This window comes from Collinsella sp. AM17-1 (genome assembly GCF_003470665.1).
In the GTDB taxonomy this organism is placed as follows: Bacteria; Actinomycetota; Coriobacteriia; order Coriobacteriales; family Coriobacteriaceae; genus Collinsella.
In genome coordinates this window covers 1-115,343 of the sequence record NZ_QRJZ01000002.1, presented here as the reverse complement: position 1 = coordinate 115,343, position 115,343 = coordinate 1, and the positions used below count along the sequence as shown (strand labels likewise).

Below are 115,343 nucleotides of genomic sequence, written 5' to 3'. Positions count from 1 at the left end.
GCGCGCGAGAGCCTGTCGGCGCGCTTTCTGCTGCGCGGGTTGTACAAACAGATGCAGAAGTCGGCGCTCGCCACGGCGGCGAGCCTGTGTTCGATGACCTCCCACGGCGTGAGCAGGTCGGAAAGCGACACGACCGCGAAATCGTGGGCAAGCGGGGCGCCGAGCACCGCCGACCCGCTCTGAGCCGCGGTGGCCCCGGCGATAACTTCCACGTCTACATCGGGGTAGTCCTCCGCAAGCTCCAGCACGGGGCTCGCCATGCCATACACGCCCGCGTCACCGCTGCACACGAGCGCCACCGCTTCTCCACTCTGCGCGCGCGAAAGCGCCACGCGGCACCGTTCGACCTCGTGCATCATCGGCGTCGCGAGACGCGCCGCGTCGGGCACGGCGGCGAGCGCGAGCTCCACGTATCTCGTGTACCCCACAACGATGTCGACCGCCTCGAGCGCGCGCCGAGCCGCAATCGTCATGCCGTCGGGGCCGCCCGGGCCGATCCCCACCACGAAGAGCTTTCCCATCACCGCTCCTTAAACGAAAGTTCGATAGTTACCTTGGAAAACGCGACGGTCACGCCGCCGTGAGCGAGCTTCGGGAAGATAAGTATGCCCCCGTCCGCGAGCGCCGCACGCTCGCACACGTTGTCGACTCCCACCGTCGCGCGCACGAAATCAGATGGCGAAACGCTGCCTTCGACCTGCGACAACTCCTCTGCGGAATACGTCGCGAGCGGGATATTGCGCGCGCGGCAGAAGGCGAGCAGACCCTCCTCGCGCGCCTTCACGTCGATCGTCGCCGCCTCGCACACGGCCGAAGGCGAGATACCCGCCTGCCCGCACGCGAGAAGAAACGCCTCCCCGATCGCTTCGGCGCACGCACCGCGGCGGCACCCTATGCCCACAACGATGCAGGGCACGACAAGGCGAAGCGGCTCGGGCGCAGGCGCCTGAGCCCGCACGCCCGCCGGCTTCCCCGTCTCACCGGCGGGTACGACCTCGCCCGTTGTCTCCGCCGCGCGAACGGACGCACCTGCATTCGCGCCAGCGAACGGCGACACGACGATATCGGCCCGAGCGCGGTCGGACGCAATGTCAACCCCCTCAGGCGGCTGTCCCGAAATCGGCATGTCGGAATAGAGCGCCACGCGCCCGCCCGAAAGCAGCCGTGCCGACACTCGCTTGATAGCCTCGGGATTCGAAACAGCGAGCCCCGCACAGCGCGCCCACGTATCCACCGCCCACACGCCGCGGACGTCGGTCGCCGTGGTGATGACGGGGATGGCCCCTGCCGCGCGTGCCACAGTTTGCGCAAGCTCGTTCGCACCGCCCAAATGCCCCGACAAAAGTGGGACGGCAAAGCGCCCCGCCTCGTCGATCACCACAACCGCGGAATCGGTTGCCTTCGAGGCGACATGCGGCGCGATCGCCCGCACGGCGATGCCCGCCGCGCCCACGAACAGAAGCGCGTCCGACGCTTCCCACGCGAGCGCCGTCCATGCGCGTAGGTCGGCCTTCCCCTCGCCGAACCCGCGCGAAACGGAAACGTCCCAGCCAGGGTCATCTTCACCTGTCTGCGCGCAATCGGAAAGCGCGCGTGCGGTGCGCTCCGCCAACGCATATCCCCTCTCAGTGAACGCTATGCAGGAAACCCTCATCTAGCGCACCACCATCGTCGAGAAGTAGCTGCCCCGATCGGGCACATCGTCGAGCGAGCGGTACACGCGCTCGCCCGGAAGCCCACAGTCCTCTACGAGCTCGGCACCGTCGAAGGCGCCCTCCTCGCGAAGGATGCGCTTCGTGTCCGCAAGCGAGCGGCGCGCCTTCATGACCACCTTCGTCCCCGGCCAACCGATTGCGCGGTGCACGTCGTCGTAGCCGCCGGGCACGATGTGCAGAGGCGACGACATCTCGGGCGTGAGGTCGCGCTCGAGCGCCGCGGCGACCGCGCAGAAGCTCGGCACGCCGGGAATGACGCGCGCCTCAAACCCGCGGGCGCGCACGTCGGGCGCTATGCGCTGGAAGGTGGCGTAGATGCTCGGGTCCCCCAGGTTCAGCAGCGCGACGTCGCGGACCGCATCCAGGTGCGCGACAAGCTCGCGAACAAGCAAGGCACGCTCGGCCGCGCGGCGCTCGGCGTCGCGCGTCATCGAGAATCGCACGGGGATCACCGTCTTGCCTGTAAAGTCGACGGCACCGCGCACGATGTCGAGCGCGACCATGGCCCCGTCCGCCGTCTGCGGTGCGGCGATGACCGGATACGATTCGATTGTGCGGACGGCCTTGATCGTGAGCAGCTCGGGGTCGCCAGGCCCCGTGCCCACCCCGTACAGCACGCCTTTAATCATACGTCGCCCCCAATTCCCCGATAACTGCATCGGCGCCCGACGTGCGGAAAAGCTCGCGGCGCTCGGCGTCAAACACGACCGCGGCGATGTCGCATGCGCCCGCCGCGCGGCGGCGCAACCTGTCCTCGATTGCCGCAGCGAGCGAGGCGCGCGCAGCGTCCCCCACGCCGGCGGCCTCGATTACCTCGAGCGCCGCCGTGGTCGTGACCGAGGACATAATCTCGCGCACGGTCTTCGCGCCCGCACCGGCCAAGGCCGCGTGGGCGGCCAGAATCTCCGCGCGGCAGTCGGCGGTACGCGAATGGGTGTCCATGATGCCGCCCGCAACCTTCACCAGCTTGCCGATGTGTCCCACAAGAAGGACATTGGTAAATCCCTCGCGAACGCAGCAATCAATCGCATCGCCCACAAAGTTGGAGATGAAGACCACCGGCGCACCGTTTAGGTGGAAATGCCCCGAGATGAACTGCCCGCCGTAGTTGCCGGGCGTGAGCACGACGCCGCGCCGCCCCATAGCCGCATGCTGCCGGATCTCGAGCTCGATGCTGTCGCGCAAGGCAGCGAGGCTGCGCGGCTCGACGATGCCCGTCGTGCCCAGGATGGAGATGCCGCCTTCTATCCCCAGGTGTGGGTTGAAGGTCTTTTCGGCAAGGGCAACACCCTCAGGTACCGAAATCGTCACAGTAATATTTCCAGAAAAGCCGTGCGCGGCGCACACCTCGCGCACCGCCGAAGTGATCATCGCGCGCGGCGTCGCGTTGATGGCGGCCGCCCCCACCGGCTGCTCGAGCCCGGGCAACGTCACGCGCCCCACGCCCACGCCGCCATCGACGGAAACTTCCGATTCGCGCGCGGGCACGCCCTTGCTGCCCGCAGTGCCCGTGCCCGACCCCGCATGTTCCACGCGCGCGTACACGAGTACGCCGTCGGTCACATCGGCATCGTCGCCTGCGTCCTTTCGCACGGCGCACTGGGCGCACCCCTCGCCGATACATGCGTCTACCACGTTCGCCTCGACGGGCAGCCCGCCGGGGGTGACGATCGACACGCGGCCGACAGGCTTTCGTGACAAGAGCATCTCGCAGGCCGCCTTCGCCGCGAGCGCGGCGCAGCTCCCCGTGGTGTAGCCGCAGCGCAGGCGGGTCGTCCCAGTATATATGTAGTGCTCGAAGGCCACGCTAGCTGCTCGCCTTTCGATACCCCGTAGCAAACGAAGGGTCGTAAAGCTTGCTGCGCTCGTACGACTCCGCTTGCGCGCCGTTGTGCGCAAGCCCGCCACGAGCTCCGAGCACGCGGCCCACCACCACGAGCGCCGTGCGGTCGATGCCCTCTCGCGCGCCCGCATCGGCGAGCGTGCCCACCGTACATCGCACCACGCGCTCCTCAGGCCAGGTCGCCTTGTACACGAGCGCCGCCGGCTCGTCGGAGCTGCGGCCCGCGGCCAAAAGCTCGGCGGAAAGCTCGGCGAGCATACCCGAGCTCAGGAAGATGACCATAGTCGAGCCGCTTTCCGCCATGGTGCGCATGCCCTCGCCCGCGGGCATGGGGGTGCGCCCGGAAAGCCGCGTGATCACGACCGACTGGCTGATTCCCGGCAGCGTATATTCCTGGCGAAGCGCCGCCGCGGCACCGCAAAAGCTCGACACGCCGGGCACCACCTCGTAGTCCACGCCGCGCGCGTCGAGTGCGTCCATCTGCTCCTGGATGGCGCCGTACAGGCACGGGTCGCCCGTGTGCAGGCGCACCACTTCCTCGCCCCGCGCATCTGCCGCGCACATCACGTCGAGCACTTCCTCCAAGGTCATGTGCGCGCTGTCGTAGACGACGCAGGATTCCTTGCACTCGGCGAGCAGCTCGGGGTTCACAAGGCTTCCCGCCCAAACGACCACGTCGGCCGCGCGCAGAAGGCGCGCCCCGCGCAGCGTGATAAGGTCGGCGGCGCCCGAGCCTGCGCCAACGATATGAATCATCCGAGCCTTCCCTTCCCGTTTCTCATCGCAACCGTTTACGCCGCCATTCGCGCAGCGGGCAAAACACGGCGCCTGCGGCGGCAATCGGCGCAAATACGCAGGCAGGAGGCGCAATGCGGCCCGCCCTGGCTTTGACACGTTCACAAGTGCCCACTATCATAGTAAAAGTTTCGGCAACGAGCATATGACAATCGGATAAAAGGAAATGACCGGCGCGGCGCCCGCACAGCCCGCGCTGGCTTGCGGAGGGAACCAGGTGGGAATCCTGGGCAAGGGACATTACTGTATAGGACGCGCGGGCGAACCGCCTCGCGCCCCAAGCCAGACTGCTTCGCCTTTTCCTCACGGCATCGCCGTGGCGTTAGCTCCTTGTGAACCCCGAGGGGTGCGCTTTTCTTTCGCTTGTGCCGACAAGCAACTGTCGCCGGGGGACCGGCAAACCGAGGAAAGGAAAAACCATGTCCGACCAGATGTCACGCCGCGGCTTCATGGGCGCCGCAGCAACCGGAGCCGTCGCGCTCGCCGGAGTCGCGCTCGCGGGCTGCTCCAACACCTCCGCGAGTTCCGAGAAATCGAGTGAAAAGGAGAAGGCCGCGAAGCCGGTCATCCTCGTCACGAGCTTCGGCACGAGCTACAACGACTCGCGCCACATCACCATCGGCGCCATCGAAGACGCTATCCGCGAGAAGTACTGGCAGGACTATGACATCCGCCGCGCCTTCACCGCGCAGATCATTATCGACAAGCTGAAGAAGCGCGACGGCATTACGATCGACAACATGACCGAGGCGCTCGACCGCTGCGTGGAAGACGGCGTGAAGGAAATCGTCGTGCAGCCGACGCATCTCATGGCTGGCCTGGAATACTCCGACGTGAAAGACGAGCTCGACAAGTACGCCGACAAGTTCGACAAGATCTCGCTCGGCGACCCGCTGCTCACCTCCGACGACGACTACAAGAAGGTGGCCGCAGCCATTAAGGAGAACATGGCGTCCTTCGACGACGGCGAGACGGCGCTGTGCCTCATGGGCCACGGCACCGAAGCCGATTCCAACGCCGACTATGCCAAGATGCAGGAAGTGTTCAAGAACGAGGGCTTGACGCAGTTCTTCGTCGGCACCGTCGAGGCTGAACCGACCTGCGAGGATGTTATCGCCGCCGCGAGCGCCGCAGGCTACAAGAAGGCCGTGCTCGCGCCGTTCATGGTGGTCGCGGGCGACCACGCGAACAACGACATGGCAGACGAGACCGACCCCGACAGCTGGGCTGCGAAGTTCGTTGCCGCCGGCTTCGAAGTGACGTGCCTGCTCCAGGGTCTGGGACAGAACGCCGCGGTCGACGACATCTACGTCTCGCACGTGGACGACGCCATCGCCAAGCTGTAAACTCGCCGCGCACGGGGGCGCCGGTCGTGTCCCCGTGCAACGGGCATGCGCCTTTCCCCGACTGACGGCGCATGCCCGTTTCATTCGCATCCCGCCTGCCCACCGCACGACGCGGGCGGTCGAACCGATTGAAAGGAACCCCTCCTTGTTGAAGAAAACCCTCGTCTTCGCCCTGTCGGCGGCGCTTTGCGCGTTCTCGCTCGCCGGCTGCGGCGGAAATTCAATCGACAGCGCAAAGGCAAGCGATGCCGATTCCCAGGAAAAGACCGAACAGGCGGCCGATGCGCCCGAGGGCGCAAGCGCTGCCCCCATTACCGCCGACAAGGTGGCTGACGGCACCTATCCAATCACCGTAGATTCCAGCTCGAACATGTTCAGGATTGTGGACGCCCAGCTCATCGTGGAAAACGGCTCCATGCACTGCGTGATGACACTTTCCGGCACGGGCTACGGCAAGCTCTTCATGGGCACGGGCGACGAGGCTGCCGCCGCGAGCGAGGCCGACTTCATCCCCTATGTGGAAAACGCGGAAGGCAAGTACACCTACGACGTGCCCGTTGATGCGCTCGACGAGGACACCGCCTGCGCCGCGTGGAGCATTAAAAGGGAGCGGTGGTACGACCGCACGCTCGTATTCGAATCCGCCGGCGTCGATCTGCGCGCCGACGCACTGAAGTAACGCCATGCGGTCGATTCTTCCCAAGGGGGAAAACAGGAAGCGCCACAGCATCGCGGCGCGCGTAATCGCCTGCGTTCTCGTCGCCCTGCTCGCGCTTCCCTTCGCGGGGTGCAGTGCGAGCCCAAACGCGACCGGTGCCACGGCGGGCTCTCAGGAATACACTGTGAGCGTCTCGCTTTCCGGCGGGTCAGGGCGCGCAAGCATCGCCTCACCAACCACAATTGTGAAGGATGGCGACACCTACACCGCGACCATCACCTGGTCGAGTTCGAACTACGACAAGATGACCGTCGACGGCGTGGACTACGCGCCCGTAAACGACGGCGGCAACTCCACGTTCGAGATACCCGTCACACTCGACGAGGACATCGCCGTGTCGGCCGAGACCGTCGCCATGTCGACGCCGCACACCATCGACTACACGCTCCACTTCGACTCATCCACCATGAAGGAGAAATCGGGCAACGATGCAAGCGGCGGCTCCCCTGCGGGAACGGCTTCAAGCGCCGCGGCCGACTTCCACAACGCCGATTTGGGCTGCGGCTGGGAGCCGACGGGGGCGCTTCAGCTTGAATACGCCAAGCACTTCACTGTCGACGAGTACGAAGGCGGCCTGCGGCTTATCTGCATTTCGAACGGGGAGCGCTTCCTCGTGGTGCCGCAAGATGCGAAGGTACCTGATGGGTTGAGCTCCGACATCGCGGTCATAAGGCGCCCCGCCGACAAGGTGTACCTCGTGTCGTCGGCAACGATGTGCCTGGTCGACGCGCTCGATGCGAACGACAATATCTTAATGTCGGGCACGAAGGCCGACGATTGCTCGGTCGCGGGCTTCAAAAGCGCACTCGAAAGTGGGGCGATCGCCTACGGCGGCAAGTACAGCGCGCCCGACTACGAGCGAATATCGACCTCGGGCTGCACGCTCGCCATAGAGAACACCATGATCAACCACACGCCCGATGTGAAGGAAAAGCTGCAGAAGCTCGGGCTCGTCGTGCTCACCGAACAGTCGTCGAGCGAGCCCGAAGCACTCGGACGCGTCGAGTGGATTAAGCTTTTCGGCGTCCTGTTCGACAAGGAAGACGAGGCCACGCACCTGTTCAACGAGCAGAAGGCCCGCGTCGAGCAAACGTCGGGGCTCGCGTCGTCAGGTAAAACCGTGGCGTATTTCTACATTAACTCGAACGGGGCCGCCGTCACGCGGCGGGCGGGCGACTACGTGGCGCAGATGATCGAGCTTGCAGGCGGCAGCTACGCGCTCGATGACGCGCAGACGGCGTCGACGTCAGGTTCGTCAGTAACGCTCGAAATGGAGCGCTTCTACGCGACGGCGAAGGATGCCGACATCATCGTCTACAACGGCACCATCGACGAATCGGTTGCCACCTTGAACGACTTCGTAGGCAAAAACGCGTTATTGTCGCAGTTCAAAGCCGTGAAGAACGGCAACGTCTGGGTCACAAGCGCCGACATGTACCAGCAGATGACTTCTACCGCCGACATTATCGACGAGCTGCACGGGGCGTTCACCGGCGATGACGCGAGCGACTTCCATTATCTGAGGAAGCTCGGCTAGCACCATGAGAAGCCGGATTTCCATGGCATACGACGAATCGGGGCGCGCCGCGCGGTATCGCGTCGTGACGGCGCTGCTCGCTGTTGCCCTCATCGTGCTCGTCGGGGCCAACCTGTGCATCGGGAGCGTGCTCGTGCCCGCAGACCACATCCCCGGCATCCTTTCGGGCGGCGCGGCAAATTCCATGGAAAGCCAGGTAATCTGGGAGATTCGCCTGCCGCGCGTGCTTTCAGCCGTGCTTCTCGGCGGGGCACTTTCGCTCTCCGGGTTCCTGCTGCAGACGTTTTTCAACAACCCCATCGCCGACCCGTTCATCTTGGGCGTCTCCTCGGGCGCAAAGTTCGTCGTCGCGCTTACGATGATCGTACTTCTGGGCGCAAACCAGGCCATGTCCTCGCCAGCCATGGTGGCCGCAGCGTTTCTGGGCTCGCTTATCACCATCGGCTTCGTGCTCCTCATTGCACGGCGCATAAGTTCCATGGCCATGCTCATCGTGGCGGGCGTCATGGTGGGATACATCTGCTCGGCGGCGACGAACTTCCTCATCGCCTTCGCCGACGACCAGTCCATCGTGAACCTGCACAACTGGTCTTTGGGTAGCTTCTCGGGTTCGAGCTGGGACGACGTAGCGGTCATCGCGGTCGTGGTGATCATCATGAGCGCATGCGTATTCGCGATATCGAAGCCCCTTTCCGCCTTCCAGCTGGGTGAAGCCTACGCGAAAAGCGTCGGCGTGAACGTCGAACGCTTCCGCGTGGTGCTCGTCCTTCTAGCGAGCATGCTCTCCGCCTGCGTGACCGCGTTCGCTGGTCCGGTGTCGTTCGTAGGCATCGCGGTTCCGCATCTCGTGAAGTCGGCGCTGAAGTCGTCGAAGCCCATCCGCGTGATTCCTGCGTGCTTCTTGGGAGGCGCCATCTTTTGCGCGGGCTGCGATTTGATCGCGCGCACGCTGTTCTCTCCCGTCGAGCTTTCCATCAGCGCCGTCACCGCCATCTTCGGCGCGCCGGTGGTCATCGCGCTCATGTTGAAGAAGCGGGTGAGGTAGATGGGGGAATTCGTGCCGCGGCCCAAAACGCAGACTGACGGAGCGCCGCTTTTCCGCATAAGCGACCTGTCGGCGGGCTACGACAAGAAGGTCGTAGTCGAAGGCGTCGATCTGGGGGTTCGCGCGGGCGACGTCGTGGCGCTCATCGGGCCGAACGGCTCGGGCAAGTCGACCATCTTGAAAACCATCACACGCCATCTTGCACCGCTTGCCGGCGCGGTCGAGCTCGACGGGCGGGAGATTTCCCGATGGAAGACGGCGGAGTTCGCAAGGAACCTTGCCGTTATGCTGACGGATCGCCCCCGGACCGAGCTCCTCACATGCCGCGATATCGTAGAGACGGGAAGGCATCCCTACACCGGGCGAATGGGCACACTCTCGCCCGACGACCATAGTCGGGTCGACGAGGCCATGAAAACCGCACATGTGGAAGAACTCGCCGAGCGCGACTTCATGCAGATAAGCGACGGGCAACGCCAGCGCGTCATGCTCGCACGCGCCATCGCGCAGGATCCGCGTGTGCTCGTGCTCGACGAGCCCACGTCGTATCTCGATATCCGCTACCAGATCGACCTGCTGCGAATACTTCGCCACCTTGCGAAATCGCGGAATGTGGCCGTCATCATGTCCATCCACGAACTCGAGCTCGCGCAGAAAAGCGCCGACAAGGTGATTTGCGTGAAGGACGGCCGGGTCTTCCGCGCCGGCACGCCCGAGGACATATTCACGCGCGAGACGATTGGCGAGCTCTACGGCCTTCAACATGGCACCTTCAACGAGCGCTTCAGCAGCGTAGAAATTGGGCGTCCGCACGGCGATGCGCACACGTTCGTCATCGCCGGCGCAGGTACGGGGTCGGCTGTGTTTCGCAAGCTCATCCGGCAGGGCAAGGCGTTCTACGCGGGCGTTCTGCACGAAGGGGACATCGACTGCGAGCTCGCGCGCGACCTGGCGACGGAATGCGTGGCCGAGCGCGCCTTCGAGCCGATCGGGGATAAAACCATAGCCCGCGCCAAAGAGCTCCTCGTCCACTGCGCGCGCCTTATCGTGTGCCCCGCCGCCTTCGGCACCATAAACGCCCGCAACGCAGAGCTCGTCGAGTTCGCGCGCTCGCATGGTATCGAGGTCATGCGAGCGTGCGAAGGCGCATCGGAGGATTCCCAATTGGAGTGGGAAGGATAAACTGGACTTTCATTTAAGGATCCTCAGGCTATAGCTCCTACGCCGGCGAGGTCTCCAAGGCGCCGGAGAACCTCGTGAACAGGAATTTCCACGCCGACGAGCCCAACTAGACCTAATCCAAGCGAGATTCCAAACTCGAAAGACCACTCAACGTCAGATTATTAGCAACCTCCGAGACACGCTCGATAGGAACCGAGCCGTCAGACAGCGCCCACGTGCGATAGATACCGATAATACCCGACAGCAAAAACGCCAGATAGTAATCGAACATCTCGTCCTTGAGACCTTGGGGCAGCAGATCGCGCTCGGCAATCTCGTGCTCGAGCGGCGCACGAAGACGAGCCATAAAATCATCGAGCGGAATGTTCTCGATCAGCTGACGATTGAGCACCAAGTTGTTGCACAGTGCCTCGTTAACGGTTTTAAAGAATGTCGCCGCCGCGCCCAGGGCACGCTCGTTGGTGTCGCCGTCCATGGAAGCAAGCGTTTTCTCGACCGAGTCGACAATCATCTCCACCACATCGACGGCAATGGCATCGAGCAGGCCGTCAACCGTGCCAAAGTGCACGTAGAAGGTTTTGCGGTCGACATTGGCCTCGCGTGCGATGGCACTCACCGTAATGTCTGCCAGCGGCTTTTCCATGAGCAGGCGCTCGAAAGCGGAAAGGATGGCATTGCGGCTGCGAACAATGCGGCGATCAATACGCGGTTTGCTGGTGGCCATGGGCGTGTCCCTTCGATATACGGGCATTCATCAACAGATGAGAGATAATCTACGTAAGAGGATTATCCCCCATACAGCACAAATATGCCCAGCATCATGAAGAACGCACGACTGCCCTACTGCGACTTAGGGTGCTTCTTCTTATTGAGTGCCGACGGAGATACGCAAATACCGTCACCTGTCTGGCGCACATAGGCTTTATGAGCCGGCTTAGCGGTCCCAGAAGCCTTCTGAGCGTGCTTCTTGGGATCAACGGTAACCGCATTCGTGGGGTGCGGCTTAGTGGGCGCAGAGGGCGTCTGAGACGTGCGGCCGAGTTTGCGCATCACGCGATCCCAGCGCGCATGGATGCTCTCGTTGTGGGCGCTCTTAAGTCCCAGCAGGGGCGCAGCCAAAATGGTCGGCGCAATAAACGTAATGAGGCGCCACAGCAGATAGCCGGCGGTCGAAGCCGACCCAAAGAAATGACCCAAGAACAATGCAAAGCCGCCCTCAGCGCCACCAGTTCCACCGGGCAAGGGAACCGCAGAGCTCAGCAGCTGGACAAAGGCGCTCGCGGCCATGACCGAGAAAAAGTCGACCTCGTGGTGGCCAAAGGCAAGCATCAGGAAATACGGCACCAGATAGAAAAACGCGAGCTGCAGCATGGTGATAAACACGGTGAGCAGCATGGAAGAAAAATGTCCGGCCGAAAGCTTGAACTTCTCGGAGAAGGAGTAGATCTCGCCATCGACAAACGTGCGCCATCCCTCGATCTTAGTGGCCGAGACACCAATGCGCTCAAGCCAATTGATGATGCAATGGGCAACGCGCGTGACGGTCTTAGGCATGAGCGCGACGGCGAAGATGCCCAGCAAGATGCAGCAGTGCCCACCAAAGCTAAAGACGCACAGCAGCGTCATGTCGCCATAGCGCTCGGCAAAAAACGGCATGCGAGCAAGCAGTAGGATAGCGCCCCAGGCAACGAGGCCAAACTGGTACACGATAAAGCGTGTGAACTGCGTGGCGCCAGCCTCGCCGACATTTTGGCCCGCCTTGGTCAGGCGGTAGATCTGGGCGGGAGTCGAGCCCATCATCATAGGTGTGAGGTTGCCAAAGAAGATGCCACTCGCCTCGACCGAAATCAGGTCGCGAATGCCGACGGGTGAATTGGGGTCGAGCCATACGGCGATCGCATAGGCCACAATGCCAAAGAACAGATACATGAACATGCAAAGACACGCGACAAAGAGCCATGACGCCTGCACGCTCGACATAGCGGCCCAGAACTGCCCCATCTGCCCGGTTACCACCAGATAGACGATATAACCCACCAGCACGACGCCGATAAAGATGGCGCCGCGGCGTGCGCTCTTATTGTCATCTCCGCCCGAGGCCTCAACCTCAACCTGGGGCTTAGACGTATGCTGAGAGGACTCCGTCATGAGACTCCTTCTAACAGTCAAAATATCTTGGATATTGTACCCGCAAGGACCATAAGCAGAACGCAAAGCTCTGGTTCAAACGGGAATTGCAGACGGTTGTTTGAAAATAAAAAACCCGGCCTTCCATGGGAAGTCCGGGTATCAGATGCGTGGTAGCCCGTACCAGATTCGAACTGGTGATCTCCGCCTTGAGAGGGCGGCGTCCTAAACCGCTAGACGAACGGGCCACATGACATCTGCACTGCCGTGCTGCGAGGAAATATATTACGGGACAAAAATCATCAGCGCAAGAAGAAATTCCAAATTGCCGAAAAATTGTCGGCAGGTTATGGAACACACAGGTTAACTGGGTAGCTAATTCAAGTTGAGATGGACCAAAAGAGCTTCGCGCTCGTTGGGGATGTTGTCTTCGATCACGGCGTCGAGGGCGGAGTTGAGTAGCTGCCCCAGTTCCGGCCCGGGCTTGACTCCGGCACGGATCAGGTCGCTGCCGTTGATGGCGAGCATCTTGAGCGTATAGGGCTCCCCCGCCTTCAGCAGCTCGTGCGCCATCGCGCGCATCTCCTCAATCGTCTCAACGTAATAGAAGCACGACGGGGCCTTGCCAAGTGTGTCAGCACGCTTAAGATCCATGAGCTCGTCCATCAAACGCGGCGTGTCGACGCCCTCGCCCGAAAGCGCGCGCATCATATTGAGCAGGCAGGAGCGCTCGGGGCGCAGCGGCTTGTCGTGATATTTGATGAGCAGGCACACGTCGCGCACCAGGTCGTGCGAGAGCGCCAGGCGATCCATAATGACGCGCGCTTTCTTGGCGCCGAGCTCGGGATGACCGTAGAAGTGTCCGCTGCCGGCGTGATCGACCGTGAAACACTCGGGCTTGGACACATCGTGCAAAAACGCCGCCCACATAAGGCTCATTGAGGGTGTAACGCCGTCGCACAGCGCCAACTCCCCCGCCACCGTCAGCACACGGGCGATATGCTCGTAGACGTTAAACGCATGATAGACACTGCGCTGGTCAAACCCACGAGCCGGCGCAAGCTCTGGTACGGCGGCGCAGATGAGCTCGGGGTAGCGCAGCATGGCGTCTCCCCCGTGGCCGGTCGAAAGGATACCCTCGAGCTCAATACCCACGCGCTCGCGCGCCACGGCATCGAGCTGCGGCGCGCACTCGGCAAGGGCGCGCTTAGTCTCGGGCTCAATCACAAAGTCCAGGCGGCAGGCAAAACGCACCGCACGCAGCATGCGCAGGGCATCCTCGTTAAAGCGGCGCTTGGGATTGCCGACGGCACGAATCAGCTTTCGCTCCAGATCACCCTGGCCGTCGTAGCGGTCGACAAGCCCGCACTCGGGATGCCAGGCCATGGCATTAACGGTAAAGTCACGACGCGCCAGATCGTCCTCGAGCGAAGCGGCACGCTCCACACTCTGAGGATGGCGCCCATCGGTATAGAAGCCGTCCAGGCGATAGGTGGTGACCTCAATGCGCTCGCCATCGCAAATGGCGGTGATGCCGCCAAATTTAATGCCCGACTCAACCACGGCAATATCAGCCGCTTCGAGCGCCTCTTTGGACTCCTGCCACAGGCCGCTGCAGCACATATCTACATCGTGGCTGGGGCATCCCATCAGCGCGTCACGCACCCAACCGCCAACATACCAGGCCTCAAGACCGGCATCCTCGAGGGCTCGCAACACGCGCAGAGAGGCGGCTGACGGCTGCGTAGCGTTAAGCGAAACATTGCACATTCCTGTGGCCTCCTGCACTTGCGGGCGTATCGATTGACGGTTCCCAAGAAGTCTAGCAAGAAACGAGAGCGGGCGCACACGCGAACCCACATCTCGCGTGATTGAGTGCCAAGTCCTCGGCTACCAAAATGAAAAAGCACCCGCCTCGGTAATCCGAGACGGGTGCTCAACAAAGCAAGAAACCAAGGCCCGTACGTTGCGCTAGCAGACCTGACGGATGGCAATGCCCTTCTGATACTCATCGACCTTGGCAAAGTCGCCCAGGCCCGGGCACTCGACCACGTTGGCGCCGGTGGCCATCGAGAGGCGCAGGGCGTCCTCGACGCGCTCGGGAGCGTCGTGCCACACGGACAGGAAAGCGGCCAGCGAGGAATCGCCGGCGCAGACCGTCGACAGCAGCTTGACGTCGAAGGTGCGCTTGGCAAACCAGATGTGCTCCCCGTTGGAGAAGTATGCACCGGCACCGCCGAGGGTCAGCAACACGTTCTTGGCGCCCTTGGCATGCAGCTCGGCCATCGCGCCCTTGACAGACTCGTCGTCGCCACCGCTCACCTTAATGCCAAAGATGTCGAGCAGCTCGTCGTCGTTGGGCTTAATGAGCAACGGCTCCATGGCAATAAGGTCGGCCAGCTGATGGCTCGAGATATCGAGCACGAACTCGGCGCCCTTTGCCTTAACACGGCGAAGCACCTCGGCCAGGAAACCCTCGGAGGTGTTGGGAGGCAGCGAGCCGCTGATGACCAGGCAGGTCATATCGTCGAGTGAATCGATGAGCTCAAACATCTCCTGCTCGTTGGCCTCGTTGATGGCGGCACCGGCGTTGACCATGTTGTACTCGGTATCGGGACCGGCGTTGAGGAAGACGTTGACGCGCGTAATGCCGTCGGTCCACACGGGCTTGACGGGCACGCCCAGGGCCTCGGCGCCCTTGACGATGAACTCGCCCGAGAAGCCGGCAAAAAAGCCCAGGATTGTGGTGTCGACGCCGTAGTGATCGAGGGTGAACGAGACGTTGAGGCCCTTGCCGTTGGGCGTGTAGACCGCGTTACGCGTGCGGGTGACGGTGTTGGCCGAAAGGCCGTCGCAGGCGATGTTGTAGTCAATGGCAGGATTTGCAGTGAGCGTATAAATCATGAATGTTCCTTTCACAAGGCAACGAGTTAATGAAAGTATATTCCACGCATCGATAAAAGGCTACAACAACTCGGTGAACGGTGTGGAAGCGATGAAGTACGGCAGAACATGTCTCCCCCATGACAGAACAAAAAAGGCGCCCCGGCCGAAACCGGGGCGCCGCATGCGCGCGAATATGTCGCGTTTCGATTACTGACGATCGAGCTTGCGAACAGCAACACGCTTGCTGTACTCGTCAACGTGACCGAAGTCGCCAATGCCGACGGACTCGGCAACGTTGGCGCCGGTGGCCATAGCGAGCTTCATGGCCTCCTCGACGTTGTCGCGATCCCTGTACCACTTGTGCAGGAACGCAGCGAGGGTGCAGTCGCCGGCGCAGACGGAAGAGACCAGCTTGATGTTGAACTCACGCTTGGCATACCAGATGTCCTCGCCGTTGGAGAAGTAAGCGTCACCGCGGCTACCACGGGTGAGCAGCACGTTCTGGACGCCGGCCTCGTGAGCCAGCTTCATGGCAACGCGGACCTCGTCGTCGGTGTCGACCGGCACACCGAAGATAGCCTTCATCTCGTGATGGTTCGGCTTGATGAGCAGCGGCTTCTTGTGAGCGAGCTCCTTGAGCTTGTCGGAGGACAGGTCCAGGACGACGTCGGCGCCACGGGCCTGAGCGTGCTCCATGACCTGAGCCAGGAAGTCGGGCGTAGCTTTGGGAGGCACGGAGCCGGAGACGATCAGGCACTCAAGGTCGCCCGCGGTGTCCAGGATGTTGTAGAGCTCCTCCTGATGCTGCGGCGTGATCGGAGCACCGGGGTTCAGGATGCCGTACTCGTGCTGGCCATCGTTGACGTAGGTGTTGATGCGCGTGATACCGTCGGTCCAGACCGGGCGGCAGAGGCAACCCAGGTTCATGACCTCCTCGACGATAAACTTGCCCGTGAAGCCGGCGAAGAAGCCGAGCGCGACGGTATCGACGCCCATCTTCTTAAAGGCGAAGGACACGTCGAGGCCCTTGCCGTTGGCCGTGTAGCTGGCCGAGCCGGTGCGGACGTTCTCGTCGGGCTCGAGCGGAGAGCTCGAAACCGTCATGTCGACAGCCGGGTTAGCGGTTAGCGTGTAGAACATTTACAGTACCCCCTGTATATGTGAGGGCCGCGTGGCCGGCCCATTCCAACCACGCGGTTACCTCTGATACCAAATTAGCGAGCTGCGGACTCGAGCAGTGCCTTGACCTCGGCGGCGGTGTTGCAGGCGAGCGCCTTCTCGGCGAGCTCGTCACACTCGGCCTTGGTCCACTGGCTGATGGTCTTGCGGGCGCGCAGGATCGACGGAGCGCTCATCGAGAACTCCTCCAGGCCCCAGCTGATCAGCAGCGGCTCGAGCAACGGATCGGCAGCGGCCTCGCCGCACATGCCGACCATGATGCCGGCCTTCACGCCGCTCTCGATGATGTTCTTGAGCGAGCGGAGCACGGCGGGATAGTAAACCTGGTACAAGTTGGAGATGGTGTCGTTGCCACGGTCGGCGCACATGGTGTAGCCGATCAGGTCGTTGGTGCCGATGGAGAAGAAGTCGGCGACCTCGGCCAGGCGGTCAGCGAGCAGCGAGGCTGCAGGCGTCTCGACCATGATGCCGACCTCGATGTTCTCGTTGAACTTGCGACCCTCTTCGGTCAGCTCGGTCTTGCACTGCTCGACGAGCTCCTTGACAGCCAAGACTTCCTCGACGCAGGTGACGAGCGGGATCATAATCTTGACGTCACCGAAGGCGCTGGCGCGCAGCAGGGCGCGGAGCTGGACCTTGTACTGGTCGGGGTTGGCCAGGCAGTAACGCACGGCGCGGAAGCCCATGAAGGGGTTCTCTTCCTTGACCATGTGCAGGTACGGAATCTCCTTGTCGCCACCCACATCGAGCGTGCGGATGATGACCGGAGCGCCCTTGAGCGCGCTGGCGACCTTACGGTAGGCGTTGAACTGCTCCTCCTCGGAAGGAAGCTCAGCAGAATCCATGAACAGGAACTCGGAACGGAACAGGCCGATAGCCTCGGCATCGTGATCGAGCGCGTTGGGCACGTCATCGGGGTTGCCGATGTTGCAGGCAATAATCTTCTTGATGCCGTCGGCAGTCACGGACGGCTTGCCGCGGAAGGCCTCGAGAGCCGCCTTCTCGGCAGCGAAAGCCTCGGCCTTGGCAGTGTAAGCGGCGAGCGTCTCCTCATCGGGATCGGCCTCGACGACACCCTTGCCACCGTCGACGACAACGGTCATGCCGTTGCGCAGTGCGGTGCAGCTGTTGGAAACCGAAAGGACAGCCGGGATCTCGAGGGCGCGCGCAATGATTGCGGAGTGCGACGTGCGGCCACCAGTCTCGGTGACGATACCGGCAACGTGGGCCTTATCGATCGTGGCGGTCATGGACGGCGTGAGGTCGTGCACGACAACGACGGTGTTCTCGGGCAGGACGGAAAGGTCGACGACCTCCTTGCCCAGCAGCTCGGCCAGAATACCGGTGCGGATGTCGGCGATGTCGGCCGCGCGCAGACGGAACATCTCATCGTCCATGGACAGGAACATGTTCTCGAACATGGTCGAGGTGTCCATGAGCGCCTGCTCGGCGCAGGTGCCGCCATCAATGGCGGCGTTGATGGCGTCGGTCATGCCCGGATCCTGAGCCAGGACAATGTGTCCGCTCATGATCTCGGCCTCGGCCTCGCCCACCGTCTCCTTCATGTGGTCGGCCTGAGCCTGGGTCTTCTCGCAGAAGACCGAAAGAGCGGTCTGATAGCGCTCCTTCTCTGCTGCCGAATCAGCAACCTCGTGCGGCTCAAACGTCAAGTCGGGATCGACGGCGACCATGACGGTGCCGATACCGATGCCCTCGGAAGCGTTGACTCCCTGATACATTCCCATTCCTCTCTCCGTGTCATGTGATAAAGCGTTTTGCCATATCCATGACAAAAGAGCGCAGCTACCTTAAGACAGGTCACTGCGCCCCCAAATATGAACTTAGTTGTTCAACATGCGACCCGTTTGAGTTCTACTCGCCAAGACCGCTCTTGATGAGCTCGATGGCAGCAGCCAGAGCCTCGGCCTCGTCGGCGCCGTCGCACTTGACCTCGACCTCGGTGCCGCAGGGGATACCAGCAGCCATGAGGGCCATCGGGGACTTGCCGTTGACCTCCTTCTCGGGGGTGACGACCGTCACGTCACAGGCGTACTTGCCCATGGTGGAGGCGAACAGACCAGCCGGACGCATGTGCAGACCCTGAGGATTAACGAGGGTAGCCTTCTCAGAAACCATAGTTGACTCCTTTTTTGTGTTTAACCCCTGTCATGCATGTGGCAGGAGTCAGATTCACGACGTTGTTTATATTAACTCACATCAAACGGTTTTTCATTGTGTTTCGCACGAATTGTTGGACAGATGTGTTTGTCGTCCGCTTGCTCGCCCACAGGGGGCCGGGCGCGGGCTGTGAGATTTCCTGCTCTACAGTCCTGCTCGCACGAAGAGCACATTAAGTGCTCTTCGGCTCGTGCGGAACTCGCGATAAATCTCACAGCCCGCGCCCGGCCCCCTGTGGGCGAGCAAGCTGCGGAAACTCGGTCGGTCCAGAGCAATATCGTGCGAACGGAATTCTGGCTATTTTTTTGTTCGCCTGGTTGATCTAGTTGATGGAGCCTATCTATACCCTCTTGTGGACTGAGGACTGTCCCAAACTGCCGGCAGAAAAGGAACGTCCCTAAGTGCCGAGTAGGGATGAAAAAGGCGGAGGCCCTGGTGAGGGTCTCCGCCCTTTTACAGGGGGCGATATTAATCGCTGACTGCTGGATTAGACCAGGCGGGCGTTGATCGTCTTAGCGATCTCGGCGGCGTCGGTGGAACCCTTGACGGTGGCACGGAAGTCCTCGTCCATGAGCGCCTCGGCGACCTTGGACAGGATCTTGAGGTGCGTGGTGCCAGCCTGAGCGCCCGGGATGAGCAGGGCGATGGCCACGTTGACGGGAGCGCCGTCCATGGTGTCCCAACCGGTCACGCCGGACTCGTCCTTGACGACGATGACGGCAGCCTCGGTAATGGCGTCGGACTTGGCATGCGGGATGGCGAAGCCCTCCATCATGCCCGTGGTGCCCTCGGCCTCGCGGGCCAGGAAGGCGTTCATCACGGCGTCGGCGTCGCCGGCGATACCGGCCTTGACAGCCTGGTTGGAGACAAAGCTCAGGGCCTCGTCACGAGAAGCGAAGTCCTCGGCGACAAAGACGTTCTCGACCTTCACGAAGTCGGCAGCCTCGGCCTTGGGAGCCTCGACAGCAGCGGCCTTGGAAGCCTCAACCGGCTTGGCTACAGGAGCGGCCTTCTGATTCTTCTCGAAGTCGTACTTCTTGAAGGCCACGAACAGGATGCCACCGACCACGGCGCCGATGAGGATCGCGAGGACCCACTGCGGGCCGTTCTCGACAACGGGCAGGACCAGGAAGCCGCCGTGAGGCGCCGGATCGTGAACGTTGAAGAAGATGGTCAAGATGGAAGCGATGGAAGAACCGACCATCATGATGGGCATGACGGGCCAGATGTTCTTGGTCATGAACGGAATGGCGCCCTCGGTGATGTGGGTGCAACCAAGGATAAGGTTGACGATACCGGCGTCATGATCCTCCTGGCTGAAGTACTTCTTGCCGACAACGACGGCGAAGGTGGTGATCAGCGGCGGAACGATGCAAGCGGCGGAGACGGCAGCCATGAAGTTGGTGCCGAAGTTGTAGGTCTCGGTGCCGACGCCAGCTTCGAGAGCGGTACCGAGCAGGAAGGTGCCAGTAGCGTAAGCAGCCTTGTTGACCGGGCCGCCCATGTCAAATGCGCACATGCAGCCGATGGCCAGGCCAAGGATCACCGGACCGGAGTTACCGAGGCTCTGCAGGAAATCCATCATGCCCTGGTTAATGGCAGCCATGGGGCCGGAAATACCGAGCATGACTAGGCCGACGATGGCGGTAGAGCACAGCGGATAAAGGAAGATTGCCTTCAGGCCATTAAGGCTCGCGGGAATTTTAGAGAAAACCTTCTCGAGCAGCAGGATGACATAGCCAGCGAGGAAGCCGCCGACGATGCCGCCCAGGAAGCCAAAGCCCACACCCGAGCCTCCAGCGTCGATCATGCCAGTATCGGCGTTAACGGGCAGACCCTGGATGGCAATCATACCGGCGACGAAACCGGGGACGAGCGCCGGGCGCTTGCCGATAGACTCGGCGATGTAGGCGGAGAGCACCGGAACCATGAGGTTCATGGCGATACCGCCGATAATCTTGAGCATCGCGGCAAAGCTGTTGTAGTCGGCAGCCGTCGAATCAAAGGACGTGATGCCCCACAGGAACGAAATGGCGGTCAGAACACCACCGGCAACGACGAAGACCAGCATGTGGCTGACGCCGTTCATGAGGTGCTTGTAGATGACGTGACCGATGGACTCCTTCTCCTCGACCTCGTCCTCGACATCGGCGCCAGCGGCAACCGTGTCGTCGCCCTTGGCGGCGAGCGCGCGGTCGATCAGCTTTCCGGCGGCCTCGACGGACAGGGCCTTGGAAACACCGACGGAAACCATGGGCTTACCGGCGAAACGCTCAGCCTGGACATCCTTATCGGCTGCGACGACGACGGCCTTGGCACCGGCGATCTCGCTCTTGGTGAGCTCGTTCTCGACACCGACCTGGCCATGAGTCTCGACCTTAATGGTCAGACCTCGCTCGGCAGCTGCCTTCTCCAGCGCCTCCTTCGCCATGAAGGTGTGCGCAATGCCGGTCGGGCAACCGGTCGCGGCGATGATGTCAAACTTAGCCATGTGTCCCTCCTTCTTGAGTACTGCGCCCGCAGGCGCTCCCCTAAACGCGCTTCAATGCGCGTTTTTCCACACTTGAAAGATACCAACCTACCGTCCGCGTGAGAAGAGATAAGGCGCAATTCTCCGGTGAAAGGTTCTTTCATAACCGTAAACGGTAAGTGAAAGTTTACCATCAACACTTGAAACGGCAAGGTGTATCTTGTAATTGAAAATGCACGTATACTATGGCATTGAAAAACGAGTCCGATTTTCAATGCCAACCAGGAGCCATCCATGACCGATAGCAGCAAGAGCGCGCTCTCCCTTATTAGCACACACAAAGGGTACAGCGATTCCGAGCAGCGCATTGTCGACTATATATTGGAGCACCAGTCCGAGGCGCCGCGCCTGACGGCCGCCCAGCTCTCACGAGCCGCTGCCACGTCCGAGGCGACGGTTTCGCGCTTCTGCCGCAAGCTGGGCTTTGGCAGCTTCCGCAGCTTTCAGTTTTCGTTGGCTCGCGACTTGGAGAGTCAGCGCAACGAGGGCCTGACCGACGAGGTCTCGCTCGACAACATGGAGCAGAGCCTTAAAAATATCCTCGCCGCCAAGGTGAGTGAGCTTAATGCGACCATCGACGGCATTGATCACGACACGTTGGCCGCAGTTGTGCACGCGCTTAAGAATGCCGGCGTTATTGAGTTCGCCGCCGTGGGCAATACGAACGCGGTCGCGCTCGATGCGACATTTAAGTTTTCGCAGCTGGGCCTTCGCTGCATGGCAAGCACCATCAGCGAGACCTCGATTGGTTTCGCGCTCACGTTGCGCCCTGGTGATGTTATCGTGTTGATCTCGAACTCTGGCAAGTCGCGTCGACTGAACCGCATGGCAAAAGCAGCTCGCGATTGCGGCGCCACTGTAGTCGTCATCAGCAGCGACAGCAAGTCTCCACTTGCGCGCCTAGCCGACTACACCTTTAATACCGTCAATCACGAGGCACTGCTGACAACGGGCGACTTCGCGTTCTCCAAGATGAGCGCCACGATGATCATAGAGGTCATCTACAACTTCCTGCTGCCCGAAATCGAGGACGCGCGCGAGCACATCAGCTACTACGAAGAGCTCATCCAGCCGGATAAGGTCGTAGAGTAGACATTTTAGGGAGCCGATAAACGCCACTCGCCACGAAACCGGCCTATCTACTACGTTTTATCCGTATGGCCCAACCACATACCGAAAATAGAGAAAACCGCAGGCGCTCTACCTGCGGTTTTCTTTTTGCAATTCTTGACATGGTTCCCGATGGCCTATTAAACGTAGTAGATGGGCCGGTTTCGTGGCGGACAGGTCGGACATGCATGTGGCGGCACGGCCTAAGCACGCGCTTCTTCCAGCATCTGCCTGGCGTGCGCTAGGCTTGCCTCCGATTGATCGCCGCTCAGCATACGGGCGATCTCTGCGGTACGGGCATCGCCGGTCACCTCGTCCAGATGCGTTTGGGGAAAGTCGCCGGGCTCTTTACTGACCACGTAATGCTTGTCGGCCATGACGGCGACCTGCGCCAAGTGGGTTACGACAATCACCTGATGCGTAGCGGCGAGATCTGTCAGCACGCCCGCAAGTGCACGCGCCGTGGAGCCACCGACACCAGCATCGACCTCGTCAAACACCAACGTATCAACACCGTCCGCGTTACCGAGGACAACCTTGCTTGCCAGCATGACGCGGCTGAGCTCGCCGCCCGACGCAATGCGGCGCAAGGGACGAGGTGTCAAGCCAGCGCCGCTGCGATATAGCAGCTCGTAGCTTGAAGGGCCCGCCGGCGTCCATTCGGCACGCGGAAGATCGCGCGACTCCCAGACCAGCTCGGCACCGCCCATCTCCAGGCGCGCCATCTGACGGCCAACCTCGTGACAAAAGCGCGGGGCAGCGGTGTTCCGCGCGCGCTTAAGCGCCTTAGCAGCAGCAAAAAGATCGCGTTCAGCGCACCCGAGTGCCTCGCGAGCCTTCTTGATCTGCTCATCACCATCATCGACTAGAGACAGCAGCTCTCGTGAGCGGTCGCGCATGGCAAAGACATCGTCCATGGTGGGACCCCACTGACGCAGCAGGCCCTTGAGGTCGGAATACCGCTCGCGCATGCGAGCGAGCTCACGAGGGTCAAACGCAACGCCATCGCGATAGGCACGCAGCTCGTTGGCGCAATCCTCAAGCGAGATGCAGGCATCCGAAAGCGCATCGGCAATGTCACCGAGCTTGCGGTCAACGGTCGTCATGCGTGAAAGCTCGGCCACGGCGCCATTCACGGCATCGAGCGCTCCCCCCTCGGCAGCAAGCGATGCATGGGCCTCGTTGGCCGTCGCCACCAAGACCTCAGCGTGCTCCGAGCGCGGCAGCAGCTCCTCGAGTTCCTCGTACTCGCCTGGCTTGGGGTCGACCTCGGCGATACGCTCGAGGGCAAAACGCGCTTCCTCGACGCGACTCCCCTGCGCACGTGAGGCTTCCTCCACACGGCGAAGCTCCTTGGCGGCAGCACGCGAAGCCTTAAAGCAGGCACGATACTTCTCGAGCGCCTCAAGCGCCGCGCGCCCAGCCCAAGCATCGACCATGGCAACATGGTGCGCCGGGTCGAGCAGGCGCTGATGTTCATGCTGGCCGCAAAGATCCATCATCACGCCAACGCGCTCCGAAAGCTCGCGCACGCTGGCGATACGGCCGTCAATTTTTACGCGGCTGCGGCCCTCGGCAGAAAGGCTGCGCTGCACGGTGAAGCCCTCCGTGTCGTGCGGACCGTCAAACAGACGCGCCTCGACGCTGGCAAGCGCCTCGCCCTCGCGAACCGTCGACGAATCGGCGCGCTCGCCCAAAATGAGCTTGAGTGCCGAGAGCAGTGCGGTCTTACCAGCACCGGTCTCGCCGGTCAGAACCGTTAGACCCGCACTCGGAACCAACGTCGCCTCGCGAATGAGTGCAATGTTGGAAACCTGCAGCTCATCGATCATGACGCACTCCATAGAACACGCGACTCACCGAGTTATAGAAGCTCTCGGGACCGTAATCCAGCAGCAGCACATCGCCGGGACCGCGACGCACAGCCACGCTCTCGACCGTGCCGTCGCAGGTAATAAACTGTCCGTCGATAGCGATGGCAGGCACACTCGGGCGGTCGTCGGACATAAAGATCTCAACGACATCGCTTGGCGATGTCAAGAAAGCGCGAGCCTGAATGGTGTGCGGCGCGATGGGCACGCAAACCATGCCCGTATAATCGGGGCTCACGATAGGGCCGCCGGCGCTCAGCGCATAGCCGGTAGAGCCAGTCGCCGTCGACACGACGACACCGTCACCGCGCAGGCGATCGATATGATGGCCGGACACCGTAATGTCAAACTCAACCATATCGGAAAGGGGGCCGCGCGTAAGTGCCATGTCGTTGAGGGCAAACGTGCGCACGACATCCTTCGTGCCGTCTTCGCGCACCGAAACGATATCGGCGGCGATGGTGGCGCGGCGGCTCACGTGGAGCTCGCCGGACAGAGCATCGCTCACAACCTTTAAAATGTCGCGCTCCTCGGGGCTCGCTGCCGTCAAAAAGCCCAGATGACCATAGGAAAGACCCAAAATGGGAATCTCGCGGTAGTTGAGGATACGAGCCGCGCGCAGCAGCGTTCCGTCGCCGCCGAGCGTAATGACCAGGTCGGCATCGTCAACATCGGGCGCGCTTTGGATCTTGGAGCGCTGATCGGCAGCCCATGCGACCTCGTAGCCCTGGCGCGAAAGCCAAAGCTCGAGCATCAGGCCGCTCTCGACCGCCTCTTGCTTGTAGTAATTGGGAACCAGAAAGACTTTCATAGCGTTGCAGCTTTCTCGCTCAAAACCGATACCTGGGATTGCAGCTCATCGTCGGTGCGTTCGCCAGGGGCAAACCTTGTGCCGTACAGGAAAAACTCAACGTTGCCCTTAGCGCCATGGATGGGCGACACGCACACGTCAAGCGGGAACAGGCCCTTGGCGGCAAAAAGCTCAATCGCCGCCACGAGCGTATCGCGGCGGACGGCGAGGTCGGTCACGATACCGCCCTCGCCCACCAGCGCAGCCGGCGCCTCAAACTGGGGCTTTACGAGCGTGCAGAACGAACCCGAAGGATTCAGACACGCCAGCACGGCGTCGATGATATTCGCGATGCCGGTAAACGAGACATCACAAACAGCCAGGTCGATGGCGCCGGCATAGCCAAGCTCAGGCAACTGCGTCACGTTGGTGCGCTCATGCAGCGTCACGCGATCGTCCTGACGCAACGACCAATCGAACTGTGCGCGACCCACGTCCACCGAGACAACGGTCGCAGCTCCGCGCTTGAGCAGGCAATCGGTAAAGCCGCCGGTAGAGCAGCCTACGTCCAGGCAGGCAAGGCCCGTGGGGTCGATACAAAACGCATCGAGCGCACCCTCAAGCTTAAGGCCGCCGCGCCCAACGTACGGAATGCGCCCCTTAACGTGTAGCGGCAGGCCCGGCGTCACCTTGAGCCCCGGAGAGGCCAAACGCTCACCGCCGCTCGAAACCAAGCCGGCCATAAGAGTGCGAAGGGCATCCGCGCGATCGGCGCAGATGCCCTGTGAAATCAGTTCGTCATCAAGACGCACGCGTTTCATGAATGCCATCAACCATTCGTATCCGGAGATGCGGCTAGCTATCCTGGGATTCGTTTGCCGCATCCTCATCGTATTCCTGCTCGAGCTTATCGGCCTCACGCGGCGTCAGCTCAAACTTGTCGACCATATCGACCGCGCGGGAGCCCAGCTCAATCGCTTCGTCAAACAGATCGAGTGAACGCTCCAAGGACGTATCCTTGGAGCGAACGGTAGCAATGATCTGGTCCAGACGGTCCGAGATCTCGTCAAAGTTGCGGACAGAACCCTCTGGCATGGCTACTCCTCGACGGAGTCGGCCTCGACGGCCTCAGCAGCGTCCACATCCTCGGCAAGTACACCGGCGGTAGCCTGAGCGGCAGCGACCTTGGCGGCAGCCTCAGCAGCCTGGGCCTCCTCGCGAGCGCGATCCTCGGCCAGCAGTTCCTGGTACAGGTCCTCGCCCGGCAGCTCCTCGCTGCGAGCGATCTTGCCCAGCACGCCGTTGACAAACGAGGCGGACTGGTCGGTGCCATAGGCCTTGGCAAGTTCGACGGCCTCGTTGATCACGATAGCGTCCGAGACCTCTTCGTCGGTGAGGAAGCGCATCTCGTAGACGGCGATACGCAGCAGATTGCGGTCGGCGCCGGGCATGCGCATAAGATCCCAGTTCTTGGCGACGGCGCGCAGGGCACAGTCGATGCGATCGATATGCTCGTAGGCACCGCGGCACAGCTCCAGAGCATAGGGGTCGAGGGGGCCCTTCGAGATCAGGAAATCGCCCTCGAGGACGCGCTCGAGCGGGCTGTCCGTGGCCTCGGCCTGGAACAGCAGCTGCAGCGCCTGACTGCGGGCAAGCGTGCGCCCGCGATAAACCTTAAGGCTCAAAGGTTACTCCTTGGGGAAAACGAGGCCGTCGATGCAAACGTCAACGCGCTCGACCTCGACACCCACCTGGGCATCGATGGCGGCGACTACAGCGGCGCGAACGGCCTCGGCGAGTTTCTTGAACGGATAGCCAAAGAACACCACGACACGCACGGTGAGTGCGAGCTTGTCGCCGACGACCTCGGCTTCGACCGCCGGCTCGGAAGCCGGGGCCTTAGACGAGAGCATCATGGAGACAAGGTTGGTGGCAAGGTCCTTGACGCCAACGGAGGCGATGCCCTCGACATCGGACACGGCGCGCGAGACGATGGCGGTCAGAACATCGGGCGAAATGCCGATGCCGTCAATCTTGATTTCCTGGGGCATGAGTCCTCCTAGAAGAGTTGGTTGCTAGACGCGGGAGACGAACTTGCCGTCGCGGGTGTCAACCTTGATGACCTCGCCCTCGTTGAGGTACATGGGGACCTGGATGACAGCGCCGGTGTCGATCGTGGCCGGCTTGGTGGAGCCCTGGACGGTGTCGCCCTTAAAGCCCGGGTCGGTCTGGACGATGGTGGTCTCGATGAACATCGGCGGGGTCACGCCCATGAGCTCATCGTCGGCGAAGAGCAGCTGGCAAATGTCGTTCTCGCGCAGCCACTTGGAGTTCTCGCCCACCATGTCCTCGGGAACAGGAACCTGCTCATAGGTCTCATTGTCCATGAAGATGTAGTCGGCGCCATCGTTGTAGAGGTACTGGAACTCACGGGTGGTGAGCATGACGCTCTCGAACTTGGTGCCGGCGTTGCAGGTGTTCTCGACGACGCGGCCGCTCTTGATGTCGCGGGTCTTGTAGCGCACAAACGCGCCGCCCTTGCCCGGCTTGACATGCTGGAACTCGACAATGGTGTAGACCTTGTCCTTAATGCGGAGACCGAGGCCGTTCTTGAAGTCGGCGGTAGAAATGGTAGGCATAGCGACCTTTCTTGTTATGGGCAGAACGCACAAGCGTCCAATTTACATACGACCGAAATTATACACTTGCAGACGGCGCCTGCAGCGAGCGCATAAAAAGAGAACGCGGGGCGCCCGAATTGCTCCGGACACCCCGCCCCAAAAATCTATCGAAATGAGCTAGCAATCGATAATGTGCAGGTCGTGCGGGGTCTTGGTGAAGGGCTCATAGCCGTTCTCGGTGACCACGCCGTAGTCCTCCAGGCGCACGCCGCCCACGCCGGGCAGATACACGCCAGGCTCCATGGTGATAACCGAGCCGACCTCGATGGTGTTCTTGCTGCGGTTGAAGTTGGGCAGCTCATGGATGTCGATGCCCACGCCGTGACCCAGACCATGGTTGTAGTAATCGCCATAGCCGGCATCGCCGATGATCTTCTTGGAAAGCTTGAAAATGTCGTTGCCCTCCACGCCCGGATGGATGGCGGCGACGCACTCCTCGTGTGTACGGCGCACGAGCGCGTACAGGTCGAGCTGCTCCTGGGTAGGCTCGCCCATCACGACGGTGCGTGTCATGTCGGAGCGGTAATCACAGTAGCCCGCGCCGTAATCCATAAGAACGAAATCGCCCTTCTCGATCACGCGGTCGCTCGGCACGGCATGCGGGTTGGCGGTGTTGGGACCACTCGCCACGATGGAGCCGAAGGCAAGGCTATCGGCGCCGTTGGCGAACATAAAGTTCTCGAGCTCGTTGCGAACCTGCTTCTCGGTCATGCCGGGCTTAATAAAGCCGAGCATATGCTGGAAGGCGGCATCGGTGATCGACTGCGCATGGCGCATGAGCTCGATCTCCTCGGCGTCCTTGATGGCGCGCATCTTGCGAATGTCGTCATGCATCAGCGGCAGCATGCAGGCGACGGAACGATCCTCCAGACCACGCTGAATGCCCTGGTAGAAGTTGATCTGCATGTCGTCCTCGACAGCGCAGACGCGGCACTTGTTGGCCGCGATCTTGCCGGCGACCCAACCGGGGATGGTACCCTCGTCCATGTCGTAGACCCAAGGGCTGCCGGCGGGCGTGTTCTCCTCAAAGCTGTTGAGGTAGCGCGAGTCGGTATGGAACAGGCACTGGTCAGCCGTAATAAACGCCGCGTGCGGGAACTCGAAGGTGTAATCGAAGACGCCCTTCACGCCCGTGAGCCAACGAAGGTTGGCCTCGTCGCGCACCACGATGGCATCGTAGCCGCGCTCGACCATCAGGGCACGGACACGCTCGATACGACCGGCAGGACCGGCAGCAAACTCAGACATGCAGATTCCTTTCTTGTTGCCTCTATAAAGACGGGACGGGTCTCAACCGAACGACAGAATCGCATGCGATCCGCAACCGACTGAAAACCCGCCCCTCAACATGATACGAAAGACAATGGATGTCAATAAATCTTAGAGAAGTTCTTTGCGAGAAGCCAAGTAGGCGTGAGCATGGCGCTCAAGAACCTCGTCCTCAACGCTCGTGAGACGAATGGCGCCGAGTGCCGCGGGCAGCGGCAACATACTGCGGTTCGAACGGACAAACTGCTGCCTGCGGAACTCCTCGATATATGCGGCAGGCTCCAGATCGAAGGCAAGCTCCTCGATACCAAAGTCCTCCAGGCAGTCATCGACCTCAAAGACGTAATCGATATCGAAGTCGCAGGCATCATGTGCTAGGCGCGCCTCAAAGCGCATGCCCTCGGACAACAGCTGGTAGGCAGGGACCTGCGAAGCGGCATCGCCCAAGCAAGCGCGCAGGGTACGCTCCCCCGTCTTGCCAAAATCGAGCGCATGGCGGGCGCTCGGGTTCGTGGCCGTCAGCACGTCCTTGCGGGCAGTCTGAGACCATTGGACGGCATTGACGAGCGCGACCTCCTCACCAGCAAGAATCTCGGGGACAGTCTCAATAAACTGATTCCAGCGCGACTTGCTGCTCGAAAGCATGGTGCCGACAAGTACCGCATAGCCGAGCTTGAGGTCCTCGGGGTCCGCTTCGCGAACAAGGTCGAGGTCACACACGACCAAGCCCGGTTCGGGACGGAACGCGATAGCGGGAAGCGCATTGGCCGACGAGGCGACGAGCGACTTCATGGTCGTCGCGACCGTGAGCATGGCGTCGAAGGTCGTCGGCAACAGCGCGCACTCAGTTCGGCCGCACCACTGGTTGGCGCACCAGCTAACAACCGAGCAGGTTGCGGCATCGCCAACGGCGACAACCAGATCGTCGCAGGTAACGCCGTTGGCAGACAGGGCGCCAAAGATAGCATCGGCATCGGTCAGCGTAGCACCGGCAGGCGAAACCTCGAGGACGAGCGGCGACACGGCAAAGCCGGCATCGACCAGAGCGTGCTCAACGATCTCGCCAAAGCGGTCGGAAACAGCACTGTTCCAGACAACCATCGCACGCTTGGGCTTGCCCACGGCCGAGGCAAACATACGCGACAACTCACTAAAAGCGTTAAAGCCGACGCGAACATCGACACTGCGGTTTTGGAAATTGATCAGTTGACGGCGAATCATAGCAGTCCACGCTCCAAAAGCATCTCGGCACAAAGGTAGGAAACGTCCTCGAAGGACTTGTTGTGAATATCAAGGGTAAGGTCGGCAGCCTGGCGATACAGCGGACGGCGATGCTCAAACAGGCGCGCGGCATGCTCGGGCGAGCGGAAATCGGGGCGCGTGTCGGACCGACGAATCTGGCGAATCGAATCCTCAAAGTCGCCCTCGAGGTACACGCACGTACCCATTTCGTGCATCAGCTCAATATTCACCGGCGTCTCGACGATACCGCCCCCGCACGAAACCAACAGGCTGCGCTCGCTTTGGAGCGAACGGAGCGCCGAGGTCTCGAGCTCGCGAAAACGATCCTCGCCCTCGGTCTCAAAAATCTCGGTTACCGACTTGCCGCAACGGCGCACGACCAGGCGGTCGGTATCGATAAAACGCCGCTTAAACATAGTGCCGACGTTGCGCGCGAGCGTCGATTTGCCCGCGCCCAAAAAGCCGATAAAGAAGATATGGTCGCAGCCGTGTTTGGTGTGCTGGGACATAGCGAGACCTAATCCTCGCAGGGAAGGTCGCGCAGGGCCCGGCGCTCAAAGATACGGAAGATCTGCGTATACCACAGGTCCTGCGTCGCCTGCGGCTTTACCAAGATGGTATCGACGCCGGCGAAGTTGCCGCTCCACACGTCCGTGTAGAGCTGATCACCGATCAGCACCGCCTCGTCGGCCGTGGCGCCGAGGCGCTTAAGACCCGCCTTGAGGGCAAACGGCGCCGGCTTCATGGCGTGGCTGATGGCCTCGAGTCCCAGCTCGCGTGCAGAGCTCATGACCTGGTCGCGATGCCAGTTGTTGGACACCATGCACAGCTTAAAGCCTTTGGCGCGGGCGGCGTCGAGCCAAGCGGAAACCGCGGCGGGAACCTGCTCGGTGTCGCGCGGCACCAAGGTGTTATCGCGATCGAGCAGAATGGCGCGTTTGCCGTCGGCCCACAGGGTATCAAGGTCGATGCGATCGACCGAGGCAACGTATCGTTTGGGGCTAAAAATCCTCATGCTAATTCCAAGACTGTTGATGCTCTTCGTAGGTTTGCGAGAAGTACTCCTCGTCCTGCGTAATGTAGAAATACAGGTCATCGGAGTCGGTCGGCTCAAGCGTGGCCTTGAGTGCCTCGAGCGACGGAGAGCAGATGGGCGTGGGTGGCAGACCCTCGTGCTTATAGGTGTTATACGGACTATCGCTCTGCAGGTCGTCGGCGGTAACCTCGCCACCGGTGACATACATCATGGTAGCGTCGCTGTTGAGATAGCGCAGGCCGTCGAGCTTGCCGGCAAGGCGGTTGTAGAAGACCGAGGCCACGTGCGCACGTTGATCGGCGTTGAGGCCCTCGCGCTCAACGATAGAGGCCAAGTTGACGATGTCGTAGTCGGACATCTCCACACCGTAGCGCTCCTTGATCTTGGCTTCGCAGCTCGCAAAGTCAAGCGACTTGTACTCGGTCTTAAACTGATCGAGCATAGCGTGAATCACGTCATCGGCCGTCGGCGAATCACCCAACGAATAGGTCTTGGGGAACAAGAAACCCTCAAGCGAGTCGTTGGCGGCGCCCTTAAGGAAGCTATAGTCGTCCACGTAGTTGGAGGCCTTGGCCTGGTTGAGGAAGTCTTCCTTAGAGATGCTGTCGTAGGCCTGGGCCACACGGTCGGCGACCTGATCGACCGTTAGACCCTCGGGAATAGTAAGCGCATTGGAGCCCGCGTTGGGGCCTTCCATGAGCTGCTGAACAACCTTGGTCGCATCCATGAGTGTGGTGAACGAATAAGTACCAGGCTTGAGCGACATATCGGCGTTGAGCTTTTTAACCGCCGCATAGTAATCCTTGGGATTCTCGACGATATGGTTCTCGGAGAGAATCGAAGCGATGGTGTCACCCGAGGCACCATCGGGAATGGTCACCGTAACCTGCTGTCCAGCCGTGACCTTCGTATCCTCACCGGCAAAGAAGCCCTTGACGGCCGGCACGACAAAGAAAACGATCGCGACAAGCGCAAGCACCGCCACCACAACGCCGATGATCATGGGAACCGGAGAGCTCTTCTTTTGAGAACCGCGACGAGTATGCGTGTTGTAGCTCGAGCGGGTCGCCGGAGCAACGCCATGCGAACCGCGAGCGTGATGCGAATGCGATTGGGGGGCCTGCGTTCGCTGGGTAGGTGCCTGCTGCTTAAAGCGGGTACCGCCTGCAGGCTGGGCCGTACGAGCAGTGGGCTGCTGAGCCGCGTGAGAAGCCGGATGCTGAACCGAACGAGCAGAAGGCTGCTGACCCGTCCGTTGAACAGGTTGGGCCGAACGAGAGAAGGACTGCACCGAGCGCGCGGCAGGCTGAGCTGCGCGCTGCGTCGGCTGTGCCGGACGCTGGCCAGGCTGGGCAGTGCGCGACGCCGGCTGCCGTGTACGATTCTGCTGGCGCGGATCGGAAGCGCTAGGCATGCGAAACCTCCTCGTTTTTACGATCGAGCCACGTCTGCAAAAACAGGCTGGCGGCAATCATGTCGATCTTGCCCCTCATCTGCTTTTCGTTGAGGCCCTGCTCACGCAGGATACGCTTGGCCTCTTGTGAAGACAGACGTTCGTCCTCAAACTCCAGCGGAAGATCGAGCTCGTCGGCAATCTTTTGCGCCACGGCGGCAACGCGCTCGGCCTGGGGGCCGGGCTCACCGGCCATGGTCAAGGGACGTCCGCTTACCAGGATGTCGGGCTCATAGTCCTCGACCAGGTAGCGGAACGTCTTGGCCATACCGGTGACCTCGGCGGCCGGAAGCACCTTGACGGGCATCGCCATCTTGCCATCACGGCTCGAGACGGCGATGCCGATCCTGGTCTCCCCTATGTCCAGCGCAAGCGCGACCACAGCGACTTCTTAGATTCTTAGGCGCCGAGCGCGGTCTTGGCGGCCGCGAGGGCATCGGCGATGCCAGCAGCATTCTTGCCACCGGCCTGGGCCATGTTGGGACGGCCACCACCGCGACCGTCGACCAGACCCGCGATCTGCTTGATCACGTTACCGGCGTGGAACCCGGCCTTCACGGCGTCATCGGAGCCGGCAGCGAGCAGCGCAGGCGTGCCCTTCTCAGTCACGCTGGCGACGACACAAGCGACAGGGCCGGCGACCTTCTGGTGCACGGTATCCCATACGTTGCGCAGGTCAGCAGCCTCAAGGCCCTGGAGCTCAGCAACGACCAGCTTGTAGCCGCCGAGCTCGACAGCACCCTCGATGGCACTGGAAATGGCGTCGGAGGAGCCACCGGTCAGAGCCTTTTTGAGCTTGTTGGACGTCTCGCGCAGCTCGGCCTGCAGGTTCTCCACACGGGCGGGAACCTCGTCGACGCGGCACTTGAGCGCAGCGGCGGCGGCGTCAACGAGCGCCAAGCGGTCGGCCATGTAGTCGAGGGCACCCTTAGAGGTCACAGCCTCGATACGGCGGACATTGGAGCCTGTGGAGGACTCGGAAATAATCTTGAACAGGCCGATCTCGGCGGTGTTGGCGGCATGGGTGCCACCGCAGAGCTCGCGAGAGAACGGCTGGTCCTCGGCGCCCACGGAGACGACGCGAACGACATCGCCGTACTTCTCGCCAAATAGAGCGACAGCGCCGGCAGCCTTAGCCTCGTCGATGCCCATGACACGGGTCACGACCGGCTTGGAAGCGAAGATTTGCTGGTTGACCAGGTCCTCGACAGCCTTGAGCTGCTCAGAGGACAGAGCCTCGAAGTGCGTGAAGTCAAAGCGCAGGTGCTCGGTCGTCACCAGCGAGCCGGCCTGGGAGACATGCTCGCCCAGAACCTGCTTAAGCGCGGCATCGAGCAGATGCGTGGCGGTGTGGTTGCGGCGCAGGAAGCCACGACGCTCGGCGTCGAGAGCGGCGGTCACAGCGGCACCGACAGTCAGCGTGCCATCGGCAACGTGCGCTACGTGGGCATACAGGCCGTTGTGGTTCTTGGTGTCGGCAACGGTCAGAACAACGCCCTCGGCGGAAAGCTTGCCGGCATCGCCCTGCTGACCACCCATCTCGGCATAGAACGGGGTGCGGTCGAGCACGACCTCGACATCCTCGCCCGCGGCTGCGGACTCGACGGACTCGCCGTTGCGCACGATGGCGACAACCTTGGCGCCCTCGATCACATCGTTGTCATAGCCGTCGAACTCGGTCGCTGCGACCTTGTCGGAAAGCTCGACCCACACGTCGTTGAAGCTACCCCAGGCGTCGCCCTTGGCGTTAGCGCGGGCGCGGGCCTTCTGGTCCTCCATGCAGGCAGTGAAGCCGTCCATGTCGACGTCGTGGCCAGCGGTGCCGGCGATCTCGACGGTCAGATCGATGGGGAAACCAAAGGTGTCGTGCAGCTTAAAGGCGACATCGCCCGGAAGCACAGCGCCCTCGGCAAGCGCTGCCAGGGCCTCGTCCAGGTAGACACGGCCATTGTCGAGCGTCGTGGAGAAGCGCTCCTCCTCGGAGGCGACGATACCCTTGACGAGCGCGACGTTCTTGAGCAGCTCGGGATAGGCCTCGCCCATTTGAGCGTTGACCTCGTCGATGAACTTGGTCAGGAAGGCGCCCTCGATGCCCAGCAGGCGACCGTGGAACACGGCACGGCGGAGCAGACGGCGAAGGACGTACTCGCGACCCTCGTTGCCGGGAAGGATGCCGTCCGAGATCATAAAGTCGACAGCACGGGAGTGGTCGGCGATGATGCGCAGGGAGCGGCTGGCGCCGGAGTAATCGTCGGCGTCATAGGTCTTGCCGCTGATCTCCTCACCGAGCTTGATGAGGTGCTGCATCAGATCGCCGTCGTAGTTAGCAGTCTTGTGCTGCATGATAGCGGCCATACGCTCCAGGCCCATGCCCGTATCGAGGTTGCGGTGCGGCAGCTCCGGCATGGAGCCGTCCTCCTGGCGGTCGTACTGGGTAAACACGAGGTTCCAGAACTCAAGGAAGCGGTCGCAGTCGCAGCCAGGCTTGCAGTCGGGGCTGCCGCAGCCGACCTCCTCGCCCATGTCAAAGTAGATCTCGGAGCACGGACCGCAGGGACCGGTGGGGCCAGCGGCCCAGAAGTTGTCGTCCTCGCCCAGGCGGGAGATGTGATCCTCGGCAACGCCCAGAGAACGCCACACGTCGTGGGTCTCGTCGTCCTCGGTAAAGACGGTAAAGTACAGGCGGTCGAGCGGCAGCTTGAACTCCTTAGTGATGAGCTCAAAGGCCCAAGCGCAGGCCCGCTGCTTGGAGACGCCGCCAAAGGAGAAGTCGCCGAGCATCTCGAAGAAGGACAGGTGACGGCCGTCCTCGCCGATGCAGTCGATGTCGTTGGTGCGGACGCACTTCTGGCAGGAGATCGCGCCGATCTCCTTCATGGTCTTCTTGCCCTGGTAGTACTCCTTAAACTGGTTCATGCCGGCGTTGGCAAGCAGCAGCGAAGGATCGTCGGGGACGAGGGACGAAGAAGGATAGAGCTTAAGACCGCGCTCCTCAAAGAAGTTGAGGAACTTAGAGCGGATCTCGGCCGTAGTCATTGACGGGTAGTCAGCACTCATAGAGGGAATCTCCTCGGTTTCACATCGAAACAGTTCAAACGTAACGATATTACCATCCCGCCGCGCAAGTGCAAAAAAGAGGGCCGGCACAATGCCGGCCCTTCAGCGAAATTGCATGTTAGCGCGTATGAATGTTAACCCGAATTACCCCGCTAGTTGTCGTCATCGTCCATGGAGCCGTCGATGCCGGTTTTGGTGTCGTCATCCGAGTTGGAATCATCATCCTTGGCGAAGGGGTTCTTGAAGAAACCGGTCGCATCGGGCTGCAGGCCCGAGAGCTTAATCCAGGGATTATCGAGCTCGGGTTTGGGCATGGCCTTGGCCTCGGGCGCAGTCTCGTTGCCGATGAGCTCGGACTCGTAAATGAAGGTGTCGTCGCCGAGCGCGTCATAGGCGGCGACCGGGTTGCCATCGGCATCACGGTACGGCGTGCCTTTAAACACGGCGCCGTCGTATGCCACGAGCTGGCGGCCGGTCTCATTCTCGAAGTAGTACACGAAGATACCCTTGAGAGCCGCACAAAGCGGGATGGCAATAATCATGCCGATGGGACCCATAAGTGCCGAGCCAATAACGAGCGCCGTGAGGCTCATGATGGGATGCACCTGCACCGAGCTCTGCATGACCTTAGGCGAAATCACGTTGTCGGTGACGTTTTGCGCGACCATCGTCACGATGAGCGTCCATAACGCCAACATAGGGCTGAACATGAAACCGAGCACTGTGGCGATTGCTGCGCTCACCCAGGGACCGACGACCGGAACCAAATGCATGATGCCGGTAAAGATAGCCATGAGCGCCGCATACGGATGGCCGATGATAATAAAACCGATAAAAGCGAGGAAACCACCGCAGATGGACGTCACGACCATACCGCGCATGTAACCGCCGACAGAGCGAGAAAGGATGGCGACCATAAAGCGGTACGAGGTCTCCTTCTCCTGACCGATGATGGTGCAAATCTCGTGGTGCATGCGAGGGTAGTCGCAGGCCATCCAGTAGGCAAGCACCAGACCAAGGAAGATCACGAACAGCTGCGAGGCCGTATTGGTGATGAGCGGGAACACACCACGGCCAAGCTCGGCAGCGATCTGAGACACATACTTCGATGCCACGGCGACCAGCGACGAAAGATTATCGTCCAAATACTCCTTGAGCGGCGTATTGTTGAGCGTCTTGGCATGCGAGATCATCTCGTTGAGGTCGCCACCCGCAACACGAAGCTGCTCGGGCAGGCGGCTCAGGACTTCCATGATCTGACCAAAGAGAATCGGCGACAAGATGCAAACGACACCGACGAGCACGGCAACAACAACAATAAGCGCGATAAGCGAACCGATGCCACGATTCACGCCATGGTGCTCGAGCCAGTTGGTGATCGGGGACATCACAAAAGCAATGATGGAGCCGACGGCAAGAAACTCAATAACCGGTGCCAGGATGCCCATAAGGTTAAAGATGACAGCGGCGATGACAATGCAGCCGACAACAGCCCAAATGCGAAGCGTCAGAATGCGGGTGTCGCGCAGCACGCGATCGGTTTGTTGGGGGTGCTCACTCATGAACGAATCATCACTCCGTCGGGGTCGATCTTGTCCTGAATCTTCTTAAGCGTGCGGCGCAGCAGACGCGAAACCTGCACCTGCGAGATACCCAGCTTCTTGGCGATCTCGATCTGGGTCATGCCCTTCACAAAACGCAGCTCGATCACCTCGCGCTCGCGCGGCGAGAAATCACGGATGGCCTCCTCGATCACCAGGCGGTCATCGGTAAAGTCGAGCTCGTTGTCGTCGTCGGCGTAACGGTCGAGAATCGAGGGGGCATCGTCGGAATCGGACGCACCAGGAGCCTCGATGGGCACCGAAGTATAGGCCGAAGACGATTCCATAGCCTCCAGGACCTCATCGACAGTCACGTCTAGATACTCGGCGATTTCCTCAACCTTGGGCGAGCGCTGCAACTCGTTGGTGAGCTTGTCGGTAGCCTGGTTAACCTTGGCAGAAAGCTCCTGCAGGCGACGAGGCACGCGCACGCTCCAGCCCTTGTCGCGGAAATGACGCTTGATCTCGCCCAAGATGGTGGGCGTGGCAAACGTGGTGAACTCGAGTCCGCGCTCAGGGTCAAAGCGGTCGATAGCCTTGAGCAAACCCAGATAGCCGACCTGCATGAGGTCGTCGAGCGGCTCGCCGCGATTCTTAAATTTGTTGGCAAGAAACCTTACCAGGTTCATATGGGACATGACGAGCTGCTCGCGGGCGTCCGGATCACCGGTCTCCTTGTAGCGACGAAACAGCTCGCGGGTTTTCTCCTTGTCCCAAGCGGTCTTGCCGCTCCGGGAACGTTCGGTCATATTAGATATCCGCCTTGAGGTCGAGGGAAAGCGTCAGGGGCGCCGCGGTCTTTTCGTAGGAGTCGCACACGCTTGCAAGGATGAGCTCGGCATACACCGCAGCCTGGTCGTCTTCATCGACAGTCGCCTGATCGCCAAAGGTAATAGTCATGCCAACGTGGGTCTCATCGACATCGAATTTGATGGTGATGTCGTCGCAGTCGACCGCGGTGCACCCAAAGATGAAGGCCTCCTCGGCAGCCATACGGATGTCCTCGATACGATCGACGGACATAGAGCACAGAGCGCCGACGTTGGCGGCCGTCATGCGCACCAAGCGCGCGAGACGCGGATCACCGGCAACGCTCAGCGTAATGGGGCAGGTTGCTTCGCTACTCATCGCAGGACTCCTCGGAGGTCTCGGCAGGCGTATAAGTGTAATACTGAGCAGGCTTGGCTGCGGGCTTCTGAGCCGCATCCGCGCCATCGACGGCCTCGTCCTCAGCCTCACCAATCAGAACGCGCTCGGTAGGCTGCTCGGCCTCGGCGGCGGCAGCGGCGAGCTTGCGATCGGCGTCGGCTGCAGGAGCCTTCACCTTATTGAAAAGCTTCTGCACGGCACCGGCCGCAGAATCAGTCACGCTCGATACGGCATTACTGGCCTCGGCCATGCTGCCCGTGACCTCAGAAATGTCGCGAACGACCGCCTCAACCTCAACGAGGTTGGACGTCAGGGCGTCAACGGCAGTCTTGCTCGACTTGAGGAGTGGCTCAACCTGTGCCAGCGCAGGGGTGAGCTCATCAACGGCGCCATCGAGCTTTGCCACCACGGGCTGTGCCTCGGCGAGCGTATTGTTAAGGTCACTCACCGTCTTGTCGAGCGAATCAACAACGGTGCGGGTCTTACGCAGCGTGAGCGCGAGCTCGACAACAGCCCACACGCCGGCAACGGCGAGCAGCAGCAGGGCGATTTGAATGGGACTCATACAAGCCTCCCGAAGGAATCGAAATACAGACGCTTTTCATGGTACCCCAAAGAAGGGCAAAGATACCCAAAGGGAATGTGCGAGGCGCCAATGACCTACTTGGGGGCGTTGCCGCTACGGTCGCGCTCGCTTTGCTCCACACGCCACTCTTCCCAACCGCGGCCGGCAGGCTGCCAGAACGCGCCGCGCTCCAGGCCTTCAGGCAAATAGCGCTGATCGACCCAGCCTTCGGGATAGTCATGCGGATACTTGTACACACCGTATTCTTCGCTGCCCGGACGATGACGATCGCGCAGATAGCTCGGTACCTCACGCAAGCCACTGCTGTGGATATCGGCCAGCGCCGCATCGATCGAGGCCTCGCACGCGTTGGACTTAGGCGCCAGGCACACATAGAGCGCAGCCTGTGCCAGGTTGATGCGACACTCGGGATAGCCAATGACCTCGGCAGATTTAAATGCGGCATGTGCCACCAGCAGCGCCTGTGGATCGGCATTGCCAACATCCTCGGAAGCCTGAATCATAATACGGCGAGCGATAAACTTGGGATCCTCCCCCGCATCGATCATGCGCGCAAGCCAATAAATGGTGGCATCGGGGTCGCTGCCGCGCATTGACTTAATAAACGCGCTGATGATGTCGTAGTGCATGTCACCGTTTTTGTCATACGAAAACCCGCGACGCGGATTGGCGATCTTCACGTCATCCACGGTAATGGGATAGCGTTCCCCCGCCGCCGGCGCTGGCGTTCCCTCAGTATCGGGACGCGTAACGGCAATCTCGCTCGCAAGCTCGAGCGTCGTGAGCGCCGAGCGCGCATCACCCGCGGCCAGCGTGCAAATGGTCTTGACTGTATCCTCATCGGCCGAGAACTTACCGTTTAAACCCTGCGGTGCCTCGAGCGCACGCTCAACGAGCGTGGCTATATCCTCATCCTTCAGGTGCTCAAGCTCTACCACGCGCCCACGCGACAACAGTGCGGAGTTGACCTCGAAGTACGGGTTCTCGGTCGTGGCGCCAATCATAATGACGGTACGGTTTTCAACCGCATGCAAAAGCGCATCCTGCTGCGACTTCGAAAAACGGTGAATCTCGTCGATGAACAAGATGGTACGGCGGTCATACGTATTCAGGCGCGTCTTTGCCTCGTCGATCACGCGACGCAGGTCCTTCACGGTACCCGTGACGGCGCTGACCTCGACAAACTCGCTCTTGGTATGGTTAGCGATAATGTGGGCCAGCGTCGTTTTGCCCGTACCGGCCGGCCCATACAGAATCACGCTCGATAGCACATCATGCTCGATCGCCGCACGCAACCACGAACCCTTGCCCACGGCCTTTTGCTGCCCCACGTACTCGTCGAGCGAATTGGGGCGCATGCGCACCGCAAGCGGCGCGTTCTGAAAGGAACGCTCGCGCGTCGAAGCAGAAAAAAGGTCGTCCATAGCCATCCCGTGCATCAATCAAAAGCTTTATTCGTCAACAGTATACCGAATAAATACGAACTACCGTTCGTTAATATAGGTACGATGCGGAAACTCCAGACCAGGGAACAGCTTGCTCGTCAACTCGCAGAAATAGCCGTCCGTCATGCTCGCGATGTAATCCACCACCGCTTGATCCTTGTCATCCTGCCAGGCATAAGCGCGATCGTAGTAGGAAAGCTGCTGCTCAATGCGCGAAATATGATGCTTAAAGATGTAAGAGGACTCGTCGCCTTTATTTAGATCCTGCAGGCAGCGGTCGTAGAGCTTTTCGAACGCCTCGCGCAGCTCCGCCTCGGAATCTCCCTCGATACCACCCTTGCTGTAGATCTTCTCGTAGTTCTCGCGCTTCGCCCGGCGAATCTCCCCAAACAGGTCCTCGCTCATCTCGATACGCGGTTTGCCGTAGCTATGCTCAACGATATCAATGGAGGCGTGCGTGAGGATCCAGCTGTTGTAAGCCCCGCCCAGGCCATCGTCAAAGGCGTCGGGTGACAGCAGGCCCGCCGCAATGGCGTCTTGGCGATCGCGCCCAACGTAGGCGAGGATATCCGAGATACGCACCACGCAGCCCTCGAGCGTCATGGGACGCAGGTGCTCAATCGCGCTATAACCCGTGGCGATACAGTCCTCAACCGTCTGATCGAACTGGTCAAAGGTCGCCATGTGTGACAGCTCAAATACACGTTGCTCGTACTCGCCGTTATGGCACAGCACGCCGTCGAGCGTCTGGAGCGACACGTTGCGGCCGTACAGCGCGTCGAGCACGCGGACGGACTGCACGTTATGGAAAAAATAACGACCCGTACGCTCGTGATAGATATCGTTGAGGAAACGCTCGCCGGCATGGCCAAAGGGCGTGTGGCCCAAATCGTGGCCCAGGCCAATCGCCTCGATCAAATCGCAGTTGAGGCCCAGGGCACGGCCGATATCGCGGGCAATGCGCGAGACAAGCTGCACGTGCAGGCCGCGACGCGACAGGTCATCATTGCTACGGAAGCTAAAGACCTGCGTTTTGCCTGCATAACGCGTGTACGCCGGAAGATGAAGAATCTTTTCGGTATCGCGCATAAACGCCGGACGCATAAGCGTGCCTTTGTCGGCAGCGCGATCAATACGACGAATGACCTGGTCATCACCGCATCGATAAGGATTAACGACACCCGAGGCGCGGTCGGCGGCGATACGCTCGACCAGCTCGGACGACAACGCCGCGGGAATGCGGTCCATGCGCGCCTTAATGACGGCCGTTTCTTGATTAGTTGCCATGGCATGCTCCTTAAAAAGGATGCGCAATCGGTTACAATGTGCAGCCCACGACCTCGATTATGGCAAATATCGGCACCAAAAACGGGAGCAATGGCAGGGAGCGCGATTTTGTGAAGAGGCAGGAGAGGGCCAGGACCAGGAGCGCGACGGCAAATGCCACGATGCCCCCCAGAGGGTCGAGCGTGCAAAGCGCGAAGAGCGCCTTGGCATCCCCCATGCCGATGCCGGGGGCTTGGCGAACACGACGCCAGAGCGACTCAGTGAGCACAAGGGCAAGGTAGACGATGACCGCAAGACCGGCGTGGTCAAGCGCCGTGTTAACACCTCTGTCAAGCCAAACGCCTGCAAGCGCCGCCACCGCACACACGCCGGCAAGCTCATTGGGAAACCGCCGCTCACGGGCATCAATCACCGCGCCGGCAAAAGCGCAGATCCAAAATGGGATGTAGAACATCGTGTACCTCCATGAACAGCTGCTCAAAAGCAAAAACCACCACAAAGGTGCCTGTCCCCTTTGTGGTGGTTTTGGTGGTGGTTATTTGGCGCCTTGCATGACCTCGTCAAGGGTAACGCTCACGGCGTGCTGCGTCGGCACCCAGTCGACCTTCAGGAACAGTGCGGCCACCGTGATGGGGATATAGCTGAACATAAAGATCGGGAAGGTAAACAGGTTGGTCACCAGGCGCCACTTTTGCGCGCAGTGAATATGCTTGTACTCAAAGATAGTCGTGAGCAGCGCCAGGATGAAGAAAGTCTGATACATCATGGCGAAGGTCATAATGAGCGAAGCGGCGCACGCCTGCATCTCGACTTCGGTTGCCAAGAAACCATGCGAAAGGCCACCCACAATCAAGAACGTCGCATTAGCGAGCATCGAGATCAAGGACAGCAGCATACCCGGGGCGATGGTCATAAACATGTCGTAGGCGGCAAAGCGATGATAGCGGAAGGTCGATTTGACCAGGTGCTTACCGTAGGTAAAAAACACCTGGTAGAAGCCCTTGGTCCAGCGCATGCGCTGTTTCCAGGACGCCTTAAACGTCACGGGCTGTTCGTCAAAGAACTCCGCCGGCGCATAACCGATGCGAATGCCGTGAATGGCACAGAACGTGGTGAACTGGATGTCCTCGGTCAGCGTATGGAACTGCCAGCCGTGCATGCCCTCGATAACACTGGCGGAGATGAGGTAGCCCGAACCCGAGACGGCGCAAGACGTCTTGCAAATGTTGCGCGCGTTGTTGAGAAAGCGCGCCTCGCGCAGATACCACGTAGCATTAGCCGCCGAGATCCACGAGCTGCCGAAGTTTTTGGAATTGCGATAGCTCGTGACCACATGGAAGCCCTGGTCAAAGGCATCGTTCATCTTGGAGACGTAATCGCGGGAGATGACGTTATCGGCATCGAAGATAAAGTAACCTTCAAACGTATCCGGATACTCGTTAAGGATACGGTCGAAACCAAAGTCCATGACCCAGCTCTTACCCTTGCGGGCAAGGTCGTTGCGCTCATAGACAATGGCGCCCGCCTCGCGCGCAAGCTGTGCCGTGTTGTCGGTGCAGGCATCGGCGACCACAAAGACCTCGATAAGCTCGGACGGATAATCCTGGTCCTTGATGGAGCGAACGAGGTTGGCGATCACGGCCTCCTCGTTATGCGCCGCGATAAAGAAGGCATAGCGGTGGAGTTTTTTGGCCTTGGGAGGCGCGACCTCGCCACGAAGAGCACCGATGACAAAGAAGACCACCTGGTACAGAAAGCAGACCGTGAGCAGCGTAACCACAATCTGGTTAAAGATCACGATGGGCGTGTTGGTTTGTAAAAAGGCGAGCATGCAGGCTCCCAGGAACGCATTACGTAAACAACCGTATATCTTACCGCAGGCTAGGGGCGTTCAAGAAACCACCTAATACTGACTAGGCTTCGAGAAGACCGAGCTGAGGAACGATCTCGTCACCGGCAGCGGTGCGACCAAGCGAGCGCGGGGCCAGGTCGTCAAGAACCGCAGCGAGATCCCACGGCAGCTCGTCGCGGCACTCAATGCGCTCCCCCGTCACGGGATGGTCGAACGCCACGCGCCAGGAATGAAGGAACTGCCTGGTCAGACCCTGATCGGCGTGTGCGTCGCACTTACCGTAGAGCGGATCGCCCACGCAGGCGTGATTGATATGACGCATATGCACGCGAATCTGATGCGTGCGACCGGTAAACAGGTGGCACTCGACGAGCGTATAGCCGTCGTCGAAGCGCGTGGAATCAAAGCGCTCGAGGACCTTAAAGGTCGTAATGGCCTGGCGTGCGAAAGGATCGTCCGAAACCGCCATCTTGACACGGTCACGCGTAGAACGGGCAATGCCAGTGTTAATGGTGCCCTCATCCATAGCGATATGACCGTGAACGAGCGTAATGTAGCGGCGGTCGAGCGTGCGCGTACGGATAAGATTTTGAAGCGCGCGCTGGGTGTCGTCGTCCTTGGCCGCAAGCATGAGACCCGAGGTATCGCGATCCAAACGATGCACGATACCGGGGCGGTCCTCGCCCTGCACTGTGCCCAGATGGTCGATACCGCAGTGATAGACCAGGGCATTCGCGAGCGTACTGCTCTCATGACCATGTGCAGGATGGCACACCAGGCCGCGCTGCTTTGAGAGCACAATGAGATAGTCGTCCTCATAGCGAATGTCGAGCGGGATGGCCTCGGGAATCACATCGGTGGGATCGTGCGGCTCGGGCAGATCGACCGAAATACGGTCGCCGGCTCGCACGGCGTACTTTTTAGACAGGCAGGTCTCGCCATTGACACATACTGCACCGCCCTCAATCAGATGCGCGCAGGCAGAACGCGTGGGGCAGCCGTCATTGGCACCCAGATAGGCGTCAAGACGTTGACCAGCGGCATCGTCGGCAACAAGGATATGGATGTCGGCCATTAGCGCTCAATCCTTTCGCGAATCTTGCGGGCACGCTCCCCACGTTGTTTGGCCTTGCGCTTGGCGCGGGCCTCGTCACGGGCGTCAAGCTCGGCGGTCGCATCGACCTCGCGGGCCGCAGGGCTCAAGAACATGTAGCCGATGAGGGCAAGCACAACGCCTACGGTGATGCCGATATCGGCCACGTTAAAGACGGGAAAGTCGATGAAGGTGGTGGCAATAAAATCGGTCACAAAGCCAAAAGTCAGACGGTCGATCGCGTTGCCAATGGCACCGCCCGCGACCATAGCCATGCCCACCACCTCCAAGCGAGCAAGCTGGGGCGCGCGAAGCAAGTACAAGGCAATAGCGATGATGACCGCCAACGCCAGCACGGCAAACGCGATGCCATGCCCCTCGCCCATGCTAAAGGCAGCACCGATATTGCGAACAAATAGAAAGTCGATCACACCGGGGATAACAGTCATATGCAGAGCATCGCCCACGGCACGAACCGCAAGCTTGGTCAGCTGGTCAACAAGCAGCACAACGAGCGCCACACCACCAGCAACACCCAACCGCCAACGCAAAGGCGGCGTCATATCCCCAGTACGACCCAAAGAAATCCCCTACCCTCAAGAACATCGAATTCCGTTTAACGCAAATCAATATCTTATATTGACCAGCAACGAAATAGCCGATGATTCGTTACCGACAGCGAAAACCCGCCAGAGCGAGCAAGGTGCCTTGAAACAAGGCGGCATTGACCTTCTAGTCATGCCGCCGAAGTTGAAAGGCAGATTGCCGCTCTGGCGGGTTTGCAGCGTCAACCGGTTACGCGGTTTGGTAAAACCGCGTAACTACAAAGCCTCAGCGCAGCGCTTGCAGATATGCGCGTGGCCGTTGTACTCGCCGACGGTGGTGCGGTAGTTCCAGCAACGGTCGCAGCACTCGCCTTCGGCTGCCTCGATGGCAACAGAGAGTTCCTCGCCCTGGGTCAGCTCAACATCGGAAACGATGTAGAACTCGGCCAGATCAACGGCCTTGTCGCCAGTCAGCAGCGCGTACATCTCGGCGGGAACGACCGCCTTGACGCGTACCTGCTGGCTCTTGGTGAAGGTGCCGGCGGAGCGGGCATCCTCAAGGGCCTTGGTCACGGCGCTACGGAGCTCAAGTGAAGCCTCGAGCACGCCCTCAAACTCATTGGCCTCGTCGACCGTGATGGGCGACTTGTACCAATCGAGCAGCGCGGCGTACTTCTGATGATCGACGCAGCCGGCGGGCGCATAGGCCATGGCCTCATCGACGGTGTAGGACAGGATCGGCTGCAGATCGCGCATGAGCATCGAGAAGAGCTCGGCGAGCACGGTCTGGGCGCTGCGGCGCTCGAGCGAGCCGGGCTTTTCGCAGTACAGACGGTCCTTCAGGGCGTCAAGGTACACGTTGGAAAGCTCGGTAACCACGAAGTCGTAAAGCGCACGGTAGGCGCGCGGGAACTCGTAGCTGGCGTAGGCATCGTCGACCTCGGCCTGGACCTGGGTCAGACGGGCGACCATGAGCTTGTCGAGCGGCAGCAAGTCGGCAAAGGCGACGCCGTCGGTCTCGGGCTCAAACTGACCCTCGAGCTCGGAGAGCAGGAAGCGCAGCGTGTTGCGGAAACGACGGTAGGCATCAGACGTACGAGCAAGGATCTCGTGGTCGATGGAGACGTCGGAGCTGGTGTCGACGGAGGCAACCCACAGACGGATGATGTCAGCGCCCATCTCGTCGCAGACCTTATTGGGGTCGATAACATTGCCGAGCGACTTGGACATCTTGCGACCCTGGCCGTCGAGCGTGAAGCCCTGCGAGACGACCGCCTTGTACGGAGCATGGCCGTTGGCACCCACCGAGGTGAGCAGCGAGCTCTGGAACCAACCGCGGTGCTGGTCGGAGCCCTCGAGGTACACATCCGCCGGATACTCCAGCTCGGGACGGTACTCGCAGACGGCCTTCCAGGAGACGCCGGAATCCCACCACACGTCGAGGATGTCCTTATCGGCCTTGAGGTGATGACCGCCGCACTTGGGGCAGACACAGGCCTCGCCCAGGTAGCTCTCGGGAGCGTCGGTGAACCAGGCGTCGGAGCCCTTCTCGTGGAAGAGCTTGATGACTGCGTCGAGCGTAGCGTCGTTCATGACCTTCTCGCCGCAGTCGGCGCAGGTGTAGCTGGGGATAGGCACGCCCCAGTTGCGCTGACGGCTGATGCACCAGTCGGGACGCTGCTCGACCATGGCACCGATGCGGTTGGCCGCGTGGGCCGGATACCACTTGACGTTCTCGCGGACCTCTTTGCCGGCCTGCTCGCGCAAACCGGTCTTGTCCATAGAGACAAACCACTGGTCGGTGGCACGGAAGAGCACCGGGTGCTTGCAGCGCCAGCAGTGCGGATAGCTGTGCGTGATCTTCTTCTCGAGGACCAGGGTGCCGCGCTCGCGCAGGAACTCAATGATGTGCGGGTTGGCCTCATCGGTATCCATACCGCTGAAGGGACCACCGGTGCCAAACTCCTCACCGGTGTAGAACTTGCCGTCGTCATCGACCGGCATGCAAATGTCGGTGATACCCTCCTTGAGGCAGGCGAAGTAGTCGTCGACGCCGTGGCCGGGAGAGTTGTGGACGATACCGGTACCGTCATCGACACCAACGTAATCGGCCAGCAGCGCAACGCCCTCGACACCGTCGAAGATCGGCTGCTTATAGTGAATGTGATGGAAGGTCTCGGCGGGAACCACATAGGGCTTGCCGTCGACCACAACCGGGGTGTACTCCCAGCCAAACTCCTCGCAGCACTTGGGAGCCAGGTCCTCGAGCATGACCTCGGCGCGGCCGTCGTGCTCAACGGCGACGTAGGCGGCGCCGGGCTTGAGAGAAACTGCCTGGTCTGAGGGGATGGTCCACGGCGTGGTCGTCCAGATGATAAAGTCAACCGGGCCATCGAAGTTCTCGAGGCCGGCGGGCTTGGAGGTCATCTCAAAGCGCACGAAGATGGACGGGCTCGTCTCGTCGGAGTACTCAATCTCGGCCTCGGCCAGCGCGGTGTGGCAGTGCTTGCACCAGTGAACCGGCTTGTGGCCGCGATAGATCATGCCCTTATCGAACATGGCCTTAAAGACCTCGATGTCGGCGGCATCGTGCTGGTGATAGAGCGTCAGGTAGGGATTGTCCCAGTCGCCGAGCACACCCAGACGACGGAAGCCGGCCTTCTGCAGCTCGATGTTCTCGACAGCGAACTTGTTGCAGAGCTCACGGATCTTAGCCGTGGAGGTCTGGTTGAACTTCTCGGTGCCGAGCTTCTCCTCGACCTTGTGCTCAATCGGCTGACCGTGGCAGTCCCAACCGGGGACATAGGGAACCTCATAGCCCTGCATCATCCAGTAACGGTTGATCATGTCCTTGGAGATCTTGTTCATGGCGTGGCCGATGTGGATCGGACCGTTGGCGTACGGAGGGCCGTCGTGCAGCACGAACTTCTTGTGACCCTCGTTCTTCTTCAGAACCTGCTCGTAGACCTTGTTGTCCTGCCAGTCCTTGAGTCGCTTGGGCTCGGACTTGGAAAGACCGGCACGCATGGGAAAACCGGTTTTGGGCAGATTCATCGTCTGCTTGTATTCGTTTGCCACGGTACCCCTTTCATGTCGTGGGCGCGCACGCCCGTTGGGCACCAAAAAAGCGCCCGTCCCTTACAAGCTGGGACGAAGCGCCACAAAACGGGCAGCGTGCCCGCAAAAGCTCTTCGCTTAACCACCCAGCTTAGATGCCCTCGCCCGCGTTATCGCGCGCTCGCATCCGTTACTCGGCTGGCCTGTATCGACGACCATCTCGGCGATATCTACTAAGACGTGCCTGCGAGGCACGTCCGTTGGGATCGCAGCTCCGGGGTGATTTTCATCGGTCGCATGCACGGGATCTCAGCACTCCCCGCTCTCTGTGGCATGCGAATGGCCGACTACTCGTCCCCATCAACGCTTATGCGGAGTATGCTAGCACGTTCCGCGTCGGCGAAAAACCCTCAACACTGGTTTTATACGTTCGAAATTTCTCGCGGCCGTAGGCCTTCTCTTGGAGCAAAATACCTGAAAGCACTTTATCTAACGAAAGAAGGCTGCTATGCGCACGATTGGAATGAGCGACTATACCGTCGGCGAGGATTGCTTTGACGAGCTGCCCGGCGCGCTGGCCGAGTACGGAGCGGCCAAGGTCGCGATTATCGGTGGTAAACGAGCACTGGCCGCGGCGCTTCCCAGTATCGAAGCAGCACTGGAAGGCACCGACGTCGAGATTCTAGAGACGCGCGTCTACGGTACCAACAGCACACGCGCCAATATCGCCAAGGTCGTAAACTCCCCCGCCTGCCAGGAAGCCGACGTGCTCATTGCCTGTGGCGGCGGCAAGGCGCTCGATACCGTCAAGACGGCGGCCATCGAGCTCAAGAAGATCGTCTTTACGGTACCGACGATCTGCTCCAACTGCTCGGCCGCGACCGCCATTGCCGTCGTCTACAACGACGACGGCTCGCTCGAGGGCTATTCGTACCCCAACCGTCCCGCGCACATCTTCATCAATCCCAAGATCATCGCCGAGGCTCCGGAGGAGTACTTCTGGGCCGGCGTGGGCGATGCCCTGTCCAAGCAGCCCGAAGTCGAGTACGCCACGAGCGCCGGCAATTTGGAGCATACCGCCGGTCTTGGCCTGGCACTCGCCCACACCTGCTCCGAGCCGCTGTTTACTTATGGCGTCCAGGGTCTTGAGGACGTGCGTCGGAATCTGTCGAGCGAGGCCGTCAAGCAGATCGCGCTCGACATCGTGGTCAACACGGGCTATGTCTCGAACCTGACCAACCAAAACGATTACTACTACAACTCGAGCGTGGCGCACGCGTTCTACAATGCGACGTGCAGCATTCCGCGCGAGGGAACCTATCTGCACGGCGAGGTCGTGAGCCTGGGCGTGCTCGTGCTGTTTGCCTATGCGGGCGATACCGAGAACCTTGAGCGCTACGCCGCCTTTAACAAGCAGATGGACCTGCCTGTGACGCTTGAGCAGGTCGGACTTTCAGAGGCCGACATCCCGGCCCTGTGCGAGTATGCGCACGCCACCAACGAGTGGAAGCAGGGTAACCCGGAGCCCTTCACCGACGAGAAGTTCGCCGCCGCCATCAAGGCCGCCAACGCCTACGGCCACACGCTCTAGGCCTAGCGCAAAACCACCACAAAGGGGACAGGCACCTTTGTGGTGGTTTTTTATTGCTCCAGCATTCAGTTCGTACTCGAACACGATTCTTTACGAGAAAGGGTTCGGGTACGTTTTTTTGTTTATCGGAAATTCTGCGGAAGGACTACTCGGAACGGTAAACAGGAACGAACAGAGGCAGGGTATCATCGTGGTGATGGTATCCTGCCTTTTGTTTTGCGGAACCAAGGTCGCTTTATACGAACTTGATCGCCAATTATATGGCGCATTGATGGCAATTGCTGCGTACGTGCGTACCGGGAGCCTGTACACCTCTGGCAAGGCGTAACACACTAGACTTTGTTCCAAAGTCCGTGTGCTAAGGGGGCAGGGCCCTTAGAATTCCTGTGGGGTGTGTACGCACGTACGCAGGAAAACAGCAAATTACGCTATATCAGGGCGTTCTTTCATTGGAGAGTATGGTATACACGGTTTAGTTCAACAAATAAGAATTTATATATGAAGGAGAATATTGATGAAAATGTTTTTATGTTCGCACTTTTCAAGTGTAGGAAGTCTGATAAAGGAAGAAATTGAAAATAAAAAAGTCGCATTTATTCCAACAGCTTCGCTGCGTGAAGGATACACCGGTTATGTCGGCTCGGCTCGAAAATTATTCAAAAAGTTGGGAGCAATCGTAACTGAAATTGACATTTCAACGGAGGCTTATTCAACGATACAGTCTCTTTTTGAAGATGCGGATGTGATCTATTTTACCGGCGGAAATTCTTTTTTCCTTATAGACCAGCTCCGTAAAACGGGAACGGATGAGCTGTTGAAGAAAGAATTGGCAAAGGGAAAACTGATGATTGGTGAATCGGCAGGTGCGATTGTATGCGCTCCAAGCATCCAATATATCGAGCAAATGGATGAAAAGCCGGTGGACTACTCACAAGAAGATGATGCAGGGCTTAATTTGATTGATTTCTATGTTCTTCCGCATTTTCTTACAGCACCATTTAAGAAAGTTACCGAGAAAATAATAACTGAGTTTTCGGATTTGAATCTATGCCCAATTAACAATCGTCAGGGAATTGTAATTGATGGTGAAGGTTCAAAGGTTATTTGCAAAGACTAATTTAAAATTCCAGTTTGCTGCACTCGTTCCTAGCAGGGTCCGGGGCAGGCACGCCCCAACAAGAAGCCGTCCCAAAGGGGCAAGAATGGAGACTGCGGACGATTTCTTGGACCGTTACGCGGCCCTTCCCAGCGCGGAGCGGAACTCGGCCGGCGTGCGGCCACCGAGCGCATCGCTGCGCCTCTCCGTATTGTATCGGCCGATCTAGCCCCCCCCCCGAGCTCCTCGATGAAGCGGGCGGGGGTCCATTCCGACCAGTCCCCGCCGTGCCAGAACTCCTTCTTGAGCAGGCCGAAGAAGCCCTCCATCGCCGCGTTGTCCGGGCTGCAGCCCTTGGCGGACTGGATTGGCTACACTGATGTGAACAGCTCCGGGAGGGGCGCAAGAGACGGGAGGGCCGTGTACGCGTTCCTGCGCGAGGGCCGCGGGGAGGGACTGCCTGGGTACGGCGCCTGTCAACTCGGCCTACGTCTTTGATGACCGGGTCGTACTCAATATCAACTTCACGGATGATGCCAAAACGGTCACCCGTGAGGAAGTGTTCGGTTCGAGTGCTGTGGACAATGTTCCAACATGCTGGGATCGAACTCGCTAGCAGGAATCACGCGGTACCCGTGACGCAGCAGCAGGTCGACGAAAACACCGTTGCCCGCGGTGAGCGTACCGCTAAAGGTGCCGTCGTAGATGTGACCCGCGCCACACGAGGGGCTGCGGTCCTGAAGGACGCACGCAGCGATCTCGGACGGGCCGCCAAAATGCTCGCACATATCGAGCGCACGCTGGGCACCTAGGCGAAACTCGCGATCGACAGAGACGCCCTCGCAGGTACGGACCTCACCGTCCACAATCTCGGATGGCTTGCGCGGCGTGGGCAGGCCCCCAAAGACCTCGGGGCACACCAACAAGACCTCAGTCCCCGTGCGTTCGCAGGCCTCGACCAACGCGCGATGATAGTTGTCGAGCCCGTTATACTTGCAGCTCTCGCCCATCAAGCAGGCGCTCACCACGATCTTCATTTCCATCCCTCTCAAGCAAAACGCCCCATTTGAGATAGCTGCTCAAATGGGGCGTCGGCGTTTACTGGCTCGACCGCGGCTTTACTGTTGCTTGGGCATCAGCGGATTCTCGCGCGTGAGGAGGTTCATGAACTCATCACCCGTGATGGTCTCCTTCTTGTACAGATAACGAGCCAGCTCATGGAGCTTGAACTTGTTCTCCTTGAGGATCTGCAGGGCGCGATCGTGCGCGTCCTCGATCAGCTTAGCGACAATCGCGTCCACACGCTCGGCCGTACCAGGGGCGCAGGTGAGCGAAGTATCCTGGTTGAGGTACGCATTCTGCACGGTACCGAGTGCCATCATGCCAAACTCGTCGGACATACCAAAGCGCGTCACCATGTTGCGGGCGAGCTTGGTGGCCTGTTCGATATCGTTGGCGGCACCGGTCGTCATCTCGCCAAAGATGAGTTCCTCGGCCGCACGGCCGCCGCAGTAGACGGCAAGCTTGTCCAAGACCTCCTGGCGCGTGGTCAGGAAGCGCTCGTCCTCCTCGACCTGCATGGTATACCCAAGAGCACCGCTCGTGCGCGGCACGATGGTGATCTTGGTGACCGGTGCAGAGCCCTTCTGGCGAGCGGCAACAATAGCATGGCCAATCTCGTGGTAAGAAACGACCTGCTTCTCGTGATCGGAAAGCACCGTCGACTTACGCTGCTGGCCAGCGATGACAACCTCCACCGACTCCTCAAAATCGTCCTGCGTGGCGCGCTTGCGACCCTCGCGGACGGCACGCAGGGCGCCTTCGTTGATGATGTTGGCCAGGTCGGCGCCCGAGGCACCGGGCGTGGCGCGGGCAATCGCGGTCAAATCGATCGGCGGCTCGGTCTTCACACTCTTGGCGTGGAGCTCGAGGATGTTCTTACGGCCGGTCAGGTCGGGCAGCTCGACGGGAATGCGGCGGTCAAAACGGCCGGGGCGCAGCAGGGCCGGGTCAAGGCTGTCGGGGCGGTTGGTGGCAGCGAGAACGACGATACCCTTGTGGTTATCGAAGCCGTCCATCTCGGTCAGCAACTGATTGAGCGTCTGCTCGCGCTCGTCGTTGCCGCTAAAGCCGCCGCCATCGCGCTTCTTACCGATGGTATCGATCTCATCGATAAAGACGATACAAGGGGCCTTTTCCTTGGCCTGCTTAAACAGGTCACGCACCTTAGCAGCGCCGCGACCAACAAACATCTCAACGAACTCAGAGCCCGAAATGCTAAAGAACGGCACGCCCGCCTCGCCGGCAACAGCCTTGGCAAGCAGGGTTTTACCGGTACCCGGAGGGCCGACAAGGAGGGCACCGCGCGGCAGCTTGGCGCCGATCTCCTCGTAGCGCTGCGGCTTCTCCAGAAAGTCGACGACCTCCTTGAGAGATTCTTTGGCCTCTTCCTGGCCGGCGACATCCTTAAAGGTCACGCCCACGTCCTTGGAGGCGATCACGCGCGCGCCGGACTTACCCAGTCCGCCGCCGCCAAAACCGCCGCCGCCAAAGTTCATCGACGGGCCGTCATCGCCCATAGCCTTCTTCATGCGGCGGTTGAGCCACCAACCGATGAGGAAGAAAATCGCCATGGGAAGAATGAGTGTGAGCAGATAGTAGGTCATCAAACCCGAGTTTTTATCGGGAACGACCGACTCCAGCGAAGCGCCAGACTCAAGCACGCGATCGGTAAAGCCCGCATCGTTCGGCACACCGGTCGTCTTATAGGCGATGTTCTCGTCCTCGCCCTTCTTGGTGTAATAAATCGTGTAATCGTCCGTGTTGTACTCGACCTTGTCGACACTCTTCTTATCGAGCGCTTTGACAAACGTCGAGTAATCGGTCTTCGTAATCTGCTGCGTGTGACCGATGTTAGGGAACAGAACGGTCGAGAGCACGAGGTAGACGACGAAGGCGATGAGCACGTAGAGGATCATATTCCGTCTACGTTTGTTGTCATCCATCTCCATCTGCTTGAACTCCATCTACTGGGGTTGATAATGCTAACTAGAATACCCAACCCGGACGGCGATAAACCGACGCCGGGCACGAAAGGATAGAGATGGCATCACTCGAAGTCGGCAAGGTTCAGATCTATACGGGCGACGGCAAGGGCAAAACCACGGCTGCGCTGGGATTGGCGATGCGCGCCACAGGTTATGGGCTCGACGTACTCATGCTGCAGTTTGCCAAGAAGCTGCACTGCGCCGAGCATGATGCTGCACCACGCCTAGGGCTACGAATTGTACAGGCCGACCGCGACACGCCCGAGGCTTGCGCCGCACAGATCATGGAGCTCGCACGCGAAAAGATCTCTCAGGTCGACGTGCTCATTCTGGACGAACTCGGCGAAGCAATGCGCCGAGGCTTTGTGACGCGCGAGGATGTCGAAGCGCTGATCGCGATAAAGCCCACCACCACGGAGCTCGTGCTAACCGGCCGCGGACTGCTGCCACTCGCGGACCTCGCGGATCTGGTCACCGAAATGCACCCCGTCAAACACTACTTCGACGAAGGCCTCCTGGCCCGCCAAGGCATCGAATACTAGTCCGGCAGTTGGGGACGTTCCTTTTCTGCCGGCAGTTGGGGACACTCCTGCACCGTCACCTATCCAGCAACCTAAATCTTCTTCCAACCTGCCGTACCAGAAACAACAGACGTACGACCGATGCCAACGACTCTCACTATTTGATTAATCGTGAGACCCGCTCTTCTCATTTTGCAGAGAATGGGCTTTCGCTCAGTTGGCTTCATGGAAGCAAGCTCGGGAAGTGATATAGGGGCGGCAACGCTTTTGGCGACCTCAAGAGCCTCGTCATCCAGAATGCGCGGTCGAGGCTCAGCATCGTAGGGCGCTTGGTCAATTCGATCGGCAAGATAGCGCCGATACTCAAGAGATCCACCCACGAGATCCAAAACAATCCCGGGGTCGCAGAATCCAAATCCATCATAGCCGTAAGCGTATGCTCGGTAACTGGACCAACGATATGTATCAACGGCGGAAATGCCCGCCTTGACCGGATTCATATGAATATAGTCGGCAAGCGAAATTGCTTGCACGTCATTCTCGACCGGAATATTAGTAAATCTATCTTGGAACAAGTGCCCAACTCGGTCTGTTTTACGATTGAAATACATCGCATACGACGTAAGAACGCCGCTCATGCACGAAGATATCTTCTCATGAGGATCGTCGACCATAAGATGAAAATGATTCGACATGAGGCACCATGCGGTAACGCCAACGCCATTACCGACAAGTTTATCCTCAAACAGCGTAAGCATCCGATAGCGATCTTCATCGTCTTCGAAGATGCAGATGCCGCCATTGCCGCGTGCGATTATGTGGTTATAGCCTGTTAACGAAACGACTCTACCCGTTCTTGGCATATCGCCCTCCCATCACAAACCCACCGGGCAACATCTGATAGGCGCGGACGATCTAATTTGCTAAGCCCGTTTTGACAGTTTACAGGGCACGGCAGGCAGAGTCTCCGAAAAAGGCGAAATTGCTTCCCAAGGAGTGTCCCAAAGTGCCGGCAGAAAAGGAACGTCCCTATGTGCCGGCAGAAAAGGAACGTCCCTATGTGCCGGCTAGGCGGTGGCGCGGCCTAGCCAGTTGCCGCTGTGGTGGTAGATGGTGAACATCGTGGCCGTAATGAGCCAGGTTACGGGGTAGACCAGCAGTAGATGCTCAAGCGACGGATCGAACGGCATAATCGCAAACACCCAGATCACCCTAAGCACGACGGTGCCAAAAATCGTGAGCAGCATGGGCTGCAAGCTCACGCCGGCACCGCGAATGGATCCCGACGCGTTCTCGATAATCGAGAAAATCGCATAAAACGGCGCAATGAAATGGAGGATGGTCGAGGTGTACGCCGAAATCGAAGTATCGTCGACAAACAAACGCGACAGCGGGCCCGAGAACACCAGGAGCACGGCAGACAGGCCACCAATGAGCATAAACGAAAGCACGAGCGACGTATGGTAGCCCTTGCGCATGCGCTCGTAATTGCGCGCGCCAAAGTTCTGCGCCGAGAACGTAGTGATCGATACGCCGAGCGCCTCGGTCACCATCCAGATAATGCCATCCAGGCGCCCAGAAAGACCCCAAGCAGTCGTGACATCGGCGCCAAACGAATTAACCGACACCTGGATCAGCACGTTCGAGATCGAATAGGCAGCCGATTGAAAACCGAGTGGCAGACCACACGAGATCATACTCTTGCAAATACCGCGATCGATGCCGAGCTTTGACAGCGAAAGACGCCATGCACCCGGAGCGCGCATCATGCGAAACACGATCATCGTTGCATTGGAGCAAATGGTCAGCGCCACTGCGATGCCGCAGCCCAGCGCCTCCATATGCAACACAGCGACAAAGATGATATCCAGCACCACGTTAACCAGGCAGCCAGAGGCAATGATCACGGCGGGCCCACGTGTGTCGCCCACGGCACGCAGCAGTGCGGTTCCCATATTAAGCAGCAGTGCCGCAACCATCGCGGCAAAATAACAGCGAGCATAGGCCACGCCCTCGGCCAATAGTTCATGCGGCGTGTTCATAAGCACCAGCATGGGCTCAACGAACACTATGCCAAGAATCGAGAAAACGATACCGCCCACCAGCGCGAGCGTCATGGCGGTATGGACCGAACGACTCAGTCGCTCATCATCGTGCTGGCCAAAATACTGACCGGTAATGACCGCGCAGCCGGCACCGACGCCAACGCAAAAGCCAATGCAGAGCTCGGTGAGCACCATCGTGGCCTGAATGCCGCCCAGCGCGAGCTTGCCGCCAAACTGACCGACGATATACGTACCGATAAGCGTATAGGCCTGCTGAAAAAACGAACTAAAAAAGATGGGAACGCACAGCGACAGTAGTTGCTGCCAAATGACACCTTGCGTTACATCGATAGCCGTAGATTTCTTAGCCACACGCCCTCCCCACACGCATACGTCAAACAACAAAACAGCAATTTAAAACCAAAGCCAAAACCAGCTTAGCACCGACTGGCGGCGACCGAAACACCCCGAATTAGAGCACGGTGCGGAATAACTGCCTAGTGATACAAACCCGGCTGGTAGTGATACTCATTGCTCACGTGCGGACACAGCTGCCAAAAGGCGACGGCGCTCGCCGCGGCCACGTTGAGCGAATCGACCCCGTGCGTCATCGGAATGCGCACCGCGTGGTCACAGCCGGCAATGGTCTTGGCGCCCAAGCCGGCACCCTCGGTGCCCATAAAAATCGCCAAGCGATCAATCTTCTGCAGCACAGGATCATCAAGCGAAACGGAATCGTCCGTCAACGCCATAGCGGCACACGAAAAACCGGCATCATGAAGCGCGGTCAGACCATCATGTGGCCACACGCGCGCCTCGCTGCCAATACGCGTCCACGGCACTTGAAACACGGTGCCCATGCTCACACGAGCCGAGCGACGATACAGCGGATCGCAGCACGTTGGGCTCACCAAAATACCGTCAACGTTCAAAGCCGCCGCCGAGCGGAAAATCGCGCCAACATTGGTGTGGTCGACAATACCCTCGAGTACGCATACGCGCACCGGGCGCTCCCCCGCCGCCTCGACGACGCCGCCCAGGAACTCATCGACCGGGATCTGACGCGGGCGACGAAATGCCGCGAGCGCACCACGCGTCACGTTAAAGCCCGTCAACTGCTCCATAAGCTCCATCGAGGCCACGAACACGGGAACCGGGCCCGCTCCCTCGCGCACGACAAGCTGGTCAAACAGCGGCATCATCTGGTCGAGCCAGCGTTCGCCCAAAAGAAAGCTCACTGGCTGATATCCGGCACGCACCGCACGCTCAATGACCTTGGCGCTTTCCGCAATGAAGATGCCCTTTTGCGGCTCCAGCACGCAGCGCAGCTCACGCTCGGTCAGTCGCACGTAGGCATCGAGCCGCTCGTCCTCGAGCGAATCGATTCGCAGCACCTCAACGGCATCAGTCATAGTAGCCAGCCCGCACCTTTCTTTGCAGCACCTATACAAATATCGGGGCAACGCCATGCGCCGCCCCGTCATTCATTTCATCCCGATAATACCGAAGGGATAATCGGTTTTACGCCTCGATGCGACGATACGTCACGAACTCATAATCGACGCCCTCGTCACCCTCGCCCGCAGCAATCGTGGCAACACCGCCGCGCCGCGCAATCTCCCACGCGTGATCGGCGTCCAAGTCGGGAAAGTACGTGTCCACGGCATGGGTGCAATGGTTGTGCGTGACCTCGGCCTCGACGCAATACGGCAAAAACTGCCGATAGACATCGCCGCCACCGATCACCCAGGCAACGGGCTCATCGGCCACGGCGGCCAAGGCCTCGTCAACGCTATGCACCACGTCGACGCCCTCGGGCGCAAAATCCTCGTCGCGCGTGAGTACGATATTGCGACGATTCTTGAGCGGGCGACCACCGGGAAAACTCAGCAGCGTCTTGCGTCCCATGATGACCGGACAGCCCTTGGTGCACGCCACAAAATGGCGCATGTCGGCGCGATTGGACACGACCATATCGCCCTCGCACCCAATGCCCCAATCGTCGCACACGGCAACGATGGCAGATAGCTTACACGTCATGAGCGCCACCTACACCGCAATGGGAATATTCTTGACCTGCGGACCGTGCTCGTAGCCCTCCACGATCAGGTCATCGGTCGTAAACGCATAGAAATCGTGCACGTCGGGGTTAAGCGTTACCTTAGGCGCTGCAAACTGCGGACGCTCGATAAGCTCGCGGACGATATCGACATGACGGTCGTAAATGTGGGCATCGGCAATCACGTGCAGCAGCTCACCGGGAATCATATCGACCGACTGTGCGACCATCATCAGCAAAATGGCGTACTGGCACACGTTCCAGTTGTTCGCGGCCAAAATGTCCTGACTGCGCTGGTTGAGAATCATGTTGAGCGTGGGCTTATCGTCCTGCGGGCGCTGCGTGACGTTATAAGTCACGCTGTAGGCGCACGGATACAGGTGCATCTCGGAAAGGTCGCTAAACACATAGGTGTTCGTCATAATGCGGCGGCTGTACGGCGTATGCTTAAGGTCGTACAGCACGCGGTCCATCTGGTCGAAATTGCCCTCGGCATAATGGCTTTTCTGGCCAATTTGGTACCCGTAGGCCTTGCCAATGGAGCCGGTCTCGTCGGCCCACTCGTCCCAAATATGGCTGTTGAGGTCATGCACGTTATTAGACTTCTTTTGATAGATCCACAGGATCTCGTCCATCGCAGACTTAAGAGCCGTGCGGCGCAGCGTAAGCGCAGGGAACTCCTCGCGCAGGTCGTAGCGCGCCGTGACGCCAAAGTTTTTAATGGTATAGGCAGGGGTGCCGTCCTCCCACACCGGACGGACCTTTTGGCCCTCGGTGGTGGTGCCATGGTCCAGAATATCGCGGCACATGGTTACAAACTGTTGATCAGCCTTGCTCATTGACCCTCCTGTCAGTCGCCTACAAGCGAGATTCATTGTAGCCCAGGCGCACGCAGCCCCACAGCCCAAACATAAGCCCTCATTTTCTGACATATGCCAGAAATTCATTGCGCAAATCTGAACGTTCGCTATTCTATTGTTGACATATGTCAGATAAGGAGTGCACATGGCAGGAAGACGCGAGAAACTGCGCCGCGTCGGGATCATCCCCGAATATCGCGGTTTTACCCCCGATGGCCTGGCGAGCGGCGATGCCATCGAAATGACAGTCGACGAGCTCGAAGTGCTGCGCCTGTGCGACTTGGAAGGCCTTAACCAAGAGGCAGTCGCCCAGCACATGGGCATTGCCCGCGCCACGGTGACGGCAATCTGCAGCCGCGCACATCGCAAGGTGGCAAACGCGTTGGTCAATGGACGGGCGATTATCATCGAAGGCGGCAACATCGCGTACTCCCCCATCACCACGACAACGGCCGCATGGCCAGCAAAGGAGGTCGACACCATGAGGGTGGCAACCACGTACGACAACGGCAACATCTTTATGCACTTTGGCCGCAGCGAGCAGTTCAAGATCTACGACATTCAGGACGGCAAAGTGCTCAACGAGCAGGTCGTGGGCACCGGCGGCACCGGTCACGGCGCCCTGGCGGGCCTGCTCGCCAACGGCGGCGTGGACACGCTCATCTGTGGCGGCATCGGCGGTGGCGCCATCAACGCGCTTGCTCAAGCCGGCATCACGGTATACGCAGGTGCCCAGGGCAGCTGCGACGCTTGCGTCGAGGCCCTCATTGCCGGCACGCTCGCGCAGACCGGCGAGGCCACCTGCGACTGCCATGGCTACGAGCACACCCATGACCATGGCGAGTCCTGCGGCTGCCACGGCCATCACGACCATAACGGGCACGAAGGCTGCGACTGCCACTAGCGGCAAGCATCTCAACGTCAACACGCCTCCGCACATGCAACAAACTGCGAACAAACGGCGAAGGCCGCCTGGATCGTATTCCAGGCGGCCTTCGCCATACACGACTCAACCAGTCGTTACTTCTTATTACGCATCTGCGCTTCCATCTGGCGCAGCAGGTCCATATCGGACTTAGGACCACCCGTTCCCAGGCCGCCCATGCCGCCCAAGCCCATGGCATCCAGACCGGGAATATTGGGCATGCGCATCTTTTTGCCCTTCTTACCCTTTTTGCCCTTCTTGCCACCAGCCTGTGCCTGATTGGCCATCGTGCGCATGCGGCCCATCATCTTATTCATCTCGCCCCACTGCTTCATAAGGCTGTTGACCTCGGTGGGGGTTACGCCGGCGCCCTTGGCAATACGCGCGCGACGCTGACCGTTGATGATGGAGGGACGCAGGCGCTCCTCCTTGGTCATCGACATGATGATGGCCTCGTTCTTATCGAAGATGCCCTCGTCCAGGCTGCCGCCCATCTGGTTGAGTGCACGCTGACCACCGGGGAGCATGCCCAGGATACCCTTCATGCCGCCCATCTTTTTGACGGCTTTCATCTGGTCGAGCATATCGTTCATGGTGAAGCCCTCGCGCAGCATACGCTCGGCAGCCTCAAGCTGCTCTGCATCGGCTGCCTCCTGGGCCTTCTCGATAATGCCGACGACATCGCCCATGCCCAAGATTCGCTTGGCCATGCGATCGGGGTAGAACGGCTCCAGCGAATCGGGTTTCTCGCCCATACTCACAAACTTGATGGGCTTGCCGGTCACCTGACGCACCGAAAGTGCGCCACCGCCACGGGCGTCGCCGTCGAGCTTGGAGATAATCACGCCATCAAAGTCGGTGCGCTCGGCAAACGTCGAGACCACATTGACGATATCCTGGCCGGTCATGGCATCGACGACCATCAGCACCTGGTCGGGCTTGACGGCCTTCTTGATGTCGACGGCCTCCTGCATCATCTGCTCGTCGATCTGAAGACGACCGGCGGTATCGACGATGACCACGTCGCGCAGGTGGTCGACGGCCTCCTGGATGGCGCCCTTGGCGATGTCGACCGGGTGCGCGCCGTCACCGCGGAAGACCGGCACGCCGATCTCGCCACCAAGCGTGGCCAGCTGGTCGGCAGCGGCGGGACGATAGACGTCGCACGCGGCGAGCAGCGGCGAGCGGCCCTGCTTCTTGAGCAGGTAGGCCAGCTTTACGGCAGCCGTGGTCTTACCGGAGCCCTGCAGGCCCACGAGCATGATGACATTGGGAATGCGGTTACTAAAGACGAGCTTGCTCTCTGTGGAGCCGAGCATCTCGGTGAGCTCGTCGAGCACGATCTTGACGACGTTTTGTGCTGGCGACAGCGACTCCATGACCTCGGCGGTCGTGCAGCGCTCCTTGGTCTTAGCGACAAACTCCTTAACGACCTTGAAGTTGACGTCGGCCTCGAGCAGCGCCATGCGAATGTCGCGCATGGCCGAGGTGATATCGGCCTCGGTCAGCTTACCCTTGCCGCGCAGGCGGTCAAATGTGTCGTTGAGGCGATCGCTCAGAGAATCAAACACTAGTCACTCCTTAGTTGGACTCGCCCACCAGGGCGCGGCAGAAATCTTTGGCATTAAACTCCTGCAGGTCATCGACCTGCTCTCCCACACCGATGCGCAGGATGGGAAGCTTGAGCTTCTCGGCCACGGCCATGGCGATACCGCCCTTTGCCGTGCCGTCGAGCTTTGTCATGATAATACCGTCCAGGCCCAGCGCCTCGTTAAACTCGAGCGCCTGGTTCAGACCGTTCTGGCCGGTGGCGGCATCGATCACGAGCACGACATAGACGGGCATGGGACCGGCGGCCATATTGGCGGCGCGCTTACGCGTCACGTTGACCACCTTGGCAAGCTCGCGCATGAGCTCGGGGCTCGTGTGCAGACGGCCGGCGGTATCGATAAGCACCAGGTCGCTGCCGCGCTTGTCGGCCTCGTCGAGCACGTCATAGCACACGCTTGCCGGGTCGGAGCCGCGGTCGCGCTTGATGACGGGAACGCCGGCGCGCTGGCCCCACACATCGAGCTGCTCAATGGCGGCAGCGCGGAAGGTATCGGCAGAACCGATCACGACGTTCTTGCCGCGGGCGGCCATGGCACTCGCAATCTTGCCGACCGTCGTGGTCTTGCCGGCGCCGTTGATGCCCACAAACAGCACGCAGCTCGGCGTATCGGCGAACGGATCGCGCTCGATGGGCACAAAGTGCTGCTCGAGCTGCTCGGCTAGGGCACGACGGAGCTGCGGGGCGGTCTTGAGGTTCTTCTTGGCCGCGGCGTCGCGCAGGTCATCAGAAACCTGGATCGCGACCTCGGCCCCCATGTCACCCATGACGAGCGTGTCCTCAAGGTCCTCCCAAAAGTCCTCATCGACCTCGCCGCCAAAGTAAAAGACCTCGTTGAGGGCCTCGCGGCTGCGCTCAAGTCCGCGCGAGAGAGCGTCAAAGAATCCCATTATGCATTCACGACCTTTCCGGTTTCGCGATCGAGTTTTTGCGAGACGACGCGACTGACGCCGTCGGCTTGCATCGAGACGCCGTAGAGAACGTCAGCGTCCTCCATAGTACGGCGCTGATGTGAAATGACCAAGAGCTGCGTATCGGAACGCAGTACATCAAGGGCGCCGATGAGCTTGGACAAGTTGGCGTCGTCGAGCGCCGCCTCGACCTCGTCCAGCACATAGAACGGCACCGTGCGCGTGCGGTACACGGCAAAGAGCAAGGCGAGCGCCGTCAGGCTCTTCTCGCCGCCCGACATGAGCATCATCTTGGTGATGCGCTTGCCGCGCGGCTGTGCCACGACCTCGATTCCCGTCTCGGCCGGATGCTCGGGGTCGGTCATCTCCAGATGAGCCTGGCCTCCCGGGAAGAGCATGGCGAAGATCTCGCGGAAGTTCGCATCGACCTTCTCAAACGTCACCAGGAAGGCCTTACGCATCTTACGGTCGATAGCCACGGTGATCTTGGTCAGCGCCTTGCGCGCGCTCTCCAGATCGGCCAGCTGCTCCTCGATGTAGTCGGCGCGGCGCTTGAGCTGCTCGTACTCCTCCATGGCAACTTGGTTAACGGGACCAAGGTTGTTGATCTGGCGCACAAGCTGGTTGAGTTCGCGCTCGGCGGCATCGCGGTCCGTGGGCGCCGGAAGCATGAGCGCTTCCTCGAGCACCGTCGTGCCATCGGCGGTAATGGCCTTGATGGCAGCCTCGACCTGCACCTCGAGCTTGCCACGCGCGACCTTGAACTCGTTTTGCGTGGCGGAGGCGGTATCGACTCGCTCCTTAGCGCGGGCAACCTCTGCCTTGGCATCCTCGATGGTCTTCTTGAGCGAGGCCGAGTCCGCCTCCTCGAGTGAAGCCTGATCACGCAGGCGCGCGGCCCAATCCGACGCGCGCTCCAGCAGGGCCGAATAGCGCTCGTGCATGGGGTCGACGCGCAGACGCAGCAGCTCGAGTGAGCGCGAGGCCTGGCGTGTTCCGCGGATACGACGGTCGATGCCCTCAAGACGATGCTCCAGGTCGGGCACGCGGCCCTTCAGCGAACGCAGGCGTTCGCTCGTCTGGGCTAGGCGAACCTTGGCGTCGGCGAGCTTGCCGGCAGCCTCGGAATCGTCACGGCGAACGCGGTCGAGTTCGTCGTTGGCCTCGGCAATCTGCAAGCCCAGATCGCTTGCCTGCGCACGGGCCTCGTCACGCGAACGGGTAAGCTCGTCAACACGCGGGCGCGCAGCGCGAACGGCCTCGGAGGCCTGCTCTCGGCGCTTGGAGATGCGCACGCGCTCGACCTCGGCATTGTTGGCGCTTTGCTCCAGACGGCCGATCTCGGAAAGCAGCGAGCGGCGCTCGCCCTCAAGGCGGGCAATCTCACCGGCGGCATCGCCCTCGGCGGCACGCGCTTCCTCAACGGCAGCGTTGGCCTCGACGACCTGATCAGAGACATGCTCAAACACGGCAGCAAGATCGGGCTCCAGGCCTTCCAGCTCACGAATGCGGCGCTTGCGCTCCAAGGCACCCGACGCCTCGCCGGCATCGAGGCCCACGCGCACCAGGCCGCCGCAGGCGACGCGGGCGCCGTCGGGGGTCACGTAAGTCACGCCGTCAACGACCGGCGCCGACAGCGCGGCAGCAAGATCGTCCACTACGTAATATCCGCCGAGCAACGCCTCGACGACGGGTCCGTAGCCTGCCCGCACGGACAGACGATCAACCAGGCGGGTACCGGCAGCGCCCTCAGCGGCGGTAGAGCCGCTCACGCCGCGCGCCACCAGCAGTGCCTCGCCCGAGGCCTTCTTTTGGTCCAGAGCCGCACGACCGGCACGCTCAAGCGCGGACGTATCGTCGAACAGCAGTGCATCGATATCGCCGGCGAGCAATTGCTCAACCAAGCCCTCAAGCTCGCGCGGGGCCTCGAGCACGTCGCCCAGACGACCCGAGACATCATCGCCCAGCGCACCCACCAGACGGCTCGCCAGCGGCGAGCTGTCGGCCATGCGGGCATCGAGTTTCTTTTGGCTGGCAAGCTCCGAGCGCACCTCGGAGAGCTTGTTACGCGCTTCACTCTCGCGGGCACGCAGGTCCTTCAGGGCCGCGCGTGCCGCCTCGGTGGCCTCACGCCCATCGACCTGAGCCTGGCGCGCTTCCTCAAGAGCGCCCTCAAGCTCCTCGGCGCGGTCGCGACGGCTCTCGAGCGAGGCCGTGACCTCCTCGAGCTGCTCGTCAATCTGCTCCAGGCGCGAGGCATACATGTTGTCCTCGACCTCGGCATTGCTCAAGGAATCCTTCACCTTGGCGAGCTCGAGCGCGGCATTATCGGCCACGCGCTGGGCATCGCGTTGCTCGCGCGTGAGCTGCGAAATCTGATTGTCGAGCGCAACGCGACGCTCGTGGAGCTCAGCAGCGGCAGGACCGGCGGCGTCAACGTCCTCCTGGGCCTGCATGTGCGCGCCGGTCACTTCCTCAAGCTGGGCGCGCGCGTCCTCGAGCTCCTCGACCACGCGACGACGCTGATGCTCGGAGCTCGAAATCTGCCCGCGCATGTCGGACAGGCGCGACACCATGTTGTGGCCCTTTTCCTCGAGCAGGCGCATGTCGGAGTTAATGCGGCCGACCACATCTTGCATATGACGGCGCTGCTCGCCCAGGTCGCCCACAAACAGGCCCTTTTCCTCGAGCATGACCTGAAGCTTCTCGAGCTCGCGCTCCTTTTCGCCCAAGCGATACTGCGCAAGCTCCAGCTCGGCGGCACCTTCTTTGGAACGGCTCTCCAGGTCGTTCCACTGCGACTGCAGCGAACGCAGCTCGTCGACGGCTAGCACCTGCGTAAGCTCGTTCGCGCGCGAGGACAGCTCTTTGTACTTGCGCGCGCGATCGACCTGACGCTCCAACGGTCGCAGCTGACGGGCGATTTCCTTATTGATGTCGCGGGCACGCGTCAGGTGCTCGTCCATCGACTTAATCTTTTTGAGCGCACGCTCCTTGCGGCGCTTGTGCTTGGAGATGCCGGCGGCCTCCTCGATGAGGGCACGGCGCTCCTCGGGGCGGCTCTGCAAGATGGCATCGAGCTTGCCCTGGCTGATGATGGAATGCGTATCCTTGCCCAGGCCCGAATCGTGCAAGATGTCCTGAATGTCCATCAGGCGGCACGGACTCGAGTTGATGAGGTACTCGCTTTCGCCCGAGCGATACATGCGACGGGTGATGGCGACCTCGTCAAAATCGACGGGCAGCATATGGTCCGAGTTATCGAGCACCAACGTGACCTCGGCGACACCCACCGGCTTGCGCGCTGACGAGCCCGAGAAGATGACATCCTCCATGGCCTGGCCGCGCAGCTGCTTGGCGCTCTGCTCGCCCAGGACCCACAGAATCGAGTCGGAGATGTTCGATTTTCCCGAGCCGTTGGGACCGACGATGACGGTCAGGCCCGGCTCAAACGTCATATGGGCGCGGTCGGCAAACGACTTGAACCCTTTGAGCGTGAGGGACTTGAGATACACGGTTCCTCGCTTACACGTGCTTCTTGTTCAGAATCACGCCGTTGGTGGTGTAACCCATGCGGTCGAGCGCTTCGAGCGCGGCGGCTCCCTCGGCTTCCTTCTTTGAGGAGCCGGAGCCGCGTCCCTGACGAATACCATCGATCAACACCACGGCGGTAAAGGTGGGCGCATGCGCCGGGCCCTCGGAGCCAACGAGCTTGTACGCCGGGGGTTCGTGACCGTCGGCTTGCACGCACTCCTGCAAAAACGACTTGGGGTTCGCAGGATGCTCGGCACGCTCGGAAGCCAAATGCGGCTTAAGCGTACGGTGAATGAACTCTGCCGCGGCATCCCAGCCGGCATCCAGGTACAGCGCGCCCACGAGCGACTCATAGACGTTCTCGAGGGCCGAATGCAGGCCGCGCGCACCGGTACCGGTCTCGGAGGCACCAAAGATGATGATGTCGTCGATGCCCAGCTCGTGAGAAACCTCGGACAGCGTAGCGCCCGAGACAAGCGACACCTTCAGGCGCGTGAGCTTGCCCTCGTCAAACTCCGGATAGGACTCAAACAGGGAGCGTGCGACCACAGCGCCCAAAATGGAATCGCCCAAGAACTCAAGGCGCTCATAGCTGGCAGAAACCGGCTGGCCCTCGACTGCCGAGGGATGCGTAAGGGCCGCGCGCAGCAGCACCTTATTATTGAACTCGTGGCCCAGGATTTCCTGGGCGCGCGTAAGTCGTTCAGACAAAGCCAAGACCTAGGCCTCCCTGGCGTTTTCGATAGCGTCGACGGCGTCGGCGACAGAGTTGAGCGAGAGCAGGGTCTCGTCATCGATCTCAAGGTTGAACTCGTCCTCGATAGCCGTAACCAGCTGCAGGCGCTCGAGCGAGTTGGCATCGAGGTCGTCAAAGGTGGTCTCATCGCTAATTTCGGCAACATCGACGCCCAGAACGTCAGCAGCGACCTCGGCGATCTTGTCGAAGATTTCGGAGCGATCCATAGCGCTTCCTCTCATAGTGCATGAATACCAAAAGAATGGTACCGCCCGGGCGGTACCAAGACATGGTTCTGATTCTACCCCACGACGCACGCCCCGAGACGCATAACGCCGCTGTTATAAAACGATGCCGTCCATGGAGTTGGCGACATTCTCGACCAGCCCGGCGCGCACGGCTTCGGCCGCCGCGAGCGTACCGTTTTTAACAGCCTCGACCGATGTGGCGCCATGGCCGATCAGGACCACGCCGCGCAGGCCCAAAAGAATCGCGCCACCCTTGGCGTCGCCCGAAAGCTTGGCCTTTATCTCGCGCATCTGCTTTTTAATGAGCAGCGCGGCGATCTTGGTGCCAAGCGAAGACATAAAGGCACCCTTGAGTTCCTGCAGCAAAAACTTGGCAGCGCCCTCGGTGGCCTTGAGCGCAATATTGCCCGACATGCCATCGGCAACGACGACATCGAAGTTACCGGAGGTGATGTCCGTTCCCTCACAGTTACCAACAAAGCCGGGAACGGCGGCTTTCATGGCCGGGAAGCAGGCCTTGGTAAAGTTGGAGCCCTTCTCGTCCTCGGTGCCGTTACCAAGCAGGCCCACGCGGGGATGCTCGATGCCCAGGACGACGCGGGCATAGGCGCTACCCATCTGGGCAAAACGCACCATGTCATCGACCTCGACATCGGGGTTGGCGCCCATATCGCACAGCACCGTCAGACCGCCGGCACGATTGGGCAGCGCATTGGTCAGGCACGGACGTACCGGTTGCTTCTTGCCCTCGGCCATATATCGAAACGGTGTGACGTAGGCGGTCGCAGCGGCGGTCATGGCACCGGTAGAGCCGGCGGAGAAGAACGCATCCGCGTTGCCCTTCTTAATGGCGCGGCAAGAAAGCACGATCGACGACTTACGCTTGGTCATCACGGCGCGAATGGGATCGTCGTCCATGGCGATAACGTCAGGTGCCTCAAGGGCCTCAACACGTGCATGGGAAGCTGCAAAGGGATTGACGATTTCGGCGGGGCCAGCTGCCAAGACCTCGATATCGGGATCGGCGGCAAGCGCAGCCTCGATACCATCGAGAACAACCTGAGGTTTCTCGTCTCCGCCCACAACGTCTACACAAACGCGAACGTTACTCATATACATGCTCCTTATACAAAAATGGCCGACTCATTGAGCCGGCCATTGTGGTTCCATTTGGAACGGCATCGCATCCAGAGTATACCGTTACTCGGTAACGATAACCTCGCGGTCCTTGTAGAAACCGCAGCTGGGGCACACGTGGTGCGGAAGCTTAACAGCGCCGCAACGGGGGCACGTGGACTGAGCCGCAGCCGAGATCTTCATGTTGGCGGAACGACGGGTGTGAGTGCGGATACGACCCTGCTTTTGTTTAGGTACGGGCATAGTGACCTTCCTTATGAACTATCCAGTGTGGCGATTACGCGCAAGTAGCGATACTACCACAGTTTTACTCATCAAGCTTGAGATTCTTCAATGCTGCAAATGGATTTTCCGTGGCTTCGGCCCATTCGGCCTCGGCTTGGGCAGCACAATCGCATTGCTCCACGTTGAGATTGCAACCGCAAGTGGGGCACAGACCGCGACAATCGGGCTTGCAGAGCACCACAAACGGCGTGTCCATAACGACCGCGTCATTGATGGGCTCACCCAGATCGACGATACGGTCCTCACCCAGGAGCTCGTAGCCGTCCTCGTAGGCCTCGGGATCCTCGGGTTCCTCAAAGAGGTAGAACTCCTCGATCTCGCCGGCGATATCAAACGAGGCGGGCTCCAGGCAACGGTCGCACTCGCCGGTGGCGTGCGCGCGGACCATGCCCGTGAGCAAGACACCGGTACCGGCATTGGTAAAGACAACGTCGTAGTCGATGCCGTCCTGAAGCTGGTACTCCTTCTCGCCCACCGTGTAGGTGGCGACATCGACCTTACCGGTCAGCGGATACGAATCTCCAGGAAACTCGAGCTGCTCGGAAAGATCGGCGGTAACGCTCGGGAACTCAGCCATTACCACTGACCATTCTGTTGGGCGGCACCCTCGTTGAGCTGCTGACGGCAACGGGTAACGGTGCCGGTCAGGCTCTTGAGGTTCTCCTCCAGGTGCGTAAAGACCTGCTCTGCGTAGTCCTCGGCAGCATAACGCGTCTCGCGCTCGTACTGCTGGGCACGATCGCGGATGTCGTCGGCCTGCTGCTGCGCAAGGCGGACGATCTCCTGCTCACCGGCAATGGTGAGGGCCTGCTGCTGAGCGTCGGCGATAATGGAATCGGCCTGGGCGGCGGCGGAAGCCATAAGCTCCTCGCGCTCCTTAAGGATACGGCGGGACTTCTGCCACTCCTCGGGATAGCTCATGCGGATCTCGTCGAGGATGTTGAAGAACACGTCGGCGTCGATGACCTTGAACTGAGCGTTCTTGCCGAAAGGCGGCTTGGCTTCCTCGATCAGCCCTTCGAGCTCATCGACCAAGCTGACGATCCTATCGCCAGGAAAATTCTCGCCCGGCATCCGGTCTCCTTTCATAGGTAACATATCATCGTGCTAGTTTACCACATGCCACCAGGCAATAAGAAACGTCACGAAAAGCGATGTTTGAGCGCTTCGACCACGTTGGACGGGACAAACGTCGATACATCGCTGCCGAGCGAGGCAATCTGGCGAACGACCGAGCTCGAGATATAGCCGTACTGCGGCGCACTCATGACAAAAATGGACTCCAGCTCGTTATCCAAGCGATAGTTGAGGTCGGCCTGCTGCAGCTCGTACTCAAAGTCGGTCATGGCGCGCAGGCCCTTGACCACGGCCCCCGCCCCCTGCTCACGTGCGAAGTCGACCAGCAGGCCGGTAAAGGGCAGGACCTCGACGCCGTCGATATCACCGAGCGCCTCGCGGGCCAGCGCCACGCGCTCATCGAGCATAAACGTGGTGCCCACGCCGTTTTTACCCTGCGACTCGGCAACAGCGACGATCACGCTGGGAAAGATGCGACGGGCGCGGCGGATCACATCGATATGGCCAAACGTGATGGGATCGAAGGTGCCCGGAACAATGACGCGGTTAATGGTGTCACTCATGGACGTCCTCCTGAAACGTCGTGGCATCGTTGTTGTCAGCATCGGTGCCGGCGCTATCACCCTCACCATCGTCATCGCCGACCCAACAAAGCAGATCGACCGAGGTGATGCCGTAGCGCTTCTCACGTACAGTCTCAAAGCCTGCCGGATGCGCGCCCGCATCGGCGGCGGCATGCTCAAACAGGGCGTAAGCGCCAGACGCAAGCAGACCCTGCTGAGCCAGGTTCTGCAGCAGTTCCTCGACCGGCTCGGCACCAAAAGCATAGGGCGGGTCGAGCAGGACCAGATCAAAGGGGCCGCCCGGTACACGACCGCGCGAGGCACTCGCCAGCATGTCACCCGTGACCACGCGCCAACGCGCACGGTCACGGCAGAGCGACTCGATATTCTTGGTAATGAGCCGCGCGGCGTTGCGATCGATCTCAAACGTCGTGAGCGAGCGGGCCCCACGAGAGAGCATCTCTAACCCTAAGGCACCGGAGCCGCCAAAGGCGTCCAGCACACGAACCTCGTCCAAATCGAAGTCGAATGCCGACATGACCATAGATGCGCACGCCTCGCGCACGCGATCAGTCGTGGGGCGGGTGACATCGCGACCACGGGGCTCCTCGATCTTACGACCGCGCCATTCGCCGCCGATGATTCTCATCCTCCGCTGACCTCCTTAAAGATATGTCGATAACGCATGGCGACCGCGTCGCGCAAGGGACGCGTCGCCACAGAGTCAAGGTTGCAAGCATACCGCAAGAGCTCGACCGCGTCCAAATGGGCCCATTCGATAAGGTCCTCATCGGCGTCCAGGTCCACAAAGCGCAGGGTCACACCGCCATGCTGGCGGTACCCTAGGATTTCGCCCTCGTGACGCAGACGCAGGTCCATCTGGGCAAGCGTAAAACCATCCGAAGTTTTTTCGAGCGACTGGAGACGGTCTTGCGCCGCCGATGCGCCGCCGTTGCCCTTGGAGTGCGTCATAACCAGGCAGGTGCCCGACACGCTGCCGCGGCCCACGCGACCGCGCAGCTGGTGCAAGGCCGCCAAGCCAAAGCGATCACCGTTCTCGATGACCATAACGGTGGCGTTAGGCACGTCGACGCCCACCTCGACCACCGTAGTCGAGACGAGCACGTCGATCTCGCCACGCTTGAAGGCATCGATGACCCGATCCTTCTCCCCCGCTGGCATACGGCCGTGAAGGCGCTCGATGGCAAGACCCGGCAACGCCAGACGCAGGCGGTCGAGCTCGGTTGCCGTATCGTGCAGTGGCACGGGGACGGTTACGCGGCCCTCGTCGTCGCGGGCAATACCGGGCACGTCTTCCAGTTCATCGGCCGAATCACTCGGCTCCACAAGTGGGCAAATCACGTAGGCCTGCTGGCCCTTTGCATGCGCCTCACGGATGGCGCCATAGGCGAGGTCGCGGCTCGACTCGGTGAGCACGCGTGTCGTCACGCCAGCGCCAGGGACGGGCCGATGGCGGATGATACTCGTGTCCAGATCGCCGTAGACCGAAAGCGCCAGCGTACGCGGGATGGGCGTTGCCGTCATAACGAGCAGATCGGCACCGGGGCCCTTCGCGCGTAGGGCGTTGCGTTGGCCGACGCCAAACCGGTGTTGCTCGTCGATGACGACAAGCGACAGATGCTTGAACGCAACGTCATCCGAAAGCACCGCATGGGTGCCAAAGAGCACGTCAAGCTCGCCCGATTCCAGCTGTGCATGGATGCGCTCGCGCTCTGCGGCCGGCGTGGCACCCGTCAGAAGCGCCCAGGACATGCCGGCCTGAGAGAGCAGAGGGCCGGTCTTATCGGCATATTGGCGCGCCAGCACGCCCGTGGGCGCCATAACACAGGCCTGCGTGCCGCTATCGGCAGCCACAGCCAGCGCGCAGGCGGCAACGGCGGTCTTACCGGTACCGACATCGCCCAGCAGCAGGCGGTTCATCACGCGCCCGCCATCGCACATATCGCGCAGGATATCTTGGAACGCGGCCTCCTGCTCGTCGCTCAGCGAAAACGGCAGGGCCTGCTTGAGCGCGGCCAGGTGCTCGCCCGCGGCGTGGGTGTAGGGCACCACATCGACCAGGCCGCCGTCGTTGCGCAGGCGCAGCGCCAACTGCAGGTAGAGGCACTCCTCGTAGGCAAGCCGTGCGCGCGCGATATCGCGTTCAGCCATGCTCGAGGGAAAGTGGATCGATCGCAACGCACGGGCATTGCTCATCAGGCGACGCTTAACGCGTAAGCGTGCCGGAATGGGATCAAAGGGATTGCCGATGACCTCGAGCGCGCCACTTACGATGCGGCGCATCCACGCCTGGCTCACGCCATCACTCACATAATGGACCGGCAGAATAGTGCCTGCGGCGCGCCCTTCCTCAAGCTTTTCAAAGTGCGGCGAGGCCATCTGCTTAAAGCCGTAGGCAAACTCGACCTTACCCATCACAGCCAGGCGGTCGCCCTGCTTAAGCTGCTGGGCAATCCAGGGCTGGCGGAAAAAGGCGACCTGCAGCACGCCCGTCTCATCAACGAGTGAGACCTCGGTCACCTGCATGCGCGGACGCGGCTGCTTTTGGACGATACGGTCGACCGTGGCGATGATGGTGCACACGGTACCGATGGGCGCCATCTCGATGGACCAGGAGCGCGTAAAGTCCAGGTATCGATGAGGGATATGGAGAAGGAGGTCCCCCACCGTCCGAATTCCCAGACGGCGAAGGGCCTCCTCACGTTTACCCGAAACATATTTGAGTCGCGCGATATCCTCGTCGAGCGCATTGCTCTGGGCAAAGCGCTCCGAGACGCGCGGCACGGAGCACAGTTCGGACATAGGCAGTTGCCTACTCGATCGAGAAGATCACGGGATAGAGCGGCTGCTCGCCACGATGGGCGTCGATCTCCAGATCGGGCTGAGCCTCCTCGATAGCGTCGACGATCTCCTGGAAGGCCTCATCGGACAGCTCCTCGCCGGCCAGAATCGTCAGCGCGTCGCCCTCCTCTTCCTCCTGCATACGGTTGATGCAATCGAGCGTGACCTGCTTCACGTCGGAGCCGACCACGTCGATGGAGCCGGCGATGATACCCATGACGTCACCGGAGTGAATCGGAGAGCCGTCAGAGGCGCTGGAATCGCGCACGGCGCGGGTGACCTCGCCATCGCGGACCTCGCTGATGGCGTCGACCATGGCGGCGACGGCGTCCTCGAGCTCGGAATCGGGCAGGACCGCGAACAGCGCGGAGAAGGCCTGAGGAACGGTCTTGGTGGGAACGACGGCGACCTTCTTGTCGGTGCAGGCTGAGGCAGCGGCCTCAGCGGCCATGCGGATGTTGCCGTTGTTGGGCAGAATGATGACCGAGGTCGCGTTGACCTGGTCGACGGCGCCCAGCAGGTCTGCGGTCGAGGGGTTCATGGTCTGGCCACCCGAGACGATCACGTCGACGCCGAGGGACTTGAGGATGTCTGCCTCGCCGGACCCAGCGGCAACGGCGACAAAGCCCAGGGCCTTCGCGGGCTCGGCGGCCTTTTCCTGATCCTCGTGGATCTTGGCGGTACGGTCGTGGGCCTCCATCTCCATGTTGTGGATAAAGACCTCATAGATCTGACCGAGCTGCAGCATGTGCTCGAGCACCAAGTTGGGGGTGTTGGAGTGCACATGGATCTTGTAGTCGGGATAAGCGCCCACGAGCAGCTCACAGTCGCCCATGGAGCCTAGGAACTTAAGGCACTCGTCCTCGTCAAACGGGGCGTCGGCCTTAAAGAGGAACTCGTTGCAGTAGCGGAACTCCGAGCCCTCCCAGTCGTCGTTGGCTTCGATCTCAACACGACCAAGGGCCGCGTCGCGGGCAGAGCCTGCGGAATCAAACGTGGCGGAGAAATCCTCGACCACGGTGCTGCGGCCAAGCGCGGCGGCAACAAAGTTCTCAAGGAAGATGGCAAAGCCGAAGGCGCCGGAGTCGACCACGCCGTTCTCTTTGAGGACGGGCAGCAGGTCGGGCGTGCGGGCGACAGACTGATATGCCTCGACGACGATGGCATCGAGCGCGTCCTCGGCCGAGAACTTCTTCTTCTCGCACTCGTCGGCCTTGGTCGAGACATCGCGCAGCACCGTGAGGATCGTGCCCTCGATAGGCTTGCGGACGGCCTGGAAGGCGACCTTGACGGCACGACGGAACGCATAGGCGATGTTGGCGGACGTAATGGGCTCGTCGGCGGAGACAAGACCCTCAGCCACGCCGCGAAGAATCTGCGAGGTAATGACGCCGGAGTTACCGCGGGCGCCCATCAGGGAGCCGTGGGTGATGGCGCCGGCAATGGCCTCCATGTCGGCGTCGGCGGGAAGGGCGGAGAGCTCCTTGGTCACCGAGGCGAGCGTGAGCGACATGTTGGTGCCGGTGTCACCGTCGGGCACGGGGAAGACGTTGAGCTTATTGATCTCCTCGGCCTTGTCGGAAACGGCAGCCGCAGCGATCGGAAAACAGGTGCGAATGGTCTTTGCAATCATGGGTATTTGAATCTCCGTTTTCGGATGCTAGTTCAGACGGCTCTTGAGCGCGTCGATATGGATGCCGATCTTAAGGCTGGCGGGATCGATCTGGGCGATCTCCTGCAGGGTGAAGGCAACGGAGCTCGAAAGATTGTGGCAGACGGACTTCATGTTGACGCCGTTCTCGAGCACGACGTGAAGATCGACCGTAAGGCCGTTCTCGTCGGCGGAGACAAGCACGCCCTTGCGGAGGCGCTGACCGGCAAGCAGGCGCACGCTCTCGGCGCCTTGGAGCTGCTCAGCCATACCGACGACGCCATAGCACGTCATCGCGGCATAACCGGCAATATCGGCAATAACGTCGTTCGAGACGCTCAGGCTGCCGTTAATGGTCTCAGACACAAGAATCTCCTTATCTGGTGCTCGCGGCACCATGTCGTGGGAGCAATCATTGCATTATTCTACAACGACCGCGCCATGTTGAGGTGGTGGGTCGCGGGATTACATCCTCGACACGAAATGTTGATATGGCAACGTTCGAGTCAAGTGGTCGCGGCATAAAAAAACCCGCCGCATAAGCGACGGGTTTTACAACCTGGCTCCCCGGGTAGGACTCGAACCTACAACAGCGCGGTTAACAGCCGCGTGCTCTACCATTGAGCTACCGAGGAATTAAAAAGCCCAGCGGAATGGGCTGATAAATTCTGGCTCCCCGGGTAGGACTCGAACCTACAACAGCGCGGTTAACAGCCGCGTGCTCTACCATTGAGCTACCGAGGAATAGGTGCGTGCTCTCAAGCAACGAAATTTATTATACGGACGAATCAGCTCAGGGCAAGAACTTTTTTGAGAATTTTTCCGACCTAGTCGTTTAAGAACGTCCCCAACGACTACATGAAAGCGCCCCCGAGCGGATGTGCTTGAGGGCGCTTCTTGCTTGACTAGCTTTCGATATAGTCTTTGAGCTTGCTCGAACGGCTCGGGTGACGGAGCTTGGCCAGGGTCTTGGACTCGATCTGGCGGATGCGCTCGCGCGTGACGCCAAACTCGCGGCCGACTTCCTCGAGCGTGCGGGGATGCCCGTCGACAAGGCCAAAGCGTAGCTCGATAACCTTGCGCTCGCGATCGGCAAGCGAGTCGAGCACCTGGGTGAGCTGCTCCTGAAGCATGGAGAAGCTGGCGGCATCGGGCGGAACGATGGCCTGGGAGTCCTCGATGAAGTCGCCCAGCTGGGAATCCTCTTCCTCGCCGATGGGGGTCTCGAGCGACACGGGCTCCTGCGAGATCTTCTGGATCTCGCGGACACGGTCGGCGCTCATGTCCATCTCGGCACCGATCTCCTCGGGGGTCGGGTCGCGGCCCAGGTCCTGAAGGAGCTGGCGCTGCACGCGGACAAGCTTGTTGATGGTCTCGACCATGTGCACGGGAATACGGATGGTACGGGCCTGGTCGGCGATAGCGCGCGTGATGGCCTGACGGATCCACCACGTGGCATACGTGGAGAACTTAAAACCCTTCTGGTAGTCGAACTTCTCGACGGCGCGGATCAGACCGAGGTTGCCCTCCTGGATCAGGTCCAGGAACAGCATACCGCGGCCGACGTAGCGCTTGGCGATAGAGACTACCAGACGCAGGTTGGCGCTGATGAGTGCCTGCTTGGCTTCGAGGCCCACGTTCTCAATGCGCGTGAGACGACGCATCTCGGCACGCGTGAGCTCGAGCTCACCGGCATCGGCAGCCTCGAGCTTCTCGGTGGCCTCGAGACCGGCCTCGATCTTCATGGCCAGATCGACCTCTTCGGAGGCGGTTAGCAGGTCGACCTTGCCGATCTCCTTGAGGTACATACGAACCGGATCGCCGGTCAGCATCACCGTGGAGGCATCGATGCCACGCACGCGCGAGCGTGAACGGGACGTGCGCACGGTGCGCTTCTTCTTGCTCTTGGAAGAACCCATCTCGGCGTCGGCCTGACGGGCCATCTTGAGCTCATGATCGTCGAGCGAGCCGGAATCGTGCTCGTCGTCGTCATCGAAATCGTCGGTATCGGTATCGTTATCGTCATCGTCGACGTCCATGGGGGCGTCGTCGTTACCGCTCGCGGAGATAATCTGGATGCCGCTGTTGCGCAGCGCGGAATACACCGCGGTGAGCTGCTCGTCAGAAACATCGATATCCTTCAGGGCGACCTGAATCTCGTCCTCGGTTACCGAAGTCCTGTTTGAGCCGTTGCCCATGAGCTTTGCAACGTAGGATTCCAGCCCAGTACCCGTGCTCTCAGTCTTTTTTGGCACAGATTCTCCCTTCATAGTCCACAGGACTCAATACTTTAGCACACACATAGACGTCTATACCCAAAAAGAGGACTGGATATAGGCGAGAATACGCTGGTTGACCACAACATCTAGGCCTGTTCGGTGCCTGCGGCCTCCAGACCAATCAAACGGAACGGGTCCGCCACGCCGCCGATCGACTTTTGCAGTTCACGTTGACGCTGCGAATCCTGCGCGGCCTGCACGGTCAGCGCGCGACGGGCCTCATCGTCGAGCGAACGGTCCTGGCGCAGCTTGGCCTGTGCGGCACGCATGCGCCGCTTGATGGTGTAGAGCTCGAGCGTATCGAGCATAAAAACGATATTCGTCTCGGTGGGGTGCTTGCTCGTCGCCGAGATGCGCCCGGCACTCACAAGCGTTGCCGCCTCGGGACACACCGAGCGCGCCGCATCCATGCAGGCTGCCGGATCGGTTCCCGGCGGCGTTGCCAGCACGGCCCATGCGATAGACTCGTGACGTGGGTCAACCCACTCGATGGAGCAGATGCGGTCGGCATACGTGCGGAACAGGTCGGGGTAGCTCGTAAGCATCGTCAACAGCTCGCGCTCCCCTGCCAAGGACTTGCGCTCAAGATCAGTAAGAACCATCGGCGCCATGGCAGCCGGTGCGCCCGAACCGTCAGCCACAGGCACAGCACCCATACCATCAGGCGCATCGATCGGCGGCAGGTCGTCGGCGGCCTCCACGGGCGCGGCACCGTAGGCATCGAGCGGGACATAGTCGTACGGCTCTTCCTCGGCCGGCGCGGACACCGGCGGCGTCGCGCCCGATGCCCAAGCACCGCGAGATGCCCCCTGCGAACCAGACGTCCGACCGCCCGCGCAACCAGAGCGCTCGGCTTGCGCCCGCTGGCGTTCATAGTTCTGCTCACGGCGACGCTCCGCATCCTCGCGCTTGGCGACATCGCGAAACACGCGGCCCGAGCTCGCACGCACTGTCTCCAGATCCAAACCCAGCAGATCGGCAATCTGGATAAAGTACGTATCGATCATATAGCTGTTACGAAGCGGATAGATGAGCGTGAGAGCGTCCTCCAGCGCCTTGGCACGACCGCCCGGCGTGGTGATGTCACTCGACTCCTGCAGCGAACGGTAGACAAAGTCCATAAGCGGCTCGGCAGCGTCAATGCGTTTCTGCAGCTCCTCTCCACCGTGCGCCGTGATGAACTCCATGGGATCGTTGCCGTCGGGCAGCACCACGCAGCGCAGATCCATCGAATCCTGCTCGATAAACTGAATCGCGCGGCGGGCGGCCTTCTGTCCCGCCGCATCGCCGTCGAACATGTACACGATGCGCTTAGCAAAGCGGGTGAGCGTCTTGACGTGATGCTCCGTGAGCGCGGTACCCAGCGTGGCGACAACGTTTTTGATCCCCGCCTCCCAGCAGGCGATGCAATCGGTATAGCCCTCCACCACGATGGCCGTATCCTGCGCAACGATAAACTCCTTGGCCCAGTTAAAGCCATAGAGGTTTCGCTTTTTATGGAACACGCTCGTCTCGGCGGTGTTGAGGTACTTGGGTTGGCCGTCACCCATGATGCGCCCGCCAAAGGCAATGTTGTGACCCTGCTCGTCAAAGATGGGAAACATCACGCGGTCGTAGAAGCGGTCGGCAAGCTGCCCGCGCCCGCGGCTCACGGCAACGTTGGCGTCGATCATCTCCTGCGGGGTAAAACCCGCCTGGGACAGGTGCGACACCAGCGCGTTGCGACCCGGTGCAAAGCCCAGGCAGTAGCGGCGGCAGACGTCGCCACCCATGCCGCGGCTGGCAAAGTACTCGCGTGGACGACCGTCCTTACCGCGCATAAGCATGGTGTGGTAGAACTGGGCGGTCTCGGCGCACAGATCGTAGATGCGGGCACGCTTGGTACCGCGCTCGCGACGATCTCCAGTGTCGTGCAGCTCAATACCCGCGCGATCGGCCAAATAACGGATTGACTCGGGAAAGCTCAGGTTCTCGCGCTTCATGATATAGGTGAAGACGTCGCCACCCTCGCCGCAGCCAAAACAATGCCACACCTGCGTGGAGGGGATAATGTGGAAGGACGGCGTCTTTTCGCCATGAAAGGGGCAGCAACCCCAAAACTCATGGCCACGGGGCTTGAGCTCAACCGTTTCCTGCACGATGGCAACCAGGTCAGACGCAGCGCGTACCTGGTCTTTTTCCTCATCGCTAATCACGGATGCCCACCCCCTGCTCACCCAAGTTGTGACGAATGTCCTCGATATTACCCTCGACGGTCGCGATCAACTCATCCAACGAATCGAACACACGCGAGGGACGCAGCCAGCGCGTAAACGCCAGCGACACCGAGGCGCCGTACAGGTCGCCCGTATAACCAATTAAGTTAGCCTCGAGATGCGCCGAAGCGGCATCGTCAGCATACGTCGGCGGCAGGCCGACGTTAACGGCAGCAGGCCATACGGTGTCATCGACGAGCACCAGGCCCTCATACACACCATCGGCAGGCACCTGAATGCCGTCGGGAACCTGCAGGTTTGCCGTGGGAAAGCCCATGCCAGAACCCTCATGACGGCCGCGAACAACACCGCCACGCAGCATATACGGGCGGCCGAGCAACTCAGCAGCAAGCTCCACATGGCCCTGTCCCAGCTCATGACGAATGCGGGTGGCGCAAATGGCCTCACCGCCCTCGCAAAGCAGGTCGTGACCATACACGTCAACGCCGTGCTCGGAACCCCAGGCGCGCATCTCGGCAACACCAGAAGCACCGCCGCGACCCAGCCTAAAGTCGCTGCCAACGCGAATCGAACGAATGTCGACCACGCGTGACAGCAGTGAGAGAAAACCGACATGATCGAGTGCCGCAACCTCAGGCGTAAAGGGAACGGCCACCACCGCATCGACCCCGGTCTGAGCCAAGGCATGTAGACGGTCGGCCGTCGTCATCAATTTTTGAGCGGGCGAAGGGCTCACCACAACGTCCGGGTCGGGATCGAAAGTGACCACGACCGCCTTGCAGCCATTGGCACGGGCATCAAGGACAAGCGCTTCGATGAGTTCCTGGTGTCCACGGTGAACGCCATCGAACACGCCAATGGCGATCGATGCGGCACCCAAGTGCTCGCACTCATCAAACGCATCGGCAGTAACGATGCGAGCCTCGTCCGACTCGTCTTCGAAAAAGATACGCGCGAGCTCGCGAGCGGACAACATCATCGAACACCGCCGATTGCCTGCGGAAACACGTGTTCCATGACAAAGCGGCCACCCTCAATGCGGGCGAGCGCCTTGAGTCCCCCATCGAGCACCAACGCAAACGGCGCCTTCGAGGCATCGAAATCGGCAAGCGCAAGCTCAACGGGAATGCGTCGGCCGCAGAGCAGGTCGTCGCCAAGATTGCCCGGCAAGTCAACACGCGTGGCGCCCAGGGCTGCAATGGGATCCAGGGCAAAGCCAGCCGCGGACTCGGGAGAAAGCTCCTCAACCGCATGACAAGCGCCAATGGAAACAACACCGGAGGCCGTGCGGCGCAGCGCGGAAATGTGCGCGGCGCTCTCGCAGGCGCGGCCCAAGTCGCGAGCGAGCGCACGGATATAGGTGCCCTTGCTCACCGAGAACGCCACGGTCCACACAAACGTATCACCTTCGCCGCCCACGGCGATCAGGTCGGCGGCATAGACCTCGACGGGACGCGGAGGTAAGTCCACCGCATTGCCCTCGCGAGCAGACTTGTAGGCGCGAACGCCATTGACCGAGATAGCCGAAAACGCCGGCGGCACCTGCATCTGCGGACCCAGCATGACGGCCAAGCGCTCACGGGCATAGGCAGGATCGCGGAGCTCGTTGGCAACAGTCACCGTGCGGACCGCCTCGCCCTCCGCATCATCGGTATTTGTCTCGGCGCCAAACGAGATGTCGGCGACATAGCTTTTGGTATCGAGGGTTAGCATGCCCAGCAGACGGGTGGCCTGGCCAACACCCACCACCATGACACCCGATGCCATGGGGTCGAGCGTGCCGGCATGGCCGACGCGCCGCTCATGGAGGGCGCGTCGGCATTGCGAAACCACGTCGTGGGACGTGCAGCCCACCGGCTTATCGACGGCGAGCAGCATATTCAGTTGAGAAGGCGTACGACGAGCCATGTACCATCCAAAAAGTTAAAGCTCGACGGTCACCGAAGCGGGATCCTCCCCTACCAGTTCGGCCAGCATGGGAAGTGCCACGGTGAGCGTCTCGAGAATCGTTCCGTTGTTGGAGAAACCGGCGGCAGCGGGATGTCCGCCTCCGCCAAAAGCATCAGCGATCTCGGACACGTTGAGGTCGCCCTTGGAGCGCAGGTTGCCGCGCACCTTGGTATCGCCTTCAATGCCCTTCAGGAACAGACAGACCTCGACGCCCATCACCGAGCGCACCACATCGACCAGGCCGTCGCACTCATCCGAGGTGACACCGCAAGCCTCAAGGTCACTCTGGTACGCGTAACTATACGCGACGCGCCCGTGGGCCACCGTCTTGATGCGGCCCATAACGATGGACTTGAGGTGCAAAAACTCAACGCGCATGCTCTGGTAGACCTCGAGCGCCACACGCGCCGGATCGGCACCGTGGGCAACCAGACGCGAGGCTGCATGGAACGCGGCGGCATCGGCGTTTTGGTACTGAAAACGGCCGGTATCGGTAACCAAGCCACACAGCAGGCAGGTCGCAACGCCATCACGTGCGACAATGCCGCAATTGTCCAAGAAGCGGTCGATGATCATGGCGCAGGCTGCAGCTTCGACGCGCCTCAAGCTGAGCTCGGCAAACTCCTCGCGCGCCGGATGGTGATCGAAGCACACCACATGCTTGGAGCGACGAAGCACCTCGGCGGAATTATTGAGACGCTCGACGACCGGTACGTCCACCGAGATGAACAGGTCCGGATTGCCGGTATACGCAGATGCCGGTACCAGGCAATCGGAGCCTTCCATAAAGCGGTAGATGCGCGGAACCGGGTCATCATCTGCCAGCAGCAGGGCAATGTCCTTGTTGGGGAAAAACTTCATAAGCGAGAGGCCCAGACCCAGCACGGAGCCCAGGGCGTCGCCATCGGGAGAAGTGTGTCCCGAAATCGCAATGGAGGACGCACCCTCGATGAGCTCGAGGATGCGTCGCTGAATATCTGCAGACTCGCACGCGGCGAGGTCGGCGGAATTAGTCATCTAAAGCTGCCTCCTGGGCGGCATCCGCTATCGGATAGCCGTCCTCGTCCTTTTCGATCGCAAGCGTGGCGGGAACGTTTTCCAGCGCACGCGTGATGCGCTCGGCCTCATCGGTCGAGCGATCGATGCGAAAATCGAGCTCGGGCGTAACACGCCAATCGAGCGAGCGAGCCAACAGGCTGCGAATACGGCCCTTGGCGCTTGCGAGCGCCTCCATGACCTCGTCGTAGCGGCTCGCATCGCACGACACGTACACACGCGCGAACGAACGGTCCACCGCGACCTCGACCGCGGTCAAAGTAACCAGGTCGAGACGCGGATCGGAAACCTCAAAGAGCAGGATATAACCGAGCTTCTCGCGAAGCTGCTCGCCCAGACGGCGGGTTGCCTGCGTTTGCTTCATAGCGCTACCCCCTACTCGGTACGGGCAACCTGGTCGATGCGGTAACCCTCGATCTGGTCGCCGGGCTTGATGTCCTGGAAGTTCTCCAGGCCAATGCCGCCCTCGGAACCGCTCTTGAGGCTCTTGGCCTCGTCCTTGTAGTGGCGCATCGATGCGATCTTGCCGTTGAAGACCACGATGCCGTCACGCACCAGACGCACGGAATCGGTCGCGGCGATCTCGCCCTCCTCGACGCGGACACCGGCGGCGATACCGACTTTGGGCACCTTGAAGGTGTCCAGGACGGTCGCGGTACCCGTGGAGACCTCGACCTCGGTGGGCTTGAGCATGCCGATACGGGCAGCGTCGAGCTCCTCGAGGCACTTGTAGATGACGTCGTAGCAACGGATCTCGACGCCCTCGCGCTCGGCGGCGGAGCGGGCCTTACCGTCGGGACGGACGCCAAAGCCGATGATGATGGCGTTGGAGGCGTCGGCCAGGACGACGTCGGTCTCGTTGATGGCACCAACGGCGGAGTGGATCGTGTTGATGCGGACCTCGGACTGATCCATCTTGTCGAGCGAGTCCTGAAGGGCCTCGATGGAACCCTGGACGTCGGCCTTGATGATCAGGTTGAGCTCCTTGACCTCAGCGTCGGCGATGGTCTCGAAGAGGTTCTCGAGCGTGACGTGCTTCACGCGGCTCTGCTCCTCGATACGGGCCTTGAGCGAACGCTCGTCGGCAAGGGCGCGAGCCTCGCGCTCGTCCTCGAACACGCGGAACTCGTCACCGGCGTTGGGCACGGACTGCAGGCCCAGGATCTCGACGGCGTCGGAGGGACCGGCCTCGGTGACGGCGCGACCCTTGGGGTCAAGCATGGCGCGGACGCGGCCGTAGGTAAGGCCGGCGACCAGCGTATCGCCCACGTGCAGGGTACCGCGGGTCACAAGCACGGTAGCGACCGAGCCGCGGCCCTTGTCGAGCTTGGCCTCGAGGACGTTGCCGGAGGCAAAGGTGTCCGGGTTGGCCTTGAGCTCGAGCACGTCTGCCTGAAGCAGCACGGTCTCCAGAAGGTCGTCGATACCGATCTTCTGCTTCGCCGAGATGTTGACGAACATGTTCTGTCCGCCCCACTCCTCGGGGATGACACCGTACTCGGTGAGCTCCTGGCGTACGCGGTCGGGGTTGGCGCCCGGCTTATCGATCTTGTTGACGGCGACGACGATGGGTACGCCGGCGGCCTTGGCGTGGTTGATCGACTCGACGGTCTGGGGCATGACGCCGTCGTCGGCAGCCACGATTAGAATGACGATATCGGTCACCTTGGCACCACGGGCACGCATGGCCGTAAAGGTGGCGTGACCCGGGGTATCGATGAAGGTGATCTTGCGGTCGTTGATCATAACCTGCGAAGCGCCGATTGCCTGGGTAATGCCGCCCGCCTCGCCGGCAGCGACACCGGTGTGACGGATGGCGTCGAGGAGGCTCGTCTTGCCGTGGTCGACGTGACCCATGACGGTGACGACCGGGGCGCGCGGCTTAAGGTCGGCGGGATCGTCGTAGAACGAGAAGGTGTTCTCCTCCTCGGGGGTGATGATCTTGATCTGACGGCCCAGGTCGTCGGCAACGAGCTCGACGAGGTCGTCAGACATGGACTGTGTCATGGTGAGCGGCGTGCCCAGCAGGAACAGGCGCTTGATGATGTCGTTGGCCGGAACGTCGAGGGCCTCAGCAAGCTCCTGGACGGTAACGCCCTGGGAGACCTTGATGGCGTCGAGCTCCTCGGGGTTCACGCCCTGGGCCAGCGCCTCCTCTATCTTGCGCTCCTCCTGAGCCTTGGCAGCCTCGCGCTCGCGCTTCTCCTTGCGCTTCTTGCGGCGACCGGTGGACTCGCGAGAGGCCTCCTCGACGGCAGCGCGGGCCTCCTCGAGCACCTTCTCGCGGCTGTACTCCTCGGCCTCGCGAGCCATGCGGCTATAGTGGTCCTCTTCGTTGTTGTGACCGCCCTTGCGCTTCTTGCCCTTGCCCTGCTTATCGGGGTTGGGGAAGTCCATGCCGGCAGCGACGTTGTTGCTGGCGTTGGTGCGATGGCTGTGCGGACGGCTCTCGGAGGCGTTGCGCTCGGAGTTGTTGTCGGAGGCGTTACGATCGTTACGACGGCCACCGCGGCGGTCGTTGTTGCCGCCACGACGGTTACCGCGCTCAGCGGCGCGCTCGGCCTTGGCCTTGTCCTCGGCGTCCTTCTTCTCCTTGAGCACGGTCTCCTGTGCGGCGATCTGGTCGAGCAGCGAACGGAAGCGCGAACCGGAGTCGGAAGCGGGAACGGCGCGGCGCTGGGCCTCGCGGGCAGCCTCCTCTTTCTCGCGAGCAAGGCGCTCCTGCTCAGCCTTCTTCTTGGCCTCGGCCTCGGCGCGGGCGGCCTCCTCGGCAGCCTGGGCTGCGGCAAACTGGCGGCGCTCCTCCTCGCGGGCCTTCTCGGCGGCGATGCGCTCGCGCTCGGCCTCGGCGGCACGTGCGGCCTCCTCGGCGGCAGCTGCCTGCTCCTCGGCCTGCTTGGCGGCCTCGACTTCCTGAGCGCGGGCCTCGATCACCGAGGCGAGCTGCTTGCGGACCATGGCGACATAGGCGTCCTCCAAGGTGGAGGAAGCGGACTTAGCGGGAATCTTCATTTCGGCGAGATGACCCATCAGTTCCTTGGAGGTCATGCCGAACTCTTTGGCCAGGGTGGACACACGGACTTTTGCCATATGACTTCACCTACCCTTTCTGGCACCTTGGGTGCCTAGAGACTGAACGAGCGTGGGAGACGCGCCGGGACCCGCCCGGCGCGACCGCGCGCTAGATCAGGTCCTCCGCATCATCGAAGGCGTCGGTGTCGTGGACACCGCAGAAACGGGAGCCGGGACGGGCCTGGTTGCGGCACTGGACGCCGTCCTCGGACACGTACTCGCAGCGACGGACGTCCTCGTCCTCCTCGTCACCGATCAGGTCGGCGGCGGGCTCCTCGTGAACGGGAACGTTCTTGAGGATGTCGGCGGCAAGCGTCTCGGACTTGATGTCGATGTGCCAGCCGGTCAGGCGCGCGGCGAGGCGGGCGTTCTGGCCCTCCTTGCCGATGGCGAGGGACAGCTGGTCGTCGGGAACGATGACGCCGGCGTAGGCCTTCTCCTCGTCGATAAGGACGCGGGTGACCTTAGCGGGCGACAGGGCGTTGGCAACGTAGACGGCAGGATCGGCATCCCACAGGATGACGTCGACGCGCTCGCCGCGGAGCTCGCCCACGACAGCGCGAACACGGCTGCCCTTGGGGCCGACGCAGGCGCCCACGGGATCCAGACGGTCGTCGAGCGAGTGGACGGCGACCTTGGAGCGCTGGCCGGGCTCGCGGGCGATCGACTTGATCTGGACGGTGCCCTCATAGATCTCGGGCACCTCCTGCTCAAACAGACGACGCATGAGCTCGGGGTGGGTACGGGAGATGACAATCGGCGGACGGCTGTGCTCGCCACGAACCGGCTGCAGGTTGGAGTTGGGGTCGCGAACGTCGATGATCACGGCCTTGATGTGCTGGTTGTGCAGATAGCGCTCGCCCATCGGACGCTCGTTGCGCTCGTTCTCGTAACGACGCTGATCGAAGTGCGGCAGCTCGGCCTCGACGCCCTCGCGGATCTTGACGATCGTGAAGTCGGGCGTGGACTGCAGCACGGTACCGCTGATGAGGTCACCGATGCGGCCGGAGAACTCCTCGTAGATCTGCTCGCGGGCGGAGTTGCGCACGATGGCGTTGATCTCGGCCTTGGCGTGCTGGGCGGCGATGCGGCTCGTGTTCTTGGGAGTGACGTCGATCTCCTCGAACTCGGTGAAGTTGCCCTCCTCGTCCATGGAATCGTCGATCGGCTCCAGACGGTAGACGTAGATCTTGCCGGTGGTGCGGTCGATGGTCACCTTGGCGCCCCACTCAAGATGCAGGATCTCGGCATAGCTCTTGGCGAGCGACTGCTCCAGGCGGTCGATCAGGTAGAGCTGGTCGATGTGCTTCTCCTGGCAAAGCTCCATCAGGGCGGACATCATGTCGGATGCTGCCATCTTACTTTCCTTCCTTCGCGGGCTTGAAGTCATAGGTGGGCTTCAACTTGCACTTTTTAACATCAGAGAAATCGAGGGTAACAGACTCGCCGTCCTCGAGCTCAAGGGTCACGTTCGTCTCGGTGGCGGCGGCAATCTTGCCGGCGTACTTGCGACGGCCCTCGGTGGCGGTGGAGGTGAGCTCGCAGTTCTCGCCCGCAAAGCGGGCAAAGTCACTCGGGCGGCGCAGCGGGCGCGCCATACCCGGGCTCGACACCTCGAGCGTATAGCTCGAAGAGATGGGGTCGAGCTCCTCAATCACATCGCCGACCCACTTGGTGTTGGCCGTGACGTCATTGAGCGACAGGCTCTGACCCTCGGCACCCTCGATACGCACACGCACGCAGGGGGCCTTGGTGGCACCCACGAGCTCAACGTCGACGATGTCGACATCGTGCTGGGGAGCAACGGCCTCGAGCGCGTCGATGATCGCCTGCTCGGTCTTGGTCTTGACCATTGCGGCACCTCCATCCATACAAAAAAGAAGCGGGGCCGAAACCCCACTTCTTTCAATTACAACTTCATTTGCAAGCAAACTATACCAATAGCTGCGGAAACGTGCAAGCACAGTACGAATCTGCAGGTCAGCGTGCGCACAGCTTCTCCACAAGAATAGGACAATTGACCGCGGCCAGGCTAAACAAAACGAGGGACGACCCAACCGGATCGCCCCTCGTCTTTAATGCGTCAGCTAAGCGCGCAGTGCTTACTTGACCACCAGGTTGACCAGCTTGCCGGGCACGCAGATGGCCTTGACAACCGTCTTGCCCTCGAGCCACTTGGCGACGGCGGCCTCGGCGGCAGCCTGCATATCCTCATTGGAGGCATCGCGGGCAACGTCGACGCGGCCGCGGACCTTGCCGAGCACCTGGACCACGATCTGCACCGTGTCCTCAACGGACTCGGCCAGGTCGAACTCGGGCCAGGCGGCGGTATAGGCGTTGCCCTCGCAGCCGAGTGCCTCGTGCCACAGCTCATCGGCCCAGAACGGGCAAATGGGGGCAAGGACGCTCACGATGTCCTTGGCCACGCCGTAGCACAGCGCCTTGTCGCGCGACGTGCCCTCGGTGGCGTTGAGGTAGGCGCTCGCCGCGTTGACGAGCTCCATGACGGCCGAGATGGCGGTATTGAACTGGCCGCGATCGAAGTCCTCGGTGCACTTGGCGATGGTGCGGTGACGCTCGCGATAGAGCTTCATCGCAACCTCGTCGAGCGCGGACTTGTCAAAGGCCACGTTGGCGTCGCCGGACTGGACGAGCTGCCACACGATACGCCAGGCGCGCTTGATGAAGCGATTGGCACCCTCAACGGCCTTGGGATCCCAGTCGAAGTCCTTCTCGGGCGGGGCGATAAACAGGATCGCCAAACGCATGGTGTCGGCGCCGTAGGGTTCGATGACCGAGCTCGGGGGCACGACATTGCCCTTGGACTTGGACATGGTGTCGCCGTTCTCGTCCTTGACCATGCCCTGGCACAGCAGGTTGGTGAAGGGCTCGTCCACGCTCAGCAGACCCAGGTCGCGCAGGGCCTTGGTAAAGAAGCGGCTGTAGAGCAGGTGCAGAATGGCGTGCTCGATGCCGCCGATGTAGTTATCGACGGGCATCCAACGGTCGGCGGCTTCCTTGGAGAAGGGCAGCTCGGTGTTGTGCGGGTCGGTATAGCGCAGGTAGTACCAACTGGAGCAGGTAAAGGTGTCCATGGTATCGGTCTCGCGCTTGGCCGGGCGACCGCAGACCGGGCAGGTGGTCTCGTAGAACTCCTTGCACTCGGCGAGGGTCTCGCCGGCGCCCAGGTCCAGGTTCTCGGGCAGCGTCACAGGCAGCTGATCCTCGGGCACGGGCACGATGCCGCAGTGCTCGCAGTGGATGGCCGGGATGGGGTTGCCCCAATAGCGCTGGCGGCTGATGAGCCAGTCGCGCAAGCGGAACTCGACCTTGCGACGGCCGCAGCCCATGGCCTCAAGGTCGGCCACGATGGCAGCCTCACCCTCGGAGTGCTTGCCGCCGCGCATGCCGGTGTACTTGCCGGACTGGACGAGCGTGCCCTCGGCAGCGTGGGCGCAATCCCAATCGACGGTCTCGGCATGGAAGGTATCGATGGTCTCGCCGTTAGCCTCGACGGCTGCGCGGTCGTCATCGTCCAGGATGATCGGCACGATCGGCAGGTCGTACTTGCGGGCGAACTCAAAGTCGCGCTGGTCGCCGCAGGGAACGGCCATGACGGCACCGGTACCGTAGTCGGCAACGACATAATCGGCAACCCACACGGGGACCTTCTCGCCGTTGACGGGGTTTACCACATAGCGGCCCGTGAAGGCACCGTGCTTCTCGAGGGTGCCCTGGGCACGCTCGACGGCAGAGATATGCTTGGAGTCCTCGACGATCTTGGTGACGGCCTCCTCGTACTCTGTGCCCTCGACGAGCTCATGCAGGCCGGCGTACTCGGGAGCCAGAACAAAGAAGGAGACGCCGAAGAGGGTGTCGGCACGCGTGGTGAAGACGGTGATCTTGCCCTCGTCGCCTTCGATGGGCTCGCCATCCTGGTCGCACAGGGTAAAGTCGACCTCGGCGCCCTCGGAGCGACCGATCCAGTTGGCCTGCATCTGCTTGACGCGCTCGGGCCAGCCGGGGAGCTTCTCCAGGTCGTCGAGCAGCTCCTGGGAGTACTCGGTGATCTTGAAGTACCACTGCTCGAGGTCGCGCTTCTCGGGCTCGGTGCCGCAGCGCCAGCACTTACCCTCGGTGACCTGCTCGTTAGCCAGAACAGTCTTGCAGGTGGGGCACCAGTTGACAGGGTTCTTCTTGCGGTAGACCAGACCCTTTTCCCACAGCTTCTCAAAGATCCACTGACCCCAGCGGTAGTAGTCGGGGCTGCAGGTCTTGACCATGCGATCCAGATCGTAGGAGAAGCCCATGCGCTTCATCGTGGCGAGAGCCTGGTCCATGTTCTTATACGTCCAGGCGGCAGCCTGCGTGTTGTGCTTGATGGCGGCGTTCTCGGCGGGCAGGCCAAAGGCATCGAAGCCGATGGGGTGAAGCACGTCGTAGCCGCGCATGCGGGCCTGACGGGCCATGGCATCGCCGATGGTGTAGTTGCGCGCGTGGCCCATGTGCAGGTCGCCCGACGGATACGGGAACATCTCGAGCACGTACTTCTTGGGCTTGCTGTCGTCGGTGTCGACGGCAAAGAGGTTGGAGTCCTCCCAGGCCTTCATCCACTTGGACTCAATGGCCTGTGCGTCGTAGGCAGGAATCTCATCCTTATGATCTGTGCAATCGCACATATCAGCTCCTTTTAACTTGATTGGGGCCGATCGGCTGGGCTTTGCTCGCTGCTGCGGACAGTCCTGCGCGCACGAAGGCCACATTAAGTGGCCTTCGGCTCGTGCGGAACTTGCAGCGAGCAAAGCCTAGCCGCCCGACCCTAGGGTTAACTTGGATGATTCTAGCAAATACAACAAGCGAGATGCCTGCGACTTGCAGGCATCTCGCTTTATCTAAATAACGTGGCTGAGAATCAACCTTTGTCTGAAACTCGTTCTAGCACGAACGGGTTTTCCAGGTGCCGCAGATTGCAGTGAAAGAGGAGCGCCGCGTACTTAGGTACGCAAGCGACGGTTTGAACGGCAAGGTGCGGTGCCTGGAAAAGCCGCTTATCGATAAGATACAGACTGCTGGGAGTCCTTAACCACAACGTCGTGGGCGCCGCCCTCGACGATTGAGGTGGAGCTTACCAGGGTCAGGCGTGCCTTTTCCTGGAGCTCGGGGATCGAGAGGGCACCGCAGTTGCACATCGTGGACTTGACCTTGTAGAGCGTGCCGCCCACGCCGTCCTTGAGGGAACCTGCGTAGGGAACGTAGGAGTCGACGCCCTCGACGAAGCTAAGCTTCGCGGCGCCGCCCAGGTCGTAGCGCTGCCAGTTGCGGGCACGCGCGGAACCCTCGCCCCAGTACTCCTTCATGTACTGGCCGTTAACGTTGACGCGCTCGGTCGGGCTCTCGTCAAAGCGGGCGAAGTAACGGCCCAGCATCATAAAGTCGGCACCCATGGCAAGGGCGAGCGTCATGTGGTAGTCGTAGACGATACCGCCGTCGGAGCACACGGGCACGTAGACGCCGGTCTCCTCGTAGTACTCGTCGCGAGCGCGGCAGACGTCGATCAGCGCGGTGGCCTGGCCACGACCGATACCCTTGGTCTCGCGGGTAATGCAGATGGAACCGCCGCCGATACCGACCTTGATGAAGTCGGCACCGCAGTCGGCCAGGAAGCGGAAGCCCTCGGCGTCGACGACGTTACCGGCACCGACCTTGACGTCCTCGCCGTAGTTGGCGCGGATCCACTCGATGGTGCGCTTCTGCCACTCGCTGAAGCCCTCGGAAGAGTCGATGCACAGGACATCGGCACCGGCCTCGATGAGCAGCGGCACGCGCTCGGCATAGTCGCGGGTGTTGATGCCGGCGCCGACCATATAGCGCTTGTCGTTATCGAGCAACTCGTTGGGGTTGGTCTTGTGGCTGTCGTAGTCCTTGCGGAAGACGATGCCCATCAGGTGATCATTGTCGTCGACGATGGGCAGAGCGTTGAGCTTGTTGTCCCAGATGACGTCGTTGGCAACCTTGAGACTAATGTTCTTGTCGCCCACGATGAGCTGCTCACGCGGGGTCATGAACTCGGAGACCTTCTTCTGGTGATCATCGCGGCTGGGGCGATAGTCACGGCTGGTGACGATGCCCAGGAGCTTACCCTTGGGAGTGCCGTCGTCGGTGACCGGCATGGTAGAGTGACCGGTCTTCTCCTTGAGCTCGATGACCTGCTCCATGGTCATGTCGGGGGTCAGCGTGGAATCGGACTGAACGAAACCAGCCTTGTGGTCCTTGACGGCCTTGACCATAGCGGCCTCGGACTCGGGGGTCTGGGAACCGTAAATGAAGGACAGGCCACCCTCGGTAGCGAGCGCGACACCCATGTCGACGCCCGAGACGGACTGCATGATGGCGGAAACCATGGGGATGTTCAGGGTGATTGCCGGCTTCTCACCGCGCTTAAAGCGGGTTAGCGGCGTCTTAAGAGAGACGTTGTTGGGGATGCACTGCGATGACGAGTAACCAGGGACCAGCAGATACTCCGAAAACGTGTGGGACTCACCGGGAAAGAACGTAGCCATGTTTCTCCTTTTTCCATGCGACCGGTCGGCTGCAGGCCTCGTAGGACCCAGCCCAACCTTGGGCGCCCAATACTGGGGAAGTATCTTAACGCACTTTGACTGCTACAATGCATGTTTTAAGAAGAGCACACGAGGGTTTGACGCAGGCTTTGCGTTTGCCCAGCAAACACTTTAGCGGGGAGACGTGGAGCACATGGAGTACAAGACAACGGCAAAGTTGGTCATTCAAGCGTGCGACAAGGATCTGCCGGGCGTGTTCGGCCACGGCTGCGTCTTGCTGCTGCAGGGCATCGCCCGCGAGCACTCGCTCAACCGTGCCGCCAAGAGCATGGGCATGGCATATTCCAAGGCCTGGCGCATTGTAAACGAAGCCGAAGGCCAGCTGGGCTGCAAGCTCATCGAGCGCGACGGCGCCCGCGGATCCACGCTCACCCTCGCCGGCGAGCGAGCCATAGCAGTCTATGAGGAGCTGCAGGCCGGCATCAACCAAGTAATTGCCGCAAAGGCCAACGACCTCATCGCCAGCATCAACGCGGAGTAGTCCTTTTAGGCGGTTTTTAGCCCACAGCGCCCTCGGGTTGAGGATCGCGCCACAAAACGGGCCCATCTACTACGTTTAGTTGAATACCCTCGACCATACCGGACATTATGAAATTAAAACCGCTGGTAAACAGCTTGGTAATTTTCAAAATAGGCGGGTGTGGTCGACCCCTATTGCTTAAACGTAGTAAATAGGCCGTTTTCGTGACACAGACCCCGATTAGCTACTTGCGAAGGGCGTTATCGAGAGTGGCAGCCACCTGCAGGGGGTCGTCGGTGCCGGCGAAGAGGCGGATGGTGCTCCCCTGCTTGCCGCGTGGGGCCGAAAGGCGTGTCGTTGCGCCGCCGGCGGGCGACGTGCGGAACTCCCCCGGCAATGTGTCGAACAGCTCACCCGCACTTCGCTCGATAAGGTCAAACTCAACTGCCGGGCCAAAGCCGTGCTCGAGGATTCCCGTTGCAACCGCATGATCGGGATGCGAACCCAGCCCAGGATAGCGAACGTTACACACCATCTCGTTAGCAGACAGATACTCGGCCAGCGCACGGGCGCGATCGAAGCGCGCCTGCATGCGAGCATCGAGCGAGGACAGCCCGCGTTCTAGCACGTCGGTCTCCTCGGCAGACAGGCCAAGCACAGACGCACCGCAGTCCGCAAGCAACGCGTGTGCGCACTCTGCGGCGGCATCCACGCGATGGCGCTTGAGCTGCGAGCGCGCCACCGAAGCGGCAACGAGTTTGCGCGGCGCCACGCCGGCACACACGCGATCGAGCGCCTCGAGCGACAGCACGGCACCCAAGCGCAGCGGATCGCACCCAAAGACGCCCGCCACAGTGTTATCAACCACAAGCAGTGCATGGGCCTCACGAGCCTCGCGACCCAGTGCACGAAGGTCGGGCACACGCAGGCCAAACCCGCCGATGGAGTTGACGAACCACCACAGATGCGGCGCGCCAGCATCAAACGATGCATCAAAGCCCTCGGACGCCGCAGCAAACGCCGCAGCTGCGGGCTCCCCCACCAGCGCAACATCGCAGCCATCAAAGCCACAGGCAAACGCATCGGCAAAGTCGTCCGCAAAGGCCACCAGGCGATCGCCGGGCCGCACGATCCCCAGAAGCGACAGTGCCGCCGGCACATGCGAGGCCGCAACAAGACGCGCCTCACGCGCACCAGCCCTTATAGCCCAGGCCTCTTCTAGCTGTTGCACGTCCACACGACACCGTCCCTTACATAAAACTGAACCAAATAAGCCCATCCAGGTCGCCCGCACGCCAGCGCAAGCAGCGTCGAGCGGTCCGGCGTTCGTTAGAACGCCGGAACAAAATTAGCCGTGGTACTCGCCGTTGTACTGGATGAGCGTGAGGTCCTCCACGCCATCGAGTGCGCGGATGGCGTCGGCATAGGGCATATCCACGCCGTCCGAGAACACCTCGACGGCCATCTCGACTTTGTTGCCGCGCATCGTCTTGGACTTGACGCTGAACTTGGTGCGCCCAAATGCACGCACGATATCGTCGCCGGTGGTCTGACCCGTGTAGTGGATGACCATCATGTACACGCGCGCCTTGTCCTGGTGGCTCGCAAAGCCGGCAATCATCACCACGATCACCACCGCCGTGAGCCCCACGAGCGCATACATACCGGCTCCCGCCGTAATGCCCGTGGTAATGGACCAAAACAGATACAGCAGGTCGAGCGGGTCCTTGACCGCCGTACGGTAGCGGACGATAGACAGAGCACCGACCATACCAAGCGAGATGACCACGTTTGTCGAGATCGCGAGCGTGACCATGCAGGTGAGCACGCACATGCCCACGAGCGTCACGGCAAAACTGCGCGAATACACCACGCCGGTAAAAAAGCGCTTGTACACGTAATAGATCAGGATGCCCATGGCGAGCGCCACGAGCAGCGACAGGCCAATCTTGGCAGGGTCGACCTGACCGAACGCCTCCAAGACGGAGTTCTTAAAAAAGTCCCTGGTGCTCATGGTCTAAATATCCCCTCGGTTCTCAAAATCCGATTCCCAGTAATTAAATCCGCGCAGGTAGGCGGTCTTTTCGTAACACAGGCAGTACTTGGAGACCGCCGTGAGTTCGGCCGCACCCGGCGGCACCATATCGCGCACCAGCTGCGGACAAAACTCGGTAAACTTGACCTCCATCACCAGCTTGCCGGGCTCCAGCACGGGCAGCGCGGGCAGCGTCGCGTCAAAGATATCAAAGCTACCCACCGCCGCGCGCACGTTGCTATCAAATGTGATGCGCACGGTGCCCTCGTCCATCACCCACGGCTCGCGCTCGTAGTCCACGATGGTCCGCGGGCGCATCATATTACAGATGCACTCGATGTAGAACTCGCGACAGAGCGGATAGGGGCTCCTCAGCAAAAAGTCGTAGTCACCGGCCAGAATCTGCTCAAACTCGCCACGCGTGAGCGGCGCGTCCTCCTTGTAGATCCAGCTGCCATACTTCTTTTTGCGCTCGAGCTTAATCACCTTGTCGCTGCCGTTATAGATGCGCACGCGATACTTTTTGCGCATGAGAATGCCGGCGTCTTTTTCCTCGTAGGCCGAGTTGCAATAGTCGTCAAAGTACAGGCTGCGAATGGTATAGCCGCCCGCCCGCGCATGCTTGTCCAGTTTAAAAACCGGCGCCATGCGGCAGGCAAGCGCGGCGTGCTCGCCCTCGTTAATAAGATATTTGAGCTCATGGCGGTAACGCTCCTGCGTGGCACGCACAGGCGGAGCTGCCAAGCGCTCAAGCAGCGCGCTAGCCCTCCTCATACGTGTCCTCCACGACCTTACCGCCATCCTGCACGTAAAAACACTTCATGCCGTAGTGCTTGCCGTCATCGGTCACATAGTAGTCAAAGGCATCCTGCGTATAGCCATCGGAGTTGGTAGCGCGCACGCGCGCAAAATACTGGCCGGTATCGGGCGCATCGCAGGTCACCTCGGGAAGCAGCACATCCTCGGCCTTAAAAAGTACGTCCTTGATGGCATAGTCGCGCGCCAGCTCCACGGTATAGCGAATGTCACGCGCCCTAAAGTCGTAAGACGCATCCCAGTTAATGCGCAGCTTACCGTTATCGATCTGCGGCACGCCAATGTAGAACGGCATGGGCTTTTTATAGCTCTCGCAGTAGCTCTTAAAGTTCTCCTCCATCTCGGAGGGAATCGCCGTGGCAATCTGCTCGTATTGGTCCTTGGTGACTGGCAGGTTGTCGATATCGGGCGAAGCAAAGACCAGCGATTCGGTAACCTCGCGATAATGTCTAATCATCTTGGCCAGGCGAGCCTCGGTCATATACGAGCGCAGGTCCTTTACGGCGCGGTCGAGCTCGCTGCGGAACGATTTGCTACGCAGTGCACGATTGAATAGCACGTTGCCCCAGTAGTTGCTTACGCCGCGCTCCCAGCTCGCATAGTCCGAGAACCCCTTCAGACTCAGCTCAAGCTTACGCAGCATGCCGTCGTTATCCCAATCTAAAAAGTACCAGGTATTTGAGTTGAGCGGGCTGTACAGATAGCAGTTGCGGTTCTGCGTATCGCAGTTGCCCGTCAGAATCTGAAACGCCAGCCAATAGACCAGGTTCTCGGTATCAAAGTAGGTGTCGAGCACGTCATCGATCTTTTGCGATTCGTCGTTGAGCGCATCGAGCATCGCGATGAGCTTGGTGTGGTCCGTATCGCCTTTAATCTCGAGCATGCCCTCAAAGCTTGCCTGGTTGTAGTCGGGATCGTCGGCAAGCTTAATGGTGTCCTCGTAGCGATGGAAATCAAAGCTGTTCACCTTGTACAGGTGCCCGCTCTTATCCAGGCCATGTGCCTTAAGCGCCGTCTTGTTGAGCTGCTCCACCTGCGTAAACAGGCCGTAGTCCTCAAAGGTATCGTTGGACTTTTCGGTCTGGTCGCACACCCACAGATGCACAAACTGCGTGCGCAGGCCCATCATCTGGGGAATCCCGCGGATAAGGTCGTAGGCCATCTTGTTGCGAAAACGCATACCCTCGCCCATGTGCTTGTTGAGCGCAATCGCGCGCTGTTGGCGCCAGGTGCCCTTGCCTTTTTTGAGCTCCACCTTGTAATTCTTTTGCGTGTAGGAGCTCGACGTCTGGCCGCGCACCTGCACGGTGGCATTGGGCGCTTCCTCGCCATAGCCAACCTCGCCGGCCACCGGGCCGTCTTCGTCGCCCGGCTGCAGCAGGCCCATAACCTGATAGCGCGTCACGCCCATGTCGGCATAGTCATACACCGAGTACGTGTTGATCTCGGCCCAGCTGTGGTCGGTGTTCTCGGAGCTGTTGCCGCGCGAGACCGTCAGGTACATGGTCACAATGTCCGAGTCGTCGTAGACCTCGTACAGCTCGTCCTTATCGCGCAGATGCTTGGACTGGTCGGAGGCCTCGGCCTTTTTAATCTTGTCCTGCTTTTTTACCTTATTTGTCGAGGATTCGTCCTGAGATGAGCAGCCCGAAAGCAGCAGCGCGCCGGCAGCCGCCTCGATCAGACAGCGGCGAGACATCAACTTATCGATCATCAGAACCTCCCCAATGTTTTTGGTACAGGCGAACCACCATACGTTCAAACGCACTGCGCGGCCCACCGCCCACGCGCTTGTCCTCGTAGCGTTGCTCAACACGGTCGAGCACCCGGCCAAGTTCGGTAAACCAGCCCGTCTTGTCAGTAGCCACAATGGGCTGCTGGCTCAGGATACGATACGGCAAGTTGGTGGTATAGGTATCGAGCCGCAGCAGGGCCACGATAAAAAACACCACCGCACCCAACAAAAAGCCAAAGCCGTAAAACTGCTGCGGCAAAAGCAACGACACGGCGGTCGCCAGCCCTGCCACACCGGCAAACAGGCCCGAGGCCAGAACGGCTCCCTTGTAGTCGGTAAAGTACAGCAAGATCAGCAGGATTGTATTGCCCACGGCATACAGGCCGTAGCCTACGCATAATGTGCGAAAATACCCGTGCATCAGATTGTTAAAGCCCAGCGGCAGGGCCGAGAGCACTGTGGTCTCGAGCGAAATGACCGCCGCCGTCACAAACAGCTGCTTGAGTGCGCAAAAGCGCAGTTCGCTGTTGAGCGTGGAGAGCATCTCCTCCTCTGCCACCACAATATCGCCCACCACGCCGCCGTCGTTAAACAGACTGTAGTAGTCACGGTAGCGCGGATAGAAATTGACCTCGACCGACACCACAAAGTTGACGGTCGTGACGAGTGTGGTCAAAAACGCAATGAGTGCCGGCACGTCATGGTAAGGAGCCCCGTAAAACAGGCCTTTGATCTGCACGCCAATAGGGCCCGCCCAGATAATAACCAGGTGTGCGAAAAGCCCCAAGTTGGTAAACAGCCCCGTAAGCGCAAGCGGCATAAATTGGTCGAGCCAGCGCAAAAAACGCCAGGGACTCCGGTCACTCCGTGGAAAATACCGGTACAGCAGTACCACATCCCAGGCGAGCATGACGCCGTAGCCTAGGGCGATTGAAGCCAACAGGCCCTCGACCGGCGGCAGCCCAAGTGCCAGCGCGGCCAGGGCGCACAGGCATGCCACACCAATGGCAGCCGCAAAGCTACACAGGATACCGCGGTAATCCTTGATGGCCGTGAGGTAACTCATACCGTTCCAGTTGACGATCATAATGTTGAAAAGCCACAGGCACAGCAGCCCCTGCAGCAGCGTGGCGCCCGAGAACAGCAAAAAGACGCCGTAGAGCACCGTGCCCGCAACGAGCATGATGGCATTAGATCCCCAAAACGAAGGCAGGATCTCATCCTCGCGTTCGGCAAAGAGCATGTCGGCCAAAAAGCGCGTGACGGGCATGGAAAAAAAGCTTGTGAGCGTAAGCGACGCCAGCAGCGTATAGGTCACCATGCACACCAGCAGATCCTGGTTGGCGCGGCCCACACCCCACAGACCGCACAGCACCAAGATACCCACCTGGAGCAGCACGCCAAGCAGCATGGGGCCCGTGCACACAATGCCGGCGTAGCCATAGGCGCGCATCGTAGCAAACAGACCCTTGCGCCTAAACAGGCGTTTGAGCTCAAAACCGATTCCGGCCACCGGCTACTCCCCCTCTCTGGGCAGGTCAAACGCACGCGCCGTCTCGTCGTACAGCGCGCGATAGTTGGCGAGCATCTGCTCGTGCAAAAAGTACGTGGCAACGCGACGCTGGCCGCGCTCCCCCATCTCGATACGACGGGCGCGGCTTTTGCACATGCGCTCCATGGCATCGGCCAAGCCCTTGCGATACATAGGCGGCGTCACAAAACCTGCCACGCCAAAGTCATCGCCCGGAGCGCCTTCGAGCAACTCACGGCAGCAGCCCACCTCGGTCGTCACGCAGGGACGACACGCGGCAAGCGACTCCAGCACGCTGAGCGGCTGACCTTCGGAGATGCTCGTCAAAATGGTAAAGTCGAGCTTTTCCATGTACTCGACCACGTTGACGCGGCCGGTAAAGATCAGGTCGCTCACGCCCAGGGTATCGACCAGCGCGTGGCACTCGGCGCCGTACTCCTCGTCGTCCACGCCGCCCATAATGTGCAGGCGCACCTTGGGCAGGCGCTCATGCAGCTCAAAGAACGCATAGATCATGGTCTTGACGTCCTTGATGGGCGCCAGGCGCACCACCGCGCCAATGTCCACCCAGCCGTCATTGGGCTTTAAGGGAATGTCCTTAAAGCGGTTGAACTGAATGCCGTTGGGAATAACCAGGCATTTGTCCGCATCGCAGCCCATATCGATCTGCGTCTTGCGGGCGTTATGGAACAAACTCGTCACGCGGAAGGCGCGACGGTAGATCTCCTCCGAAAGCAGGTAGAAAAAGCGAATCCAGCGGTCCTTAAACGAGGGCACCACCCAGTCGGCGCGAATGATCTCTTCCTCGCGCTCACGGGTATAGATGCCATGCTCGGTCAGCAGCACCGGCGCATGGTGAACGCTTGAGCCAAGGCAGGCGAGCAGGCCACCGTAGCCGGTCGAGATGGCATGGTACACATCGGCCACCGGCACCTTGCTGCCCAACAGGTAGAGCACGGGAAGCAACATGGAGCGCATGGTGTGGAATGCATCGGCAAAGGGCGTGTAGGGGTACTCGGCCAGGCACACGTCGCGAAAGATATCCATAAATGTGCGACTCTGCAAAAATGAGAGCGGATGCACGCGGCGGCGCTGGAAGATATCGAACAGCACGTCCCAGTCCGGATTGGAGAGCGACACCAGGCGGCGTAGCGCCTCGCGCTCGCGGGCGTTAAAGTCGGCCTCTTCTTGCTCGCCCGAAAGCCGCAGGGCGTCGTCCAGAAACACCTCGTGTACCTCGACCACGTTACCAGGCAGCTCGTAGACAAACTTGCCGCGATCGGCAGCATGCGCGCCAATCACCCACAGCACAAACTCGTGCTCGGGCATGGCCTGGATATAGCCATGCATCCAGGTAGATACGCCGCCGTGCACATAGGGGTAGCAACCCTCGAGTACCAAACAGATTCTCATTTGTCGCCACCCTCCTTGCGTGCAATGGTCACCGTCTTGTCCGTGGCTTTAACCAGGTACAGATCGCCCGTCAGATGCGTAATCTCGCCACCCGTGACTGCACCAGGCTCGCCGTTGTTGGCGCGGAACATGAGCCACGCCTCGTCGTGGAAATTGCCCAGGCTGAGCGTCCAGGCATCCGCACTTGTATCCACGCTCACCGTCACGGACGAAAAGCGCTGGATGGCGCCCGAGCATTCCGAACCGGTCTGGCGCCGCAGGTCGGGCGCAGACTTGGTAAGCCACTCCAGGTAGTTGGTCAGACCGCCCTTGTAGACCTCCCAGCCCTCCTTGGCTCCGCGACCGGGATCCAGTAGGTCGTCCGGATGCATAAAGTGCGTACTCACGTAGTGCATGTTGAGCTCGGACACGGCTGCCAGACGCATATAGGAATCGTTGACCATGCCGCCCGAGACAATACGTGGCTGCTCCACAATGCCATCGCTCGCCACGCCAAACTCCTGCACATAGGGCAAGTCGGTGCCATCCTCAAAATACGTACTGGCGATGGTCTTAATGCGCGGAACGTCAGTGCCGATAAGCTTGCGCGCACGGGCCGAAAGGATATTCGACGGTGGCACATAGACCGAGCCATGCGCGTTGGGCAGTACCTCGTCCTGGAAGGCTATAAGCTCGTCAAGAGATGCGACGAGCGCCTCCTTGTTCTTCCACGTCTTGTAGTCGTACAGTGTGCCATAGTCGGTATCCCAGAGCGCCAGCGGCTGATGGTTGTAGCCGTGGAAACCCAGCTCTCCGCCCATCTGCAGCAGCATGCCGCCAAAGTAGCGGAACTGCGTGGTATCGGCCTGGCGCGCGGGCTCGGTCTGGTTGACCGCGTCCTCGTAGTTTTCGATCATCACGCCGGTAAAGCGAACGCCATATTTTTGCGCGAGCTTTTGCAGATCGGGCCACCAGACCTTGGCATAAAAGTCGGCGATAGAAAGCCCGTAGTCGCGCTTGATATAGGTGCCGTCGCCCGAGGGCACGGGGCTGGGAAAGTCGTCCAGATAGAAGACGGCGCTGTTGATGACGGGGTAGGCCGTGGCATCGCCCAGCAGGCTGATCGCCGCGGCGTAAAAACCGCGCATGACCTTGTCATAGATACCGATATTGCACACCACGGTGCGACCGCTACCGCAGTCATTCGACCAAATGAGCGGGGCGCCCGCATCGCCGGTCTTAGCCCACACACGAGCCGTCTCGCGCAGCGAAACCGAAAGCGACGAATCAAAGGGGTCCGAGAGCTCGTAGCGCTCTCCCCCGCCCAGCATAAAGTCCTCGCTCGGCACAATGCTTTCGGCTTTTACATAGTCATATCCGGCAGATTCAATGCCAAGCTTGGGAGCAATCACTTGCAGATAGCCCGAGTTATCCGGAGGCATGGCGAGCATAAGCGAACCGCCGGCACTCACCCAACTCATAATGTCGCTCAGGTGCGTACCGAGCCCATCGAGCGACGGCATGAGCAAAACCACGCGATCGTAGGAGGTCAGCGAGGGAATGGCATCCGCGCCGTCCAGCGCAAGGTCCACGTCGCGGTGCGCGATCTTCATGTCGAGCAGAATCTGGTCGAACTGCTCCTTTACGTCCTCGACGCCAGCTTGATCGGAATCGGTAATGACCAGGCACGTGGGCTTTTGGCCAAATATTGCCGAGGAGGCCGGAACCGCATCGTTGGCGGCAAGCATCCCCAGCTTATGCTGGCCCGCACTGTACTGCACGCCGGCGCGCTCCACCAGCAGCACGGCCGCCATGGCAATAAAGACCGCCCACACCACAAGCAGCCCCATCCAGCGAAAATGGCCCGCACGGTCGCGGATATGCTGTACCACGCTCATCGGGCCTCCTCTCCGTTGCGCCAAAACGCCAGTTCCTCGCGGTTGGCGGCGCTCAAGTATACATGCTGTTTGTCAATCGCATCGATCACGCGGTGGACCTCGTCACCGTCGCGGCGCTTCACCGCAAGGCGCAGACAAAGCATCCAAACCTCCTGCTCCTCGGGCACATCGAGCACCAGCTGGTCGGTCACGGCCTGCGCCTCGTCGATCTGTCCGACATCAGCCAGCGCCGTCGCGTATCGAATGCGAAGCTCAAGGGCGTCCTCGCGCTCGCAGCGACGCGCAAGCAAACGCGCGTACTGTTGGCGCTGAATCTGAGCCACGCGCCCCTCGGCCAGGCCCGAGCCCAAGTATTCACCAAGAAAATCGCAGTATTCGTTGAGGTTTTGCGCGCTCGGGTCCGTCTTAAAGGCACGCTCCAGCTGCTGCAGTTTAAGGTCGGACTCCTTGGAGATCTGCACCACCGCCGTCGCGGCATAGTGAGCCACCTCAACGTCGTCGTTAAGCTTAGCCGCCTGCAGCTGCGCCAGGTACGCGTCGGGCTCCTCGGTGAGCATGGAGAGCATTAGGCGGCGCCGTTCTGCCGGGTCGTTGATGATGAGCGCCTCCTCGAGCGGCACTACGCCTGCATCGTCCTCACCACTCGGTACCGACATACTACGATGCAGGTCGTCGTTGAAGCGCAGCGACTCCAGCGCAGACTCTTTCAGCCCCTCGCCAAACGCCGTTCCGCGGACCGATAGCAGAACCACCAGCAACGGGCCCCACAGCGGCACCAGCACTATCACAGCCAGCATATGCCCGCGCACCGGCAGCAGGCCCAACTTCATAAGCGTCCACAGCACCAGGCAAACCAGCGCATGAATCAGCAACAAGACGGCGGCAACGACAAGCGAGATCAAGCGGCACCCCCCTCACCGTCACCGGTGTCAGCAATATGCCGCAGCAGCGCCACGATGTCCTCGCCGTCGACGGGCTCCACCGCAAGCTGCTTTGCACTCAGGCGCTCGCGGATAATGGGCAGATCGCACGCCTTTGCCTGGCGCATAAGCAGGTAAAGCACGTCGCCGTCGACCAAGCCCGCCGCATCGCTCTCGCGGATTGCCGACCCAATTGCGCCCACCAGCTCGCCGACAGGCTCCATGCCCGGTACCACGCGCAGGAGCAAAAAGCTGCCCATCTTGCCATCTGCCAGCGCCTGCTCGGCCGCGAGCTCTTGGCCAAAGGCAGCCTGTTTGAGCACGCAAGTGCCGTCAACGCAGCGTTTATCCTGTGCCACCGCCTCATAGTCAAAGGCACGGCCCAGCGCGCTTTCGACCAGGCCGCACAAGATGCGGAACAGGTTTTGGTAATAGAGCGTCATTTGGTTTTCGGCCGCACTACGCACAAAGATCAACACGGCGGGTGCCCCATCGCGCTCGATCGTGTATCCAAACATGGGAAGCCCCGGCGTCAGCTCGCGGTTCACCCACAGATTCGAACGACCCCCGTCGCCCAAAAGAGGTGCAAGCTGCTCAAGCGTGAGCGAGCGTGCGGCATCTTCGGCAATCGCGGGACTTGCTGCCACCAGGCGTGCAAATGCTCCGCCCGAAACATGGTAGATCGCCACCGAATCGTTCTCGAGGATCTCGCCCAGAAGCTCGCAGCACTTGCGATAGATGTCGCGTGGGTTGAAGACGTCAAGCTCCTGCGTTACGGCAAAGATCTTGCCAAAGCTGTCGTGGCGACCCACGATCTGGCGCCTGTACGCGCGCTTGTCCTCGATCGCGTCATGGTAGAGCTGCGTAAGGAACGTATTGCGGTTGCGCACGAGCTCGTTTTGATCGCGCTCCGCCCTAATGGCTTCGCTGTTGCGCAGCTGCACATAGCCGCACACGGCACCCACAACAAAGTACGCGATAAACGGCAGCCAGTTGGACGGCTCGTAGAACAGGCCCTGGAAGGTATAGCCGTACAGAGTAAAGTAACTCGCGGCCAACCCCACCGACGCCAGCAGCGCCGCAACCAGGCCAAAGTCCAAGCCATACAGCGTGCCGATGAGCACCACGTAGAGCAGGCGATAATCGAGCACGTTGAGCTGGGTCGATTGGGAGAACAAGCGCTCCAGCACTTCAAAGAGCACCCAGGCGGCTGCCGTCTCCAGGCATTTGACAGGCAGCGTGCGCATTTGAATGCGGTCGATGGCCGCGCGCAAGGGGTTGACCTTCTTTGCACGGCCAGCATCCCAGCGAGCCTGAATGGTCGAGAGGTCGCGCAGCAAGTCGTAGCGCTGAAACCAGCCATAGCGCACGCGAGCGACGTCGCTGGCGGGCAGGGCGTAGCCGGCAGAATCGCCATAGGCAACTGAGAGCCCTGGGAACAGTGCCTTGAGGGCCTCGCCCACCTCGCCCGCCGTATGATGGAAGGTATCGGCTACGTCGAGCGTCTCAAAGTTACCATTCCAGCTGTCAAAGATACGGCGTACCAGCACCGAAAGCTCCTCGGCACACAGCAGGGGAAACGCGGCATCCTGCGCGCCCTGCAGAGCGACCGATCCGGTTGAGCACGCGTCGAACAGCGGCACCAAAAACGGGTCCTCCAGCGCGGCAGACGCGGTATACAGGAACGGCACGCGCAGGATCTTGGTCTGCACGCCCTCGCGAGCAGCGTAGTAGCGGCACAGGTCGTTGGCTGCGTGCGCGATAATGCCCTTGCCCGTTCGCCCCGCGGCATCGGCGGCACCCTCGGCACCCGCGGGCCCCGCTACATACAGCAGTTGGACCCGGCGACCCGCGCACGTACGAAAGACCGAGCGCAGCAGCTCGATATCGCCCACGGTATCGGTATGCGGGGTAAGGTAATTAGACAGGTAGACCACGCGGTCGAACTCGTAGGCCTGCTCCAAGTGCTGGAGCAGCTCTTTCCACGAGGCATGGGGCGACGACTCATCGCGGCGCGCTTCCTGCGCGGCTACAACCTTAACGTGGTCCCCAGGGAATGCCTTGGCGCAAAAGTCATCGTCAACATATGCGGTGTTGCCAACAACCAGCACCTCCATGGCGCACCCCTCCCCTAAAATCCACTTTGTTCATAGTCAAACATGCGTATTTTACGCTGTCAACGCGAGCCAGAGCACCTTTAAGGCTGTTTTAAGAACTTTTTTAGAGGATGTGGGGACATCGAGAGTGCTAAATGAGCACCCAATCCGGAAGTACGGTGAAAAACCGAGAACGGTCGACCAGACCCCTGTTTTAGACATCCGAGACCTGCGGTTTTGTTGCCTGAAATCGGGCTATGCTCGGCGAGTTTCGATTTTTCTCCGCACTTCTCCTACGCACCGGATTTGCAATCGCGCATCACAATCCGCCAATCGCCCTAACCGGAAAGCCAATCCACAGACTCGACTAGCCAGCCAGATACGGCCCGATTACATCGAAAATTTCGCCCACCTTAGTTGCAGGGTTTTGCGCAGATGGCTTAACGTTACCCAGCCCCCTATGGTATGTGACGAGGCGCCCAACACGCTGCAATGCCTCGCCTCGTTTGCCGTCCACCACCTCGAACAGCCCGTCCAAGTTCTTGCGGTACTCGATGCCCAGGTCTCTCGACATCTCCTGCGCGAGGGCATGCTGGCAGTCGGACGCGGACATATGCGCGGTCGTGTAGCAAAAGTGCAGAAGCAGCCACAGCTCGAAGCAGGGGTTCGACCACAACGCATGGAAGGTCCTCGAACCATCGGAGAGCTCGTCGCATTTGCGCTCCATCGCGTCAAAATCGGACGCAGGAAAGTCATCCTTGTCATACACGAGCCACACATGGTCGAATGTCTCGGGCGCATAGCGGCAGTGTTCGACGGCGAAGTCAAGTAGGTCAAGCGTGTGTTTGCCGGTCCCCTTAACGACAATGGCAACCTTACGCTCGTTCGCCGCGCCCAACGCCGCACGCACACCCTCAAAGTAGCGAGGCTCGGTCTCCTTGCCCTCGCTCACTACAAGATGACGCGTCATCTGAACCATGCGCGAGCGGCCCTCTCGCTTGCCGCTACGCCAGTCCTTCGACTTCTTCGCCACCATGCTAATCCCACTCCTCGATGCGGGTGAGATACGGATCGGCGCCGTAGCGACCGGACAGGTATTGCTTGTCAAAAGCCGCGTTCTTGCTTACCAGATTACCGTTTGCCTCGTGGATGTCGGCGAGAGACCACAGTTGGCTCGCCTCCCCCTCGCCGCGCGCAGCGAACCATATCTCGTCACGGCGGAACACATCGTTTCGCATGGTTGACACATCCTGGGACGAGAAGATGAGCTGCGCGCCACTCTTGTTGACCCCAGGATCCTTAAACAGCAGAATCACATAGCGAAGAAGCTTCGGGTGCAGTTTGGCGTCGAGCTCGTCTACCACAACGGTGCCACCACGCTCAAGCGCTGTCATCAGATACGCAGCCAACCCCATGAGCTTCTGGGTTCCGGCAGATTCCTCGGATAAACGCAGCTCGTACGCCTTGCCGCCCACCTCGTGCCTCACGAAGACGCGCTGGCCGCGCCACTCCGGCGCCCTCTCCACTCTGAAGCCATCAATACGTACATCAACGGCGCGCAAAAAACGCGTGACCTCGGGTGAGTCATCCTCATCGAGCAATTGTTCGAGCATCTGCTCCAGATAGGAGCTGTTATAGTTCAGGAACACCCCGTCAAGAAACCAGCTGGCAGCCTCCTTGACCACCGGCGCGTCAAAGTTGATGCAGAGAAACGACAGGTACGGCAGCCTCGGGTTGAATCTCGCGGCCGTCACGAGCTTACGCAGTGTGGGACCGAGTTCAACCTCTGCGCCCTCACGCTCGAACAGCAGCGCCGTGCGTGACGCTCCCAATTTTCGCCGCCACAGGCCTTCGGACACGATCTCGTCCGCATGCACGGACAGGGCATAGCGGTACTCGTGCTCACCCGCGCGATAGTAGAGCTCGAATTCGGTGGGCTCAGCAGCCGACACTTCATCGAACTCAAACGCAGAGCAACGTGGTATCGAAGGACGGTTACCCTCTGGCGCATCAGTGCTGGCAGACAGCAATCTGATCGGCCTGGCCACCGCCGAACGAATGTAGTCAAGCGCCTCGAGCAGGTTAGACTTGCCGCCAGCGTTAGGTCCGTACACCGCAGCCACCGGAAGAAAACTCTGCCCGTCAGGGCACTCTATGAGGGAGCGCTCGAACTCCCTCATCGATGCTGCCTGCATGGAAAGCTCGGTCTCGTCGCGATAGGATCTATAGTTCCTGAAGGTGAACTGGCAAAGCATGGTACTCAACATTCTTTTCATTGTTTTAAAAGGTATATCAGAGTTTTTCTTTGATTATAGACTTTAAGTAAGCTAAATCAAGTGCTTTCTACACCAATGACAGCAGGCGCAAGGTGCAAACCGTCCATACTCGACCATCCAATTGCCGGAATGGCGTTTAGCTAGCCCGTCGCGCATTACATGCATGAAAAAAGGGCAACACTCTCTAACAGAAAGCGTCACCCTTAAAGCTCCCAAAAAGCTTTTGTATTTAGCTATATTCTATACACCTCAATGAAGTGAAGCACCATTCCGCACAACCTCGTTTTCAAAACGCCCAAATATGCGTTCCAATGCGAATATCGAATCATCGGATCGCAACTGGTCGAGTGGTGCCTAAAACCCGACGAGTACAGACCTGGCTGCAAAATCGAAGAGTATGGTCATGTAGAGCTGGATTAATCAGGCCATCGGGCTTATTAATAATATTATTAAATCAGTCCATAATCGTCATTAACTGGGTGAGGCAATTGACAGAAAGCAGACCAAAATATGAGTATTGGCTACCCAATACCGACAACATAAAGTCCTGCCGTGTTGCCCAAGTCAACTCCGTTGTTATTATCGGACCAAATGGGTCCGGTAAATCAAAGCTCGGCGCTTGGATAGAGCAACAAGATTTCGAAAAGGTCCATCGAATTACAGCACAACGCGATATCAATTTTTCCGAGAGAGTCCCTTTAAAAAGCTTTGCGGAAGCAGAAGATAAAGTTTTTTACGGCGGCTCCCAGAAGAACAAACAAGTTCGATGGGGATGGGGTGAAAGCTACACAACAAAGCTACTCGACGATTTTGACGATGTTTTAGCAGCCCTCATCGCACAAGTAAATCTTGAAAACCAGCGGTTTATTGATGAATGCAGGTATGCAGAGTCTATTTCTGCAGAAAGGCCCCCTCTACCGAAAACAGCACTAGATAAGCTTAAAGTAATTTGGGATGAAGTCTTTCCTCAAAGAAAGATCGAGCAGGAAGACGCGGCCTTCTACGCGTACTCCCAAAGTAAAACGGATCGCTACAGCGCAACGCAAATGAGTGACGGCGAGCGTTCAGTGCTATATCTTGCCGCACAAGTTCTTTGTGTCCCAAACGACAAAATAATCATCATGGATGAGCCTGAGGTTCATTTGCACCCATCGCTTATGGCACGACTCTGGACTTCCCTAGAGCAGTCGCGCCCAGACTGCCTCTTTATCTACATAACCCACGATGTTAATTTTGCTTCAACACACCGAAGCTCGGATATCATCTGGGTTAAGAATTTCGATGGCACCAAATGGGAATTAGAAACGCTTCCCGATAGCGACCTTCCAAAGGAGCTCTTAATAGAGCTCCTTGGCAACCGGAAAGAGGTCCTATTCGTTGAAGGAACCGAAGGAAGTTACGACAAGCGGATCTATTCCGCACTCTTTCCCGATTGTTATGTAGTCCCTTCCGGCGAATGCGAGCAGGTCATCAATAATGTGAAGGCATATAATCGCACCTCAAGCCTTCATGCCATAAAGGCCCGGGGCATCATAGACAGAGACTTTAAAACCGAGAAACAGCTCAACGCCCTTAAGGAAAAGGGGATCTTCCACCTCAAGGTCGCAGAAGTTGAAAATCTCTTTCTCACCAAAGAAGCGGTGCAGATTCTATCTCAACGTTTCGGTGCTGATGCAGATAAGACCTTTTCCAGCATTAAGACATATGTAAGTGAAAGGTTCAGCAAACAAGCAAAGAAGCAGACATCGGAAGCGCTTGTAGCAGGCGTAAAGGAAGTGCTTTCCGGAATAACTATTTCGGATAATGAGCAGTTGACTGCGGATGGCATAGCATCCTTAATTGATATTGCGAGCATAGAAAAGAACGTTAACGACAGATATCAACAGGCCATTGAAGACCATGATTACAATGAGATTCTCGGGCTATTTAACGACAAGTCTCTTGCAACAAGCGTTGGGCGTTACTTTGGTATTGATAACAAAATCTATGTCGATCGTGCAATTTCCTTGTTGGAAGGCGACCTGAGAGACGAACTTTCCGAAGCCCTAAGGCACTATATTTCGCACTGAACGGCCTCTTCACACCCAGCGAGCTCCGGCCAGGCCACTGACCGGAGCTCGCGCCAACAACAGGCACGCTCCATACCGCCACAAATCACACCTCCCCGTCCATGACCGTCAAGCTTACAGGCTCAATGCCCGGAAGAGACGTTAGACAAGAGGGACAGGCAACCTGATAGTTCCCGTAACTTGTTCTGCGCTGCATAGAAGCGGAGACATATACCGCTTTGCGGGCGCGAGTGACGCCGACGTAAAGCAGGCCCGTTTCCTCAATAAGCCCATCTGGCATTTTCTTCGCATCCACGATCCGACATCCATGCGCAGAACGCGAGCACATACCAGCACTTTCGCACCGAGAGCAAATCACTCCAGGCCAATCAAAACGCGTAACGCCCGGAATGAAAACAGTGTCCCACTCGAGCCCTTAGCGGAGTGAATGGTCATCATCGAGATATCTACATCAAGGTAATCGGAGAAACGCCGCGGGGAGCCCTCGGAAAAGATGCTCACGATATAGTCGAAACGCTCAGACGGGCCCATCGCGACGCAGTCATTTGTAAGGTGTTTCCGCTTGCTTTCTGCATACTGACCGCAGAAAGGCTTCGCTGTGAAGTATTTAGCGAGCGGTAGCACTACGGAGCTGGCCTCTAGCTACAAAAAGGCACCGCGATCGGTTTCGGCACCGGCGCCCAGCGCAATATTGACAGTGCCGTTATATGATATTCAGCCTCAACAACCCAGTAAAAGACACGCTATTCCCCGCGGCTGTGAGCCCATGACACTAATCATGCTGAAGTATCTTGTACTCCTCAACTGCATAGGCAGACCGCCAGCAACAAATCGGCACCGGAGTCCACATCGGCTCCGGTGCCGTAGTGGAATAACAGCGGTTCCACGTTGCAATTAGAAACGGACTTTCTTACTCAACGTAAACAAATGACTGAGGAGCATGGGTCAGATCGGGATTGTATTCAGACAGTAAAAGCGGGTTATCGAAAAGCCTGACGTTTCCGAGCTCAATAGCACAGGCTTGCTCAAGCCCAGAAAAATAAGAAAAGAAAAACTGTTCAGTAATTCCTGAGTCTTTATGAGTTTCTTCCCATAACGCGGACGGAGTATCTTTGAGAACCTTTTCAACTTCGACTTCAGCAACAACGCGACCGACTGGAAGCGTCTCATAAATTACGATCGCTTCAACATCGTCGCGGGCAAACACACGACGCCGGTATTCATATTTTTTTTCACCAGATAAAATCCGCTTAACAAACTCGGATTTAATCGACAATAAAGCTTTCATCAGCATTCCCCAACGCCATTATTCCATCCATGTCATCTTGAGATATACGCTCGCAAACAAGACGCTCGGTATCAATAAACCCGCAATCCAACAATTGCTTGCGGTTAGGATAACGCTTCAATGGGAAGTTGAACAGGAGGCATACCAACCAAGGATAGCTTCTCGTTTGCCAAAAGCGCCTCAATTCTTCTGTTGTGAAAACCGTTTTACCGCGAACCTTCTTAAGGAAATCCGTCTCATCCCTGAAAAAATTAAGATTGACAACTTTAACAACCGTGCACACAGATGTCACAACTGAACGATAATAAGCCGAGCCTTTACCATCTGAAGTACGATATATAACAACTTTATCGCCTACCGCCATATCCGCGGCATTCTGCGAACCGGAAAGGTATATCTTCTCAATCGAGTTCAGGCAACTTTCATCAATAATGGGCTGACCATATTCACTTGTTAAATGAACATCCCCGAATAAATCCTTATGATATTCAGGGCGTATAGACAATATCCAGCAGTTACCCACAGAACGACTTACGAACGGATAACGAATGAAAGCGTTATCATCAGAACAAGAACGGGTCTTGTACAGAACCGTCTCTTGATCTTTGGATCCCCAATAACTAAAACCATATTTGTATAACAACTTAGCCAGCGAAGAGGTGTTCTCGTTTTCATGCATAGTGACGTAAACGAAATCCAACCCAGATCTGGCAAAGTCGCGTAAAGATATTGCAAGCAGGCGCTTTCCAATTCCCGTATGATGATCGAAATCTACCTTGAATGTTCCGATCTTCAAGCGAGGAAAGTCCATCCGAGGAATTACGCCCTCTTCAAGACCACTTTCTTCTTTAAGATAAAGCATCGCAATCAGATTGCTGCACGAATCGAATGCAAAAAAGCGTACTCTCCACCTAGCGCTTTCCTGTTAAACCATTCATCAAAACCAGCATAAGAGCATCTGAGGCTATCGAAAAAGGAGTCGTCCAGGTTTACTTCCGAAAACGGTAGCGGTTGGATGTAATCGTCTTGAACCATAGTCTCAACCAATCCCTAGTGCATCATTGATATCAACGGGTCTTTGAAGTTTGGCAACCCACAAAACTTCAGGCCCCCCAACCGAAACGGGAGGAAACAAGTCATAGAAGGTTTCTACATTAACCCCGGAACGTTCAATAGTCCGTTGATCGGCACCTCGGTCAACACACTCAACGTCACCAACAATAAAAGATCCGAGGAATGCGCCTGTCTCGCTATCCAAGTAGCATATAACATCGACTCCCTCTAACGAAGAGTCTCTGATTTCATATTCTTTCATGCCATTGCGAATCAAATTGAAAATAGATGGTCGAATTTTCAGCGTGGCTACCGTGCTCTTCGTCATGACAATCCAATCATATATAGGACGACCTATTCGGCGATCGCAAAAACTAAACGAATCAGAACTTCGCTCAGAAGGTTTAATAGAAAGAGGATAGCAAGGTAAAAAAGCAAAGTAAGAAAAGTGATACGTTTCCGCGAAAACTCTAGCTGTAACGAAGTATTGCTGTCAGATATGAGCCACTGATATACAAACATATCGCAGCTTTTTGAGTGCGGGATGGTAATGCCGCCTTTCAACCGGGGCTGATATTTTTCCCAAGCGATATTCTCCAACGGCCTCACCCTATAAGGCGTAAGAAAGGAATTTATCTCCCATTGCCGCGGGGCAATTACTGCAATATGCGTTTCGCCGATGTCGGTTTTCGATTCAACAAGCCTACGAACAACTGAACTCGGAAGACCTCTAACCTGATTGACGGCAACTGAGCTCATGGTACGAAAAGGAACGATAGGTCCTGTTATTACCTCTCTCATATCAGCAGGACCAGATAGCAAGCCATCAAGCGAAACGAATGGCAATCGTATTCTAAAGTACAAAGATGTGTAGTCGCGAGGAAGGACCGAGGGATCGTAACGAAACAAAAGCAAGGATCCTCCCTCCAGATTATCGACAACCAAGCTGTCGTTATGCGAAATAGGAAGGATCAATAATGAATTACCACAGTCATCCGTAACAATCGTTCGGTCAAAACGGCATTTAGTTTCACAATCCTGATTAAATAAAACCTGAACGAATCCGTTATCACGAAACGAGGAAGTAAGGTCTACGACATCGTTCTTTTCAATCTCGAAAGGGAAGAAAATGAAAAACCCCGAGATATCATCCTTGTGAGGGATTTGAATACCAAAATCTATTTCAGAGGAATGTCTGACATCGGCCCATACATTGATTGACAAATCAATGTGCACCGCCGCATTACCGTCGTTTAGAATTCCAACGGCGAAGCTATCATACTTACGCTGTGCCAAGCCAATCTCCCCTACGCTAATCTATATAAACCCGATTCAAGTTTAACCTTCGATATGCGCCAACCAAAGCAACGACGTGCACATTCATGACGATCACTCATGGAGAATTGCATCTCGCCGTCACTCCCTCCTTCTTCTAACACAGCATATGTATCGCATGTTCCACAAGATAGTCCTGGCACCACAGTAGAAGGGATTAGCCGACGCAGAGGACAAGTCCGTCTTGTCTTCGCAGTAGAGAATGTCGTCTGAATCAGGAGAGTATTGCCAAACCGCTTCCGCGACGTCTGGCTCCGAAAATCTCTAACGGAAGTATCCGCCTCCGGCTAGGACAAGCGAAAGCTCGTCAATAATTTAACGCTTTCGGCCTGCACCAAATCTTCGGGACATAGCCAGCCAAGTGGCGACTAAAGCTCAAAGACAAGAACAACCCTGGACGAATAATTGAAGAATTCGACCACACAGGGTTAGACGTAGGTAGCATCCTCGAGACTTTTCTTGGAAGGTTCCGACGTCGGGTATCGAAGAAGTGCAGACAGCCTCGTATTGGAGCTTCCTAGGTACGCATAGACAATCGAGCACGCGCCACAACGTCACCGGGCAGCCAAACACCCTCCCCAACATTCCCCAGAAAGTTCGCTGATGTTGACTGGTGTTCCCGTAAAATAAACCCAACAAAATATTTGCGGAGTGCTGGCCTGGAGCTGCCTTCGGACCCTATTGGCTGCTCACCGAGAGGCTCCGCTATGAAACGACCCCTTTACTACCTGCTTTGCGCGATCGCGTGCACGTCCATGGTCAGCGCGACGATGCCCATGGCGGCCATCGCAGAAGCCATGCAGCCTCGGGCAACAGCCGAGCAGCAGGCGCAAGCCGACGCCACGAGTAGCGACACAGGCAAGGCTGAAGACGGCACAAGCTCAAATGCGACAACAGATACCGTAGAGGACAGCACCGCAACATCTACCGGCACCAGCGCAGTCAACACGGAAAGCGCTGACGGCACCGCCACCGCCAACACCGCAAACCCCACGGCCACCACCGCCACACCCGGCACCCCCACCCCATCCCTCCGCGCCCAAACCAACGGCACGCCCGCCGCAATCTCCACCACGTCACAAACCACCTACGCCCACTCCGCCACGGCAAGCCAAAACGGCGTCACCTTCACCGTCTCGTGGAACGACGCCCCCGCGGGCACCGCGACGATCTTCCACGTAACCCAAACCAACGGCTCGTCCCAGGCCAAGGCGCGCATGGACGTGCCCACCTACTGGGACGGCGGCAGCCATGAAAGCGTCTGCGACCCGTCGCGCCCGGCATGGTCCAGCTACTACAGCCTGGGCTCCACGGGCCACGACTTTACCTTTGACTTCACGGCATCGGGCACGTACCGCATCTACTTCTACTTTATGGACAACGACAGAAACGACCCCCAAAACGACAAGGGGATCTACTACCTGCGCACCACGGCAGAGGTGACCGTAAACGACGCCGTCCGCCCAAGCGTCACGCAGATCGTCAACGACGCCGTGGCCCAGTGCAGGCAAGAGACAAACGGCTCGGAATACGACATGGCGCTATGGCTCCACGACTGGACGCTCGACCAGCTGGAGTACGACCACAGCCTCAACTGGTGCTCGGCCGAAAGCGGCCTCACGCGCCACCAGGGCACCTGCGAGAGCTACCAGCGCATCTACTCCAAGCTCCTTGACGCCGCGGGCATCGCCAACGGCCGCATCACCGGCAACGGCCACACCTGGAACGCCGTAAAGATCGACGGCAAATGGTGCCAGATGGACCCAACCTGGGACGACACCAGCGACAACTGGTACGGCGACCTGGATCAGCGCCATCTGTACTTTGGCCTGACCGACGAGCTCATGGCAATCGCTCACTCCGACCACACGGCTAACTACCAGAAGAACGACTACGCCTACCGCTCGACCGACCTTTCCAACAATTACTTTGCGCGAAACGGCAAAGCCGATGAATGGGCAGAGAAGTATGCTGAGCGCATTCAGCAGCACTTGGATGCCAAGGAAGAGAGCTTTTCTATCGATGCCGACAATCAGTCTATCCCGCCTAGTATTTCGGGGATTCAGAATGGGATTGTTGCGTACGCGATAAGCCTGAAGGGATGGAAGACTGGTAGCGCCAAAGTTGAACTAACGGCGGAATCTAACGTCTCAAAAGAATCAAACAGCAAATGGAGCGCTAAGTACGAGCTGAATGCTGAATACAAAACAGCAGCATTGGGAAGGATGATTGACGACGGCCCCTACCGCCTCGCGACCGCCCTCGACGACCGGATGGCCGTGTC

At 59.8% G+C, this 115,343-nt stretch carries 98 protein-coding genes, 3 tRNA genes and 1 pseudogene (1 of these 102 running past the window's edge); 13 read left to right on the top strand and 89 right to left on the bottom strand.

The annotated features are described in order from the left end of the window. The 5 genes in view from cobJ to cobM are tightly spaced (at most 1 nt apart) and all read right to left on the bottom strand, a layout consistent with a single transcriptional unit that may run on beyond the window. Positions 1-521: the 5' portion of a precorrin-3B C(17)-methyltransferase gene (gene cobJ / locus DW195_RS01850; RefSeq protein ID WP_118205636.1), read on the bottom strand. Its footprint begins 223 nt before the window's first position; only the first 521 of its 744 coding nucleotides appear in the window; its start codon is at positions 519-521; its stop codon lies off the left edge, out of view. Beyond that, positions 521-1,654 carry a cobalt-precorrin 5A hydrolase gene (locus DW195_RS01845; RefSeq protein WP_117637723.1) on the bottom strand — a complete coding sequence of 378 codons (1,134 nt, stop codon included), beginning with the start codon at positions 1,652-1,654 and terminating at the stop codon, positions 521-523. Before DW195_RS01845 ends, cobJ begins: the two co-directional genes overlap by 1 nt. Next, a complete protein-coding gene (cobI, locus tag DW195_RS01840; protein ID WP_118205635.1) occupies positions 1,655-2,344 on the bottom strand; it encodes a precorrin-2 C(20)-methyltransferase in 690 nt (229 codons plus the stop codon). It abuts the gene before it with no gap. Beyond that, entirely contained in the window at positions 2,337-3,521 is a 1,185-nt protein-coding gene (gene cbiD, locus DW195_RS01835; RefSeq protein WP_233540783.1) for a cobalt-precorrin-5B (C(1))-methyltransferase CbiD, read from the bottom strand. The genes cobI and cbiD overlap by 8 nt, the downstream gene beginning before the upstream one ends. Position 3,522: 1 nt before the next feature. Beyond that, positions 3,523-4,314: a precorrin-4 C(11)-methyltransferase gene (gene cobM / locus DW195_RS01830; protein ID WP_089571784.1), complete on the bottom strand. Its 792-nt coding sequence runs from the start codon at positions 4,312-4,314 to the stop codon at positions 3,523-3,525. 458 nt (positions 4,315-4,772) lie between these two features. Here cobM and DW195_RS01825 point away from each other — a divergent pair, with 458 nt between their 5' ends. From DW195_RS01825 to DW195_RS01805, 5 genes are all read left to right on the top strand, one after another. After that, a complete protein-coding gene (locus DW195_RS01825; RefSeq protein WP_118205634.1) occupies positions 4,773-5,699 on the top strand; it encodes a sirohydrochlorin cobaltochelatase in 927 nt (308 codons plus the stop codon). A 145-nt stretch (positions 5,700-5,844) separates the two neighbouring features. Then, positions 5,845-6,378, top strand: a complete 534-nt coding sequence (locus DW195_RS01820) for a hypothetical protein (protein WP_118205633.1) — start codon at positions 5,845-5,847, stop codon at positions 6,376-6,378. A gap of 4 nt (positions 6,379-6,382) precedes the next feature. After that, positions 6,383-7,954 carry an ABC transporter substrate-binding protein gene (locus DW195_RS01815; protein WP_147356473.1) on the top strand — a complete coding sequence of 524 codons (1,572 nt, stop codon included), beginning with the start codon at positions 6,383-6,385 and terminating at the stop codon, positions 7,952-7,954. A gap of 22 nt (positions 7,955-7,976) precedes the next feature. After that, positions 7,977-8,999: an iron ABC transporter permease gene (locus tag DW195_RS01810; RefSeq protein WP_118205631.1), complete on the top strand. Its 1,023-nt coding sequence runs from the start codon at positions 7,977-7,979 to the stop codon at positions 8,997-8,999. Beyond that, a complete protein-coding gene (locus DW195_RS01805; RefSeq protein WP_233540782.1) occupies positions 9,000-10,181 on the top strand; it encodes an ABC transporter ATP-binding protein in 1,182 nt (393 codons plus the stop codon). It begins immediately after the preceding gene. A gap of 112 nt (positions 10,182-10,293) precedes the next feature. Here DW195_RS01805 and DW195_RS01800 read toward each other — a convergent pair whose 3' ends face one another. The 9 genes from DW195_RS01800 to DW195_RS01760 form a co-directional block, all read right to left on the bottom strand. Next, positions 10,294-10,905 (bottom strand): TetR/AcrR family transcriptional regulator, encoded by a 612-nt coding sequence (locus DW195_RS01800; protein WP_158567875.1) that lies wholly within the window; start codon positions 10,903-10,905, stop codon positions 10,294-10,296. Positions 10,906-11,021: 116 nt separating this feature from the next. Beyond that, the gene (locus DW195_RS01795; RefSeq protein WP_118205628.1) at positions 11,022-12,329 is read right to left on the bottom strand and encodes a lysylphosphatidylglycerol synthase transmembrane domain-containing protein; all 1,308 of its coding nucleotides are present in this window, start codon (positions 12,327-12,329) and stop codon (positions 11,022-11,024) included. A gap of 150 nt (positions 12,330-12,479) precedes the next feature. Beyond that, positions 12,480-12,556 (bottom strand) — tRNA-Glu (locus DW195_RS01790). Positions 12,557-12,683: 127 nt separating this feature from the next. Next, entirely contained in the window at positions 12,684-14,078 is a 1,395-nt protein-coding gene (locus tag DW195_RS01785; protein ID WP_118205627.1) for a CCA tRNA nucleotidyltransferase, read from the bottom strand. 201 nt (positions 14,079-14,279) lie between these two features. Next, positions 14,280-15,212 carry a 1-phosphofructokinase family hexose kinase gene (locus DW195_RS01780; RefSeq protein ID WP_118205626.1) on the bottom strand — a complete coding sequence of 311 codons (933 nt, stop codon included), beginning with the start codon at positions 15,210-15,212 and terminating at the stop codon, positions 14,280-14,282. A gap of 189 nt (positions 15,213-15,401) precedes the next feature. Next, positions 15,402-16,334, bottom strand: a complete 933-nt coding sequence (locus DW195_RS01775; protein ID WP_099431686.1) for a 1-phosphofructokinase family hexose kinase — start codon at positions 16,332-16,334, stop codon at positions 15,402-15,404. 74 nt (positions 16,335-16,408) lie between these two features. Next, entirely contained in the window at positions 16,409-18,112 is a 1,704-nt protein-coding gene (ptsP, locus tag DW195_RS01770) for a phosphoenolpyruvate--protein phosphotransferase (RefSeq protein WP_118205625.1), read from the bottom strand. Between the two features lie 133 nt (positions 18,113-18,245). Then, on the bottom strand, positions 18,246-18,509 hold the full coding sequence (locus DW195_RS01765) for an HPr family phosphocarrier protein (RefSeq protein ID WP_022094575.1): 264 nt from the start codon (positions 18,507-18,509) through the stop codon (positions 18,246-18,248). 529 nt (positions 18,510-19,038) lie between these two features. Then, complete coding sequence (locus tag DW195_RS01760) at positions 19,039-21,042, bottom strand: fructose-specific PTS transporter subunit EIIC (RefSeq protein ID WP_118205624.1); 2,004 nt, start codon at positions 21,040-21,042, stop codon at positions 19,039-19,041. A 273-nt stretch (positions 21,043-21,315) separates the two neighbouring features. Between DW195_RS01760 and DW195_RS01755 the strand changes: the two genes are divergently transcribed. After that, a complete protein-coding gene (locus tag DW195_RS01755) occupies positions 21,316-22,173 on the top strand; it encodes a MurR/RpiR family transcriptional regulator (protein WP_117637710.1) in 858 nt (285 codons plus the stop codon). Positions 22,174-22,394: 221 nt separating this feature from the next. Here DW195_RS01755 and DW195_RS01750 read toward each other — a convergent pair whose 3' ends face one another. The 25 genes from DW195_RS01750 to ileS all read right to left on the bottom strand — a co-directional run bounded on the left by DW195_RS01750 (position 22,395) and on the right by ileS (position 48,202). Then, the gene (locus tag DW195_RS01750; protein ID WP_118065373.1) at positions 22,395-24,023 is read right to left on the bottom strand and encodes a DNA repair protein RecN; all 1,629 of its coding nucleotides are present in this window, start codon (positions 24,021-24,023) and stop codon (positions 22,395-22,397) included. Further along, positions 24,013-24,873, bottom strand: coding sequence for an NAD(+)/NADH kinase (locus DW195_RS01745; RefSeq protein ID WP_118065371.1), 861 nt, complete (start codon positions 24,871-24,873; stop codon positions 24,013-24,015). The genes DW195_RS01750 and DW195_RS01745 overlap by 11 nt, the downstream gene beginning before the upstream one ends. After that, positions 24,870-25,673, bottom strand: coding sequence for a TlyA family RNA methyltransferase (locus DW195_RS01740; RefSeq protein WP_233540790.1), 804 nt, complete (start codon positions 25,671-25,673; stop codon positions 24,870-24,872). Before DW195_RS01740 ends, DW195_RS01745 begins: the two co-directional genes overlap by 4 nt. A gap of 34 nt (positions 25,674-25,707) precedes the next feature. Next, positions 25,708-25,947: an exodeoxyribonuclease VII small subunit gene (locus DW195_RS01735; RefSeq protein ID WP_006233978.1), complete on the bottom strand. Its 240-nt coding sequence runs from the start codon at positions 25,945-25,947 to the stop codon at positions 25,708-25,710. A gap of 2 nt (positions 25,948-25,949) precedes the next feature. Beyond that, positions 25,950-26,537, bottom strand: coding sequence for a transcription antitermination factor NusB (gene nusB, locus DW195_RS01730; RefSeq protein ID WP_117806187.1), 588 nt, complete (start codon positions 26,535-26,537; stop codon positions 25,950-25,952). Between the two features lie 3 nt (positions 26,538-26,540). Continuing rightward, a complete protein-coding gene (locus tag DW195_RS01725) occupies positions 26,541-26,903 on the bottom strand; it encodes an Asp23/Gls24 family envelope stress response protein (protein ID WP_006233982.1) in 363 nt (120 codons plus the stop codon). A 24-nt stretch (positions 26,904-26,927) separates the two neighbouring features. Further along, the gene (gene efp / locus DW195_RS01720) at positions 26,928-27,491 is read right to left on the bottom strand and encodes an elongation factor P (RefSeq protein ID WP_117806186.1); all 564 of its coding nucleotides are present in this window, start codon (positions 27,489-27,491) and stop codon (positions 26,928-26,930) included. 159 nt (positions 27,492-27,650) lie between these two features. Continuing rightward, positions 27,651-28,781 (bottom strand): Xaa-Pro peptidase family protein, encoded by a 1,131-nt coding sequence (locus DW195_RS01715; protein WP_118065367.1) that lies wholly within the window; start codon positions 28,779-28,781, stop codon positions 27,651-27,653. Positions 28,782-28,913: 132 nt separating this feature from the next. Next, complete coding sequence (locus tag DW195_RS01710; RefSeq protein WP_118205623.1) at positions 28,914-30,023, bottom strand: hypothetical protein; 1,110 nt, start codon at positions 30,021-30,023, stop codon at positions 28,914-28,916. Then, on the bottom strand, positions 30,020-30,553 hold the full coding sequence (locus DW195_RS01705; protein WP_118205622.1) for a shikimate kinase: 534 nt from the start codon (positions 30,551-30,553) through the stop codon (positions 30,020-30,022). The genes DW195_RS01710 and DW195_RS01705 overlap by 4 nt, the downstream gene beginning before the upstream one ends. A gap of 8 nt (positions 30,554-30,561) precedes the next feature. Continuing rightward, on the bottom strand, positions 30,562-31,059 hold the full coding sequence (locus DW195_RS01700) for a YqeG family HAD IIIA-type phosphatase (RefSeq protein ID WP_117769616.1): 498 nt from the start codon (positions 31,057-31,059) through the stop codon (positions 30,562-30,564). Position 31,060: 1 nt separating this feature from the next. Then, positions 31,061-32,494, bottom strand: coding sequence for an endolytic transglycosylase MltG (gene mltG / locus DW195_RS01695; protein WP_233540781.1), 1,434 nt, complete (start codon positions 32,492-32,494; stop codon positions 31,061-31,063). Further along, positions 32,487-32,915, bottom strand: a complete 429-nt coding sequence (ruvX, locus tag DW195_RS01690) for a Holliday junction resolvase RuvX (RefSeq protein ID WP_035138185.1) — start codon at positions 32,913-32,915, stop codon at positions 32,487-32,489. Before ruvX ends, mltG begins: the two co-directional genes overlap by 8 nt. Positions 32,916-32,932: 17 nt before the next feature. Continuing rightward, entirely contained in the window at positions 32,933-35,590 is a 2,658-nt protein-coding gene (gene alaS, locus DW195_RS01685; RefSeq protein ID WP_118205620.1) for an alanine--tRNA ligase, read from the bottom strand. A 152-nt stretch (positions 35,591-35,742) separates the two neighbouring features. Beyond that, on the bottom strand, positions 35,743-37,152 hold the full coding sequence (locus tag DW195_RS01680) for an AI-2E family transporter (RefSeq protein ID WP_118205619.1): 1,410 nt from the start codon (positions 37,150-37,152) through the stop codon (positions 35,743-35,745). Beyond that, positions 37,149-37,940, bottom strand: coding sequence for an RNA polymerase sigma factor SigF (locus DW195_RS01675; protein ID WP_022094589.1), 792 nt, complete (start codon positions 37,938-37,940; stop codon positions 37,149-37,151). The genes DW195_RS01680 and DW195_RS01675 overlap by 4 nt, the downstream gene beginning before the upstream one ends. A 1-nt stretch (position 37,941) precedes the next feature. Next, positions 37,942-38,319 carry an ATP-binding protein gene (locus DW195_RS01670; protein WP_118205618.1) on the bottom strand — a complete coding sequence of 126 codons (378 nt, stop codon included), beginning with the start codon at positions 38,317-38,319 and terminating at the stop codon, positions 37,942-37,944. After that, the gene (locus DW195_RS01665) at positions 38,312-38,905 is read right to left on the bottom strand and encodes a hypothetical protein (protein WP_118205617.1); all 594 of its coding nucleotides are present in this window, start codon (positions 38,903-38,905) and stop codon (positions 38,312-38,314) included. Before DW195_RS01665 ends, DW195_RS01670 begins: the two co-directional genes overlap by 8 nt. 95 nt (positions 38,906-39,000) lie before the next feature. Continuing rightward, positions 39,001-40,350: a replication-associated recombination protein A gene (locus DW195_RS01660; RefSeq protein WP_199576284.1), complete on the bottom strand. Its 1,350-nt coding sequence runs from the start codon at positions 40,348-40,350 to the stop codon at positions 39,001-39,003. Positions 40,351-40,410: 60 nt separating this feature from the next. Next, positions 40,411-41,658, bottom strand: a complete 1,248-nt coding sequence (locus DW195_RS01655; RefSeq protein ID WP_118205615.1) for a deoxyguanosinetriphosphate triphosphohydrolase family protein — start codon at positions 41,656-41,658, stop codon at positions 40,411-40,413. Between the two features lie 31 nt (positions 41,659-41,689). Continuing rightward, on the bottom strand, positions 41,690-42,112 hold the full coding sequence (locus DW195_RS01650; RefSeq protein WP_118205614.1) for a prepilin peptidase: 423 nt from the start codon (positions 42,110-42,112) through the stop codon (positions 41,690-41,692). 81 nt (positions 42,113-42,193) lie between these two features. Then, positions 42,194-43,489 (bottom strand): glycosyltransferase family 2 protein, encoded by a 1,296-nt coding sequence (locus tag DW195_RS01645; RefSeq protein ID WP_089571721.1) that lies wholly within the window; start codon positions 43,487-43,489, stop codon positions 42,194-42,196. Between the two features lie 82 nt (positions 43,490-43,571). Beyond that, positions 43,572-44,585 (bottom strand): RluA family pseudouridine synthase, encoded by a 1,014-nt coding sequence (locus DW195_RS01640; protein WP_118205613.1) that lies wholly within the window; start codon positions 44,583-44,585, stop codon positions 43,572-43,574. Continuing rightward, positions 44,585-45,184 carry a signal peptidase II gene (gene lspA / locus DW195_RS01635; RefSeq protein WP_233540780.1) on the bottom strand — a complete coding sequence of 200 codons (600 nt, stop codon included), beginning with the start codon at positions 45,182-45,184 and terminating at the stop codon, positions 44,585-44,587. Before lspA ends, DW195_RS01640 begins: the two co-directional genes overlap by 1 nt. A 240-nt stretch (positions 45,185-45,424) precedes the next feature. Next, positions 45,425-48,202 (bottom strand): isoleucine--tRNA ligase, encoded by a 2,778-nt coding sequence (gene ileS, locus DW195_RS01630; RefSeq protein ID WP_370215081.1) that lies wholly within the window; start codon positions 48,200-48,202, stop codon positions 45,425-45,427. A 511-nt stretch (positions 48,203-48,713) separates the two neighbouring features. Here ileS and DW195_RS01625 point away from each other — a divergent pair. Both DW195_RS01625 and DW195_RS01615 read left to right on the top strand, forming a co-directional pair. Beyond that, positions 48,714-49,796 (top strand): iron-containing alcohol dehydrogenase family protein, encoded by a 1,083-nt coding sequence (locus DW195_RS01625; RefSeq protein ID WP_118205610.1) that lies wholly within the window; start codon positions 48,714-48,716, stop codon positions 49,794-49,796. Between the two features lie 514 nt (positions 49,797-50,310). Further along, positions 50,311-50,913, top strand: a complete 603-nt coding sequence (locus DW195_RS01615; RefSeq protein ID WP_118205608.1) for a Type 1 glutamine amidotransferase-like domain-containing protein — start codon at positions 50,311-50,313, stop codon at positions 50,911-50,913. 524 nt (positions 50,914-51,437) lie between these two features. Here the strand turns inward: DW195_RS01615 and DW195_RS01605 are convergent. Both DW195_RS01605 and ftsH read right to left on the bottom strand, forming a co-directional pair. After that, positions 51,438-51,929: a DUF523 domain-containing protein gene (locus DW195_RS01605; protein WP_118205606.1), complete on the bottom strand. Its 492-nt coding sequence runs from the start codon at positions 51,927-51,929 to the stop codon at positions 51,438-51,440. A gap of 81 nt (positions 51,930-52,010) precedes the next feature. Then, entirely contained in the window at positions 52,011-53,903 is a 1,893-nt protein-coding gene (ftsH, locus tag DW195_RS01600) for an ATP-dependent zinc metalloprotease FtsH (RefSeq protein WP_199576280.1), read from the bottom strand. A 92-nt stretch (positions 53,904-53,995) separates the two neighbouring features. Between ftsH and DW195_RS01595 the strand changes: the two genes are divergently transcribed. Beyond that, positions 53,996-54,481, top strand: coding sequence for a cob(I)yrinic acid a,c-diamide adenosyltransferase (locus tag DW195_RS01595; RefSeq protein ID WP_118205604.1), 486 nt, complete (start codon positions 53,996-53,998; stop codon positions 54,479-54,481). A 71-nt stretch (positions 54,482-54,552) separates the two neighbouring features. Here the strand turns inward: DW195_RS01595 and DW195_RS01590 are convergent, their stop codons facing one another. From DW195_RS01590 to thyA, 5 genes are all read right to left on the bottom strand, one after another. Beyond that, positions 54,553-55,323, bottom strand: a complete 771-nt coding sequence (locus DW195_RS01590; RefSeq protein ID WP_118205603.1) for a transposase — start codon at positions 55,321-55,323, stop codon at positions 54,553-54,555. Between the two features lie 204 nt (positions 55,324-55,527). After that, on the bottom strand, positions 55,528-56,877 hold the full coding sequence (locus tag DW195_RS01585) for an MATE family efflux transporter (RefSeq protein ID WP_199576270.1): 1,350 nt from the start codon (positions 56,875-56,877) through the stop codon (positions 55,528-55,530). A 125-nt stretch (positions 56,878-57,002) separates the two neighbouring features. Further along, positions 57,003-57,917 (bottom strand): RNA methyltransferase, encoded by a 915-nt coding sequence (locus DW195_RS01580; protein WP_118205601.1) that lies wholly within the window; start codon positions 57,915-57,917, stop codon positions 57,003-57,005. Between the two features lie 109 nt (positions 57,918-58,026). Beyond that, positions 58,027-58,545, bottom strand: a complete 519-nt coding sequence (locus tag DW195_RS01575) for a dihydrofolate reductase (protein ID WP_118205600.1) — start codon at positions 58,543-58,545, stop codon at positions 58,027-58,029. Between the two features lie 9 nt (positions 58,546-58,554). Then, positions 58,555-59,403: a thymidylate synthase gene (thyA, locus tag DW195_RS01570; protein ID WP_118205599.1), complete on the bottom strand. Its 849-nt coding sequence runs from the start codon at positions 59,401-59,403 to the stop codon at positions 58,555-58,557. A gap of 166 nt (positions 59,404-59,569) precedes the next feature. Here thyA and DW195_RS01565 point away from each other — a divergent pair, with 166 nt between their 5' ends. Next, complete coding sequence (locus DW195_RS01565; protein ID WP_118205598.1) at positions 59,570-60,328, top strand: DUF134 domain-containing protein; 759 nt, start codon at positions 59,570-59,572, stop codon at positions 60,326-60,328. Positions 60,329-60,444: 116 nt separating this feature from the next. On the opposite strand, the gene ffh is transcribed toward DW195_RS01565, so the two are convergent. The 27 genes from ffh to DW195_RS01430 all read right to left on the bottom strand — a co-directional run bounded on the left by ffh (position 60,445) and on the right by DW195_RS01430 (position 92,095). Continuing rightward, on the bottom strand, positions 60,445-61,920 hold the full coding sequence (gene ffh / locus DW195_RS01560; RefSeq protein WP_118205597.1) for a signal recognition particle protein: 1,476 nt from the start codon (positions 61,918-61,920) through the stop codon (positions 60,445-60,447). A 10-nt stretch (positions 61,921-61,930) separates the two neighbouring features. Continuing rightward, complete coding sequence (gene ftsY / locus DW195_RS01555) at positions 61,931-62,848, bottom strand: signal recognition particle-docking protein FtsY (protein ID WP_118205596.1); 918 nt, start codon at positions 62,846-62,848, stop codon at positions 61,931-61,933. Then, positions 62,848-66,384, bottom strand: coding sequence for a chromosome segregation protein SMC (gene smc, locus DW195_RS01550; RefSeq protein WP_118205595.1), 3,537 nt, complete (start codon positions 66,382-66,384; stop codon positions 62,848-62,850). Before smc ends, ftsY begins: the two co-directional genes overlap by 1 nt. A gap of 10 nt (positions 66,385-66,394) precedes the next feature. Next, the gene (gene rnc / locus DW195_RS01545; RefSeq protein WP_117716046.1) at positions 66,395-67,120 is read right to left on the bottom strand and encodes a ribonuclease III; all 726 of its coding nucleotides are present in this window, start codon (positions 67,118-67,120) and stop codon (positions 66,395-66,397) included. Positions 67,121-67,123: 3 nt separating this feature from the next. Next, a complete protein-coding gene (locus DW195_RS01540; protein WP_055309519.1) occupies positions 67,124-67,366 on the bottom strand; it encodes an acyl carrier protein in 243 nt (80 codons plus the stop codon). 114 nt (positions 67,367-67,480) lie between these two features. Next, positions 67,481-68,500, bottom strand: coding sequence for a phosphate acyltransferase PlsX (plsX, locus tag DW195_RS01535; protein ID WP_118205593.1), 1,020 nt, complete (start codon positions 68,498-68,500; stop codon positions 67,481-67,483). 87 nt (positions 68,501-68,587) lie between these two features. Next, on the bottom strand, positions 68,588-68,767 hold the full coding sequence (gene rpmF / locus DW195_RS01530; RefSeq protein ID WP_022094017.1) for a 50S ribosomal protein L32: 180 nt from the start codon (positions 68,765-68,767) through the stop codon (positions 68,588-68,590). Positions 68,768-68,831: 64 nt separating this feature from the next. After that, entirely contained in the window at positions 68,832-69,386 is a 555-nt protein-coding gene (locus DW195_RS01525; RefSeq protein WP_118205591.1) for a DUF177 domain-containing protein, read from the bottom strand. Beyond that, positions 69,386-69,883: an ATPase gene (locus tag DW195_RS01520; RefSeq protein ID WP_040358176.1), complete on the bottom strand. Its 498-nt coding sequence runs from the start codon at positions 69,881-69,883 to the stop codon at positions 69,386-69,388. Before DW195_RS01520 ends, DW195_RS01525 begins: the two co-directional genes overlap by 1 nt. Before the next feature lie 68 nt (positions 69,884-69,951). Continuing rightward, a complete protein-coding gene (coaD, locus tag DW195_RS01515) occupies positions 69,952-70,449 on the bottom strand; it encodes a pantetheine-phosphate adenylyltransferase (protein ID WP_118205589.1) in 498 nt (165 codons plus the stop codon). After that, a complete protein-coding gene (rsmD, locus tag DW195_RS01510; protein ID WP_118205587.1) occupies positions 70,442-71,098 on the bottom strand; it encodes a 16S rRNA (guanine(966)-N(2))-methyltransferase RsmD in 657 nt (218 codons plus the stop codon). The genes coaD and rsmD overlap by 8 nt, the downstream gene beginning before the upstream one ends. Then, positions 71,095-73,272, bottom strand: a complete 2,178-nt coding sequence (locus DW195_RS01505) for an ATP-dependent DNA helicase RecG (RefSeq protein WP_118205585.1) — start codon at positions 73,270-73,272, stop codon at positions 71,095-71,097. The genes rsmD and DW195_RS01505 overlap by 4 nt, the downstream gene beginning before the upstream one ends. Positions 73,273-73,282: 10 nt before the next feature. Next, positions 73,283-74,944, bottom strand: coding sequence for a DAK2 domain-containing protein (locus DW195_RS01500; protein WP_117765715.1), 1,662 nt, complete (start codon positions 74,942-74,944; stop codon positions 73,283-73,285). A 27-nt stretch (positions 74,945-74,971) separates the two neighbouring features. Beyond that, positions 74,972-75,361 (bottom strand): Asp23/Gls24 family envelope stress response protein, encoded by a 390-nt coding sequence (locus tag DW195_RS01495; protein WP_187361832.1) that lies wholly within the window; start codon positions 75,359-75,361, stop codon positions 74,972-74,974. Between the two features lie 161 nt (positions 75,362-75,522). Beyond that, positions 75,523-75,597, bottom strand: a tRNA-Asn gene (locus DW195_RS01490). A 34-nt stretch (positions 75,598-75,631) separates the two neighbouring features. Further along, positions 75,632-75,706, bottom strand: a tRNA-Asn gene (locus DW195_RS01485). A gap of 161 nt (positions 75,707-75,867) precedes the next feature. Continuing rightward, positions 75,868-77,217, bottom strand: a complete 1,350-nt coding sequence (rpoD, locus tag DW195_RS01480) for an RNA polymerase sigma factor RpoD (protein ID WP_055286388.1) — start codon at positions 77,215-77,217, stop codon at positions 75,868-75,870. A 110-nt stretch (positions 77,218-77,327) separates the two neighbouring features. Then, positions 77,328-79,436 (bottom strand): DNA primase, encoded by a 2,109-nt coding sequence (gene dnaG, locus DW195_RS01475; RefSeq protein ID WP_118205583.1) that lies wholly within the window; start codon positions 79,434-79,436, stop codon positions 77,328-77,330. Further along, the gene (gene ribF / locus DW195_RS01470; RefSeq protein ID WP_233540779.1) at positions 79,429-80,436 is read right to left on the bottom strand and encodes a riboflavin biosynthesis protein RibF; all 1,008 of its coding nucleotides are present in this window, start codon (positions 80,434-80,436) and stop codon (positions 79,429-79,431) included. Before ribF ends, dnaG begins: the two co-directional genes overlap by 8 nt. Further along, positions 80,433-81,365 (bottom strand): tRNA pseudouridine(55) synthase TruB, encoded by a 933-nt coding sequence (gene truB / locus DW195_RS01465; protein ID WP_118205581.1) that lies wholly within the window; start codon positions 81,363-81,365, stop codon positions 80,433-80,435. The genes ribF and truB overlap by 4 nt, the downstream gene beginning before the upstream one ends. Positions 81,366-81,380: 15 nt before the next feature. Further along, positions 81,381-82,424, bottom strand: coding sequence for a bifunctional oligoribonuclease/PAP phosphatase NrnA (locus tag DW195_RS01460; protein WP_118205579.1), 1,044 nt, complete (start codon positions 82,422-82,424; stop codon positions 81,381-81,383). Further along, on the bottom strand, positions 82,417-82,827 hold the full coding sequence (gene rbfA, locus DW195_RS01455) for a 30S ribosome-binding factor RbfA (protein WP_006234038.1): 411 nt from the start codon (positions 82,825-82,827) through the stop codon (positions 82,417-82,419). The genes DW195_RS01460 and rbfA overlap by 8 nt, the downstream gene beginning before the upstream one ends. Before the next feature lie 11 nt (positions 82,828-82,838). Continuing rightward, positions 82,839-85,553, bottom strand: a complete 2,715-nt coding sequence (gene infB, locus DW195_RS01450) for a translation initiation factor IF-2 (RefSeq protein ID WP_117629485.1) — start codon at positions 85,551-85,553, stop codon at positions 82,839-82,841. 91 nt (positions 85,554-85,644) lie between these two features. Then, positions 85,645-86,892 (bottom strand): transcription termination factor NusA, encoded by a 1,248-nt coding sequence (gene nusA, locus DW195_RS01445; protein ID WP_117629484.1) that lies wholly within the window; start codon positions 86,890-86,892, stop codon positions 85,645-85,647. 1 nt (position 86,893) lies between these two features. Next, positions 86,894-87,388 carry a ribosome maturation factor RimP gene (gene rimP, locus DW195_RS01440; protein ID WP_118205577.1) on the bottom strand — a complete coding sequence of 165 codons (495 nt, stop codon included), beginning with the start codon at positions 87,386-87,388 and terminating at the stop codon, positions 86,894-86,896. Between the two features lie 249 nt (positions 87,389-87,637). After that, positions 87,638-90,214: a leucine--tRNA ligase gene (gene leuS / locus DW195_RS01435; RefSeq protein ID WP_118205575.1), complete on the bottom strand. Its 2,577-nt coding sequence runs from the start codon at positions 90,212-90,214 to the stop codon at positions 87,638-87,640. 369 nt (positions 90,215-90,583) lie between these two features. Further along, positions 90,584-92,095: an IMP dehydrogenase gene (locus DW195_RS01430; RefSeq protein ID WP_089571691.1), complete on the bottom strand. Its 1,512-nt coding sequence runs from the start codon at positions 92,093-92,095 to the stop codon at positions 90,584-90,586. Between the two features lie 193 nt (positions 92,096-92,288). Here DW195_RS01430 and DW195_RS01425 point away from each other — a divergent pair, with 193 nt between their 5' ends. Continuing rightward, the gene (locus tag DW195_RS01425) at positions 92,289-92,636 is read left to right on the top strand and encodes a winged helix-turn-helix domain-containing protein (protein ID WP_118205573.1); all 348 of its coding nucleotides are present in this window, start codon (positions 92,289-92,291) and stop codon (positions 92,634-92,636) included. 223 nt (positions 92,637-92,859) lie between these two features. Here the strand turns inward: DW195_RS01425 and DW195_RS01420 are convergent, their stop codons facing one another. The 11 genes from DW195_RS01420 to DW195_RS01370 all read right to left on the bottom strand — a co-directional run bounded on the left by DW195_RS01420 (position 92,860) and on the right by DW195_RS01370 (position 107,293). Next, positions 92,860-93,852 (bottom strand): PLP-dependent transferase, encoded by a 993-nt coding sequence (locus DW195_RS01420; RefSeq protein WP_158567874.1) that lies wholly within the window; start codon positions 93,850-93,852, stop codon positions 92,860-92,862. Positions 93,853-93,963: 111 nt separating this feature from the next. Continuing rightward, the gene (locus DW195_RS01415; protein ID WP_118205569.1) at positions 93,964-94,629 is read right to left on the bottom strand and encodes a DUF4956 domain-containing protein; all 666 of its coding nucleotides are present in this window, start codon (positions 94,627-94,629) and stop codon (positions 93,964-93,966) included. Positions 94,630-94,632: 3 nt separating this feature from the next. Beyond that, complete coding sequence (locus DW195_RS01410) at positions 94,633-95,424, bottom strand: polyphosphate polymerase domain-containing protein (RefSeq protein ID WP_118205567.1); 792 nt, start codon at positions 95,422-95,424, stop codon at positions 94,633-94,635. Continuing rightward, complete coding sequence (locus DW195_RS01405; RefSeq protein WP_118205565.1) at positions 95,411-97,180, bottom strand: CotH kinase family protein; 1,770 nt, start codon at positions 97,178-97,180, stop codon at positions 95,411-95,413. Before DW195_RS01405 ends, DW195_RS01410 begins: the two co-directional genes overlap by 14 nt. Continuing rightward, positions 97,170-98,714, bottom strand: a complete 1,545-nt coding sequence (gene pelG, locus DW195_RS01400; protein WP_118205563.1) for an exopolysaccharide Pel transporter PelG — start codon at positions 98,712-98,714, stop codon at positions 97,170-97,172. Before pelG ends, DW195_RS01405 begins: the two co-directional genes overlap by 11 nt. Before the next feature lie 3 nt (positions 98,715-98,717). Beyond that, positions 98,718-100,145, bottom strand: a complete 1,428-nt coding sequence (pelF, locus tag DW195_RS01395) for a GT4 family glycosyltransferase PelF (protein ID WP_118205561.1) — start codon at positions 100,143-100,145, stop codon at positions 98,718-98,720. After that, the gene (locus DW195_RS01390) at positions 100,142-102,022 is read right to left on the bottom strand and encodes a DUF2194 domain-containing protein (RefSeq protein ID WP_118205559.1); all 1,881 of its coding nucleotides are present in this window, start codon (positions 102,020-102,022) and stop codon (positions 100,142-100,144) included. The genes pelF and DW195_RS01390 overlap by 4 nt, the downstream gene beginning before the upstream one ends. Then, entirely contained in the window at positions 102,019-102,924 is a 906-nt protein-coding gene (locus tag DW195_RS01385) for a hypothetical protein (protein WP_118205557.1), read from the bottom strand. The genes DW195_RS01390 and DW195_RS01385 overlap by 4 nt, the downstream gene beginning before the upstream one ends. Then, complete coding sequence (locus DW195_RS01380; RefSeq protein WP_118205555.1) at positions 102,921-105,059, bottom strand: DUF4118 domain-containing protein; 2,139 nt, start codon at positions 105,057-105,059, stop codon at positions 102,921-102,923. Before DW195_RS01380 ends, DW195_RS01385 begins: the two co-directional genes overlap by 4 nt. A 346-nt stretch (positions 105,060-105,405) precedes the next feature. After that, a complete protein-coding gene (locus tag DW195_RS01375) occupies positions 105,406-106,074 on the bottom strand; it encodes an RloB family protein (RefSeq protein ID WP_118205553.1) in 669 nt (222 codons plus the stop codon). A gap of 1 nt (position 106,075) precedes the next feature. Beyond that, a complete protein-coding gene (locus DW195_RS01370) occupies positions 106,076-107,293 on the bottom strand; it encodes an ATP/GTP-binding protein (protein ID WP_233540789.1) in 1,218 nt (405 codons plus the stop codon). Between the two features lie 509 nt (positions 107,294-107,802). Here DW195_RS01370 and DW195_RS01365 point away from each other — a divergent pair. Further along, positions 107,803-109,383, top strand: coding sequence for a DUF4435 domain-containing protein (locus DW195_RS01365; RefSeq protein ID WP_158567872.1), 1,581 nt, complete (start codon positions 107,803-107,805; stop codon positions 109,381-109,383). 85 nt (positions 109,384-109,468) lie between these two features. On the opposite strand, the pseudogene DW195_RS10720 reads toward DW195_RS01365, so the two are convergent. The 5 genes and pseudogenes from DW195_RS10720 to DW195_RS01350 all read right to left on the bottom strand — a co-directional run. Then, a pseudogene (locus DW195_RS10720) lies at positions 109,469-109,786 on the bottom strand (3'-5' exonuclease); the annotation flags it as partial. Between the two features lie 507 nt (positions 109,787-110,293). Next, entirely contained in the window at positions 110,294-110,677 is a 384-nt protein-coding gene (locus DW195_RS01355) for an ASCH domain-containing protein (protein ID WP_199576268.1), read from the bottom strand. Next, positions 110,649-111,467: a hypothetical protein gene (locus DW195_RS10310; protein WP_158567871.1), complete on the bottom strand. Its 819-nt coding sequence runs from the start codon at positions 111,465-111,467 to the stop codon at positions 110,649-110,651. Before DW195_RS10310 ends, DW195_RS01355 begins: the two co-directional genes overlap by 29 nt. A gap of 243 nt (positions 111,468-111,710) precedes the next feature. Next, on the bottom strand, positions 111,711-112,052 hold the full coding sequence (locus DW195_RS10305) for a hypothetical protein (RefSeq protein ID WP_147356471.1): 342 nt from the start codon (positions 112,050-112,052) through the stop codon (positions 111,711-111,713). Positions 112,053-112,078: 26 nt separating this feature from the next. Beyond that, on the bottom strand, positions 112,079-113,020 hold the full coding sequence (locus tag DW195_RS01350) for a hypothetical protein (protein ID WP_118205545.1): 942 nt from the start codon (positions 113,018-113,020) through the stop codon (positions 112,079-112,081). Between the two features lie 746 nt (positions 113,021-113,766). On the opposite strand from DW195_RS01350, the gene DW195_RS01345 reads away from it, so the two are divergent. Continuing rightward, positions 113,767-115,343, top strand: a 1,577-nt coding sequence (locus tag DW195_RS01345) for a transglutaminase domain-containing protein (RefSeq protein WP_147356470.1), incomplete at its 3' end; no start/stop codon positions are given.

Excerpts from the sequence above, each read along its gene's own strand:
- rpmF (WP_022094017.1), bottom strand. The coding sequence starts at position 68,767 with ATGCCCGTACCTAAACAAAAGCAGGGTCGTATCCGCACTCACACCCGT.
- pelF (WP_118205561.1), bottom strand. The coding sequence starts at position 100,145 with ATGAGAATCTGTTTGGTACTCGAGGGTTGCTACCCCTATGTGCACGGC.
- DW195_RS01645 (WP_089571721.1), bottom strand. The coding sequence starts at position 43,489 with ATGCTCGCCTTTTTACAAACCAACACGCCCATCGTGATCTTTAACCAG.
- DW195_RS01595 (WP_118205604.1), top strand. The coding sequence starts at position 53,996 with ATGGCATCACTCGAAGTCGGCAAGGTTCAGATCTATACGGGCGACGGC.
- DW195_RS01615 (WP_118205608.1), top strand. The coding sequence starts at position 50,311 with ATGAAAATGTTTTTATGTTCGCACTTTTCAAGTGTAGGAAGTCTGATA.
- DW195_RS01665 (WP_118205617.1), bottom strand. The coding sequence starts at position 38,905 with ATGAGTCCCATTCAAATCGCCCTGCTGCTGCTCGCCGTTGCCGGCGTG.
- DW195_RS01810 (WP_118205631.1), top strand. The coding sequence starts at position 7,977 with ATGGCATACGACGAATCGGGGCGCGCCGCGCGGTATCGCGTCGTGACG.
- DW195_RS01375 (WP_118205553.1), bottom strand. The coding sequence starts at position 106,074 with ATGGTGGCGAAGAAGTCGAAGGACTGGCGTAGCGGCAAGCGAGAGGGC.
- DW195_RS01740 (WP_233540790.1), bottom strand. The coding sequence starts at position 25,673 with ATGAAACGCGTGCGTCTTGATGACGAACTGATTTCACAGGGCATCTGC.
- DW195_RS01580 (WP_118205601.1), bottom strand. The coding sequence starts at position 57,917 with ATGACTGATGCCGTTGAGGTGCTGCGAATCGATTCGCTCGAGGACGAG.
- DW195_RS01405 (WP_118205565.1), bottom strand. The coding sequence starts at position 97,180 with ATGATCGATAAGTTGATGTCTCGCCGCTGTCTGATCGAGGCGGCTGCC.
- DW195_RS01680 (WP_118205619.1), bottom strand. The coding sequence starts at position 37,152 with ATGAGTGAGCACCCCCAACAAACCGATCGCGTGCTGCGCGACACCCGC.
- DW195_RS01590 (WP_118205603.1), bottom strand. The coding sequence starts at position 55,323 with ATGCCAAGAACGGGTAGAGTCGTTTCGTTAACAGGCTATAACCACATA.
- leuS (WP_118205575.1), bottom strand. The coding sequence starts at position 90,214 with ATGTGCGATTGCACAGATCATAAGGATGAGATTCCTGCCTACGACGCA.
- DW195_RS01815 (WP_147356473.1), top strand. The coding sequence starts at position 6,383 with ATGCGGTCGATTCTTCCCAAGGGGGAAAACAGGAAGCGCCACAGCATC.
- DW195_RS01575 (WP_118205600.1), bottom strand. The coding sequence starts at position 58,545 with ATGACGTGTAAGCTATCTGCCATCGTTGCCGTGTGCGACGATTGGGGC.
- DW195_RS01760 (WP_118205624.1), bottom strand. The coding sequence starts at position 21,042 with ATGGCTAAGTTTGACATCATCGCCGCGACCGGTTGCCCGACCGGCATT.
- nusA (WP_117629484.1), bottom strand. The coding sequence starts at position 86,892 with ATGGCAGCATCCGACATGATGTCCGCCCTGATGGAGCTTTGCCAGGAG.
- DW195_RS01745 (WP_118065371.1), bottom strand. The coding sequence starts at position 24,873 with ATGAAAGTCTTTCTGGTTCCCAATTACTACAAGCAAGAGGCGGTCGAG.
- plsX (WP_118205593.1), bottom strand. The coding sequence starts at position 68,500 with ATGAGTAACGTTCGCGTTTGTGTAGACGTTGTGGGCGGAGACGAGAAA.
- DW195_RS01640 (WP_118205613.1), bottom strand. The coding sequence starts at position 44,585 with ATGGCCGACATCCATATCCTTGTTGCCGACGATGCCGCTGGTCAACGT.
- ileS (WP_370215081.1), bottom strand. The coding sequence starts at position 48,202 with ATGAATCTGCCCAAAACCGGTTTTCCCATGCGTGCCGGTCTTTCCAAG.
- rbfA (WP_006234038.1), bottom strand. The coding sequence starts at position 82,827 with ATGAAGCAAACGCAGGCAACCCGCCGTCTGGGCGAGCAGCTTCGCGAG.
- cobI (WP_118205635.1), bottom strand. The coding sequence starts at position 2,344 with ATGATTAAAGGCGTGCTGTACGGGGTGGGCACGGGGCCTGGCGACCCC.
- infB (WP_117629485.1), bottom strand. The coding sequence starts at position 85,553 with ATGGCAAAAGTCCGTGTGTCCACCCTGGCCAAAGAGTTCGGCATGACC.
- DW195_RS01505 (WP_118205585.1), bottom strand. The coding sequence starts at position 73,272 with ATGTCCGAACTGTGCTCCGTGCCGCGCGTCTCGGAGCGCTTTGCCCAG.
- DW195_RS01755 (WP_117637710.1), top strand. The coding sequence starts at position 21,316 with ATGACCGATAGCAGCAAGAGCGCGCTCTCCCTTATTAGCACACACAAA.
- DW195_RS01725 (WP_006233982.1), bottom strand. The coding sequence starts at position 26,903 with ATGCCCCAGGAAATCAAGATTGACGGCATCGGCATTTCGCCCGATGTT.
- DW195_RS01795 (WP_118205628.1), bottom strand. The coding sequence starts at position 12,329 with ATGACGGAGTCCTCTCAGCATACGTCTAAGCCCCAGGTTGAGGTTGAG.
- DW195_RS01425 (WP_118205573.1), top strand. The coding sequence starts at position 92,289 with ATGGAGTACAAGACAACGGCAAAGTTGGTCATTCAAGCGTGCGACAAG.
- DW195_RS01430 (WP_089571691.1), bottom strand. The coding sequence starts at position 92,095 with ATGGCTACGTTCTTTCCCGGTGAGTCCCACACGTTTTCGGAGTATCTG.
- DW195_RS01705 (WP_118205622.1), bottom strand. The coding sequence starts at position 30,553 with ATGTCCCAGCACACCAAACACGGCTGCGACCATATCTTCTTTATCGGC.
- DW195_RS01520 (WP_040358176.1), bottom strand. The coding sequence starts at position 69,883 with ATGCCGGGCGAGAATTTTCCTGGCGATAGGATCGTCAGCTTGGTCGAT.
- truB (WP_118205581.1), bottom strand. The coding sequence starts at position 81,365 with ATGGCTCGTCGTACGCCTTCTCAACTGAATATGCTGCTCGCCGTCGAT.
- mltG (WP_233540781.1), bottom strand. The coding sequence starts at position 32,494 with ATGCCTAGCGCTTCCGATCCGCGCCAGCAGAATCGTACACGGCAGCCG.
- ftsH (WP_199576280.1), bottom strand. The coding sequence starts at position 53,903 with ATGGAGATGGATGACAACAAACGTAGACGGAATATGATCCTCTACGTG.
- cobM (WP_089571784.1), bottom strand. The coding sequence starts at position 4,314 with ATGATTCATATCGTTGGCGCAGGCTCGGGCGCCGCCGACCTTATCACG.
- DW195_RS01500 (WP_117765715.1), bottom strand. The coding sequence starts at position 74,944 with ATGATTGCAAAGACCATTCGCACCTGTTTTCCGATCGCTGCGGCTGCC.
- DW195_RS01655 (WP_118205615.1), bottom strand. The coding sequence starts at position 41,658 with ATGGCAACTAATCAAGAAACGGCCGTCATTAAGGCGCGCATGGACCGC.
- DW195_RS01650 (WP_118205614.1), bottom strand. The coding sequence starts at position 42,112 with ATGTTCTACATCCCATTTTGGATCTGCGCTTTTGCCGGCGCGGTGATT.
- DW195_RS01565 (WP_118205598.1), top strand. The coding sequence starts at position 59,570 with ATGGCAGGAAGACGCGAGAAACTGCGCCGCGTCGGGATCATCCCCGAA.
- DW195_RS01355 (WP_199576268.1), bottom strand. The coding sequence starts at position 110,677 with ATGCTGATGAAAGCTTTATTGTCGATTAAATCCGAGTTTGTTAAGCGG.
- DW195_RS01765 (WP_022094575.1), bottom strand. The coding sequence starts at position 18,509 with ATGGTTTCTGAGAAGGCTACCCTCGTTAATCCTCAGGGTCTGCACATG.
- DW195_RS01495 (WP_187361832.1), bottom strand. The coding sequence starts at position 75,361 with ATGGTGCCGCGAGCACCAGATAAGGAGATTCTTGTGTCTGAGACCATT.
- DW195_RS01785 (WP_118205627.1), bottom strand. The coding sequence starts at position 14,078 with ATGTGCAATGTTTCGCTTAACGCTACGCAGCCGTCAGCCGCCTCTCTG.
- DW195_RS01625 (WP_118205610.1), top strand. The coding sequence starts at position 48,714 with ATGCGCACGATTGGAATGAGCGACTATACCGTCGGCGAGGATTGCTTT.
- thyA (WP_118205599.1), bottom strand. The coding sequence starts at position 59,403 with ATGAGCAAGGCTGATCAACAGTTTGTAACCATGTGCCGCGATATTCTG.
- ptsP (WP_118205625.1), bottom strand. The coding sequence starts at position 18,112 with ATGTATCAGGGAGTCAACGCTTCCGAGGGCATCGGTATCGGCACCGTC.
- DW195_RS01710 (WP_118205623.1), bottom strand. The coding sequence starts at position 30,023 with ATGATTCGCCGTCAACTGATCAATTTCCAAAACCGCAGTGTCGATGTT.
- DW195_RS01750 (WP_118065373.1), bottom strand. The coding sequence starts at position 24,023 with ATGATCGATGAGCTGCAGGTTTCCAACATTGCACTCATTCGCGAGGCG.
- DW195_RS01415 (WP_118205569.1), bottom strand. The coding sequence starts at position 94,629 with ATGAGCACCAGGGACTTTTTTAAGAACTCCGTCTTGGAGGCGTTCGGT.
- DW195_RS01715 (WP_118065367.1), bottom strand. The coding sequence starts at position 28,781 with ATGTCTGAGTTTGCTGCCGGTCCTGCCGGTCGTATCGAGCGTGTCCGT.
- DW195_RS01800 (WP_158567875.1), bottom strand. The coding sequence starts at position 10,905 with ATGGCCACCAGCAAACCGCGTATTGATCGCCGCATTGTTCGCAGCCGC.
- alaS (WP_118205620.1), bottom strand. The coding sequence starts at position 35,590 with ATGAGTGCTGACTACCCGTCAATGACTACGGCCGAGATCCGCTCTAAG.
- DW195_RS01845 (WP_117637723.1), bottom strand. The coding sequence starts at position 1,654 with ATGAGGGTTTCCTGCATAGCGTTCACTGAGAGGGGATATGCGTTGGCG.
- DW195_RS01775 (WP_099431686.1), bottom strand. The coding sequence starts at position 16,334 with ATGTTCTACACGCTAACCGCTAACCCGGCTGTCGACATGACGGTTTCG.
- DW195_RS01660 (WP_199576284.1), bottom strand. The coding sequence starts at position 40,350 with ATGGACGACCTTTTTTCTGCTTCGACGCGCGAGCGTTCCTTTCAGAAC.
- DW195_RS01540 (WP_055309519.1), bottom strand. The coding sequence starts at position 67,366 with ATGGATCGCTCCGAAATCTTCGACAAGATCGCCGAGGTCGCTGCTGAC.
- DW195_RS01675 (WP_022094589.1), bottom strand. The coding sequence starts at position 37,940 with ATGACCGAACGTTCCCGGAGCGGCAAGACCGCTTGGGACAAGGAGAAA.
- DW195_RS01605 (WP_118205606.1), bottom strand. The coding sequence starts at position 51,929 with ATGAAGATCGTGGTGAGCGCCTGCTTGATGGGCGAGAGCTGCAAGTAT.
- DW195_RS01700 (WP_117769616.1), bottom strand. The coding sequence starts at position 31,059 with ATGAGGATTTTTAGCCCCAAACGATACGTTGCCTCGGTCGATCGCATC.
- ftsY (WP_118205596.1), bottom strand. The coding sequence starts at position 62,848 with ATGGGATTCTTTGACGCTCTCTCGCGCGGACTTGAGCGCAGCCGCGAG.
- ribF (WP_233540779.1), bottom strand. The coding sequence starts at position 80,436 with ATGATGTTGTCCGCTCGCGAGCTCGCGCGTATCTTTTTCGAAGACGAG.
- DW195_RS01525 (WP_118205591.1), bottom strand. The coding sequence starts at position 69,386 with ATGGCTGAGTTCCCGAGCGTTACCGCCGATCTTTCCGAGCAGCTCGAG.
- DW195_RS01735 (WP_006233978.1), bottom strand. The coding sequence starts at position 25,947 with ATGCCAGAGGGTTCTGTCCGCAACTTTGACGAGATCTCGGACCGTCTG.
- DW195_RS01670 (WP_118205618.1), bottom strand. The coding sequence starts at position 38,319 with ATGAGTAGCGAAGCAACCTGCCCCATTACGCTGAGCGTTGCCGGTGAT.
- DW195_RS01460 (WP_118205579.1), bottom strand. The coding sequence starts at position 82,424 with ATGACTAATTCCGCCGACCTCGCCGCGTGCGAGTCTGCAGATATTCAG.
- DW195_RS01410 (WP_118205567.1), bottom strand. The coding sequence starts at position 95,424 with ATGAGGAGGGCTAGCGCGCTGCTTGAGCGCTTGGCAGCTCCGCCTGTG.
- coaD (WP_118205589.1), bottom strand. The coding sequence starts at position 70,449 with ATGAGTGACACCATTAACCGCGTCATTGTTCCGGGCACCTTCGATCCC.
- rimP (WP_118205577.1), bottom strand. The coding sequence starts at position 87,388 with ATGGTCAAGACCAAGACCGAGCAGGCGATCATCGACGCGCTCGAGGCC.
- DW195_RS10305 (WP_147356471.1), bottom strand. The coding sequence starts at position 112,052 with ATGACGAAGAGCACGGTAGCCACGCTGAAAATTCGACCATCTATTTTC.
- DW195_RS01805 (WP_233540782.1), top strand. The coding sequence starts at position 9,000 with ATGGGGGAATTCGTGCCGCGGCCCAAAACGCAGACTGACGGAGCGCCG.
- rsmD (WP_118205587.1), bottom strand. The coding sequence starts at position 71,098 with ATGAGAATCATCGGCGGCGAATGGCGCGGTCGTAAGATCGAGGAGCCC.
- DW195_RS01380 (WP_118205555.1), bottom strand. The coding sequence starts at position 105,059 with ATGGAGGTGCTGGTTGTTGGCAACACCGCATATGTTGACGATGACTTT.
- DW195_RS01780 (WP_118205626.1), bottom strand. The coding sequence starts at position 15,212 with ATGATTTATACGCTCACTGCAAATCCTGCCATTGACTACAACATCGCC.
- DW195_RS01390 (WP_118205559.1), bottom strand. The coding sequence starts at position 102,022 with ATGAGCGTGGTACAGCATATCCGCGACCGTGCGGGCCATTTTCGCTGG.
- DW195_RS01370 (WP_233540789.1), bottom strand. The coding sequence starts at position 107,293 with ATGCTTTGCCAGTTCACCTTCAGGAACTATAGATCCTATCGCGACGAG.
- DW195_RS01825 (WP_118205634.1), top strand. The coding sequence starts at position 4,773 with ATGTCCGACCAGATGTCACGCCGCGGCTTCATGGGCGCCGCAGCAACC.
- efp (WP_117806186.1), bottom strand. The coding sequence starts at position 27,491 with ATGCCTACCATTTCTACCGCCGACTTCAAGAACGGCCTCGGTCTCCGC.